We start from the raw sequence: 109,977 nt of genomic DNA, 5'->3' as shown, positions 1-109,977 counted from the left end.
GAATTCTTTTCTGGACCAAGCTCATGAAGCCGCATTGCCCGAACTGCCTCAAGGAAATGACCAAGGCATCCGCGTCGCGTAACCTGTTCAACTGCGAGCCGTGCCGCGAGATCATCCAGTTCTTCGGCGGCAGCGCGGATCACTGCGAGCCCGGCCCGCAATTCTCCTGGCCGATCCGTCGCAAGCGCTCCGTCCACACCGCTCACGCGGCCTGAGCCTCCAGGATCCAGAGCGCGGCCCTATCCGGCCTCCTCGCCCGCATCCGCAGCCATTCGCGGCGGCCGTACCACGGTGACGGTGCAGGCCGCTTCCGAGGCCACCTTGGCCGAGACGCTGCCGAGCAGCGTGCGCCTGAACGAGCCCTGCCGCGCGCCGATGATGACGTGGTCGACGTGGTTGACCTCGCAAAACTCCAGGATGGCCGCCGCGGGATCGACGGCTTCCAGCACGTGAGCCGAGAGCCGGCTCTCATCGAGCTTGAGCGGCGTGGCCCAGTGTCTGAGCGCCACCAACCGGTCGATATGCTTGTTGGAGCCCTGCTCATCCAGCGTCCTGTCAATCGCGATGCGGTTGAGCCTCAGCACGTTGAGACAGGCGAGCCGCGCCGACGGCAGCGTGGCGAGAATACGCCCGGTGGTGACGCGCAACGCTTCGTTCAGCTCGGGGGCGCCTTCCACCGTGTCGAGCGCGACCGCGAGGATCGGGCTTGATGCGATCTGGGCTGCGACATCCGATTTCGCGCGCGGCTGCATGACGCCCTGGTTGAAGCGGCGCCGCCAAGCGACGCTTAACGGGTCGCGCTTCATCCGCTCCGAGCGTGTGGTGAGCCTGATCTGGTCCGGATGGGTCAGATCGAAGGCGAGCTGCGACGCCGTCGGATAGCGCCGCACCGGTTCGATCTCGAGGCACCGCAGCACCACCTCCTGGAGCCAGGGCGGATAATCAGCGCGCAAGCCGCGCGGCGGGTGCGGATCGCGCCAAAGCCGGCGCCGCATCGCACGCAGTGTCTCGCCCTCGCCGAACGGCCGCTCGCCGGTCGTGAAGAAATAGAGCAGCACGCCCAGCGAGAACAGATCGCTGCGCGGATCGTCGCGCACCCCTGACAACCGTTCTGGCGCCATATAGGGCGCGGTGCCGTAAGGCAGGCGGAATTCCTCCTGCAACAGGTCCGGCAGATGGTTGTGATGCGACAGGCCATAGTCGATCAACACCGCCTCGCCGCTCTCGCGGAACATGATGCTGCTCGGCTTGATGTCGTGATGGATCACGTTCTGCCGGTGCAAATCAGCAAGCCCCGTTGCGATCCTGGCGACGAGCTGCCGCGCCTCGTCATACGGCAGCGGCAGGTCGGGCAACCGCTTGTAGAGCGTGGTCCCGGAGATGCGCTCGATCACGACATAGGCCTGGTGGGCGAAATCGCCGGTGCCGAAACAGGAGGGCACGTGCGGACCCGCAAGCCGCGGCAGGATCATCATCTCCATCTCGAAGGAGACGATCGCCGCGGGGTCCTCGCCCTCCGACACCCGCGGAATTTTCATCAGCAGCGGCACGTCGAGGCCGGGACGGGTGACGGTCCACAGCGTCGCCATTCCGCCGGCATGGACGCATTCGCCAATCGTGTAGCCGTCGATCTCTGCGCCCGATTTGACGAGGGGTTTCGGCATCGGCCTCTAACGCCCCTGCGACAGTCGGTCGGCGAGCCAATGCGGCAGGCCGTTCTCGCGGATCCGGTTCGCGGCCGTCTCGACGTCGTAGGGCGCGCGGCAATAGGTGATCTGGCACGAGACCGTGTCGAACAGCGCGAAAGCCGCGGATGGATCGCCATCGCGCGGCTGGCCGACCGAGCCGAGCACCGCAAGCCATTGCCGGCCGCGCAGCAGCGGTACGGAGACGTCAGTCTTGGGCACGAGTCCCGACATCTTCGCCGTCACCGACATCGAATAGATCGCCGGGCGGTGGATGTGGCCGCAGAACGTGACATGAGCCGGCGTCGCGATCAGGCTCTTGGCTGCGTCGGCGGTCGATCGGACATAGTGCCAGCTTCGGGGGCTGGAGGCTTCCGAATGCACGAACAGGCGATCGCCGTCCTCCACCAGCATCGGCAATTCCGCCAGGAACCGCCGCTGCGCGGTGTCGAGCCGGCCGCGGGTCCATTCGATCGCGATTTGCGCCTCGGCATTCATGGTCTCGGCCGAGGAATTCACCGCCTGGTCATGATTGCCGCGCACGGCGACGGCGCCTTGGACAACCAGCTCCATCGCGGTATCCACCACCCATTCCGGATCGGCGCCATAGCCGACGAAGTCGCCAAGCAGGATGAAGCGCTCGGCGCCACGCGCCCGCGCGACTTTCAGGCACGCCTCGAACGCCTGCCGGTTGCCGTGGATATCCGAGAAGACAGCGAGAAGCACGCACCCTCCACCCTCGAACCTTATTGGGAGCCGATAAGGCTAAATTGAGGGAGGTCAAGAACATGCGCCAGCGGCGCGCGGTTTGCCAGCACTGCCCTGTCGCGATGGTGAAGAGCCTATTGCTCGTCCTTCGGCGGCATCCGGGGCGGCGGCAACGGCGTGAACACGGCGCCCTGCGCGCCGGCCGGTGGTGCCAGGAATTCGCCGGTCGAGGAATCGCCTCCGCTCGTCTCCATGATGGTCTTGGGCGTCACATATTCCCGGACCATGTCGATGAGGCTGCCATCGCCGCCGCCGAAATCGGCGGCCCGGCCGCCTTGCGGATGTCCCAGCGCGATCTCGTTCTCCGCCGCATGGGTCTTGTCGGCCAGCCTGTCATTGTAGGGCACACGAAAGGCGCGCGGGATGCCACTCGGCCGATTGTCCTCGTCGAGCTGCTCGACCCAGAGGTAGATCGAGCCGGGATCGCCCTCCAGCGAATGCGGCTCGACGATGCGGGCCTTCAGCAGCTTGAACGAGGCCGGCAGCCGATCGGCGCTGGCCCAGCCGAGCAGCCCGCGCATCTCGGTGAAGCTGACGACATAGAACGCACTGGTCACGACCACCGCGACCGCCTTGAACGACCAATGCAGCCGCGCATAGACCAGAACGACCAGCAGCAGCGCACCGATGACGGCGTAGGCTATCGATAGCGTGAGGATGACCGTTGGCAGGCTAGTCACGGCGCACCCTCACAGCGTTCTTGCTCACGCCGGTGCTCGGGTCGAGATCGGCGCCGTTGCGCCAGCCGCTGCGAAAGGTCTCCAGCAGCGATTTCGGCCGCTGGTCCACATTGACGACCTTGCCTTCGGCGTCGAGCCGGAACCGCACCGCGGTCTTCTCGTCGCCGGTGTGATCGACCGTGAACTTGTTATCGAAGATCACCTGCGCCGTCGGATTGAGTTTTTGCACCTTCACATTGGCCGTCACAGGCTCGCCGGTCGTAGCCACGAAATGTGAGACATTGACGGTGTATTCGCCGGGAACGATGCCCCGCACCGTGACGATCTCTTCGCGGATCGGCGAGGCAATCTTTTTGCCGTTGACCATGATGAAGTCGTTGGCTCCGCCGCGATCGTCGCGGTCGAGCGTGAGGAAGCCGGCCTCGCGGTGGCGATACCAGGCGATATTGCCCACGGGATCCTGCACGAACAGGTCGAGATCGTCGGGATGGCTGTCGGGCCAGTCCAGCGTGATCATGAACTCGGCCTTGGAGTCGATCTTGCCGTCCTTGGCGTCGGGCGAGACCGCGAGCAGCGCGAGGAAGAACAGGAAAGCGATCACCTGGAGCGCCTTGAACAGCATCACGCCCAAGGGATCGAACGGCTCCTCGCGCGGATAGAGACCGAAATCATCCATCATGTCGCGATTCCAGCGCCCTTACGTTCCAGCACCGGCGTCACATAGGTCTCGGTCAGCACCACCGCATCCGAGAACACCTTCTGGGTCGCGGCATCCAGCATGTAATACTGGATGCGGACCAGGATCGAACCGACGAGGCCCGCCAGAGTCGTGTACATCGCGACCGCCATGCCGTCGCTCATTAGTCCCATCGAGGATCGCATCGCGACCTTGTCGGCGGCATCCAGTCCCGCGATCGGCGCCAGCATGATGATGAAGCCGACGATGGTGCCGAGCAGGCCGAGCTTCATCAGCGTATCCGAGACGAAGGCCCCGAAGCCGTTGGAGCCGCGCAGCCGGTCGGCGAGCGTTCGCAGCAATAGCGTCTGGTCGACGGGGCGGTAGTCCTGCGCCGCGGCCTTGGTCACGAGGCTCTCAATGTGGTCCCGCACCAGCCCGCGCGGCAGCGCGGCAGCGCCGACGTCGAGCGCCCTGCCGCCCTCGGGGGCCGCAAGCACCGCGCGGCAGCGCCTTGCCGCCGCGCCCTCGCGGGCAATGGCCCGCGTGCGCAGGAAGCAGTGACCGCAGGTGAGGACATAGAGCAGCGCGATCACGCTGGAAATGTAGGTCCGATCTGAGGTCAGCATCAGGCGGATCAGGCCGAACCGCCACAGCAGCACGACGGCGAAGATCGAAAGCCCGGTGAAGATCATCCAGAACAGGAGCGCACTGCGCTCGGATGGGTCGGCAGCAGGCCCCGCGATCGGCCCAATCGTCATCGAACTCATGCTGCACCGCTCCTGGCCGTGAATTCCGCCCATTAGATCAAAGCCGCCGCGCCCGGTCCAAAGAGCCATGCCCAATCCGGCATGGGAAATTTGCCCGAGCTACCATCTTGCCGTGCCTCGCAATTGGCAAGGCGCGGCGGCGTTGTTAGGCTGACCTTAGCAAACTTTGGGGTGATCGCATGCGCCTTGTGCTTCAGCTTGTCGCCCGTCTGTTTCTCATCGTCGCGCTCTGCCTTGGGGCGGCGACGATCTGGGCCACGTTCGACGCCTATCGCAGCGTCGACCGGGCAACTGCGGCCTCGGCGCAGCGGGTCGCCCAGGCGCTTCAGGCCCTGTATTGGCACGAATTCCTGTTGCGTAGCAGCAGAACACGCGAGCAGCTTCTGCCGGTTCCGGAGTGGCGCACGCTGGAGACGATGAAGCTGATCTCGCCCGGCGTCTGCGTCGAATTCCAACCGGCCATCGCATTCGAAAAGCCGCTCTGCGGCCAGAGCGAGGGGCTGGGCAAGACGCCGCCGCGCTGGTTCGCGTCGATCGTGCCGACCTTCCTCGGCAGCCATGCCGAAGTGATACGGCCCGTCAGTCCCCGCGCGGCGACCGCCGGAACGGTGGTCGCGACGCCGGATGAAACGGCCGCCATTTCGCTCGCCTGGGAGTACATCCTCAACGTGATCGACGTCGCGCTTTTGATGGCGGCGGCGATCGCGCTGCTGGCCTCGCTCGCGATCGCGCATGCGCTGGCGCCGGCGCGCACGATCGTCACGGCCTTGCAGCGCATGGCCCGCGGCCATTATCGCACGAAACTGCCGCGCTTCCGCTCGATGGAGCTGGCGATGATCGGCAGCGCCGTCGGCGAGCTCGGCGGCCGGCTGGAGGAGGCGACCGAACAGCGCGCGGCGCTGACGCGGCGCCTGATCGAGATCCGCGACGACGAACGCCGCGCGCTCGCCCGCGAGCTGCACGACGAGTTCGGACAAAATCTCTCGGCCATCCTCGCCTTCGCCAACACCATCGAAACGGCGAGCACGAAGGCAGATAAGCGCGACGACATCGTGCAGGACGCGCGGATGATCTCGCAGGCCACGCATCATCTGATGGCCTCGCTGCGCGACGCGCTGAAGCGCCTGCGCAATCCCCTGCCCGCCGAGCTTGGGCTGGAGGCGAGCCTCGTGAATTTGGTGGATAGCTGGCGCTCGCAGAGCTCGGCGCGGCCGACGATCCAGCTCGATCTCAAGGGCGACCTCACCGACATCAGCGGCCCGGCCGCTATCACGGCCTATCGCGTCGCGCAGGAATGCCTGACCAACGCGTTGCGCCACGGCGCGGCACGCGAGATTTCGCTCAGCGTGGAACGGCGCGCGGGCGACGACGATGCATTGCTGATCCGTGTCGACGACGATGGCGGCGGCGACGCGGCACGCGTCAAGCAGTCGGCCGGCTTCGGCCTCACCGGCATCCGCGAGCGCGTCGCAGCGGCCGGCGGCTCATTCTCGATCCTGCCTGCCCGAGGCGGACTCAGCGTCGCCGCCACCATCCCGCTCGCCGCATGAGGCCGGCATGAACGAGATGGCAACAGGCATTTCCGTGCTGCTGGTCGACGACCATCCGATCGTGCGGCAAGGCTATCGGCGCGTGCTGGAAAGCCAGGGTGATCTGCATGTCGTGGCGGAAGCCGACAACGCTGCGGATGCCTACAGCGCCTTCAAGGCGCGCGATCCTGATGTCGTCGTGCTTGATATCTCGATGCCCGGCGCGAGCGGACTGGAAGCCATCCGCAACATCCGCGCGCGCAGTCCGCGGGCGCGCATCCTCGTCTTTACCATGCACAACGAAGCCGTTCTGGTGAAGGCAGCCTTCAGTGCCGGCGCCAGCGGCTTCGTCACCAAGAGTAGCGAGCCGTCCGCGGTCGTGTCCGCGATCCGCAGCGTTGCCCGCGGCGAGCGCGCCATGAGCGACGACATCGCGCACATCTTGGCCGAGGACAGTCTGTCGGCGGGCTCGGCGCTGGATCAATTGGGAGAACGCGAGATCGAGATCCTGCGCCAGTTCGCCGGCGGTGCCACGACCGAACAGATCGCTGCGCATCTCAATCTCAGCGTCAAGACGGTGCAGAACTATCACTATCTGATCAAGACCAAGACCGGCGCGCGCACGGATGCGCAGCTGGTGCGGCTGGCAGCCAATTGTGGACTGACGAAGATCTAGATGTTTGCCCCTCCCTGAAGGCACGCGCACGGAGCCATCCTCCGCATGCGGGCGTCTCCCAGGTATATTTCGACCGCCTTGCGATGCGGATTGGAACGGAGGCCATCGAACTCCAGTTAGTACCGCAGTGAAGGAGTTCCGCCATGAGTAAGGCTATCCGCGAAGCTACCTATCCCGCGCTCATCACTGTCGGCGAGCTCATCGATGAACTCTGCCGCTTGCCAGACACAGCAACCATTCGATTCCACTGCCCCATGCTCGAACAGGAGCTTGCATTCTACAGGCTTCGAAAGCGGGCGAAGGACCTCGTCGAAATTGAAGTCAATGCGTATCCGGAAAGCCCGCCGGTCGTGCCATTGGCGGGTACCGCTCTTCGTGCGCGGAAAAAGTCCCACCATCCGCGTTCGCTCCGCGATGGTGCCCTCGCCCACAAGGTCGACGGATAAAAGCGCCGCCCATGCGGGCGATCGAACGGCTTTGGAACAGCGCGTGGAGTATTCGGCCTACGCCTTCAGCCCGCGCAATACCAGCGCCAGCGTCGCATCGACACGCGCCGAGAGATCGGCATCCTTCCACTCGTCGGCATGGGCCGGATGGTGAAAGCGGACTGTGGCATCGAAGATCGCACGCGCGGTGGTCTTGACGTCATCGACGGCGAACACGCCCTGCGTCACGCCGTCGGACAGGATTGCCGCGATCTGGTCGATCATGGTGTCCTTGTGACATTTGACGGCCGCGCAGGCTTCGCGCGCCAGGGTCAGATAAGTGTCGAACATCTCGGGGTCGTCGAGCACACGCGAACGTTTGGCGGCGAACAGCGTGCGTAGCCAGCGGTCGAGCCTGTCAGGCGCCGGGCCCTGCTCCTTGGCGATCGCCAGCAGCGGCGCGTCGATGCGGTCAAGCCAGCGTTTGGCAACCGCTTCGCGCAGCGAAGCCTTGCTCGGGAAATGGCGATAGACGCTGCCATGGCTCACATCGAGCGCACGGGCAACGTCGACCACGGTGGCTTTGGCCAGTCCGTAACGCCGCAGCACGTCCTCGGTGACTTCGAGGATCCGCTCCGGCGTCAAGATAACGGCTTCGTTCATGCCAGCACCATGTTCCCGTTGAGGGCTCAGTTACCCGGCGACAGAGCTGCTTCCGAAGCGCCCGTGCCGGTCGTTTCGGAAAGCTCTCGCCTTAATGAGGCAGTTTTGCAGCCTGCGCCGCGATCTGGCGCGCCACCAGTAAATTGAGCCAGTGCCCAATCGTCCCGGTCAAATTGATGATTTCGGTCGTCATGGTCGTAAGTCTCCAATCAATTGGCGGTCCCTGTTGTTCAATTGCGACCCTCAATCCCCCATCTGCTTGGGACGTCGGGCTCCCGGGATGCCGCCAGACGCCCAATTGGAGCGTCCGAGAACGGATATACACGTCTCGCTGACAGATTTCAATATCTGTCAGTCAATGATCCGTGATTGACAGTTAATATCTGCGGCCCCGGGGCACGTGCCGCTCATCGCGCGCCGCGGCCGGCCGATGCCCCCCACCCAGCCCAATCATCCCCCGCTACGTTGCCGGTGCCGTTTGTTTCGCTCTCCCCGCTCTGCTAAGTCACGGCGTAAAAAGCATTTTGGCAGGTCGCCCCTTCTGGGTCGCCCGCCCACCTTCCTGGAGCAGTCCAATGATCCCCCGCTATACCCGCCCGGAAATGGCCTCGATCTGGGAGCCGCAGACCCGGTTCAAGATCTGGTTCGAGATCGAGGCGCATGCGGCGGACGCCCTTGCCGAGCTCGGCACGATTCCCAAGGAGGCCGCCAAAACGGTCTGGGCCAAGGCCAAGGACGCCACTTTCGACGTCGCCCGCATCGACGAGATCGAGCGCGAGACCAAGCACGACGTCATCGCCTTCCTCACCCACCTCGCCGAGATCGTCGGCCCCGAAGCGCGCTTCGTGCATCAGGGCATGACCTCCTCCGACGTGCTCGACACCTGCCTCAACGTCCAGCTCACCCGCGCCGCTGACCTGCTGCTCGCCGACCTCGACAAGGTGCTGGCGGCGCTGAAGAAGCGCGCCCTCGAGCACAAGATGACGCCGACCATCGGCCGCAGCCACGGCATCCACGCCGAACCCGTGACCTTCGGCCTCAAGCTCGCCTACGCCTATGCGGAATTCTCGCGCGCCAAGGAGCGCCTGATCGCGGCGCGCAAGGAAGTCGCCACCTGCGCCATCTCCGGCGCGGTCGGCACGTTTGCCCAGATCGATCCGCGCGTCGAACAGCATGTTGCGAAAGCCATGGGCCTCGTCCCCGAGCCGATCTCGACGCAGGTCATCCCCCGCGACCGCCACGCGATGTATTTCTCGACGCTCGGCGTGATCGCTTCCTCGGTCGAGCGTTTCGCGGTGGAGATCCGCCACATGCAGCGCACCGAAGTGCTGGAAGCCGAGGAGTTCTTCTCCGAAGGGCAGAAGGGTTCGTCCGCGATGCCGCACAAGCGCAATCCGGTGCTCTCGGAAAACCTCACCGGACTGTCGCGCATGGTGCGCGCCTATGTGACGCCGGCGCTGGAGAACGTCGTGCTCTGGCACGAGCGCGACATCTCGCACTCCTCTGCCGAGCGCATGATGGGCCCCGACGCGACCGTGACGCTGGACTTCGCGCTGGTCCGCCTCGCCGGCCTGATCGACAAGCTGCTGGTGTACCCCGCCAACATGCAGAAGAACCTCGACCGCCTCGGCGGCCTCGTGCATTCGCAGCGTGTTCTGCTGGCGCTGACGCAGAAGGGCGCAAGCCGCGAGGACGCCTACAAGCTCGTGCAGCGCAACGCCATGCCGGTCTGGCGCGGCGAAGGTGACTTCCTCCAGCTTCTGAAGAAGGACGCTGAAGTGAAGAAGTATCTCACCGACGCCGAAATCGACGAGCAGTTCGACCTCGCCTATCACTTCAAGCACGTCGACACGATCTTCAAGCGCGTGTTTGGCGAAAGCTGAGCGTCATTCGTAGCCCGGGTGAGCGCAGCGATACCCGGGACTTCTCTCACAAAGATCCCGGATGTCTCTTCGCTCATCCGGCAACAACAACAGAGACGGAGCCTCCATGCCCATCGTCAATCGCATTGCCGCCCTCTCCGACGAAATGTCCGCTTGGCGCCATGACTTCCACGAGAATCCGGAGCTGCAATACGACGTCCACCGCACCGCCGGCATCGTCGCCGACCGCTTGCGCGAGTTCGGCTGCGACGAGGTGGTGACGGGCATCGGCCGCACCGGCGTCGTCGGCGTGATCCGCGGCCGCAAACCCGCCTCGGGCAAGACCATTGGCCTGCGCGCCGACATGGACGCGCTGCCGATCATGGAGACGTCGGGCGTCGCCTACGCCTCCAAGGTCCCCGGCAAGATGCACGCCTGCGGCCATGACGGCCACACCGCCATGCTGCTCGGCGCCGCCAAATATCTTGCCGAGACGCGCAATTTCGACGGCACGGCCGTGGTGATCTTCCAGCCTGCGGAAGAAGGCGGCGGCGGCGGCAAGGCGATGGTCGAGGACGGGCTGATGACGCGCTGGAACATCCAGGAGGTCTATGGCATGCACAACATGCCGGGCCTGCCCGAAGGCCATTTCGCGACTACGCCCGGCGCGATGCTCGCCTCCTCCGACAACATCCAGATCACGGTCCACGGCAAGGGCGGCCACGCCGGCGCGGGTCCGCACAAATCCGTCGACAGCGTGCTGATCGGCTCGCAGATCGTCAATGCGCTGCAGTCGATCGTGTCCCGCAACGTCGACCCGCTCAAATCAGCCGTCATCTCGATCACGCAATTCCACTCCGGCACGGCCTTCAACATCATCCCGGAGGTCGCCGAGCTCGGCGGCACCGTGCGCACGCTCGACCCTGAAGTGCGCGATCTCGTCGAGCGCCGCATCGGCGAAGTCGCCGAGAGCGTCGCGCGCGCCTATGGCGGTTCGGCGGAGACCAAATACACGCGGATGTATCCAGTGACGATGAACCATGCGCGCGAGGCCGGCCTTGCCGCCGACGTCGCCCGCGATATCGTCGGCGCCGAGCGCGTCAACGACAAGTTCATTCCGATGATGGGCGCCGAAGACTTCTCCTTCATGCTGGAAGCACGCCCCGGCGCGATGATCCTGGTCGGCATGGGCGACGGCAACGAGTGCCACCACCCGGCCTACGTCTTCAACGACAACATTTTGGGCCACGGCGCATCGTTCTGGGCGCGGTTGGTGGAGACGCGGATGCCGGCGGGGTAGCCGGATTCGTAGGTGGGTTAGCCGAAGGCGTAACTCACCGCCATCTATGTCTATGGAAACAGAAGAGGCAGGTTACGCTTCGCAACCCCCTGCTAGCGGGTTGGCACCCGCCCGATTAATCGCAGATTTCCGACAATCCAGCGCCGTTCATGGCGACACTAGGGGAGCGTCCCAGCCTGCATCCCGGCCGCAGCGGTCTGCAGCCGCCGTTGTTGCAGACTATTTGGCCCGACGATTTAGCCTGTGGCGCGGCCGGCGATGACTCAACCTTCATCCGCTCAGCGCCGCGTCTTGCGGAATCTTCCCGCGTCGCGACGGGCTTTTTCTCCTGATTCTTCTCGCATTCGTTGTCGTCACCGACGCGATAGCCGGGGCGACAGGTGATCTTCGTGCATTGATCGCCCTCGGCCTTCAAGCCGAAATTGCAGACCAGCGGGCAGACGCGTCCCGGCTTCGCCTTCAGCGCATCGAGCGCGTCGACGCTCGCAAGCTTCGCGTCGAATTGAGTGCCGGCATATTTGTTGAACATTATCAGCGAGCGCTGCGTTGCTGCGCTCCAGTCGCCGTCGGCGGTGGCCGACAGGCAGCCGACGCGACGCAGTTCGCTCTGCACGGATTTTGTCAGATCAGCCGCCGACAAGGTGGATGTGGGCGGCGGCGAAAGGGCGGCGACCTTCTGAGTATCGCCTTCAGGAATCTGCCGAGCGTCCGGCTGCCTTGCGGCCTGGGCCGCCTTCTCCGCAGCCTGCCTGGCGGCAAGCTCGGCCTTGGCCTTCTCCGCAGCCTGCTTCTCGGCCTGCGCTTTCGCCGCGGCAGCCTCGGCCAGCTTGCGCTGCTGCTCCGCCGCATCCGCTCTTGCCTGCTCGATCTGCTTCTGCTTCTCCGCTGCGATCCGGGCCTCTTCGGCAGCTTTGACCGCCGCAGCCGCCTTGTCCTGCTCGGCCTTCTGAGCGCGTTCGGCAATGAGCCTTGCCTTCTGCTGCTCGGCCGCATTGGCTTTTTGCTCTGCCGACGCGCGCGTCTCCTCGGCGCCGATCTTGTTCAACTGGCCCTTGGCGAGATTTGCATAGAACCCCTCGGGATACTGCGCCAGAAACGCTTCCCAACCGTCCCGCGTGCCAAGCTGGAGCGCAAGTTCATAGTCCCGCCGGAGTTCAGACTGCGGATTTGCCTGCGGACTAGTTGCGATCGGATTGGCAGGAACCAGCGGCACGTCACCACCGCCCAGCGAGCCATACACGAAGGGCTCTTGCTTGTTGCCGGTGCTCCTCAACACGTCATCGCGCACGAAGCCGAACGCCTTGCGCAGGTCCAGGCCCGGCTTTGGGAGGTGCTCCACAAGCGCCGTCGCAAACGGGCTGTTTCGGGAGTCGCCATCGGATGCCGTCGAGCCCGCCTTCGCCGCAAACGCAATCATCGTGTTGGGACTGGCCGGCTCGACCTTCGCAAGCCCGCGGCCGATTGCGCGCGAAGCCACCGTGCGCTTCATCGTCTTGGAAAAGGGATTATCACGGCAGGCATCGAGAATGACGAGCCGAAGCTGTTTGGCCGGCTCGATGCTCACCAGCACGCGGTCGATCGGCAACGCCTCATCGTAGACGTCGGTGTCGGTCTCGAGCGCGGCATCGATCGGGATCAAATAGTTGGTGCCGTCCACCTCGAGACCATGCCCCGCATAGTAGACGATCGCGACATCGGCGTCTCGCGTCCGCGCGCCGAACTCGCGCAGCGCCTTGCGCATTTCGGGCGCGTTCAGATCCTGCCTGACGTCGACGGTGTCGAAGCCGGCTTTCCTGAACATGCCGCCCATCAGGATCGCGTCGTTCACGGGATTGCCGAGCTTGGGCGCGCTCTTGTAGGCGGAATTGCCGATCACGAGCGCAACGCGCTTCTCGGCCTGAGCGGCGGTGCAGCCGAGCCAGCTTGCAAGAACAAGACAAGCAAGAACTCTGAGCCCGATGGCGGAAGTCCGGAGGTCATGCAGCGCCATTAGTGGCACACCTCGATCTGTCCCATGCCGGCGCCTCCGGGCGGTGTATAACGCTCGACGTGACACCCCTTGGCGACTGGCCTGCATCCGGCGTTGTTGCAGATCATCTGCCGAGAGGACTGCGACTTCGGAGCCGCGGACTCCGCCTCCTTGCGGTCCTGGTCGCGCCTCTTCGAATCCTCGCGCGTGACCACCGGCTTCTTCTCCGGCACCTTCTCGCATTCATTGTCATCGCCGACGTGATAGCCGGCGCGGCAGGCGATCTTCGCGCATTGATCGCCGTCGGCCTTGAAGCCGAAATTGCATACGAGCGGACAGACGCGTCCTGGCTTCGCCTTCAGCGCATCGAGCGCGTCGACGCTTGCAAGCTTCGCGTCGAGTTGGGTGCCGGCATATTTGTTGAACAGCCTCAGCGAGCGTTGCGATGCGGCGTTCCAATCGCCGTCAGCGGCGGCCGAAAGACAGCCGACGCGGCGCAGCTCGCTCTGAACGGATTTCGCGAGATCGCCGGGCGGCGGGGAGCTTGGCGGCGGCGACAGCGCGGCGACCTTCCTGCTTTCGGCATCAGCCGCCTGCTTGTCCGCTGCCTGCTTCGTTGCGGCCTCCGTCGCCGCTTTCTCGAGCGCCCGCTTCTCCGCGAGCGACTTGGCCGCGGCAGCTTCCGCCGCCTTGCGATCTCGTTCGGCCGCCTCCGCCTTGGCCTGCTCGATCTGCTTGGCTTTCTCGGCCGCGATCCTCGCCTCTTCCGCGGCTTTGGCAGCTGCGGCGGCTTTCTCCTGCTCGGCCTTCTGGGCTCGTTCGGTCGCGAGCCTCGCCTTCTCCTGTTCGGCCAGACGCGCCTTCTCGGTCGCCACCGTGCGATCCTCCTCGGCGGCAATCTTCTTCAACTGCACACGAGCGAGGTTGGCGTAAAAGCCGTCCGGATAGGTCTGGAGGAATGCTTCCCAGGCTTCGCGCAGGCCGGCCTGAAGCGCCAGCTCGTAGTCCTTGCGCACACTGTCCTGCGGGTTCGCCTGCGGACCTGCTGCGGCGACTGGCCTCAGCGGCACCAGCGGCACGTCGCTGCCGCCCAGGGAGCCATAGACATACGGCTCCTGCTTGTTGCCGGTCTTCTTCAAGACGTCGTCACGGACAAAACCGAATGCCTTGCGCAAGTCGAGCCCGGGCTTCGGGAGATGATCGGTCAGCGCGACCGCGAACGGGCTGTTGCGGGAGTCGCCATCCGACGCCGTCGATCCCGCCTTGGCCGCAAAGGCGATCATCGTGTTCGGACTGGTCGGCTCGACCTTGGCAAGTCCGCCACCAATCGCGCGCGAGGCCAGGGTGCGCTTCATCGTCTTGGCGAATGGGTTGTCGCGGCACGCATCGAGGATGACGAGACGGAGTTGTTTGGCCGGTTCGACCGCGTACAGCGCGCGATCCAGCGCGACCGTCTCGTCGAGGACGTCACCGTCAGTTTCCAGCATCGCATCGGTCGGAACGAGATAGTTGCTGCCGTCCAGCTCGATGCCATGGCCCGCATAGTAGATGACTGCCATGTCGGCATCGCGCGTCCTGGCCGCGAACTCGCGCAACGATCGCCGCATTTCGCTGGCGTTGAGATCCAGCCTGACCTCGACCGTATCGAAGCCTGCGTTCCTGAACATGCTGCCCACGAGCCCGGCGTCATTCACCGGGTTCGCAAGCCGCGGTGCGTTCTTGTAAGCGGAATTGCCAATGACGAGCGCAACGCGCTTGTCGGCCTGGGCCGATCCGCACCCCAGCCAAAGACCGAAAATCAACAGTGAAAGAGATCGCAAGACGATCATGAAACGCCGAGCCTTTTACGGGCGATTGCCTGTGACACCCTAATTGCAGACCTCGAAGTTGCCGCCTGTGGCTGTATTCGAACTAACCCTGCCGGGGATCGTCCCGCTGACAAGCCGACATCCCTTTTGCACCGGGCGACATCCCGTCGAGCTGCAAATAATCTGTCCACTCGCCTCAGGCCTGGACGGCGAAGATTCGCTTGCCTTCCGGTCCGTATCCCGCCTCCGCGAATCCTCACGCGTGGCGACCGGCTTCTTCTCCTGAATCTTTTCGCACTCGTTGTCATCACCGACGCGATAGCCGGCGCGGCAGGTAATCTTCACGCATTGATCGCCGTCGGCCTTGGAGCCGAAATTGCAAATGAGCGGGCAGACGCGTCCGGGCTTCGCTTTCAGCGCATCGAGCGCGTCGACGCTTGCAAGCTTGGCGTCGAATTGGGTACCGGCGTATTTGTTGAACAGTATCAGCGAGCGCTGCGAGGCCGAATTCCAGTCGCCGTCCGCAGTGACGGACAGGCAGCCGACGCGGCGCAGTTCGCTCTGGAGTGATTTCGTCAGATCAGCCACCGACAATGTGGATGCCGGCGCCGGCGCAAGGGCTGCAACTTTCTGCTCGACCTCAGGCATCTGCCGATCGGCCGCCGGTTTTACCGCCTGCTCCGCCTTCTCGGCGGCCTGCTTGGCGGCAAGCTCGGCCCTGGCCTTCTCCGCTGCCTGCTTCTCGGCTTGTGCTTTTGCCGCGGCAGCCTCAGCCAGTTTGCGCTGGTGCTCGGCCGCGTCCGCCCTTGCCTGCTCGATCTGCTTCTGCTTCTCCGCCGCGACCCGGGCCTCTTCGGCGGCCTTGGCAGCCGCGGCCGCCTTGTCCTGCTCGGCCTTCTGGGCGCGTTCGGCAATGAGCCTTGCCTTCTGCTGCTCGGCCGCGTTCGCTTTTTGCTCGGCCGACGCGCGCGTTTCTTCAGCAGCGATCTTGTTCATCTGGCCCTTGGCCAGATTGGCATAGAAGCCTTCGGGATATTGCGCCAGGAAGGCTTCCCAACCGTCGCGCGTGGCAAGCTGCAGCGCGAGCTCGTAATCCCTGCGAATCGAATCCTGCGGATTTGCCTGCGGACCGGTTGCAGCCGGCTTGGCAGCAACCAACGGCACGTCATCGCCGCCCAGCGAGCCATACACGAAGGGCTCCTGCTTGTTCCCGGTGCTCCTCAGCACGTCGTCGCGCACGAATCCGAACGCCTTGCGCAAATCTAGGCCCGGCTTGGGCAAGTGCTCGACCAGCGCGGTGGCGAACGGGCTGTTCCTCGAATCGCCATCGGACGCAGTCGAACCGGCCTTTGCCGCGAAGGCGATCATGGTGTTGGGGCTGGTCGGCTCGACCTTCGCAAGCCCGCGTCCGATCGCGCGCGAAGCCAGCGTCCGCTTCATGCTCTTGGAAAACGGATTGTCGCGGCAGGCGTCGAGGATGATCAGACGAAGCTGCTTGGCCGGCTCGACCGCGAACAGCGCGCGCTCCACCGGGATGGTCTCGTCGAGTACGTCGCCATCCGTCTCCAGCGTCGCGTCGATCGGAATGAGATAGTTGGTGCCTTCCAGCTCGATGCCGTGGCCGGCGTAATAGATCACCGCCATATCGGCATCGCGGGTCCTGCCGGCGAACTCGCGCAACATGCGCCGCATCTCGCTGGCGCTGAGATCCAGCCTGACATCGACGGAATCAAAGCCCGCCTTCTTGAACATGCCGCCGACCAGAGTGGCATCGTTGACGGGATTGCCGAGCTTGGGCGCGCTCTTGTAGGCGGAATTGCCGATGACAAGCGCCACCCGCCGGTCCGCATGGGCTGGTCCGCAGGCGAGGCCAATGGCCAAAATCAACAAAACAAATATCCGAAACGGAATCACTTGCGTCCCCCCGGATGCAATTCCACGAGACTATTCGGACCATGGCTCAATTACCAATTCTTCCTATGTGATACTTGTCACATAAGGGGCTCTATCGGGGTATGGATGATGCGGCGAAGCGTCGCCCTGCTCTGGAGCTGACGCCAAAGCCGTCTGTTGAGCCCGTTACATTTGCACCACCTCGTGGCGCATCACGAACGGTGCAAGCAGTGCGTGCACCTCGCTCGCAACCGCCTCGCGCTGATCCGCCGGCAGGCCCGCGAGCGTCACGGTGGCGATCGAACCGTGGCTGCCGTGGGCGCCGACCCTGACCTTGCAGTCGATGCCGCGCTCAGTGAGCGGCGTCAGCACCTTCGTGAACACGCGCTGGGCTGCGTCCCAGCGCAGCTGCGGCTTGAACACCTTGCCGACGCCCGTCACCGGCATCGGATCGATCGAGATGACCTGTACGGGAACGGCGGCGCGCTCCGGCGTACGCTCGCGCACCCATGTCTCCAGCTCGCCCGGCTCGACGGTCGCGCCCGGCTTCAGCTGCACGTAACCGACCGGCAGCTCGCCGGCATAGGCGTCGGGTTGGCCGACCACGGCGGCAAAGCCGACGGCGGCATGCCGGAACATGATCTCCTCGATCGGCGCCGGATCGATGTTGTGGCCCCCGCGGATCACGAGATCCTTGGCGCGGCCGGTGATCCAGAGATAGCCGTCGGCATCGAGCCGGCCAAGATCGCCGGAATTGACCCAGACCTCGTCGACGAAGGCACCCTTGTTGTGCTCGTCGTTGAGATAGCCGCCGAACACGCCTGGGCCAGCCATGATGACGACGCCAATCTCGTCCGGCGCGCAGTCGCGGATCAGCTTGCCCTCGGCATCGAGCTGGACGATGCGGACCCGCGCGTAAGGCATGGGAAGGCCGACCGAACCGAGCCGGATCGGCCGCGACCGATAGGCCAGCGTGTGCACGCTCGAGGTCTCGGTCATGCCGTAGACCTCGACGACCGGCAGCTTGAGCTTGTCCTGGATCGCAGACCCCACCGCGACCGGGATCGCGGAGCCGCCACCGGCTGCATATTTCAGGCTGGAGATGTCTGCATTGCCAGGCGGTACCGCGAGCGTCGCGGCGAGTACCGTCGGCACGCTCGACAGCGCCTCCGGCTTGAAGCGCTCGACCAGTTGCCAGATGTTCTTCACCGCATTCGGGTTGCGCCATCCGCTCGGCGACAGCACGACCAGCGAACCGCCAGCCGACAGCGTCGTCAGCACCTGCGTCAAGGAGCCCCCGACGTGAAACAGCGGCATGCCGAACAGCATGTTGGCGCCCGGCTTCGACTTCAGCAGCAGATTGAGCGCCCAGGCCTGATAGACTTGGTTGGCATGCGTGTGCCGCACCAGCTTTGGCGTGCCGGTGGTGCCGCCGGTGTGGAAATAGGCGGCGATGTTGCTGCCGAGAATCTTGCGTCCGCTGATAAGGCGGTCCGAAGGCTGCGGCTTGATGAGGTCGTTGAAGGCAAAGATTCCTCTCGCCGGATCGCCAGCACCGAACACCTGCACGATCGCCTTGAGCTGCTTGAGTTGCGGCCTGATCTGCTCGACTTTCTGCCAGATGTCGGTGCCCGGCATCGGCCCGAGCGCCACCAGGATCTTCGTATTCGCGGCCTCGAGGATCTCCGCGATCTGGTGCGGCTCCAGGAGCGGATTGACGGGATTGGCGATGCCGGCGGCCTCCGCGCCGAACAGCGTTACAAAGGCGTCCGGCACCAGCGGCAGCATGAAGCTGACGACGTCGCCCTTCTCCACGCCGAGTGCGTGAAACATGTTGGCCGCTTGCGTGACGCGCGCGATGAAGTCGCGGTACGTGACCACGACCGGCGTGTCGGCGGGATCGGCATTTTGCAGGAACTGGATCGCCGGCCCGTCGGGGTTGCGGACCGCACCCAGCCTGACGGCGTCGTAAGTGCTCTCGGCCGCGACGCGATCGGCGTAAGGGACCTGCTCGAAGGCTCGAACCTCGGCGTCCGTCGCCAGGTCCGGATAGTCGCTGCCGATGAGCCGATCGAGCGCGTGGATGCCCGCCATGGAATTCCGTCCTCCCTCAGATGCATGTCCGCGCCCCCTGTCTTTTGACATTTTGGTTTGGCGTGGCCTCGACCGATGGGCCGGCCGAGCACGGGCAGAATGATGGATGATTTGGCGTTCGTCCATGACCTAACGGCCGCCGTAATCGGGCTGTGGTGAGAGGCTTTTGAACCTGCGCGCCCGATCCGGGGACCAAGAACTGGCATAGGACTCACATGCCGGCGTCCTCGCCAGCGCCCTGGCGCAAGACTGAGGTGATCATGACTACGCCCCCGCGGGATTGCGCTACCCGGCTGTTCATCGCGCTCGCCGTGACAGCGGGGATCATGACATCGGTGATCGCCCTCCCCCGCGCGGCACTCGCCGAGGACGGCCAGCTCGACAAGATGCGCGCCAAGATCTCGGCCTTCATCGGCGACAAGATGGAGAAGCTCGGCGGGTCACGCATCGTCTACAAGGTGGACACCGATGGCCTGCGCGAGAGCGTAGTCACGGATTTGCGCGACGACGTCTACAAGAACCTGCGCGAGGGCAAGATCGCCTTCTCCGGTCTTGCGATCCGCGACGGCGGCGTCGAGTTGAAGATTGCCGACGTCAAGGGCCGCGAGCAACTCGCGCGCAAGCTCGCGTCGGCCGCGGAAGGATTGCCGTCGCATGCACTCGCCGTGACCGACGGCGGCGACGGACTGGTCAGGCTCGCGCCGACCAATGCGGCATCCGCCGCGCGGTTGCACGAACTCGTCGAAGATGCCATCGCCATGATCGAGCAGCGTCTGAAGGAGGCCGGCGTCCAGCTGGCCAGCGTCCAGCCCGATGGGACCGACCGCATCCGCATCTTCCTGCCCGTGTGATGGAGCCCGAGCGCGTCACCGCGGTCTTCGCCCGCAGGGTCAAGGTCGGCTTCCGCCTGATCGACCTCTCGGTGCCGCCGGAGCAGGCGCAATCCGGCACGCCACCGGCAGGCACGGAAGTCCTGCCCGGCTTCAAGGACAAGAGCCTTTATCTGGTCGCCAAGGACAGCGTGCTCGACGGCGACGACATCAGCTATGCGGGCCCGGGGTTTGCGAGCGCCACGAAAGAGCCGATCGCCTCGTTCCGCTTCAACGGCCGCGGCACGCGGCGCTTTGCCCACATCACCGAAGAGAATATCGCAAAGCCCTTCGCCATCGTGCTCGACGGCAAGGTGATCTCCGCCCCCATCATCCGCGAGCCCATCACCGGCGGCTCGGGCCAGATCTCCGGCAATTTCACCCTGGAGGAAGCAAACAGCGTCGCCATGCTGCTGCGCGCTGGTTCACTGCCGGGGCACCTCGGCTTGGTCGAGCAGGAGGTCGTGCCGCCCGCCAAGCCCTAAGGCGGGGGGATCGCCCCACGCCCACGCCTGGTCCCCCTCGCCCGGTCGGCCGCCGAGGTCGACCACGCCGAGGCTCGTACCCACTGGCCCCCGAATCGCGGGCGCGCCACGGCCATATGCACCGCCAAACAGGCAATTGCCGAAACGCCCGATCAGGCTAAAATTTGCCTCTTGCGGCACGGCGGCCCAAAACTTCATTCAAGCGGTCGTCGTTCGATTTCGGCTATAGGTGTCGAGAATACCGACCGGGACTGAAGGCCTTACGCGGGGATAGTACCATGCCGTCCGGCAGCGCAGACATTTCGTCGATCCTCGACCGCATTCTCGAGGCGGCGACTGATAACCTCAGGATCGCGAAGATCCTGGTCCAGATGGGCCTCGATCCAAACAACGTCACCTATGACTCGATCTTCAATCGGATGCTGGAGATCTTCGTCCAGAACATCACTTTGGCCAATATGTTCGCCGCGGTCGGCGCCGGCTTCTTCGTCGCCACCCTCCTGATGCGAACGATGGTGCCGCTGCGCGTCGCCAACATGGTCGGCTGCGCGTTCTTCGCCGTCTTCGGCGCGCTCTCCGCCAACGTGTCGACCTTCCTGCTCTATCTCCTGCTGCTACCGATCAACGCCTTGCGCCTGCGGCAGATGCTCAAGCTCGTCAAGAAGGCGCGCCATGCAGCCGAAGGCGACATGTCGATCGAATGGCTCAAGCCGTTCATGACCGAACGCAAATATCGTCGCGGCGATACGCTGTTCAAGCTGCGCGATCCGGCTAACGAGATGTTCCTCACCGTCACCGGCAAGTTCCTGGTCAAGGAGATCAACATCGAGATCCTGCCCGGAACGCTCATGGGCGAACTCGGCTTCCTCACGCCGGACAACCGGCGCACCGGAACGGTCGAATGCATCGAGGACGGCCAGGTGCTGACGATCACCTACGACCGGCTGCTCGAGATCTACTTCCAGGACCCGCAGTTCGGCTATTACTTCCTGGTGCTGACCAGCCAGCGGCTGCTGCAAAACATCGAGCGCCTGCAGAAGCAGCTGGCAACAGAGAGGGCCGCCACCACGAACAGGATCGCGTGAGCGATCGCCTCGCCGCTCAGTCCAAGAGCAGCGCCATGCCCGGGTCGCCCTTCTCCATCGCACGCCGATAGCCCGCCCGCGCACTGATGCGGCCGAGATATTTGACCACGTTCGGCGAGCGCTGGAGGTCATAGGGCTGGAAGTAGCGCATCGTGGTCAGCGAGAAAACTGTCATGATGTCGGCGGTCGTGAAGGCGCTGCCCGCAAGATATTCGGCCTCGCGAAGCCTTGCGTCGAGAAGATCGTAGGCCTGATCGAGACGCCCCTTCATCGCGAGCAGGGTCGGATTGTCCTTGGCGAGATCGAGCCGGTTCAGGATCATCATCCGTCCCATACCGGGTTGCAGGCTGCCATTGGCGAAATGAACCCAATACAGAAACTGCGCGAAGGCGGGATCAGTGGGACCGAGCACGAGTCGGCCGTTGCCATATTTTGCAACGATGTAGTCGACGACGGCGCCGGATTCCGCGAGCACCAACTCGCCGTCGGTGATCGCCGGCGCCGTGCCAGCCGGATGCAGCGCCTTGTACTCGGCCGGAGCCAGCATGGTGACGGGATCGCGCGCATAGCGCTTCAACTCGTAGGGAATCCCCAGCTCCTCGCACAGCCAGACGATACGCTCGGACTGCGACTTGCCGAGATGATGGACGGTGAGCATGAGGCCTCCTGCGATCGCAATTGGATAGTTCGTGACCCCACACCTTACTCCGTCATTGCGAGCGCCGCGAAGCAATCGCGGGTGCGATGCTTCCTCCCATGTCCGCCCTACCCCGCCTCGTCCGTCACCATCCGCGCCACGATGCGGTCGCGGCGGATGAAATGGTGCCACAGGGCGGCGATCACGTGAATCGCGATCAAGGCGAGCAGCACATAGGCAAAGAGGATGTGGCGGTCTTCATAGACGCCAGCCGCCGCGCGGTCGGGAGCCGTGAATTGCGGCACGTGAAACAGGCCGAAGAAGTCCGAATAATCAGGGGCGTGCGCACCGGAATGCGCCCAGCCGAGCAGGGTGACGACGATGACGGCGAGGTAGAGCGCGCCGTGGCTGAAATGGGCGGCGACCTTCTGCCAGCGCGAGGTCCCGGCCGGCCTGATCGGCGTCGGGTTGACGAGGCGCCACACCAGGCGCAGCACGGTGAGCAGCAGGATCACATAGCCGATATCGGCGTGGATCGAGCGGTAGAAGAAGCGGTCGGGACGCGCCGGGATGTGGTTCATCCACCACCCGAAGCCGATCATGCCGATGATGATCAGCGCCAGACTCCAGTGCAGCCATCGGGAAATGCTGCCCCAGCCGTGACTGGTATTTCTGATCATGTCGGTGCTCCGGAGTTTTGCGGGCCTGTCCCTGTCCGCACCGCCGTACGGCAGCTGATACCGGGAACATGTGGCCGTCGCGAAATTGAATCGCTCCAAAATAGCCCTAAGTGCCCTTGCCGCAAAACCGCCCCAAAAACCGAATGGTAACGATGGCGGGCTAGAGTGTTCACGTGACCCATTCTCCGACGATTCTGGTGTTCGATTCCGGCCTTGGCGGCCTCACGGTCCTGCGTGAGGTCGTGGCTGCGCGCTCCGACGCGCATTACGTCTACGTCGCGGACGACGCCTTCTTCCCGTATGGCCACCACAGCGAGGACGAGATCATCGCCCGCGTGGTGCCGCTCATGGGGGAATTGATCGGCATGCACGATCCTGACCTCGTCGTGATCGCCTGCAACACGGCGTCCACGCTGGTCCTATCGCATCTGCGCGCCGCTTATTCCCTGCCCTTCGTCGGCACGGTGCCGGCGATCAAGCCAGCCTGCGCGCAGTCGAGGAGCCGGCGCGTGTCGGTGCTCGGCACCAGGGGCACCGTGAAGCGCGAATACACCAAGGCGCTGATCCGCGATTTCGCGCAGGGTTGCGAGGTGACACTGGTCGGCTCGCCCGAGTTGGCCGCGCTGGCTGAATCCGAGCTCAGCGGCTCTCCCGTCAGCGACGACGCCATCCTCGCCGAGCTCGCCCCGTGTTTCGTGGGCGATGCCGGGGACGCAGGCGCACGCACCGACACCGTGGTGCTCGCCTGCACGCATTACCCGCTGCTGCTCGACCGGCTGAAAAAGCTCGCCCCCTGGCCGGTCGACTGGATTGATCCGGCGCCCGCGATCGCCCGCCGCGTCTCGGATCTGCTCGGCCCGCACACCGCTGGCATCGCGCAATCCGGCGCCGAAATGATCTTCACCTCGAACCGCGTGCATGGCCTTTCGACCATGCTGACGCCGTTCTTCGGCGGCCGCATTCCAGCCTGATCTTGCGCCTCGACGCCCCGCTGCTAGGGTCCGCCGTCGTCGTTTCCTACAGGTTCTTCCCATGTCCGTCCCGACCACGCCGCTCAACCGTCTTCGCCAGCTCTGGCGCGAGGGTCGTCCTGCCTTCGGCGCGATCGCGACGATCCCGAGCGTGCAGACCGTGCAGATCATGGCGCGCTCTCTCGACTGGATCATCGTCGATCTCGAGCACGGGCCGATTGGACTGACCGAAGCACATGCGATGATCGCGGCCACCACCGGCACCCCATGCACGCCGCTGGTGCGCATCGCGGCGAACGAGCCATGGCTTGCGAAGGCACCGATGGACATCGGCGCCTTCGGCATCAATTTCCCGATGATCACCAATAGCGCGGAGGCCGAGAAAGCGGTGCGCAGCGTGCGCTATCCTCCACGCGGCGATCGGCTCTGGGGTCCGTTCCATGCGCCATTCCGCTGGGGCCAGTCGATGCCGGACTACATGGCCAGCGCCGACGACGAGATGATCTGCATGATCACGATCGAGCACGTCGACGCCGTCAACCGCATCGACGAGATCATGGCCACGCCCGGCATCGATGTAGCTGTGATCGGCCCCGGCGATCTCGCCACCTCCATCAACAAGCGCGGCCAGATGGACGATCCGGAATTGCTGGAGCTGGTGGCGCGGGCCGAGGCCGGCATCCTCAGAAGCGGTGTGCCGATCGGCGGTGTGGCCCGTACCGCGGACCAGGCCAACGCCCTGGTCGACCGCGGCTACCGCGCGATCGCGCTCGGCTTCGACTGGTCGCTATTCCAGCGCGGCATCATGGCAGCGTTCGAGGGGATCAAGCGCTAGCCATTGAGTCTTGCCGGGAACCGCGGCGCTGCTAGGCTCAGCCGTTCCAGGGAGGAAAAACCATGCTCAAAAAGACTTTGCTCGCTCTCGCCTTCACCGGCCTCGCTGTTGCCGCCTTCGCCCAGCAGCCCGGCATCAAGCGCACCCCGCTCCAGTTTCCGGATGGCTACAACACCATCACGGCCATCGCGGAGGTCCCGGCGGGCGGCGCGGCCGGACGCCATACCCATCCGGGCATCGAGACCGGCTACGTGCTCGAAGGTGAACTCAATCTCCTCATCGACGGGCAGCCGGAAAAGAGGCTGAAAGCCGGCGATTCCTACCAGATCCCGGCGGGCGTCGTGCATGACGCCAAAGCCCACGGCGACAAGGCTATGAAAGTGCTTGGAGTTTACGTCGTCGACAAGACCAAGCCGCTGGCCTCGCCGGCGCCCTGATGCGGCGAACCGACCGGCCCCACGCGGGTTGGTTCGTGCTAGAGCAGGCGGCGAGCGGGAACCCCGCTCGCTGCACAAACTTTAATCAGGGGAAACCAAAGAGCGATGCGCGGGACGCCCAAGACCATTTCGCTGCCGCGTCGCCTGATTATCGACCTCATGCACGCCTCGATGGGCGTGCCCTTCGTGTCGCTTTCCCGTTCGCTCGATATCGGCCCCCTGCTGGAGGCCCGCGCGGGCGCGATGGCGCCAGCCGGCTGGGCGGCCATGTTCGTCAAGGCTTTTGCCCTCGTCGCCAGGGACGAGCCGGTCCTGCGTACCGTCTATGCCAAATGGCCCTGGCCGTCGCTTTACGAGCTGCCGAAGAGCGTGGCGTCGGTGGCCATTGCCCGGGTCGAGGGCGGCGAGGAATGCGTGATCCCGCAGCGAATCGCGGCTCCCGAGGCCATGACGCTGACTGCGGTCGACGCCGAGATCCGGCACGCAAAGACCGCCCCGATCGACGAAATTCCCATGTTTCGCAAGATCATGCGGGCGACCCGCCTGCCGCTGCCGTTGCGGCGGCTGTCTTGGGCGATCGGGCTGAATTTCGGCCGGCAGCGCGGCAACTGGTTCGGCAGCTTCGCGGTGAGCTCGGTGGCCGCCTATGGCGGTGGCGAGCTTCACCCGATCACGCCCGGCCCCTTCATCGTCAGCTATGGGGTGGTCGGGCCTGACCAGACCATCCATGTCGTGATCCGCTGGGATCATCGGGTCACCGACGCCGCCCCGATCGCCCGCGTCCTGACCCGGCTGGAACAGGTCCTGAACACTGAAATCGCTGCCGAATTGCGTGCGGCCGGGTCGAAGTCGATCCGGGCAGTCGGAACGTGATTCCGGGCCATTCGCATTGACAGCGAGCCCCAAATCCCCCTAAAAGCCGCTTGCTCGCGGGCCGATTTCGGCCCGCGAAGCGTTTCGCGACCCGTGGTCCTGTCCCTTAAGCTTTGGGATCGGACCTGTCAGTGCCGGGCTAGCCCGTCACACAGGAGGGCGCGTTTCCTCAAACCAAGTACCTGAAGAGGACGCGATGACTAAGCGCAGTGAGGCGAAGTACAAGCTCGATCGCCGTATGGGCCAGAACATCTGGGGCCGCCCGAAGAGCCCCGTGAACCGCCGCGAATACGGCCCCGGCCAGCACGGCCAACGCCGCAAGGGCAAGCTCTCCGACTTCGGCGTGCAGCTCCGCGCCAAGCAGAAGCTGAAGGGCTATTACGCCAACATCTCCGAGCGTCAGTTCCACAGCATCTACGTCGAGGCCAGCCGCCTCAAGGGTGACACCGGCGAGAACCTGATCGGCTTGCTCGAGCGCCGTCTCGACGCGGTTGTGTACCGCGCCAAGTTCGTCTCGACGATCTTCGCCGCGCGCCAGTTCATCAACCACGGCCACGTCAAGGTGAACGGCCGCAAGGTCAACATCTCGAGCTATCTGGTCAAGCTCGGCGACGTGATCGAGGTCAAGGAAGCCTCCAAGCAGCTCGCCCACGTCCTCGAAGCCAGCCAGCTCTCCGAGCGTGACACCCCCGACTATCTCGAAGTCGACCATGGCAAGATGACCGCGAAATACATTCGCATCCCGCACCTCTCCGACGTGCCGTTCCCGGTGCAGATGGAGCCGCATCTGGTCGTCGAATTCTATTCGCGCTAAGATCTGAATATCGAAAGGCCCCGGTTCGCCGGGGCCTTTTTTGCTTAAAGAGCCACACTTCAGTGGCCGTTTACCTTCAGGAGGCGTCGCATGCTCTATACCCCTCCCCCGATCGATCCCAAGGCGCCGCCGGTGCGCATCAATCTGCTCTCGGACACGCAGACAAAGCCGACACCTGCGATGCGCGAGGCGATGGCGCGGGCGGAGGTCGGCGACGAGCAGGTCGGCGACGATCCGACCGTGAACGCCCTGTGCGAGCGCGTGGCCGAGCTGCTCGGCAAGGAAGCCGCGGTGTACATGCCGTCAGGCACGATGTGCAACGTCACCGCGACGCTGGTGCATTGCCGCCCCGGCGACGAGATCCTCGCCCATGAGAGCGCCCACATCATCGCGCGCGAAGGCGGCGCGCATGCCGCGATCGGCGGCTTTCAGGTCACGCAGCTGAAGGGACCCGACGGCCAGTTCACGCCGGAGACCTTTCGCAGAGCGCTGCATCCGCGTACCCGCTACCAGCCGCCGCAGACGGTGGTCAGCGTCGAGCAGACCGCCAATATCGGCGGCGGTACGGTCTGGAAGAAGGCCGCGCTCGACGAGATCGTCGCGATCGCGAAACAACATGGCCTCGTCACCCACATGGACGGCGCGCGCCTGCTCAATGCCACAGTTGCGAGCGGCATCTCTCCGCGCGACATGACCGCGGGGTGGGATTCGGCCTGGATCGACTTTTCGAAGGGCTTGGGCGCGCCGATCGGAGGCGTGCTCGCGGGCTCGCGCGCCTTCATCGATGCGGTCTGGCAGTGGAAGCAGCGCCTCGGCGGCTCGATGCGACAGGCCGGAATCTGCGCGGCGGCTTGCATCTACGCGCTCGACCATCATGTCGATCGGCTCGCCGACGATCACGCCAACGCGCGCGCGCTCGCCCGCGGACTGTCGCAGATCGCAGGCATCGAGGTGCAGGAGCCCGAAACCAACCTGGTGTTCTTCAAGCCCGATGGTACCGGCATTCCCGGCGACAGGATGGTCGCGGCGCTGCGCCAGCGCGGCGTGACGCTTGCGATGATGGATGGCCGCATCCGCGCCTGCACGCATCTCGACGTCAATGCGAGCCAGGTCGAGGAGACGATCGGATATATCCGCGAGATCGTGCGCGGAGCGTAATCACCGCCCCATCGCCTGGTAGATCAGCGTCTTCAGCGCCAGTTGAATCCGGCCGCGCTGCGTCGGGGTCTGCACCATGAAGATCCCGAACAGATCGTCCTCGGGATCGATGAAGAAGAACGTGCCGCCGACGCCGTCCCAGCGATATTCGCCAAGCGGCCACGTTGTTCCAGGAGGCACCGAGGTGCGCACGGCGAAGCCGAGGCCGAAGCCGGAAGACCCGCCCGGATAATAGTTCTGGTCGCGCGCGATCTTCGTCTCCGAACCGATATGATCCGACGCCATCAGCGCAATGGTCTCCGGTTTGAGATAGCGTCGGCCGTCATAGGTGCCGCCATTCAGCAGCATCTGGGCGAAGCGGGCGTAGTCGCCGATCGTACCGACCATGCCGCCGCCGCCCGATTCCCAGGTCGCAGGCCGCCTGATGTCGCGGACCTGCGTCGTCGGATTGATGTTGCGATCCTCCGGCATCGGCTCGGCGATGCGCGGGAATTTGGCGGGATCGGCGACGAAGAAAGCCGTCTCGGTCATGCCGAGCGGATCGAGCAGCCGCTCCTTCTCGAACTGCAGCAGCGTCTTTCCCGCAATGATTTCGACGACGCGGCCGAGCACGTCGGTGGAATAGCCGTAATCCCACACCGTGCCGGGCTGCTCGACAAGCGGCAGCGTGGCGATCTTGGCGGCGAATTCGGCGTTGGTCAGATCGCTGTTGAAGAGATTGGCGTTCGCATAGAGCTCGCGCACCATGCCGCCGCCGTAATAGCCGTAAGGCAGCCCCGAGGTGTGGCGCAGCAGATCCTTGATCGTGATGGGTCGCTCCAGCGGCTCCAGCACCAGGGCGACTTTGCCGTCCTCGGCCTTCTTCTCGATGCCGACCTTCATGCCGGCGAAGGCCGGAATGTATTTCGAGACGGGATCGTCGAGCGACAGCTTGCCCTCCTCGACCAGCATCATCGCCATGACTGAGGTAACCGGCTTCGACATCGAGTAGAGGCGGAAGATCGTGTCCGCGCTCATCGAGAGTTCGGTCGCGACGTCGCGGACGCCGAAATTCTGATAATAGACCGGCTTGCCGTGCTGCTGAAGCAGCAGGATGGCTCCGGGGATCTTGCCGGTGGCCACCTCGTTGCGGATGTAGTCGGAAACCTTCGCCAGCCCCGCGGGCGAGAGCGTGTGGACCGCAGTTCTCTCGGAACCTGCCTTCGCAACGATGCCGCCGGCGAGAAGGACGAGCGCCGCGATCAATGCGCGGCGCCCGAACATGTCAATTCTCCATCGCTTCATAAACCAGCTGCTTCAATGTTCGCTGCACGCGCTGGCGCTCGGTCGGGGTCTGCTCCAGCAGCACGAAGAACATGTCCTGCTTGGGGTCGACCACGAAATAGCAGCCGGAGGCGCCATCCCATTTCAATTCGCCGAGATCGCCGGGCGGCGGCGGTTTTGCGTTGCCGGGGTCGGTGCGCACCGCAAGTCCGAGACCGAAACCAAAACCGTCGCCGGGGAAATAAAAATAATCGCGATCGACGCCCGACTTGGGGCCGATCTGGTCAGTCACCATCAGCTTGAACGTCTCGGGCTTGAGAATCGTCTTGCCGTCGAGATTGCCGCCCTGGAGCAGCATCTGCGTAAAGCGCTCATAATCGGCCATGGTCGTGACCATACCGCCGCTGGCGAACTGGATCTTCTTGACGACCGTCGGATCGTTGATCCGCCCGACCCGGAAATCGCTGTCGTTCGGGACCGGCTGCGCCAGCAGCTTCTGCTTCTCGGGATCGGTGACGAAGAAGCCGGTGTCGACCATGCCGAGCGGGTCGAGCAGCTTCTCCCGTTCGATCTCGATGAGCGGCTTGCCGGCCGCGACTTCCATGACCCGCGCCAGGATGTCGGTGGAATGGCCGTATTGCCACAGCGCGCCCGGCTGGTTGTGCAGCGGCAGTTTTGCGATGCGCTCGGCGAACTCCGCGAGGTCGAAATCGCCGGCATAGATGTTGGCGTCGCGATAGGCCTTGCGGACCAGGCTGTCGCCATAGAAGCCGTAGGTGACGCCCGAGGTGTGCGTCATCAAATCGTGCACCGTCATCGGCCGGTTGGGCGGCACGAGCTCGAGCGACTTGGTGCCGTCCTCGGCCTTCTTCTCGACGCCGACTTTCACATTGGCGAAGGAGGGAATGTATTTCGAGACGGGATCGTCGAGCTTGATCGTACCTTCCTCGATCAACTTCACTGCAACGACGGAAGTGATCGCCTTGCTCATCGAGAACAGGCGGAAGATCGTCTTGTCGGTGATCGGCGCCTTGCTGACGGCGTCCTGCACGCCGAAGACTTCGTGGTAGACGGGCTTGCCATGTTGCTTGATGAGGACGTTTGCCCCTGCGATCTTGCCGGTCGCGACCTCGTTCTTGAAGAACTCGGTGATCCTCGCGAGCTTGTCCGGATTGAAATGCGCGCCGGCCGGAATCTCGTAGGTGCCCTCCGCCCGCGCGAACGACATCGTACCTAACGATACAAGCGCAGCGCAGACAAGCGCGCGCAGTCCAGACTGTGAAATCATATCCCCTCCCCGGAACATGGCCCGGCGGAGTGTACCGACCACGTCATCAGGCACAAGGGCCGCCGTACCGCGCCAAAGCGTCCGCGTGCAGAGCCGCGCTCTTTTCCGAGAAACAGCAAAATATGACGTCGACGACCAACGGCGCGGCCGGCAGGGCCTCAATGGTCGCATGGACCGCAATCTTCGCGGCCTGGTCGGCTGGAAAGCCGTAAACCCCGGTCGAAATCGCGGAGAACGCCACGGAGGTCAGCTGATTGGCCCCGCAGAGCTCAAGCGCACGGCGATAACAGGAGCCCAGCGCCTCTGCCTCACCGCGAGTGCCGCCGTGCCAGACCGGACCGACTGCATGGATGACATGACGCGCAGGGAGAAGGTAGCCCTTCGTGATCTTGGCATCGCCGGTCGGGCATCCTCCGAGCTTCCGGCACGCGGCTAGAAGCTCGGGCCCGGCCGCCCGATGGATCGCGCCATCCACGCCGCCCCCACCCAGGAGCGACGTGTTGGCCGCGTTGACGATGGCGTCAACGCTCAGCGTGGTGATGTCAGCAACGATGACCTTGAGCTCCGCGCCGCCGATCCGGCGCGTCAGCTGGGTCACGTATCAGGCCGCGACAGCGACGCCCTTTTCGGAGAAGAGCTGCTGCAATTCACCGGCTTGGAACATCTCGCGGACAATGTCGCAGCCGCCGACGAACTCGCCCTTCACATAGAGCTGCGGAATGGTCGGCCAGTTCGAATAGTCCTTGATGCCGTTGCGCAGTTCGGCGGATTCGAGAACGTTGAGGCCCTTATAGCCGACGCCGATGTGGTCGAGGATCTGGACGACCTGGCCGGAGAACCCGCACTGCGGAAATTGCGGTGTGCCCTTCATGAACAGAACCACGTCGTTCGACTTCACTTCGTTGGCGATGAATTCCTCGATGCTCATATCCGTGTCCTTATGGGGCGGAGCCCACTCCAATTGCTTCGGGCTGGCTCCGCCGATCTAACCCGATACCTGGGTATATATGTAGCCCAAACCGTTGTGCATCCAAAGTAAAATGGCGGCGAGCTGCCTCTTGTGGACCGCTCTCGGCTGCACCGGCCCATTGCATGATGCCACGAATATCATCGTCAGGGAGGACTTTCATACCGTCACGGAGCCCCTATCTAGGACGAACCCGGCGTTTTGGAACCCGTCCACACCAACAACGTTCTCTTGTCCTGTCTGGAGAAAAACGTGACGAAACAAGCCTCCGCTCCGGCCCCCGCTCCGTCACTGTCGGTCGATTTGGGCGGCCTTGCCCAGAGGCTGGAAGACGCGTTTCTCGCCGTTCGCGACGAGACGGAGCGCCGGGCCGCGCCACTGTCGCCGGAGGACCAGCAGATCCAGTCCATGCCGGATGCGAGCCCGACGAAATGGCACAGAGCGCACACCACGTGGTTCTGGGAGCAGTTCGTGCTCGGCGAGCACTGTGCGGGCTACCGGCCCTTTCACCCTGACTTCGCCTTCCTGTTCAATTCCTATTACGTCAGCGCCGGTCCGCGCCATTCCCGCAATCACCGCGGCGACATCACCCGTCCGAGCGCCGATCAGGTCGGCGCTTATCGAAAACATGTCGACGCTGCCGTCGTGAAATTCTTCCGCGACGCCGGCGAGGACAAGCTTCGCGAGATCGCGCCGCTGGTCGAGGTCGGCCTCAATCACGAGCAGCAGCATCAGGAATTGATGTTCACCGACATCCTGCACGCCTTCGCGCAGAACCCGATCCCGCCGGCCTATGATCCGGACTGGCGCTTCCCGGCCGCGACGCCGGCCAGCGAGGATTGGCTGACGCTGAACGAAGGCATCCACACCGTCGGTCACGTCGATGATAGTTTTCATTTCGACAACGAGAAGCCGGCACACCGCGCCCTCGTCGGCCCGGTCAAGCTCGCACGCAATCTCGTCACCAATCGCGAATGGCTCGCCTTCATGCGTGACGGGGGCTACCGGACCGCAACGCTGTGGCTGATGGACGGTTTTGCGGCCGTGAACAACGAGGGCTGGGACTGCCCCGGTCATTGGCGCGAGATCGACGGCCAATGGCATGTGATGACGCCGGCCGGCCTCAAGCCGGTCGATCCCGACGCGCCCGTCTGCCACGTCAGCTATTACGAGGCTGACGCCTTTGCGCGCTGGGCCGGAAAACATCTGCCGACCGAGATGGAATGGGAGGTCGCGGCCCGCTCGGGCCAGCTCAACGATGCCTTCGGCATCGTCTGGCAGTGGACGCGATCGTCCTACTCGCCCTATCCCGGCTATCGCGCGATCGAAGGCGCGCTCGGCGAATACAACGGCAAGTTCATGGTCAACCAGCTGGTGCTGCGCGGCTCTTCGCTTGCAACTCCGGAGGGGCACAGCCGTATCACCTATCGCAACTTCTTCTATCCGCACCACCGCTGGCAATTCACGGGACTGCGGCTCGCCGACTACGAGTAAAATTCTCATCCGACGACAAATGCGCGCCGGACAGCGCGTTCAGGAGAGTATCATGAATGTGCACGCTAGCGCCTTGGCCGAAGCCCATCTTCCCGACGAACAGACCACCGCCTTTGCCCGCGAGGCCATCGAGGACCTGTCGCAGCAGCCTAAAAAGCTGTCGCCGAAATATTTCTACGATGCGGCCGGATCTGAATTGTTCGAGGCCATCACGCGGCTGCCGGAATATTACCCGACGCGCACGGAGCTAGCGATCCTGAAGGAGCGCGGCAGCGAGATCGCGAAAATCATTCCGGAGCACGCGGCCCTCGTCGAATTCGGCGCAGGCGCGACCACAAAGGTCCGCCTGCTGCTCAACCACTGCAAGTTCGCGGCCTATGTGCCCGTCGACATCTCCGGCGACTTCCTGACGGCGCAGGCAAACGGACTGAAGCGGGATTTTCCGTCACTCGGCATCTACCCGGTGGCGGCCGACTTCACCACGCCGTTCGAGCTGCCCAAGGCGGTGGCGACCATGCCCAAGGTCGGGTTCTTCCCAGGCTCGACCATCGGCAATTTCGAACCGCATGAAGCGCAGGCCTTCCTGAAGAGCGCACGCGCCATTCTGGGCCGCGGCGCGCAGATGATCATCGGCGCCGATCTCGAGAAGGAGGAGCGCCTGCTCCACGACGCCTATAACGATGCCGCCGGCGTCACCGCTCGCTTCAATCTCAATGTGCTGGTGCGGATCAACCGCGAGCTCGGCGGCAATTTCGACCTTTCCGCCTTCACCCATCGCGCGATCTACAATCGCGAGCGGCACCGCATCGAGATGCACCTGATCAGCAAGAAGAGCCAGACCGTGCGCCTGCTCGGCACCAGCTTTTCGTTCCGCGCCGGCGAGAGCATCCACACCGAGAACAGCTACAAATACAGCATCGAGCGCTTCGCGACGCTGGCGCAAGGCGCGGGTTGGCGGGTGCGCGAGAGCTGGACGGATGCGGCGAAGATGTTCTCGGTGCACGCGCTGGAGGTGGCGGAGTAAGCGCTCCGGCGCCAATGGCGGCGGCTCAATGCTCCTCGGCTTCTTCCGGCGTCGATCCCAGCGAAACCGACTCCCATACCGCAACAACGATCATGATCACCGTCGCGGCGACCGACAGCCATAGCGGCGACAGTTCGGCGGCAAACCACCACAGTGCCGCGAGCGCGATGATGCCAATCCCGTGCGAGAGCTGGAGGAAGCCGCGGATCGCGTGCTTGAACAGGATGGTGCCGACCAGGAACAGCAGCGGCCCGCCGATCGTGCTCACGATGATCCTGACATCTGAATGCCCCACCGGATGCTTCAGCACGAGTTCGTCGGAGACCGCGGTCAGGATGATGCCGGCGACGATCGGCATATGCAGGTAGGTGTAGGCGAGCCGCGCCAAGCGGCCGGATTCGGCGGATCTCGAGATGCGCTCGGCTCCGGCCTCGGCGCCCTTGTGGAAATAGACCCACCACATCGCGATGCTGCCGACCAGCGCGGAGACGAAGGCCGAAATGTTGTCCGCGGTCCAGTCAAGCTCGGCAAACGTCGCGCCGTTGACGACAACGGCCTCGCCAAGCGCGATGATGACGAACAGCGAGCAGCGCTCGGCCATGTGGCCGCCTTCGACCGCCCAGGCCTCGACCGACGAGAAGCCCAGCTTGGGGACCCAGAAGCGCACCGCCGGCGAGACATATTCGATCGTCAGCGCCACGATCCAGAACCATAGCCGCGCCTCGTCATGGGCGAGGCCGCCGAGGATCCAGAAGATCGCGGAGAACGAGAGCCACGTCAGGATGCGGATTGCATTGTGCCGGACCGCAGTTCGATGCCGCGGCGTGGCAATCATCCAGAAGGCGGTGCGCCCGACCTGCATCGTTGCGTAAGCGATCGCAAACCACAGGCCCCGCCCCTCGAAGGCGGTCGGGATCGTCGTCGACAGCACGAGGCCGCCCAGCATCATCAGGAAGAGCAGGATCCGGACCGGCGTCAGCTCGGGATCGAGCCAGTTGGTGACCCAGGCGGTGTAGACCCACACCCACCATACCGCGAGAAACAGCACCGCGACGTGCACCGCACCGAGCGGCGTGAAATGGTGCAGGAGTGTGTGCGAGACCTGCGTGATCGCGAAAACGAAGACCAGGTCGAAGAACAGCTCGGCATTGGTGACGCGGCTGTGCTGGTTTGGCAGGATGACGCGAAACATCGCGCCGCGCGGATTGTCCGCAGCCATCGTCATCACCCCGTCACGATCAGATCAAGCGCCCGGCACCCCGGTTTGCAGCGCCAGCGCATGCAGCACGCCGCCCATCTGGCCGCGGAGGGACTGATAGACGATCTGGTGCTGCTGGACGCGGGACTTGCCGCGGAAGGTCTCCGAGATCACGGTCGCGGCATAGTGATCGCCGTCCCCGGCGAGGTCACGGATGGTCACCTCGGCATCGGGGATCGCTGCCTTGATCATCGCCTCGATATCGTGGGCGTCCATTGGCATTCGGGTCGTGCTCCTGTCTCGGCTGCAATCAGTCTTGTCGTCGAATCGCTGCCGGGGTCCGGTTCTACAAAGCCAACCTTCCGGCGCGGCCAAACTTAGCGTGAACGGCCTTCTACGTCACGCCTTCCGGCACTATATCGGTGATCCGATCTGGATAAAGCCACGACAAAGTGCCGCGCGCGGCAGAGTGATCGAAAAAGGCGTGAAATCATGAAGCTTCCAGGGCCCGACCACCCCATCACCATCACCCCAAATCCCCGGCGCGTCCGCGTCACAGCCGGCGATATCGTGATCGCCGAGACCACCAAAGCGCTGACGCTGAAAGAGGCGAAATATCCGGCAGTGCAATATGTGCCGCGGCAGGACGCCAACATGGCGCTGCTGGAGCGCACCGACCGCGTCACCCACTGCCCCTACAAGGGGGATGCGAGCTATTACAGCGTCAAGGCGGACGGCAAGACACTGGACAACGCGATCTGGACCTATGAGGCGCCCTTCCCCGCGATGACCGAGATTTCGGGCCATCTCGCCTTCTATCCGGACAAGGTGAAGATCGAGGAATTGGGGTAACTGCTTCCGTCATGGCCGGGCTCGTCCCGGCCATCCACGTTTTTGGGCAATCGCGGATACAGAACAACGTGGATGCCCGGGACCCGGCTCCGCCGAGGCTTCGCCGGGCTATAATGTTGGGCCGGCGAAGCTTCAGCGAAGACGGCAAGCCCGGGCATGACGACTGTGTGCGTGGGCCGCGCCCCGCTACGCCCTGAATATCGTCAGCCCCAGGATCAGCAGCACCAGGAAGATCGCGACGAACACGTAGAACAGGAAGCGGGCGATGTCGGCGGAGGCGGCCGAGATGCCGGTGAAGCCGAGCACGCCGGCTACGATCGAGACAAGTAAGAAGATCAGCGCCCATTTCAGGATCGTCATTGCCAGCTCCGAAATTGTACCGCCTGCCGCGGTCCTCAAGCCCTTTTGGCGAACGCTAACTTCGTCGCAGGGAACTGGTTCCTGGCGGTCTCAGAGACCTGCGGGCGTCCCAAACGACCCTTGCTGAATCCGGTTCCCGGCGGCAAAGTCCGGACGGGACAGCAGCGCGACCGGGGCGGCCACGATGACGATGTCACATTCAGCGACGATCGGGGCAGAGGCGCACGCGGCGCCGAGGGCCAAGGCGCGCAATCTGTCGCTCGATCGCGCCCGCACCTTCCTGACGCTGGTGGTGCTGCTGCACCACGCCGTGATTCCCTACACCTATTTCGGGCACACCGATCCGGCGTCCTGGGCCGGTTTCGACGTGGTCGTGCTGGCCACCGACAGCTTCTTCATGGCAATGTTCTTCTTCCTGTCGGGACTGTTCACCTGGCCCGGCATCGCGCGCAAGGCGCCGTCAGTTTTTCTCCGCGACCGCCTGTTGCGGCTCGGGCTGCCGTTCGCGATCGCGGCGTTCACCGTCATCCCGCTCGCCTATTACGCGATCGCGCTGCGGCACGATCCCGGGCTGAGCTTCACGGCCTTCTGGTGGAAGACGATCACGGTTGGCCCGTGGCCGAGCGGCCCGATCTGGTTCGTGTGGGTGCTGCTGGCATTCGACCTGACCGCGAGCCTGCTCTACCGGGTCTCCGCGCATCTGGTCGACCCGGGCAACCGCGTGTCGCTGCGCGGATTCGACCAGCCGGCCGTATTCTGGCTGCTGCTCGTCGTCGTCACGGCAATCGCCTACGTGCCGGCGCTGCTCTATTTCGGCGGCAGCAAATGGTTCGAGCTCGGGCCGTTCTCAGTGCAGGCGAGCCGCATCCTGCTCTACTTCGCCTATTTCTTCATCGGCGTCAGCGTTGGAGCGGCGAACTTCGATCGCGGCATTCTCAGCGCCGGCGGGCAGTTGCCGAAACAGCGCTGGCTGTGGGTGATCGCCACGCTGATCCCCTACTGCCTGATGTGGGGCATGATCTACATCAAGCGCGAGATCCTCGGTAATCCCGACCCGCAGCCGCACTGGTACCAGGCGATCTACGGCACGTTCTTCGTGCTGTTCTCAGGTTCGATCCTGCTCGCGATTCTCGCGTTCTTCCTACACCAGAAGTCGCCGGGCCCGAACCTGCTCGACCGCATGCAAGCGGATGCCTACGGCATCTTCCTGGTGCACTACCCGATCGCGTTGTGGATCCAGTACGCGCTGTTCGACTACAGCCTGCCGGCGATCGTGAAAGCCACGATCGGCTTCGTGCTCACGGTGGTCCTGAGCTGGGTTCTGACGGCGGCCTTACGGAAGATTCCGGGGGCCTCGCACGTGTTGTGAGGCGCGATACCCGTAGCCCGGATGAGCGTAGCGATATCCGGGAAACCTCACGACAAAGACCCGGATATCGCTTCGCTCATCCGGGCTACCGGTTCAGCCCCTCAGGCTGCCTTGCCGCCCATATACTCCGGCAGCCAGCGCTCGAACGAGGTCCGCAGCGCCTCGATCGTTACAGGCGCTTCGCCCGCGATCGCGACGGCAGCGCCGCCGGTGGTGCCGATCCGCACGCAGGGCACTTCGCAGCCGCGCATCTTGGCGAGCACGCGGCCGGCTTCCGCTTCAGGCACGGTGACGAGATAGCGCGCCTGGTCCTCGCCGAACCAATAGGCCTGAGGCACCAAGGAGGTCGGCGCCGCGAGCAGTTTGGCGCCGATGCCGCTCGCCATCGCCATCTCGGCCAACGCGATCAGCAGGCCACCGTCGGAGAGATCGTGCACGGCGGTCGCGGTGCCCGCATGGATCATGCCGCGCACGCAGTCGCCGTTGCGCTTCTCAGCCGCGAGGTCGACCGGCGGCGGCGCGCCCTCCTCGCGACCGCAGATGTCGCGCAGGTAAACGGACTGGCCGAGCCAGCCATGGGTCTCGCCGATCAAGAGGATCGCCTCGCCTTCGGCCTTGAAGGCGAGTGACGCCGACTTGGTGAAATCATCGAGCAGGCCGACGCCGCCGATCGAGGGCGTCGGCAAGATCGCTCGGCCGTTGGTCTCGTTGTAGAGCGAGACGTTGCCGGACACGACCGGGAAGTCGAGCGTGCGGCACGCTTCCGAGATGCCCTTCAGGCAGCCGACGAACTGGCCCATGATCTCGGGCCGCTCAGGATTGCCGAAATTGAGATTGTCGGTGATCGCAAGCGGCTTGCCGCCAACCGCGGTGATGTTGCGCCAGGCTTCCGCCACCGCCTGCTTGCCGCCTTCAAACGGATCGGCCTCGCAATAGCGCGGCGTCACGTCGACGGTCAGCGCCAAGCCCTTCGGGCCGTCCTGCACGCGCACAACCGCGGCATCGCCGCCGGGACGCTGCATGGTGTTGCCGAGAATGACGTGGTCATACTGCTCCCAGACCCAGCGCTTGCTGCACATATCGGGCGTTCCGATCAGCTTTTCGAGCGCGGCACCGAGACCCATCGGCGCCGCCACCTCGCGCGCATGCACGACCGGCAGCGCGGCGGAGGGGACATGCGGGCGATCATAGAGCGGCGCCTCGTCACCGAGCTCCTTGATCGGCAAATCGGCCATGACGTCACCGCCATGCTTGACCACGAAGCGCTTGCTCGGCGTGGTGTAGCCGACCACGGCGAAATCGAGGCCCCACTTCTTGAAGATCGCCTCGGCCTCTTTCTCCTTCTCGGGCTTGAGCACCATGAGCATGCGCTCCTGGCTCTCCGAGAGCATCATCTCGTAGGCGCTCATGCCGAGCTCGCGCGTCGGCACCGCGTCGAGATCGAGATCGACGCCGAGGTCGCCCTTGGCGCCCATCTCCACCGCCGAACAGGTCAGGCCCGCCGCGCCCATGTCCTGGATCGCGATGACGCAGCCCTTCTCCATGATCTCGAGACAAGCCTCTAACAGCAGCTTTTCGGCAAAGGGATCGCCGACCTGCACGGTCGGACGCTTCTCTTCGGACTTGTCGTCGAACTCGGCCGAGGCCATCGAGGCGCCGTGGATGCCGTCGCGGCCGGTCTTGGAGCCGAGATAGACGATCGGCATGTTCACGCCGGAGGCGGCGGCATAGAAGATCTTGTCGGTATCGGCGAGGCCGACCGCCATCGCGTTGACGAGAATGTTGCCGTCATAGCGGGTGTGGAAACGGACCTGGCCGCCGACCGTCGGCACGCCGAACGAGTTGCCGTAGCCGCCGACGCCAGCGACGACACCGGAGACGAGATGCCGCGTCCTGGCATGCTCCGGTGCGCCAAAGCTCAGCGCGTTGAGGCAGGCGATCGGCCGCGCGCCCATGGTGAAAACGTCGCGCAAGATGCCACCGACACCGGTGGTCGCGCCCTGGTAAGGCTCGATGTAGCTCGGGTGGTTGTGGCTCTCCATCTTGAAGACCACGGCCTGGCCGTCGCCGATGTCGATCACGCCGGCATTCTCGCCCGGGCCCTGGATCACCCAGGGCGCCTTGGTCGGCAAGCCCTTCAGATGGAGGCGCGAGGATTTGTACGAGCAGTGCTCGTTCCACATCGCCGAGAAGATGCCGAGCTCGGTGAAGGTCGGCTCCCGCCCGATCAGCTTGAGAATGCGCTCATACTCGTCGGGCTTGAGCCCGTGGGCGGCAATCAGCTCGGGGGTGATCTTGGGTTCGTTCTTCATGGAATTTGGGCTTTCGACGGCGGTTGGCCGTTCTTAGGAACATCGGACGGCTTGGAAAAGCCCTTTATGGCGCATTTTCCCGCTGTCCCACGTTTTGCGGCCGGGGGCTGCGGGAACAGGAATTGCACAGCGCGGACAGATCGGATTTAAGGACAAAAGACCCGCAATTGAAGGCCCATTTCCTTGCATGAATTGACCAAAGCGCCCCCGCCTCGCCGCCCCGACCTCCACGTCGCCACCGATGGGGAATTCCAGGGCTGGCGTACCTGGATTCGTGACAGTTTTGAGAGCCATATCGGCCCGTTCTGGCACAAGATCGAGGACGACGGCAGCGTCCGCTCGGCGTTCCGGGTCGAGAAAAAGCACCTCAACGGCTCCGGAAACGTCCATGGCGGCTGCTTCATGGCGTTTGCCGACTATTGCCTGTTCGCGATCGCCACCCACGAACTGGATGGGCCGGCGGTGACCACCAATTTCGCCTGCGACTTCCTCGACGCGGCGCGCGAAGGCGAGTTGATCGAATGCGTCGGCGAGGTCTCCCGCGCCGGCGGCTCGCTGATCTTCCTGCGCGGCAAGCTGATATCGGGCGGGCGGCCTCTCTTCACCTTCTCCGGTACGATCAAGCGGGTGAAGCGGAAGCCGGCACCGCAGCCAAACGCATAGCTCGCCGCCTTCCCTTTTGGCGCCCCCTCGCCCAGACTTGTGTCCAGCGCTGTCGCGCCGGGGAGCAACATCAAGGTGCCGCAGAGCACATCGCCGACGGGGCGGGCCACAGTCTCGCAATTGCCGTCCATGCCCGCCACAGGCGCGCGCAACTGGCGCGACTATGCGCTGCTGTTCGCGCTGGCCTGCTGCTGGAGTTCAACCTATCCGCTGGCGAAGCTCGCGCTGGATACGATCCCGCCCGTGACCTTCATCTCGGCGCGCTCGCTGATCGCGGCCGCCTTCCTGTTCGCGATCCTGTGGATGCGCGGCGTCAGGATCCCGACCGACGCCAAGGCGTGGAAGTTGTTCGCCACCCAGCAATTGATCAACTCGACCTTTCCGTTCCTGATCATCACCTGGTCTCAGCAATATGTGCCGGCGTCGAACACGGTGGTGCTGGCCTCGACCACGCCGATCTTCGCCTTCCTGATCACCTCCCTGATCACGCGTCACGAGCCGGCAACGCTGTTGAAGCTCTTGGGCGCGCTCCTCGGCCTCGCCGGCACCATCGTCATCGTGGGCCTGGATGCGCTGCGCGGCTTCGGCAGCGAGATCGTGGCGGAGATCGCCATCCTGCTCGCCACCATCTCGTTCGCCTGCGCCACGATCTTCGGCCTGCGGCTGTCCGAATACGATCCGATGGTGGTGGCAGCCGGCTCGCTGCTGTTCGGCGGCCTCGTGCTGCTGCCGCCTTCGCTGATCGTCGACCAGCCCTGGACGCTGCACCCGACGCCGACCGCGATCACAGCCACCATTGTCATGGGCATAGTCTCCAGCGCGTTGGGGCTGATGCTGTTCTACATGTGCCTGGGACGGCTCGGCACGCTGACGACGAACGCACAAGGCTATTTGCGTATCCCGATTGGCGTCGGCCTCTCCGTGCTGCTGCTCGGCGAGAGCGTGCCCTCGAACCTGGCGCTGGGACTGGTGCTGGTCATGGCGGGCGTCGCCGCGATGACGGTGCCGACGGAGCGGTTGAAGCTGCGGTGACCCGCTGCTTCCGCCGTTCGGCACGAGGCACTCAATGCGGCTTGCGCAACAATCCGCTCGCCAACGCTTGGAAGGCGTCAACGGCCTTGGTCAGGACGCCTGGCGGATCGTCGGCTGCGGCGACCCACAGCGCTGCGCTCAGCGCAGCCCCGTTCAGCAAGCGTCCCGCCGCTTCGACATCGACGGGCTTCACAATCCCCTGTTCGATCAGCGACCGAATGGTTCGCATGGTAATCTCAAGACAGGCATTCTCGCCGGGCCACTTGGATGGATCACCGAGCACGGCCGGTCCATCCAGAAGCATGACGCGCTGAATTTCAGGATCGAGCGCCATCTCGATATAGGCGGTCCCCTCTGCAAGCAGTCCTTGCCACAAGCTCGGCGCTTGCTCGCGGGCCGTGCGGAGCCGTTCCGCCATTTCGCTGTCGATCTGCTCAACGACGGCCCAGAGCAGCCCCTTCTTGTCTTCGAAGTTGTGATACAGCGCGCCCCGCGTCAGTCCGACGGAAGCAGTCAGCTCGTCCATCGACGCGGCTGCATAGCCTTGTGTGGCAAACGCCCTGCGCGCGGCCCGGATGAGCTTGGCCCGACTTTCCGCCATCGCCTCGGCGCGCTTGCCCTTCGCCATGCTTCCCAACTCCATTTGCCGACCCCATTGACATACGGTCCGTATGTTATCCATATTCCACATACGCTACGTATATGAACAGCTCGTGGAAATCCAGTGGCAGGCCCTGCCCACCACAGCTGCGACCGCCATCCATCAATCAAGGATCCAGACATGCCCAAGCGCGACGCAATCTTCCCGGCCGGCCGCCACGCCCTCTATGAAGCGCACCGCTATTCGGCCGCGATCCGGTCCGGCGACCTGCTCTTCGTCTCCGGGCAGGTTGGAAGTCGCGAGGACGGCTCGCCCGAACCGGTGTTTGAGGACCAGGTCCGACGCGCGTTTGCCAATCTGCGTGCCGTTCTCGCAGCGGCCGGATGCACGCTGGACGATGTGGTGGACGTCACCACGTTCCATACCGATCCGGCCACGCAGATCGAGAAGGTGATGGCAATTCGCGCTGCGGAGATCGGGGAGGCACCCTATCCGAACTGGACGGCAGTCGGAGTGAATTGGCTTGCCGGGTTCGACTTCGAGATCAAGGTGATCGCCCGCATTCCTGCTGCGGGGTAAGCGTTCTCGGTGGCTATGATGCCAACCGTCAGGAGCCTCGCGCTATTACTTGGCGTCGTCGGCCAGCATCTTGCGGTACTTCTCGACGTCGCGCGTCACGAGGTTTTGCAGCACCTCGGGCGTGTGCTCGTCGGGATCGGGGACAACGGTCGAGAGGTCGGCGAACCGTTTCTTCACCGCGTCGGTTTCCACGGCCGTACGCGCGGCGGCATTCAGCTTGGCAATGACCGCCGGCGGAGTGCCCTTGGGCGCGAACAGGCCGTTCCAGCCCTGCGCCTCGAATTCGGGCAGGCCGGCTTCGGCCGACGTCGGCAGATCCGGCAGGGTCGCGAGCCGCACGGTCGAGCCGACCACGAGCCCGCGCGCCAGCTTCTCGTTGATCGACTGCGAGACGGAGGCTGCCGCATCGCAGACGCCGTCGATCTGGCCGCCGATCGCATCCGTGAGCGCGGGGGCGGCGCCGCGATAGCCGACCAGCGTCGCGTCGATCCCGGCGGCTGTGACGAAGCTCTTGCAGATCAGGTAGTTCGAGGACCCGACGCCGGCATGGCCGAGATTGATCTTGCCCGGATTGACCTTGGCGTAGGCGATGAACTCTTTCAGGTCCTTTGCCGGAAAATCCTTGCGCACGGCGATGATGCCGAACGTCTTCGCCACCATGGCGATCGGCACGAAGGAGTCCGGCGTGAACGGCAGCTTTGGATAGATCGTATAGGTCGCAGCGTTGGTGCCGGCATTGCCGATCGCAATGGTGTAGCCGTCAGGCTCGGCGCGGGAGGCGCGCGCCAGTGCGGTCGATCCGCCGGCGCCGGCGACGTTCTCGATGACGATGGTCTGGCCGAGCGCGATGCCCATCTGCTCGGCAACCGTGCGCGCGATCACGTCGGACGTGCCGCCGGCCGCGAACGGCACGATCATGGTGACGGGACGCTTGGGGAAATCCTGTGCGAACGCGGCCGTCGCGAACGCAACGACGGCGACAGCGGCCGGCAGCCGCTTCAGCACGAACGCAATCACGCGGCTTTTTCCAGATGCGCGGTGAGGCCGGCGAACAGGCCGCGACCGTCGGTGCAGCCCATGATGTCTTCGACGTGGTTTTCCGGATGCGGCATCATGCCGAGCACGTTGCCCTTGTCGTTGACGATGCCGGCGATGGATTGCGCGGCGCCGTTGATGTTGCTGATATCGTCGATCGCGCCGTCAGCCGAGCAATAGCGGTAAAGGACGCGACCCTCGCCTTCGAGCCGCTTGATGGTCTCCGCGTCCGCCGCATAATTGCCCTCGCCATGCGCGATGGGCACGCGGATCACCTGCCCGGCATTGTAGCCGCGCGTGAATGGCGTGTCGGAGCGCTCCACGCGCAGATGCACGTCGTGGCAGATGAATTTCAGCCGCGCATTGCGCATCAGGACGCCAGGCAAGAGGCCGGACTCGCAGAGGATCTGAAAACCGTTGCAGACGCCGAGCACGAGGCCGCCCTTGGCCGCATAGTCGCGCACCGCGTCCATCACCGGCGCCCGCGCCGCAATCGCGCCGCAGCGCAGATAATCGCCATAGGAGAACCCGCCGGGCACCACCACGAGGTCGGTGCCATCAGGCAGCGACGTCTCGGCATGCCACACCATCGCGGGCTCGCTGCCCGAGATCAGCCTCAAGGCACGCGCCATGTCGCGCTCGCGGTTGATTCCGGGAAAGACGAGGATGGCGGCTTTCATGGCAGAGGTTCCGAACGAAGATTGAATGGGGCTGGCACGGCTGCCAAATCGTGAGCAGACATATCCATTTGACGGGGATTTTACCAGTGCTAGCCTCGGCCGCGAGCGTTGTGCACAGGCCATAGCCCGCCATCGGCCGATCGATTCGCCCGGGATTAAAGCCATGAATGTCCCCTCGCTGCCCGCATCCCTCTCCGAGCCGGTGTCCACCGAGGGCGTGATCGCCGCCGGTGCCTATGTCGACGGCCGGCGCGTCGCCAATATTGCCATCAGCGAGGCCTCGAGCTGGCGGGCGAAGCCCGGCCACGTGGTCTGGATCGGGCTGCACGAGCCCGACATGGCGCTGCTCAGCGCGGTGCAGAAGCAGTTCGACCTGCACGAGCTTGCCATCGAGGACGCCAACCACGCCCATCAGAGACCGAAGATCGAGCAATATGGCGAGGCCCTGTTCATCGTGGCGCGAACCGCGCAACTGATCGAGGGCCGGATCGCCTTCGGCGAGACGCACATCTTCGTTGGCGAAGGCTATCTGGTCTCGGTGCGCCACGGCGCGTCGACATCCTACACGCCGGTGCGCGAACGTTGCGAAAGCTGCCCGCGAGCGCTCGCGCGCGGCGAGGACTACATCCTCTACGCCATCCTCGATTTCATCGTCGACAACTACTCGCCCGTGCTCGAGAGCATTCACGAAGAGGTCGAGAGCATCGAGGATGACGTGCTCTCCAAGGCGATCAGCAAGGCGCAGATCGAGCGGCTCTATATGCTGCGCCGCGACCTCTTGCGGCTCAGGACCGCGATCGGGCCGCTGGTGGAGGTCTGCCGCCGTCTGGAGCACGACGAGCTTGCGATGGTGCGCGCGACGATGCAGCCGCTGTTCCGCGACGTCACCGACCACGTCCGCAACATCCAGGAGCGGATCGATTCCATGCGCGAGGTGCTGGCCTTCGCCTTCGAAGCGAGCCTGCTGGTCGGCCAGGCCCAGGAGACGGCGGTCTCCAAGAAACTTGCCTCCTGGCTCGCGATCATCGCGATCCCGACCGCGCTTGCCGGCATCTACGGCATGAACTTCAAGCACATGCCGGAGCTGGACTGGGAGTACGGCTATTACACGCTGCTCGGCGTGATGCTGACGGCGTGCGGCGCGCTGTATTGGCGTTTTCGTCGGGTCGGATGGCTGTGAGCCATCCCGTTCACCCGATCAGCTCGACCCGGTAGTTCTCGATCACGGTATTCGCCAGCAGCTTGTCGGCGGCATCCTTCAACGCCGCCTCCGCCTTCGCCTTGTCCGTGCCCGCGAGCTCGATGTCGAACACCTTGCCCTGCCGGACGCTGGCGACGCCGTCGACGCCGAGCGACTTCAACGCACCCTCGATCGCCTTGCCCTGCGGATCGAGGATGCCCGTTTTCAACGTCACGGTAACACGTGCCTTCACGTCAGATTCCTCTTAGCTCTTCACCAGCACCGGGCCGGAGCCGGCCGGACGCTCGTTCTCCATGAGAATGCCGAGACGCTTGGCGACTTCGGTATAGGCCTCGAGCAGCCCACCGAGATCCCTGCGGAAACGGTCCTTGTCGAGCTTCTCGTTCGACTTGATGTCCCACAGGCGGCAGCTATCCGGCGAGATCTCGTCGGCGACGATGATCCGCATCATCTCGTTCTCGAACAGCCGGCCGCACTCCATCTTGAAGTCGACGAGGCGGATGCCGATGCCGAGGAAGAGACCGGTGAGGAAGTCGTTGACACGGATGGCAAGTGCCATGATGTCGTCGATCTCCTGCGGTGTCGCCCACCCGAAAGCGGTGATGTGCTCTTCCGACACCATGGGATCGTTGAGCTGGTCGTTCTTGTAGTAGAACTCGATGATCGAGCGGGGCAGCTGCGTGCCCTCCTCGATGCCGAGGCGCTGCGACAGCGAGCCGGCGGCAACGTTCCGCACCACCACTTCCAGCGGCACGATCTCGACTTCGCGGATCAATTGCTCGCGCATATTGAGGCGGCGGATGAAATGGGTCGGCACCCCGATGTCGTTGAGGTGCTGAAACAGGTACTCCGAGATCCGGTTGTTGAGGACACCCTTGCCCTCGATCACCTGATGCTTTTTCGCATTGAACGCGGTGGCGTCATCCTTGAAGTGCTGGATCAGGGTACCGGGCTCCGGGCCTTCGTAAAGAACCTTTGCCTTGCCTTCATAAATGCGACGCCGACGGCTCATGGGGATGTACCGTGTTTTGTTGAAATCCATGTATTTGGTGTGCTCCGGTTGACGAGACTACGACCCACAGCGGAGCTGCCGTGAACGGCCCGGAACCCCTAGAAAACAGAACGGGAACCCAGCCTGAGGCAACCTATCCGATTGGCTGTCCCAGCACAATCGATCCGGCCGTCCGGCATCAAACTTATACCGCCTTGCCTGCGGCTTAACGGCTCGTTGTTTTGCCGATTCCTGCCCCCTATCTAGGCATGCACCGGGGCTCTCGCAACGAGGGCCAGCCGGGTCCAGTCAGCAGGGAATTGGAAAAGGCATGAGCACGTTGGACAAGCGCGAGGAAGGCTTCGAGAAGAAGTTTGCCCTCGACGAGGAGCAGAAATTCAAGGCGGAAGCCCGCCGCAACCGGCTGCTCGGGCTGTGGGCGGCCGAAAAGCTCGGCATCACGGGTGATGCCGCCACGGCCTATGCCAAGGAGGTGGTCGCGGCCGATTTCGAGGAAGCCGGTGACGCCGACGTCCTGCGCAAGGTCATGGCCGATTTCGCCGCCAAGAACGTGGCCGTCACCGAACAGGCAATTCGCGCCAAGATGAACGAGCTGATCGCGGTGGCGGCGGCCGAGGTGAAGGCCGGGAAATAAGGCGAAGCATCATTCCGGGGCCACGTCTGCGACGCGCCCCCGGAATGCCAACCAGCTATCCCTCCTTGAACCCATATTCCGGCACGTTGCCGCTGGCGCCGTAATATTTGTACGGCAGGAATTTGCCGCTCATCGTGAACTTGACGCGGTCGCCCTTCGGATTCGCCACGCGCTCGATCGCCATGTCGAAGTCGATCGCCGACATGATGCCGTCGCCGAACTCCTCCTCGATCAGCGCCTTCCAGGCCGGGCCGTTGACCATCACCATCTCGTAGAAGCGGTAGATCAGCGGGTCGGTCGGCGGCATCGGCGTGCCGGTGCCGCGCATCGGCACCTCGTTCAGCATGGCGGTCTCCGCCTTCGACAGGCCGAACAGTTCGCCGGCGTTGGCCGCCTGCGGCTTCGTCAGTTTCATCTGGCCGAGGATCGCGCCTGTTATCAGCACCTCGGAATAGCCGCCGATCTTCTCGCAGATATATTTCCAGCTCCAGCCCTTCTCGCGCTTGATGTCGAGCAGCTTCTCGGTGAGGTCTTCGCGTTTCATGTCAGGGTCTCCTTGGCTAAGACTATGTCGCGCCGGCTCATTTCCTCGAGGCAGCGGATAGACGCGACGCTTTTTTGTGCCACTTTGGCAGGCACGAAACGTGCCAATGACCGGGGCTACGGATTTACGTGCCTCGCCTCATCGCCTCGGCAATGCTTCCGTAAATCCCCTGATCGCATCGAGCACCGGCTGCTGATCGCCCGCGAAGAACCAGTGATCGTTGCCGTCGAGCTCGACGAATTGCGCACCTTTGATCCGGCTCGCCACATCGCGGCCGGCCGCGATCCGTACGGCCTTGTCGTCCCGACGATGCAACACCAATGTCGGCATGGCAATTTGCGGCAAAAGCTGCCGCACGTCGGCGTCGCGAAACGCCTCGAGCACGGCCGAGATGCCGCCGGGACTGGAGGCCGCGCGCAATAGCCCCGCCCACCATGCGCGGGCCTGGGGATCGCCGGCAAGGCTGGGTGCGAAGGTCTCAATCCCCACCGGACCTCCCCATTGCGCGATGAGGTGCTTGCTCCAGGCGTCGTACTGGCTGGCGCGCAACGCGTGCGGATAGTCCTGCGACCAGCAGCCCTTGGCCAATGCACCGAACAGGATGAGTCCGGCCACGAGACGCGGCTCGTCGACGGCGAATTTGATGCAGGCCGGCCCGCACTCGGATGCGCCGAACAGCACAACGCGGCGCGCATCCGCGGCGCGCAGCACGGTGCCGATATCCTCCGCGGTGACGTCGATATCAGGCGCCGACCCAACCCGGTCGGACAACCCGATCCCGCGACGATCGAACACGATCAGACGCCCCAGCTTCGTCAGTGAGGCCAGAAAGGTTCGGCTCGCCGGATGCTCCCAGGCGCGTTCCACATGCGATACGAAGCCGGGCATGACCAGGATGTCGAGCGGACCGCTGCCATAGGTCTGATACGCCAGATGCACACCGGCGCCCTTGACGTAGCGCGTCGCTGGTACAGAGTGTGCCGCCGCAGGACTCATCAACGCCGCGGTCTCGGCTTCCGGCGTAACACCAAGCTCGTCACGCAGCCGCCGCGTCAGTGCCGCATGGTGCCGCTCTGCCGCGCTGCGGTCGCCCGCCAGCAGCAGGCTGCGGATCAGATGCCGGCCATAGACCTCGCTCAAAGGATCGAGCTCGGCCAGACGGGTCGCATGCGCGGTCGCGGCGAAGTAGTCTCCGGCAGCGGTCTTGTCCTGCACCAGACGCTCCAGCGCGTGCATCAGCCGTCCCCGCAGCGCCTCGCGGCGGAAGAACGCCCAGTCGTCGAATTCCGGACAGCCCTCCGGCGAGAAGCCTGCGAGGAAATCTCCCCGATAAGTCTGGCAGGCTTCGTCAAAGTCACCGCGATCGCAGGCGCTCTCGAAAAAATGTGCATCGACCTGCAGCGCGACTGCCGGAGACCATCGCAGACTGGTGCGGTCGGTCTCGAACACCTGCTGACCGAGCGTCAGCTCGATTCGGTGAAGCAGCCGCCGCAACCGCGCAAGGCCGGTCTCGCGGTCAGTTTCAGGCCACAGCAGCGTCGCCACGATTTCGCGGGCCACAGCGCCCTTGGCCTCCGCGAGATAGATCAGCAGCGCGAGGCCCTTGCGCAAGGCCAACTTGATCGGGCGGCCGCCGGCGTGGACCTCAGGGAACCCGAATGTCCCCAGCGAGAAAGCCGTCATGAAAGTCCTCCCTCCCCTTGCGGCGCCCCCCGGGGGACGCACAGGGGACGGTCCGGCAATAGCAGTCGGGGCAGATCGAGCCTGCTCGCGGGCGAGCAATTCAGGCTCCTGAATGCGGCACGGCTGCATCAGGCACAATAGGAAAAAACATGATCTCGCGCCTCCTGATCCTGCTCTACGCCATCGTGAGCTACGTCATCTTCACGGTCTCATTTCTCTATGCGCTCGGTTTCGTCGGCAATTATGTCGTGCCCAAATCGATAGATATGTCGATCGATAAGTCGATCGATGTCGGCAGCCCGACGGACCTGAGCGTGGCCGTCGTCGTCAACCTGCTGCTGATGAGCCTGTTTGCGATCCAGCACAGCGTGATGGCGCGGCCGGCCTTCAAACGATGGTCGGCCAAATTCCTCCCCGCGGCCTGCCAGCGCAGCACCTATGTGCTGCTTTCCAGCCTGATCCTGCTGTTGCTGTTCTGGCAGTGGCGTCCGATCCCGACGCCGGTCTGGCAAACGAGCGGAATAGCGGCCTGGTTGCTGATCGGCGTGCATTGGCTCGGCTGGCTGATCGCGTTCGCCTCCACCCACATGATCGATCATTTCGATCTGTTCGGCCTCCGCCAGGCCTTCGTCGCGTTCCGCGGGAGCGAGATACCAGGTCAATCGTTCAGAACACCGCTGCTCTACAAGATCGTGCGGCACCCAATCATGCTGGGTTTCCTGCTCGCGTTCTGGGCTACGCCCGAGATGACCGCCGGCCATCTGCTGTTCGCGCTCGCGAACACGGCCTACATCCTGATCGCCCTGCAGTTCGAGGAGCGCGATCTGATCGCCGAGTTCGGCATGACCTATCAGCAATATCGCCATCGCGTTCCGATGCTGGTGCCGCGTCTCTTCACGCGCCGCCCGGCGGACGAGCGCCAGCCCCCTCGCTCCGCTGGTGCACCCCGATGAGCGCAGTGCCATGCCGCGCATTTGCGGTCGAGCGGGGGCCCGTTCAGGTGGCAGCAAACGCCGCCGTGTTCGCTGATACCCTCGATGGGCTCGACGCCAGCCTATTTCTCGTCGACACAGACGGACGTCTGATTCACGCCAATACCGCCGGGCAGGCCATGCTCGATGCGAGCGACGTCCTCCTCGAGCTCCGTGGGGTTCTGATGGCCTGCGATAGCACGGTCAGCCAGACGTTGCGGCAAGTCTTCGCGGCAGCGGGACGCGGCGACCAGGCGCATGGCATCAACGGACTCGCGATCTCGATGATCGGGCTGGACGGAGAACGCCACGTCGCCCATGTCCTGTCGCTCACATCGGGCATGCGCCGCAATGCGTCTGCCGCCTGCAGCGCGGTTGCCGCACTGTTCGTCCGCAAGGCGGCGCTGACAATATTGCCTCGTTCGGAAGCTCTCCGTAACGCGTTCAAACTGACGCCAGCCGAACTGCGTGTGATGCTCGCGATCGTCGAACTCGGCGGCGTTCCCGAAGTGGCGGCGGCACTCGGCGTCGCCAATACGACGATCAAGACGCATGTCCGGCGCCTGTTTGAAAAGACCGGTGCAGCGCGACAGGCAGATTTCGTCAAGCTTGTCGCGGGATATGCGACGCCGTTACGCAAACCTGCCGAATGCAGACAATCCGTTGGAGCGACACGATGAGAGCAATTCTATGCAGCTCATTCACCGGACCCGGCGATTTGCGCCTTAGTGAAATCGACGAGCCGAAGCCGTCCGGCGACGAGATTCTGATCGCCGTCCATGCGGCCTCGGTCAGTTTCATGGACCAATTGGTGGTCTCGGGTCTCTATCAGATGCGGCCGCCGACGCCCTTCGTGCCCGGCACGGAAGCATCCGGTGTCGTCGTCGCGGTCGGCGACAAGGTCACGGGATTCGCGCCTGGCGACCGCGTGGCGTGCGGCGCCTGGACCGGCGGCTACGCCGAACGGATGATAGCGAAGGAATCGAAAACCGTGCGACTGCCGGATGGCGTCGCATTCGAAGCCGCGGCGACGGTGCTGCACAATTACGGCACGGCCTATTATGCGCTGGTCGAGCGGGCCCGGGCGCAGCGCGACGAAACGCTGTTCGTCACCGGTGCGGCCGGCGGAGTTGGCCTTGCCGCGGTCGACCTTGGCCGCCACCTGGGCCTGCGCGTCGTCGCCGGTATCGGCTCCGATGACAAGGCGAACCTGGTGCGCGCCTACGGTGCCAGCGAGGTCATCAACTATCGCACAGAGAATCTGCGCGACCGGATCAAGGCGATCACCGGTGGCGAAGGGATCGACATCGGCTTCGACAATGTCGGCGGCGCGATATTCGAGCAGTTGGCCCGGTCGATGAAATGGGGCGGACGGCTGATGCCGATCGGCTTCACCAGCGGCGAAATTCCACAGCTCCCGATGAACCTTCCGCTGCTGAAGAACTATTCCATCCTCGGCGTCTTCGTCGGCGCCTGGGCGGAGAAATTCTCAGCTGATGCCGCGCGTATGAACGCCACGCTGATGCAATTGCTGGCCGAGGGAAAAATCCGTCCGCACATCGATCGCGTCCTTCGTTTGGAGGAGGCCGGAGAAGCCATGCGCGCCGTGGCCAACCGAACGGTTCAGGGGCGAATTGTCCTCAAGATCAGGTAAGGTGAGCCGGAAAGAGAGAACAAAACCGATGACACAGATCATCATCGACAAACGCTTTTGCGGTCCTCCGAACTCCGGCAACGGCGGCTATGTCTGCGGCCGGCTCGCCCGCCACATTCCCGGCGCCGCGGAGATAACGCTGCGCGCGCCGCCGCCGCTGGACACTCCGCTCGATGCGGTCGCAACCGACGACGGCACATGGGAGCTTCGCGACGGCAACAAGATCGTCGCGACCGGGCAGCCGGCAAGCGTGGAGCTTTCGCGCCTGGAGACAGCCAGCTTCGAGGACGCCTGCGCCGCCGAATTGCTGACGCCGGTCAAGCCGCACGAGCATCCATTGCCGACATGTTTCGTGTGCGGTCCGGCAAGGGCGAAAGGCGACGGCTTGCGCATTTTTGCCGGCTCGCTCCGTGGTCACAACGCCGTTCTCGCGGCGAGCTGGACGCCGGATCAGAATCTCGCCGCCGACGACGGCCTCGTCGCGCCGGAATTCCTCTGGTCGGCGCTCGACTGCCCCACCGGTTTTGCCTGCAATTGCGATCCACAGAGCGGCGGCTTCGACAAGGCACCGCTGCTGCTGGGGCGAATGTCAGCACGGATCGAAGCCCGCCCGCGCCCGGGAGAACGCTGCATCATCACGGCCTGGCCCATCGGCCGCGACGGCCGCAAACGCGCGGCCGAAGCTGCGCTTCACGATGAAGCCGGGAGATTGCTGGCGGTGGCGCGAGCGACATGGATTGCGGTCCAGCGCGAAGTGCAGCTCGGACGTCCTTCGTAAGGTGGCCGAAGGCGCGCAGCGCCATGCCCAGCACTTCCGTCTCGGTACGTGAGATGGTGGCACGCTTCGCTTTGCCCGCCTTAGGAAGCCTGATCGAGGTCAGCGGCTCGCTCGCAGCGAAAGGAGCTCAACGTCGGCCGCCTGCTTCTCGATGAAGGTCTTCGGGCAATCGGCCGCCGCCTGATCCAACAGCCTAAGCGCCTCTTCCTTGGAGCCGCCCTTCAGTGCGCGCTCGGCAATATAGAAATTTGCCTCGCAGAACTGCCACTTTCTCTTCATCGGGTCGGCGTCGTCCGCCGCGCTGAGCACTTGCTCCGGCGTCATCTTGCCGAGAAAGAGATTGACGATCGGCGCGGGCCATTTCGTCGCGTCCAGCTGCTTCGCAGCCTCGCTCAGCCGGCTCTGTTGGTCGCTGCGCTTTGCAACGATTTCGCGCCATAAAACCGGATAGGCATCCTTTGGATTGAGCTGGATTGACTGATCGAGGTCAGCCAACGATTTTGCAAAAGAAGCGCTCTGCCAATAGACCCTTGCACGATGAAAGTAGGCGCGCGCATCCCTGGCATCGAGTTGTACAAGTTGATCGTAGTCCGCAAGCGAGCGGTCGAAGTCTCCTTTGGCCCTGTACGCGTTGCCGCGAGACGATATTGCATCCTTGTCCTTGGGATTTAGGCGAATCGCCTCATCGTAATCTGCGATAGCGCGGTCAAGATCGCCTTTCGCGTAGTAGGCTACCCCGCGAGCGCGGAGCACAGGGCCGTCCCCTGAAGCGAGTGCAATTGATTCACCCGCGACGGACGTGGAAATGGGGTCACCGTCCTGACCTTGAATCCGCGTCTGCCGACCACCCGAGATCCCTTGATCCTGATGTAGCAGCCGGATCACCTGGTCGTAATCGGCGATGGCGCGATCATAGTCGCCCTTTTGAGCATAGACGACACCGCGGCAGCCGTAGGCAGTCCGGCTTTGTGGATTCAGCTCGATGACCCGGTCGTAGTCGGCGATAGCGCGGTCGAGTTCGCCCAGCTGAGAGAAGGACTCGGCTCGGAAGTAGTAGAAATTCTCCTTCGTTGGCCTGATCGGCGTGGTTTGATCGAGTTCGGCCAATGCACGTTCTCTATTGCCCTTGGCGAAGTAAACCCGACCCCGGCACAGTTGGCCGCCGCCGGTTTGGGGGCTGATCTCGACCGCTCGATCACAGTCGGCCATGGCCCGATCCGGATCCCCCTTGCTAATGTAAGCAAGGCCTCGCTCGACATACGCTATGACGTTGTCCGGATGGATCAGGAGAGCCTGATCATAGTCGGCGATGGCGCGGACGAAGTCTCGTCTCGCCGAATAGACGTGAGCACGTCCGATATATGCGTAGGTACTCTTCGGATCGAGCTCGATTGCCTTGGCGTAATCTGACAGCGCGGCCTCGGGCTGTCGCTTTTGAATAAACGCAGACGCCCTCGCGATACGGGCGTTCAGATTGCCCGGATCGCGCTCGATGATCTGATTGTAGTCCGCGATCGCAAAGTCGATCTCGCCCTTCTGGCGGTAGAACATGGCGCGGCGGAAATGCGCCATGATCACAGCTGGCTGCATACCGGTCGCTGCCTCGATCATGGCGGTGCAGCCCGCAATGCGGTCATCGACACTGAAATTGCCGGCCGCGTTGCACTTGGCGCTCAAGGCCATTTCCGCACGAGCGCCCGATATTTCGAGCAAGGTCGCCAACGCCAACGCGCTTACGCCTGCTGCCGCACAAACGAGCGCGCGGCCTGTCATTCCGACATGCAGTCCCGGGGGACGACATTAGCAACCGGTCATGCTCTTGCACAGCCCTCGGTTGCGGCGCTCGCAAACCGGCGGCGTGCCCAAAGTTATGTTGTTTCCGCCATCATCCCCTGCAACCGTACCAGCTCCGCCTCGAGATCCCGCTCCACGTCCGCAGCCCGCATCTCGATCACGCGATAATCGCGCGCCTCGAGCCACGCCCGCCGCGACGCGCGATCCGCGACGATCGTCTCATTCTCGCCCGTGTTCACCAGTTCGATCGCGATCCGGTGCGGGAACGAGACGAAGTCCGGGATATGCCGCCCCACAGGAGTCTGGCGCTTGAACTGGCCTGCGAAGCGGCGGTCGCGTGTGAGGGCCTGCCAAAGCAGCCGCTCGGCATCGGTTGGGTTGCGGCGGAGCAGACGGGCGAGGCCGCGCACGGTGGAGCCGCTGTCGGGGACGCCGCCGCCCTGACCGTGCTCGGCCAAAAGCGCACGCAGCCGCGTTGCCTGCTCGCCGTCGAGCACGCCGCCTTTGGCCGGGCCCTTGCGCCCTTCCGCGATCGCCATCACGACCCCATGGAGGGTGTGCATGTCCTGTTTGGTCGGCTCCATCCGGGTGAAGATGTTGCGCAGGTTCACCAGCATGGTGTCGCGCTTCTCGGCCGGGCGCAGAAATTCGACCCGGTCGAGTTCGCGGATCAAATTGTCGAAGAAGGCCTGCATCTGGTGCTGCGAGGCGCGCTCAGAGCGCTCCGGCATGGCGTGCGGCAGCTCGCCGGAGGTCGCCCGCTTGAACCATTCGTAGCCGACCAGCAGCACCGCTTGGGCGAGGTTGAGCGAGGCAAAGCCCGGATTGACCGGGAAGGTAATGATGCGGTTGGCGAGCCCGACCTCCTCATTGGTCAGGCCCCAGCGCTCCCGGCCGAACAGGATACCGGCCTTGCCGCCGGCGGCGACGTGCCCGGAAATCTCGCTAGCTGCGGCTTCCGGCCCCACCACCGGCTTGGCCTGGTCGTGGGGACGCGCCGTGGTGGCGAACAGCAGGTCGAGGTCGGCGATGGCCTCACCGACCGTGTCGAACAATTCGACCTTGTCCAGAATATAGTCGGCCCCGGCCGCGGCGCGCTGGGCGGCGATGTTGGGCCAGCCGTCGCGAGGGTTGACGATGCGCAATCGGCTCAGCGCGAAGTTGCCCATGGCGCGCGCGGCCATGCCGATGTTTTCGCCAAGCTGCGGCTCGACCAGGATCACGATGGGACCGTCGAGGGAAAGGCCCGCTTTGCTCTTGTCAGTCCCGGACATCTCGCTTCGCTTTCACACTGGTTCTCAAGGTCTTGGACAGGCGCTCTTCATGAACTGATTCAAGGCCGGTCCTGACCTGGTCTCGACCTGCTCTCGGGCCGGCTGCCCGTTCGCCTGTCGTTTGCCTGTCCTGACGAAATTCTCAAGGGAAATAACGGGTTGGATTCGACTTTTGAATCTTGCCTGAACCCTCTGCCCGGCCCCCGCGGCAGGGCTGCTCCCGCCCCCCATCTGCGGAGGCTGGATGAGCTAAAAGTGCATAATCCCTTGGCTTTCGCCCGCTGCTATCAGGTGCTAAGAGGCGGCGGATATTCCCGTGGCGCGCCACAAGCGCCGTTCCCAAGAGGCTTCCCCGATCATGGCAAAAATCAAGGTGTCCAACCCCGTCGTCGAACTCGATGGCGACGAGATGACCCGGATCATCTGGCAGTACATCAAGGACAAGCTGATCAACCCGTTCCTGGATGTCGAGCTGCAATATTTCGACCTGGGAATGGAGTACCGCGACCACACCAACGATCAGGTCACGATCGACGCCGCCGAGGCGATCAAGAAGGTTGGCGTGGGCGTCAAGTGCGCCACCATCACCCCGGACGAAGCGCGGGTGAAGGAGTTCAACCTCAAGCAGATGTGGAAGTCGCCGAACGGCACCATCCGCAACATCCTCGGCGGCGTGATCTTCCGCGAGCCGATCATCTGCAAGAACGTGCCGCGCCTGGTTCCTGGCTGGACCAAGCCGATCATCATCGGCCGCCACGCCTATGGCGACCAGTATCGCGCCACCGACATCAAGTTCCCGGGCAAGGGTACGCTGACGATGAAGTTCGTCGGCGAGGACGGCACCGTCATCGAGAAGGAAGTGTTCAAGACCCCGGGCGCCGGCGTCGCGATGCAGATGTACAACCTCGACGATTCCATCATCGACTTCGCCCGCGCATCGTTGAATTACGGCCTGCTGCGTAACTACCCGGTCTATCTCTCGACCAAGAACACGATCATGAAGGTCTATGACGGTCGGTTCAAGGACATCTTCCAGGACATCTACGAGCGCGAGTTCAAGAAGGAATTCGACGCCAAGGGCCTGACCTACGAGCACCGCCTGATCGACGACATGGTCGCCTCCGCGCTGAAATGGTCCGGCGGTTATGTCTGGGCCTGCAAGAACTACGACGGCGACGTGCAGTCCGACACGGTGGCGCAGGGCTACGGCTCGCTCGGCCTGATGACCTCGGTTCTCCTCACCCCCGACGGCAAGACGGTAGAAGCCGAAGCTGCCCACGGCACGGTCACCCGCCACTACCGCGCGCATCAGAAGGGCAAGGAGACCTCGACCAACTCGATCGCATCGATCTTCGCCTGGACCCGTGGCCTGTCGCACCGCGCCAAGCTCGACAACAATGCCGAGCTCGCCAAGTTCGCCAACACCCTGGAGAAGGTCTGCGTCGACACCGTCGAGGAAGGCTACATGACCAAGGACCTCGCGCTCCTGGTTGGCGCCGACCAGCGCTGGCTCTCGACCACCGGCTTCCTCGACAAGGTCGCCGAGAACCTCGGCAAGGCGCTGGCGGCGTAAGCCGTCCGCAATTTCGCCCGACTGGGCCGGACATCATCACGGGCCGCGTCGCAAACGCGGCCCGTTCGCTTATTTGGACCTTTGCGCGGAGATGCGACCATGTCGATCAAGCTTGCCGTCCCCTGCCTGTTGCTGCTCGCTGGACCGGCTGTGGCCGCCGACCCGCTTCCCGACGCCATCGCCGCGCCCGGCGAGAGCATCGTGCTCAGCGTCCACGCCGAGGGCGCGCAGGTCTATGAGTGCAAAGCCGGCAGCGACGGCAAGCTCGCCTGGGCTTTTCGCGAACCCATCGCGACGCTGCTGTCCGAGGGCAAGACGATCGGCCGTCACTATGCCGGACCGAACTGGGAGCATGCCGACGGCAGCGCCGTAGCCGCCAAGGCCGCCGGCAATGCGCCGGGTACCACCGCCGCCGACATTCCCTGGCTGAAGCTGGAAGTGACCGCCCACCGCGGCAGCGGCGTCCTCACGCCCGTTACCACGGTTCAGCGTATCAACACCCATGGCGGCAAGCTCGACGGCGCGTGCGACAAGGCCGGCAACTTCAAGAGCGCGCCCTATTCAGCCGACTACGTCTTCCTGAAGAAGGGCTGAGCGCTTAGCGGTCGGTGCCGTCGCGCTCCGCCTGCGCCAGCTCCGCCACCGCAAGGTCACCGCTGCCCTCCAGTCGCGCCTTTGCGGTCTTGTGGACGTGCGCGGCCAGCGTCGGCATGCGTTCGATCAGGGCGTGAAAGTCCTGGGCGTCGAGCACCAGCAGCCGGGTCTTGCGTGTCGCCGTCACCGTGCCGCTGCGTTTTGTCTTATGCAGCAGCGCGATCTCGCCGAAGAACGTGCCATCCGCGAGCCGCACCTGCTGGTTCGGCAGCGCGATCTCGACCTCGCCGGCGGTGATGAAATACATCGACGAAGCCGCATCGCCCCGCCGCACCAGGATCTCGCCCTGCTCGATCGTGCGCGCCCGCAGCAGCCGCATGATGTCGGCGATCTCGGATGCGCTGAGATGCGAGAACAGCGGCACCCGCGCCAGCATACCCCAGGTGACCACGAAGTCGCGCCGCTTCACCTCTTCCGCAAACGCCGTCGAGATGATCGCGACCGGCAGCGCGATCATGAAAGCCGCTGATGATGGTGAAGACGGAGATGAACTTTCCGAGCGCCGTCACCGGCACGACGTCGCCGTAACCGACGGTGCCAAGCGTCACGATCGCCCACCACATCGCCTGCGGAATGGTTCCGAGCTTGTCCGGCTGCACGTCGCGCTCGATGGCATAGAGCAGCGAGGCAAACGTCAGAACCGCGCCGATCAGGATGACGATGCAGCCGATCAGCGCCCGCCGCTCCGCGTGCACGGCCGCGAGCAGCGACCGCATCGCCGGCGAGTAGCGCACCAGCTTGAAGAACGGCAGCACGCCGAGCGCTGCCAGCGTCGCATGCCGGCCCGTGGCTAGCACGATCGCGGCCGGCAGGAACGCGAGCAGATCGATGATGCCGAGTGCGGAGAAGACATAGCTGAGCCGGCCGGACAGCGCGGACGCTGCGCGCTGGGTATGGCCCGCCACGGTCCACAGCCGCGCCGCATATTCCAGCGCGAACACGATCACGGACAGGATGGTGATCGCCGAAAACAGCGCGCCGAATTGCGCGTCCAGCTCCGGCACCGAGGCAAGGATCATCGCGGCGACATCGAGCACGATGACGCCGATGATCAGCTGGATGAAGCGCGACCCGACCGAGTAGGCCAGCGGATCATGCTCCAGCAATTCGTAGAGGCGATCCCTCAGATTGGGATCGCGAAGCTCAATTCCTCGCGGAACGGGGCGCACCTGCCTACGCGCCGGCCGATTTTTGTTTAGCCATGGCTTTTTCGATCGCCGTGAGCGCCGCGGCCGCATTGGCGCCATCAGGGCCGCCGGCCTGCGCCATGTCGGGCCGCCCGCCGCCGCCCTTGCCGCCGAGCGCTTCGGAGGCGACCTTCACCAGATTGACTGCATTGAAACGCGAAGTGAGGTCCGCGGTGACGCCGACCACGACGCCGGCCTTGCCATCCTCGGTGACGCCGACGATAGCGACGACGCCGGAGCCGATCTGCTTCTTGCCGTCGTCGGCAAGGCTCTTGAGATCCTTCATCTCGATGCCCTCGACCGCGCGCGCCATCAGCTTGACGTCGCCGACTTCGCGCACACCTGAGGCCGCGCCGTTGCTCGAAGCTGCACCGCCGCCCATCGCCAGCTTCTTGCGGGCGTCGGAGAGTTCGCGCTCGAGCTTCTTGCGCTCCTCCATCAGAGCGGCAATGCGCGCCGGGACGTCGTCGATCGAGGTGCGCAGCTCGTGGGCCGCGGTCTTCGCCAGCGCCATGGTGTCGTTGGCGTGTTTTCGCGCGTAGTTGCCGGTTAAAGCCTCGATGCGGCGCACGCCGGAGGCGACCGCGCTCTCACCCGTCAGCGTGATCAGCCCGATGTCGCCGGTCCGCCTGACATGCGTGCCGCCGCAAAGTTCGACCGACCAGCCGAGTGCGTTGGCGCCGCGCTCGCGCGCGGTCCGGCCCATCGAGACGACGCGAACCTCGTCGCCATATTTCTCGCCGAACAGGGCGCGTGCGCCGGCCTCACGGGCCTCGTCCACGCCCATGACGCGGGTCGAGACTTCGTCATTCTCCAGCACCACCTCGTTGGCGATGTCCTCGACGCGCGCGAGCTCCTCCGCCGTGATCGGCTTCGGATGCACGAAGTCGAAACGCAGCCGATCCGGCGCAACCATCGAGCCGCGCTGGGCGATATGGTCGCCGAGCACCTGGCGCAGCGCCTCGTGGATGAGATGGGTCGCCGAATGATGCGCGCGGATCGAAAAGCGCCTGCCGTGATCCACTTCGAGCTGCAGCGCGGTGCCGAGCTTCAGCTCGCCGCTCTCCAATGTGCCGACGTGAACGAAGAAATCACCGAGCTTCTTCTGGGTGTCGGTGACGCGGAACTTGATGCCGCCCTCGCCGGTCAATACGCCGGTGTCACCGACCTGGCCGCCGGACTCCGCGTAGAACGGCGTCTGGTTCAGCACGATCGCCCCTAGCTCGCCGGCCTTGAGGCTCGTGGCTTCCTTGCCGTCCTTGACCAGCGCAGTCACCACGCCTTCAGCGCTCTCGGTCTCGTAACCCAGGAATTCGGTTGCGCCCAGCTTCTCACGCAGCGGGAACCAGATCGCCTCGGAAGCCGCTTCGCCAGACCCCTTCCAGGACTCGCGCGCCTTGGCCTTCTGACGCTGCATCGCGTCGGTGAAGGAGGCCTGGTCGACGCTGATGCCGCGCGACTTCAGCGCGTCCTGCGTCAAATCGAGCGGGAAGCCGTAAGTGTCGTACAGCGTGAAGGCGACGTCGCCGTCGAACATGTCGCCCTTCTTCAAGGACGCGCTCTTCTCGTCGAGAATGGCGAGGCCGCGCGTCAGCGTCTTCCGGAAGCGGGTTTCTTCCAGCCGCAGCGTTTCCTCGATCAAATTTTCCGCGCGCATCAAATCCGGATAGGCCTGGCCCATCTCGCGCACCAGCGCCCAGACCAGCCGATGCATCAGCGGCTCTTGCGCACCGAGCAGCTGCGCATGGCGCATCGCGCGGCGCATGATCCGGCGCAGCACATAGCCGCGGCCCTCGTTCGAGGGCAGCACGCCGTCGGCGACGAGGAAGGCCGACGAACGCAGATGGTCGGCGATGACGCGGAACGAGGCCACGGTCTTCTCGTCCGGTCCGCTTCCCAGAGCCGACGCGGTCGCGTCGATCAAATGACGGAACAGGTCGGTCTCGAACACGCTGTCGACGCCCTGCATGATGCAGGCCATGCGCTCCAGCCCCATGCCGGTGTCGATCGAGGGACGGGGCAGCGCCACGCGCTCCTCCTTCGTCACCTGCTCGTACTGCATGAAGACGAGATTCCAGAATTCGAGGAAGCGATCGCCATCCTCCTCAGGCGAGCCCGGAGGCCCGCCCCAGATGTGCTCGCCGCGATCGATGAAGATCTCCGAGCACGGCCCGCACGGCCCGGTGTCGCCCATCGCCCAGAAATTGTCCGAGGTCGGGATGCGGATGATGCGGTCCTCGGAGAAGCCCGCGATCTTCTTCCACAGCCCGGCCGCCTCGTCGTCGGTGTGGTAGACCGTGACGAGCAGCTTGTCTTTCTTGAGCCCGAATTCCTTCGTGATCAGCGTCCAGGCCAGCTCGATCGCGCGCTCCTTGAAATAGTCGCCGAACGAGAAGTTCCCGAGCATCTCGAAGAAGGTGAGATGGCGCGCGGTGTAGCCGACATTGTCGAGGTCATTGTGCTTGCCGCCGGCGCGCACGCATTTCTGCGAGGTGGTGGCGCGCTGATAGGGCCGCTTCTCGACGCCGGTGAAGACGTTCTTGAACTGCACCATGCCGGCATTGGTGAACATCAACGTCGGATCGTTGCGCGGCACCAATGGCGAGGACGACACGATCTCGTGGCCGTTCTCGGCAAAGAAGTTCAGAAAGGTCGACCTGATCTCGTTGACGCCGCTCATGTTCATCCAATCGGGTGTGCTTGCACCCGCCTTCCAGCCATCCAAACCGCAAGTTTGGGCTGATATCTGCGGGCCAATGCGCTTTTAGACAAGGCCAGCTTCGCTGTCCAGAAACTGTGCAGCCAGATCAAGGCGTTGCCGCAGTCGCGTAATCCGTTGGAAAGCCGCCGATGCCGCGTTGACAGGCTTGGCCGGCCTGTGGTCTTTACCTATCTGTATCGTACGGCCACGTCGGGAGAGACCGGCACTGGTAGCCGGCGCCGAAGGAGCAACCGCCCCGGAAACTCTCAGGCAAAAGGACCGCGTGGCTTTGACAGCATCTGGAAAGAGGCGCCGACGGGCCAAGACCTTTTAAAGGGTAGGTTCGGACAGCGTCCGCCGACGGGATAATACTCTCAGGCACAGCGACAGATGGGGCTTCGACTGGTGTCCACGGGAAATCGTTCCCGGGGAACCGCCGAGGGCCCCCCGATGCTTGCGCGTGACGACAAAGACTCCCTGAAACGCACCTCCCTTTACGACCTGCATGTCTCGCTCGGCGGCAAGATGGTGCCGTTCGCGGGCTATGACATGCCCGTGCAATATCCGGCCGGAGTCCTGAAGGAACACCTTCATACCCGCAACGCAGCCGGCCTGTTCGATGTCTCCCACATGGGCCAGATCGCACTCAGGCCGAAATCCGGCAAGGTCGAGGACGCCGCCCGCGCGCTGGAACGACTGGTGCCGCAGGATATCTTGGCGATCGCGCCGGGCCGGCAGCGCTACGCCCAGTTCACCAATGCCGAGGGCGGGATTCTGGACGATCTGATGGTCGCCAATTTCGGCGATCACCTCTTCCTGGTCGTCAACGCCGCCTGCAAGGCCGAGGACGAGGCGCATCTGCGCGCGAATCTCTCGGACGACTGCATGATCGATTCGCTTGCCGACCGCGCGCTGATCGCGCTGCAGGGGCCGAAGGCGGAATCGGCGCTGACGAAATTGTGTGCAGAAGCACCCGCCATGAAATTCATGGATTCCGGCCCGCACAGGGTTGCCGGCCTCGACTGCTTCGTCTCGCGCTCAGGCTATACCGGCGAGGACGGCTTTGAGATTTCGGTTCCTGCCGGCGATGCCGAACGGCTCGCCAAGGCCCTGCTGGACAATCCGGACGTCATGCCGATCGGGCTCGGCGCCCGTGACAGCCTGCGGCTCGAGGCCGGGCTTTGTCTTTACGGCCACGACATCGACACCGCGACCACGCCGGTCGAGGCCGCACTGGAATGGTCGGTGCAGAAGAGCCGCCGCACCGGCGGCGCGCGTGCGGGGGGCTTCCCCGGCGCGGCAAAGATTCTCGCCCATTTCGACCATGGCGCATCCCGCCGCCGCGTCGGCCTGCGCACCGAGGGCCGCGCGCCGGTGCGCGAAGGCGCGCTGCTGTTTGCGGATGCGACCTCCGCCGAGCCGATCGGAAAGGTCACCTCGGGCGGTTTCGGCCCGAGCCTGAATGCGCCGGTCGCGATGGGCTATGTGCCCACCGCATCGAGCGCGATCGACACAAAACTCTTCGCCGAGGTGCGCGGCCAGCGCCTGGCCGTGCAAATCGCCGCCATGCCCTTCGTGAAAAACACCTACAAACGCTGAGGACCGAGAAAATGACCACGACGCTGTACACCTCCGACCACGAATGGCTCGCGATCGACGGCGATGTCGCCACCGTCGGCATCACCGACTACGCGCAATCGCAGCTTGGCGACGTCGTGTTCGTCGAATTGCCCAAGCTCGGCCGCACGCTGAAGAAGGCCGAACCCGCCGCGGTCGTGGAATCGGTGAAGGCCGCATCGGACGTCTACGCGCCGGTGACGGGCGAAGTGCTCGAGACCAACGCCGCGCTCGCCGCCGAGCCCGCACTGGTGAACTCGGATGCGCAAGGCGCGGCCTGGTTCTTCAAGATCAAGATTGCCGACAAGAGCGAGCTCGGCGGTCTGATGGACGAAGCCGCCTACAAGGCCCACACGGCGTGAGATGATGCGAACTCTGACCTCATATTCGGTGTCATCGTCCGCGAAGGCGGACGATCCAGTACGCCGCGGCCAATCGGCGCTAGCCGAAGCGGCTGCGTTTACTGGATGCCCCGCCTTCGCGGGGCATGACGGCGACAAGAACATCTGAAGCGAGGACCCATGATGACCGCGCACCGCAAATCCAACGGCGACACCACCAGCTTCGTTCGCCGCCACATCGGCCCCTCCGCGCGCGACGTCACCGCGATGCTCGAGGCCGTCGGCGCGAACAGCGTCGATACGCTGATGGCGCAGACGCTGCCGGCCTCGATCCGGCAGGCCGCCCCACTCGATCTCGGCAAGCCCTTGAGCGAGACCGAAGCGATCGCGCATATGGCCGAACTCGCCGCCCAGAACCAGGTCTTCACCTCGCTGATCGGCCAAGGCTATTCCGGCACGATCCTGCCCGCGGTGATCCAGCGCAACATCTTGGAGAGTCCGGCCTGGTACACCGCCTACACGCCCTACCAGCCCGAGATCAGCCAGGGCCGGCTGGAGGCGCTGCTCAACTTCCAGACCATGATCTGCGATCTTACCGGGCTCGACGTCGCCAACGCCTCACTGCTCGACGAGGCCACCGCGGCCGCCGAAGCGATGGCGCTCGCGGAGCGGCACTCACGGGTCGAAGCAAAGGCCTTCTTCGTCGACAAGGACGTGCATCCGCAGACGCTCGCCGTGATGCGCACCCGCGCGGAGCCGCTGGGCTGGACCCTGGTCGTGGGCGATCCCCTCACCGATCTCGACAAGACCGACGTGCTTGGTGCACTGCTGCAATATCCGGGCAGTTCAGGCGCTGTGCGCGACCTCAGGCCCGCGATCGCCAGCCTGAAGGCCAAGGGCGCACTCGCGATCATCGCCGCCGATCTGCTGGCGCTGACACTGCTCGCCTCGCCCGGCGAGCTCGGCGCGGACATCGCCATCGGCTCGGCGCAACGTTTTGGCGTGCCGATGGGTTATGGCGGGCCGCACGCGGCCTATATGGCGGTGCGCGATGCGCTGAAGCGCTCGCTGCCCGGCCGCATCGTCGGCCTCTCCGTGGATTCGCGCGGAATGCCGGCCTACCGTCTCGCGCTGCAGACCCGCGAGCAGCACATCCGCCGCGAGAAGGCGACCTCCAACATCTGCACCGCGCAGGTGCTGCTCGCCGTGATCGCCTCGATGTATGCAGTCTATCACGGCCCCGAAGGCCTTTCGCAGATCGCGCGCAATGTGCACCGCCGCGCCGCGGTGCTGGCGGCCGGCCTGCGCAAGCTCGGCTTTGCGCTCCAGTCCGACAGCTTCTTCGACACGCTCAGCGTGGATGCAGGGGCGAAGCGTACCGAAATCGTGGCGCGCGCGGCGGCCGAGAAGATCAATCTCGGCGCTGGCGAAACTGCATTGCGGATCGCGCTCGACGAGACCACCACGCCCGCAACGGTGGAAGCAGTCTGGCGCGCCTTCGGCGGGCAGCTTGCATACGCCGAGATCGACGCCACCACGCGCGAGGCGCTGCCGGAGACGCTCAAGCGTGCGACCTCTTTCCTCACCCACCCCGTCTTCCACGCGCATCGCTCGGAAACCGAGATGCTGCGCTACATGCGCAAGCTCAGCGACCGCGACCTCGCGCTCGACCGCGCGATGATCCCGCTCGGCTCGTGCACCATGAAGCTGAACGCGACCACCGAGATGATGCCGCTGACCTGGCCGGAATTCGGCAGCCTGCATCCGTTCGCCCCGCCTGAGCAGGCGAAGGGCTACTACGCGCTGTTCGCGCGGCTGGAAAAATGGCTGTGCGACATCACCGGCTATGACGCGATCTCGCTGCAGCCGAACTCGGGCGCGCAAGGCGAATATGCCGGGCTGCTCGCGATCCGCGGCTATCACGCGGCGCGTGGCGAGACGCATCGCAAGATCTGCCTGATCCCCTCCTCCGCGCACGGCACCAACCCGGCCTCGGCCGCGATGGTCGGCATGGACGTGGTGGTGGTCGCCTGCGAGAAGAACGGCGACGTCGACGTCAATGATCTCCGCGCCAAGGCCGAGAAGCATTCGAACGACCTCGCCGCGGTCATGATCACCTATCCCTCGACCCATGGCGTGTTCGAGGAGCACATCCGCGAGATCTGCGAGATCGTGCATGGCCATGGCGGGCAGGTCTATCTCGACGGCGCCAACCTCAACGCGCAGGTCGGCCTTAGCAGGCCCGGCGATTACGGCGCCGACGTCAGCCATCTCAACCTGCACAAGACCTTCTGCATCCCGCATGGCGGCGGCGGCCCGGGCATGGGCCCGATCGGCGTCAAGGCGCACCTCAAGCCGTTCCTGCCCGGTCATCCGGCGACGGATGGGAAAGCGCCTGTGGGGCCGGTCTCGGCCGCGCCGTTCGGCTCGGCTTCGATCCTCACCATCTCCTACATCTACATCCTGATGATGGGCGGCGAAGGCCTCAAGCGCGCCACCGAGATCGCGATCCTCAACGCCAACTACGTGGCTGCAAGGCTCGATGCGCATTTCCCAGTGCTCTACAAGAACGAGAAAGGCCGCGTCGCGCATGAGTGCATCGTCGATCCCCGCGCGTTGAAGACGACCTCAGGCGTCACCGTCGACGACATCGCCAAGCGCCTGATCGATTACGGCTTCCACGCGCCCACCATGAGCTTTCCGGTGCCGGGCACGCTGATGATCGAGCCGACGGAATCGGAATCCAGGGCGGAGCTCGATCGTTTCTGCGATGCCATGATCGCGATCCGGAAGGAAATCGCCGAGGTCGAGGCCGGCCGCTTCAAGATCGAGGCGTCGCCGCTCCGCCACGCCCCGCACACCGTGCACGACATCGCGGATGACGACTGGAAGCGCGCCTACACCCGCGCCGAGGGCTGCTTCCCCGCGGGCACCTCGCGCACCGACAAATACTGGAGCCCGGTCGGGCGCGTCGACAACGTCTATGGCGACCGCAACCTGGTGTGCTCCTGCCCGCCGGTGAGCGATTACGCGGAGGCGGCGGCGTAACCGTTTTGTAGGGTGGATTAGCCACCGGCTGCGCGAAGCGCAGTCGCTGGCGTAACCCACCACTTCTGTCTCTGGCGAAATGGAAGAGGTGGGCTACACTTCGCTAACCCACCCTCCGGCACGGAACACGCATTTAGGGCGCAACCAACGAGCGGGTCTCGGGGTCCCACCGCCAGAGTCGCTCGTTGGTCAGGTGAGTGCCGCCCCACCAGCGATCAATCCGATTGTGCCGGTGAAAATCCTGGTCGCCTCCCAACACCGCCTTTCCGAACTCGGTCAGCGTCAATTGCGACCGCTCGTACCGATCGAACTGACTTGAATCGTCGTGCATCTCTAGCGAAAACGGACCTTGATCCAGTCCCGACACGGCCGGCCTCTCGCACCGCACAAGGCCGTCAAGCAGCGCTCCAACTTCCCAATAGCCATACACATCCAGCCCGTTGCACTTCTGATGGCCCGGAAAGACATCGAAAGGCTGCATGCCGCCTCGCGCGATGAGCTGGAGTATCCGCGCTTCCGTGGCTCCAAGGCCTGAGGCGGGACGCGGAAGTTCGTTGAGCAGAGCCCTCACGTGAGGGGCGAGTTGTGGCAAACAGCTCAAATTGGTCTTGAAGAGATCCCTCCAACTTTGCGGGGTCGGCGCGCGATAGGCCCGCCATGCACGCTTGGCCGATTTGAGTTGACGAGGTGTGATCGCAACAGCCGGCGGGTAGAGTTCGCTTCGCGGTGGGTCGACATCCCTGACACCCAAGAACAGGGAGCGCACGACAAAGTCGGGATTTGCATCGTGTTGGCGGCCCCAATGATCGAGCAGCCAGAGCAGGATCAATTGCGCATTTGGCTCCGGCCCTCGCCAAAACTCGACCGTGTCATATTCCGCGAGCAGTTCAATCAGTCCTCGATCCTTCACGCCTGATTCCTCGAGACGCCAGGACGGCGTATCGTCGAGCCAGTGAAGCCCGCGGGGCTGTGTCGTACGCGGCGCAAAGAATGCGTCCAGCTCTGCATCGGCTGGCAACGGTCCCCAGACCAGCCGGCGCTCGATGGCAATCACGAGGTCGGCAAGGCCCGCCTGTTCAATAGCACCGGCGATGGACGAGTCGGTCGTGACAATGAGCCGCGTCATGCCGTGGCCTCAAGGCTTCGTCAAAACATTACCGTAACGCCACAGCCGATCATTGGTCAGGTGCGTGCCGCCCCACCAGCGGTCGATCGGATTGTGGCGACTGAAATCTTCCTGATGGGCCAGGACGGCCCCGCCCGAACTCGGTCAACGACAACCGGCTGCGGAGATAGACCTCGTGCCGAGCTCTTAATTTTCGCGATCGATCGTGCGCAGTTCGTCGCCCAACCCGGCCACTACGGGCTTGGGGCCGAGCGCGAGCCCCTCGAGCAACGAACCCAACTCAAATTCTCCGAACACATATGTGCGCCGTTGCGAGCGCAGGTGAAACAACGCATTCGTGTTTGCAACCCCTCTGGCAAGGAGCTCCAGAAATCGCATCTCGGTCGCACCGAGACCCGTGAAAGGCGACGGCAGTTCTGCCAAGAGATCGAGCAAGGCCGGGCGCAGCATCAGCAATGCACTGAGATCCTGGTGAAGGAGATCGACGCACGCCTCAGGGGTCATCGCACGGTAGGCCGACCACGCCAACCGGGCAGTCTCGAACTCCTGGGCCCTAACAGGCACGACACGGATGTGCGGCTCGGACGCAGCGAGATCCTCACCGTGTGCTGTCGTCAGCTCGGATGACACAAGTCGAAGTCGAAGCTTTGGCACCAGCGAGGAGCAGGAGCTGAGGTGGTCCAGCAGGCAGACGAGCTGCAATTGATCCCGGGGAGCCGGGTCGAACCAAAGTTCAACGACGTCATATCGCTCGCAGAAGTCTGCCAGGGACAAGTCTTTGCGGTCCTTGATACCCTTGGGCCAGCGGATGCCCCAATCGGACCAATGATCACCCGGCCCGAGATCCGCCGAACGCGCCGCGAAATAGGCTGCGAGCTTCTCGGGTGAGGGCAGCGGTCCCCACCCAAAGTGAAACGAGGATGAGATGACAAGCTCCGCCAACCCCGATCGTGCGAGCTCGCTCCCGGACGAACTGGTCAAGATCAACCGCTTCATCGCGCCCCCCGAGCACGACCGATCCTAAACGAAACAGGCGCCGAAGACGTCGGCAACTCAACGTCCTCAGCGCCCGCTCCTCGCGAAAAACTTTACTGCTGAAGCTTACTCGTCCGCCGGCTCCTCGCCGTCGGCGTCACGCTCGGGGCTGCCGGCGAGAATCTGCTCGGCGATCAGGCCGGAGTTCTGGCGGATCGAGGTCTCGATCTTGGCGGTGATGTCGGGGTTGGCCTTCAGGAACGCTTTCGAATTCTCGCGGCCCTGGCCAAGACGCTGGCTGTCGTAGGAGAACCATGCGCCGGATTTTTCGACGATGCCGGCCTTGACGCCGAGATCGAGGATCTCGCCCATCTTGGAGACGCCCTCGCCGTACATGATGTCGAACTCGACCTGCTTGAACGGCGGCGCCAGCTTGTTCTTGACGACCTTGACGCGCGTGGTGTTGCCGACCACTTCGTCACGCTCCTTGATCGCGCCGATGCGGCGGATGTCGAGGCGGACGGAAGCATAGAATTTCAGCGCGTTGCCGCCGGTGGTGGTCTCCGGCGAGCCGTACATCACGCCGATCTTCATGCGGATCTGGTTGATGAAGATCACCATCGTATTGGACTTGTTGATGGACGCCGTCAGCTTGCGCAGCGCCTGGCTCATCAGACGCGCCTGCAGACCCGGCAGCGCATCGCCCATCTCGCCCTCGAGCTCGGCCTTCGGCACCAGCGCCGCGACCGAATCGATCACCAGCACGTCGACCGCGCCGGAGCGCACCAGCGTGTCGCAGATTTCCAGCGCCTGCTCGCCGGTGTCCGGCTGGGAGATCAGGAGCTCGTCGATATTGACGCCCAGCTTGCGCGCATAGACCGGGTCGAGCGCGTGCTCGGCGTCGATGAAGGCGCAGATGCCGCCCTTCTTCTGCCCTTCCGCCACCGTGTGCAGTGCCAGCGTGGTCTTGCCCGAGGATTCCGGCCCGTAGATCTCCACAACGCGCCCCTTCGGCAGGCCGCCGATCCCGAGCGCGATATCAAGCCCCAACGAGCCCGAAGAGACCGCCTCGACATCCATCGAACGGTCGTTCTTGCCAAGCTTCATCACCGAGCCCTTGCCGAACTGACGCTCGATCTGGGAGAGCGCGGCGGCGAGAGCTTTACTCTTGTCCATGGAGGATCCTTCGACGATACGCAGGGCAGTGGTGGACATCGGGTCGTGCTCCTTATGACGAGGATTCGCGTGAGGGACAAACGATTGGCGAGGCGGCGCGGCGATAAATGCAATGTACCCTATTTGTTCTAGGTTCGCAATATGTTCTTTTACGATTTTGGCTGCCTGAAGCGCATCAAAGACGGATGCGCTGTGCGCCGTCAGAATTCCGCAATCGTCCGGCACCGAACCTTTCGCGGTCTGCGGCCTTCTCCTGGATAGCTCTTGGACGAGACCGCAACTCTGGGGACTTCAGCCATGACGGACAACACGCATCACTATACGATCCGGCGCACTCCGCTGCTGGAGGCGGCGCGGGAGGAGCTGAGCAAGTTCGAGCGCAAGGAAAACGAGTTCCGCAAGAAAGACCGCGAAGAGCGTGCCGCCGAACTCCGTTTGCCGCTGGACGCGATCAAGGTTCATTAGGCCGCTGGGCCCGCGCTGGCGACGGTGCCGGAGCGGCCGCCCGTTGATCTCAGGGGCACGAGAATCGGGATTCGGATGGCCGTGAAAGGCAAATCCGAGCCGATATGGTATCTAAATACTACCAGTAAGCCATTGATTGGGCGGGGAAATTTGTAGGCACGCTACTGTGCATGGGGTTGTTTTCGCGTTTTTGAAAGGCGCGCACGGGCCTTTCCACCCTCGGAGCCATCTCCCGCACCCAACAGCGCCTACAGCAGAACCAGCAACCCGATGCCGATTACCAGCACGACGAAGCCAGCCGCCGTCGCGGCGGCGAATGACCGCTCTACGTTGTCCATGATGCCACCCCGTTGCCGGCACGCCACGTTTTCCCCCATGGCAGCACCGTCGCCGCGAAATCTCGCCTGCGGTTGTGTCCTGAGTTGTGCGAACGGATGTCGAAATTGGGACCGGTGCGGGGCCAGTCTGCGGCCCCCGCGCTCCGGCTTTTGCTGCCATCATTGGGCCTTGTCAGGCTGTCGTAAGCTGAACCGGCTAGGGTCGCCCGGCTATGGTGTTGCAGCCCAGCACCTCAGCCTCCAATAACCTTCTCCCCGCTTGGTTCTCCCAAGCGGGGTTTTTTCATTCCGATTTTCATGCTGATTTTCTTGCCGGCCGGCCGGTTTGCGAACCGCCCTCCTCCTGCGTCAGCCGCAGCGAGAGGGCGCGGATCGCCGGCGCTGCGAGCAGCACGATCGGCAGCATCGCCGCCCATGCGATCAGCCACGACACCATCCAGTGCGCCAGGAAGTCCAGCGCGTTCCCTGCGGGAAAGCTGGCGATGCCCGCGGCGATCAGCGAGGTCAGTCCGGACTGGATGATTCCGAACACGAAATGAGAATAGCGGCGGGGAATGCCCGGCATGACGCGTCCATGTTGCTTAGCCGCATCGGGCCAAGCAAGGCACATGCCGCCGCGTTCCGGAAGGTGCCCTTACCCATCCCAGGAACTCTGTTCTTGGCCGGAGAACCACGGGCATGAGGTCTCGCGCCGACGCGCGCGGCCGGCGCTTTCGAATTTCGATTTCGTCCGGAGCGCGTGCGTTTGCGCGATAGCCGTGAGCTATCCGGGGCTTACCGACAGGTTTGGCTTTCCCTTGGAATATTATGCCGCCCAGCATGTTCTCAGTGATGGAAGTGAATCGTGGGAGATGGCCATGAATCACAGGGGCATCGAATTCACCGTCGCCAAGACGGCAATTCCCGGCATGTGGCAGTGGCAGTTCCGGATCGGCGAGCAGATCAAGACCGGCAGGACCGAGACCAAGATCGATCTCTTGGCGATCCGACGGGTGCAGCTGCGCATCGATCGGGAGCTGAAGGCGATCGGGCGCAAAACCGCCTGAACGGCCGGGCCGAGATCGTCGGCGGCATGCGCCCCGGCGCGCCGCAGCCGCCATGACTTGAGCGCAGCATGACTTGCGGAGCGCAGCATGGCTTGCAGGGCGCAAGCCGCGCCCATGGGGCTATTCCGTAGCCGCCCGGAATTGATCTGCCGCTGGTTTGGGATTGGACTGCCCGCGATTATGGCCGAGGGACGGAGCCATCAGGCGCGATCGGTGCGAACCATGCCGCTCTACTTCTTTCGAATCCGGAACGGCCGCTATTCCGGCTGTGCCGACCACGCGTCGGAATTTGCCGATCGCGATTTGGCCTGGAAGGAGATGACAAGCGTCTGCGCCGACATGGCCGCCGGCATCGCCCGCAAGCTCCAGGAAAATTCCGAATGGAATATGGAGCTGCTGGACGAGGCCAAGGAGCCCGTATTCCGGATCCGCATCACATCCGAAACCTTCGAATAGGGGCCGGCCTTAATCCGCGCTGGGCAGCCGCCGCATCGTGAATTCGATGTCGCCGCCGGGCAGCTCGCGCCAGGTCTCGACCGCGCTCATATAGCCGGCCTTGGGGTAGCGGGCGAAGAAAGCCTGCGCCCTCTCCCGTGCCGCCGCGCGCGGCAGCGTGAAGGTCTCGCGCAGATAGCCGTCGCCGGCCCTCGGGCCGGGCTTGCCTCCCATTTTTCGCCGGCGCGCCATCCGCTCGGCGAGATCCCGCGGACGATCGGCCATGTTCTGCTCTCCTCGACGCGATACACTCCCGCGCAATGTAGGAAGCAGGCCGATCAAAGAGGAGTCCCGGCCGGAGGCATTCAACCGCCGCCGATCGGGCGGAAGGTCAATTGGCAGTCGTGCCGGACTTCTTCTTCGGCGCACCGGTTGCGGCCGACGCCTTTGGCGCCGCCGACGGCTTCGGCGGGTCGGAGCGCATGCCACCCCAGGGATCGTTGGACGCCTTGGAGTCTGGAATCTTCTTCAGCGTTTCCTTGTAGGCCCTGTCACGCTCGGCCTCCGCGGCCTTCTCCTCGGGGGTCTTGCCAGGCCCCTCCTGCAGCAAATTGAGATTGGGCATTTGCGCATAAGCCGGTCCCGCCAGCACGGTCGGTCCCGCCAGAACAGCCAGCACCGCGGCCATACGGAAAAGCTTCATCATTGACTCCTTGATCATCCATGGCGGCGCGGGTCGCCCGCGCCTTGTCACCCCTGCCACAACCGCAGGGGCCGCTCGGCCCGCTAGAGCCGGTCCGATCTGCACGATTTCGGCGCGTGGAGCCAGTCGTCCCAGATCGGGCCGCACTTGGTGCACCCGTTCAGCAACAGGCCGAGCCCGGCCAGACAAAACACGAGGACATACCTACGCAACATCACCCACCCATACCCACTCCATGGCATCATACCGGACGAAGTCAGGCATTTTCAAGCCGACGGGACCCGCGGCAGACCGGCGACTTTGCCGCGCCGGTCCGCTCGAAATGCCGAACATCCGGCAATACAGGAGGGAACGACAGCAATGCCATCGCAGCCAGAAGCCGAGTTCGGCATCAGTGAGGCCCGACGCATCCTCGGCGAAGTATTTGCGCCCTGGGTCCAGGATCTCAACCTGTCGGTCGAGCGCATCGATCACCTGCCGCCGCCGGACGTGCCGGACTGGCAGCCGGCAGCGCTCCTGCGCATGCCGTTCTCGGAGCGGCTGTGCCGCAACGGTGGTGTGGTCTGCGGCCAGGCGCTGATGGCGCTCGCCGACACCGCGATGGTGATCGCGAACCTCGCCGCCAACCGCGGCTATCGTCCGATGACGACGGTCGACCAGACCACGCATTTCATGCGCGCCGTCTCCTCGTCGGACGTGCTGGCCGACGCCCGCGTGGTGCGACTCGGACGCACCATGAGCTTTGGCCGGGTCACGCTGCTCTCGGCCACCGACAACAAGCCGGTGGCGATGGTGTCGAGCGCGTTCGCGATGCTACCGGGGTGAGCATCATCCGAAAGAAGAAAGCCGCGTGAGCGCAAAGCGCACCGCGGCTCTCAATGGCGTCATGTCGAGACGGGAAGCGCGGTTGTGATCGCGCGCCGTGCCCTCACGCGGCAGAAGTTACTTGCCGAGCACTTCGTCAGCCGCGGTGACAATGCTGACGTTGGGATTTTTTCCGCAATAGCTGCCGAACTGCTTGGCGGTCTCGACGAATACGTCGGTGTCGATGATCGCGTTCTCTTCATCGCCCTTGTACCAGCCGTCCATCCAGGTCAGCACCATCTTGATGGTGTCGTCGCCGCTCTCCAGGAACTGCTTGCAGCTCATGGTCGCGAGATCGAGCTTGGTGGCGTGGGCGGGCATGGACGAGAGCGAGAGCGCTGCGGCGAACAGAAGCGAAAACGTGGTCTTCATCAATATCTCCATCGGCGCGTAGCGCCACAAAGGAACGGCTTGGGGGAAATCCGCGGAGTGACTCCGCTTCGACGTCGTAAACGAAATCTGAAGCGCTGTGCAAGTAGCGCCAGTATTGAGTTTAGTTCAACGTAATTTCTATGCACTACTTCACAAAGATCATTATGGATTAACGCGGATGATCGAGAAGCGTGCTGCGCAGCGTCACCGTGTTTTCAAGGGTGGAAAGATCACCTTTGAAAACAGCGGCATCACGTGCACGGTGCGAAACATGTCGGCGGACGGCGCCGCAATCGACCTCGATGCCCTCGTCACATTGCCGCAATCGTTCACGCTCGCGATCGCGCGCGACAATTTCGTGCGCAAATGCCGCCCTGTCTGGCGTAGCGACAGGCGCATCGGCCTCGCTTTCGTACAGTAGTGCATACGATGTGAACGATCATTCGCATCGCGCGCGCGATGCTGCGTCATGTTCGCGCGATGCGACGTCGGCGACGCCAGCGCAGGCTTGCAACCACGAGCGCGACGATCGCGAGCGCGATCGCCGAGGATGCAGCAAAAAATCGTCCGCCGGGGCGATCGATGGTACGCGACCACAGCGACGGCCCCTCGCCCGGCCTTGCCAGGCGAAACGCAACGACGCTGTCGCCGATCGAGGTGCCTGCCTCGGAATGGCCGCCGGCGCCGATCGCGACATACTGCTCGCCCTTCCAGAGATAGGTCATGGGATTGGCGACGCCGGGCACGGGCAGCCGACCCTGCCACAGCTCCCTGCCGCTGCGCGCATCGAAGGCGCGCAAATAGGCGTCCATCGCTCCGGTGAAGACGAGCCCCCCTGCCGTGACCGCGAGCCCGTTGACGAGCGGCGCACCCCACGGCAGCGGCACGCCGAGCGGGGCGAGATCCTCGGTGGTGCCGACCGTCGAACGCCAGAGGATCTTGCCGGCCTTCAGATCGACCGCGACCATCTCGCCCCAGGGCGGCTTGTTGCAAAGAAGCCCGAGCGGCGACATTGCCACCGCACGCGACATCGCAAACGGCGCACCCGTCTGCTGGCCGAAATCATGACCGGGCGGAGGATCGAACCCGGCCGCCTCCGCCCGCGGAATCAGCTTGATGAGATGAACGGCCCGGCTGGTGTTGGCATAAAGGACCTGGTTGACGGGGTCGAAGGCCGCACTTCCCCAGTTGACGCCGCCGCCGGTGAACGGAAACTCCAGCGTGCCTTGGGTTGAGGGGGGCGTGTACAGGCCCTCGTTGCGTGCCTCCGCAAACTGCTTCTCGCATGCTGAGCGGCGCAGGCCCGGAACGAGCGAGAGCGCATCCTCAGCCGAGATTTTTTGCGACATCAGCTGTGGCACATGCGTCGGGAATGGCTGCGTGGGCGACAGCCGTTCACCTTCCGCGGCCCCCTGCGGGACGCTGCGCTCCTCGACCGGCCATACCGGCTTGCCGGTGTCGCGATCGAGCACGAAGACAAAGCCCTGCTTGGTCGGCTGGATCACGACATCGCGCTGACCATCGCCGGTGTCGATGCGCGTGAGCGTCGGTTGCGCCGGCAGATCGTAATCCCAGACGTCGTGATGCACGGTTTGGAATGCCCATACGAGCTCGCCCGTCTCGATGCGCAGCGCGACCACCGAATTGGCATGTTCGTTGTTGCCCGGCCGCTTGCCGCCCCAGAAATCCGGCGACGGCGAGGACGTCGGCAGGAATACCAGTCCGCGCACCGCGTCGACCGACATCGGCGCCCAGACATTGGCGTGACCGGCTTCGATGCCGTCGCGCTTGAGCGGCTCGAACGTCCAGCGCGGCTGACCGCTACGCGCATCGAACGCACGCACCACACCGCTCGGCGCGTCGACGCGGCGGTTGTCGCCAATCGCGGAGCCGACCACGACGACCCCGCGGCCGACCGCCGGCGGCGAGGTGATCTGGAATTCGCCCGGCCATTCCAGCTTCATGCCAATGTCGGGCCTGACCTCACCGCCCTCGCCGAAGCCGGCACAGGGGATTCCCGTCTTCGCATCGAGCGCGATCAGGCGAACATCGTTGGTGCCCATGAAGATGCGCGATCGACATGCGGCATCTACAGGCGCCTCATCGTCGATCCAGTAAGTGACGCCGCGGCAGACGTAGCGGTTGGCGGGACGCTGGTTCATCGCGATCCTGGGATCGTAGCGCCATTTCTGCGCGCCCGTACCGGGATCGAGCGCGATCACCTCGTTGAAAGGCGAGCAGAAGACCAGGCTGTCCTCGACGAACAGCGGCGTCGCCTGGAATTTGGTTCGCCGCATCACCCCGGGCGGCCGCGCCGCGAGATCGCCCGTGTGGAATTCGAAGGCCCGAACCAGGTTGCCGACATTGTCGGGCGTGATCTCTCGCAATGGCGAGAAGCGCGAGCCACCGGGATCGCCACCCCAGCTCTCCCAGGCGATGCCTGGCCGCGACGAAAACAAGAGGAGCGTGATGAGAGCGGCCAAATAGCAGGAGCGGGTCGCCAAGGCCCGCCTCACCTATTTCGGCTTCTTGCCAGGTTCAGGCGGACGCGCCCCGCTCCACGGATCGTACTTCTCCTTGGACTCGGGAATGCGCTCGAGTGCGGCCTTGTAGGCCTTCTCGTCTACCTTGGGCTTGTTGTCCGCCTTCTGGCCGCCCTCGTTAGGCTGACGCCTGCCACCGCCCATCTGCGCCTGCGCGGAGGCAACCGCCAGCGCAAGCACGGCGGCCGCTATGACCAAAATCCTCATGGGCGCAATCCCCCTCGTCTGGGGTACAAACTAGCCGGCAATTATGGAATAGCCAATGCCGCGGGCTCCAGGGCTTCAGGAAATCTTGGCTTCAGGAAATCTTGGCTTCAGGAAATCTTGGCTTCAGGAAATCTTGGCTCCAAGAATCCTGGCTCCAAGAATCCTGGCTCCAAGGAATTCTGGCTTCAGCAAATTTTGATCGGCCGGGTCTTCGTCGGATCGCATTCGTGCCTATGTTTTGGCCCGCAGGGGACCTTCACGGATGTTACGGATTATTGCTCATGCCGCGCTGCTGGGCAGCGCGCTCGCGCTCGGGGCCTGCGGGTTTGCCGACAGCCGCGCACCGGTGCCCGAGTTCATGCGCATGAAGGAGGCCGAGCAGCCGCCGCCCGAATCGCCCCCCGACGTCAAACGCGTCGTGCGCGAGCAGATCGAAGTCGTCTTCCTCAGCACGTCCTATCCGCGTGAGGTGCATGTCGCCACACCCCATCGTGAGGTACGAGGACCGGGCTGGACAGCTTGCGTCCGCGCGCAGCTCACCTCGGCGACCGGATCGCCGCTCGGGCCACAGACCTACATCGTGACCATATCAGGCGGAAAGGTGGTCGATCGCCGCCGCGCCGAAGCGGACGACATCTGCGGATCGGAAAGCTACGAGCCGATCTAGGAAACGGATCAAGCCGACGTCCGATCCGGTTCCGGGAAAAACCTGTAATTTTGCCGGAACGATCATGGCCTCCCCTTCTTGTTACCGCCGAGGGCAGTTTCGAGGAGGACATGATGAGGACATTCACGATTGCGTTGCTGGCTGGCGTCGGAGCCTTGGCAGCGGTGAGCGGCGCGAAGGCCGCCGACGTCTATACGACCAGCGAATACGCCAGCCCCGATCTCGTCCAGCAAGTGCGGCTGGTCTGCGACGATTCCGGCAATTGCTATCGCACCCGCGGCGGTTCGCGTGTGATCGTGCGCGACTCCTACGCGACGATGCCGCGTGACCGCTACTATGAGCGCCGCACCTATCGCGACTGGGACGATGGTCCGCGCGGCGGCGTCGGCATCCGCGCACCCGGCGTCAGTGTTGGCGTTGGTGTCGGCGATCGCTGGTAGTCGATGAAGCCATGAAATGCAGGACCGGACGAGATAACTCGCCCGGTCCTGTCCATGTCAGATCTCGAGCGGTTTTCCCGGCGTGACAATACGCGTTGCCGACGGGAGCTGCGCGATGAAGCGGGCGAGCACCATGCCGGCACACATCGCGACGACGAAGATGAAGGCGGAGGCCGAGCCAAATCCGAGCGCGGTCAATGCCGGGCCTGGACAAAAGCCTGCGAGGCCCCAGCCGATACCGAAGATGGCGGGACCGGCGATAATTCTCGGATCGATATCGTTTCGCGTTGGGACATAGAAGCGGTCGGCGAAGACAGGCCTTGCGAGTTTCAAGACGCGGCTGAAGCCAATGAAGGTCACCGCGACCGCGCCAGCCATCACCAAGGCCAGGCTCGCGTCCCACGTTCCTGCCGGGATGCCGCCAATGTCCAGGAAATTCAGGACCTTTGCCGGGTTCGACATGCCTGAGACGATGAGACCAAGGCCAAAGACCACACCGATCGCGAACTGAATGAGGATCGTCATCGCGGTCAGCTCCAGTGCCGCATCACGAAGACGGTCGCCATGCCCGCCGCCATGAACGTCATGGTCGCGACTAGCGATCGCACCGACAACCGCGACAAGCCACAGACGCCGTGGCCAGAGGTGCAGCCGCTGCCCCACACGCCGCCGAAGCCGGTGAGCAATCCCGCGACGATCAGAAGCGGCGTTCCGGCGCCGATCGTTTGCGCCGGCACGCCTCCCGTGACAAGGCGCACCAGAACGGGCGCGACGATAAGGCCCGCGACGAAGGCGAGCCGGCCGGCGAATTGCCGATCCTCGTAAGGCGGAAACAGCCGCGCCGCGATACCGCTGACCCCGGCGATCCGTCCCGTCGTCCACATCAGCAGCACGGCGGACAGGCCGATCAACGCGCCGCCAAGGAGCGACGCAATCGGCGTAAAAGGTGTGGCGACCATGATGATCCTCCGGCTCGAGAGCAATTCTGGCGTCCATCGGCGCATCCGGCCGGCTCGCGGCCGGATGCTCAACGCGACGTTAATATTACCACTCGAATTGAGACGGTGTCCCAACTGTATTTTCCAATCTTTGCGCTAAGCATGGCCTCCTGAACGGGGACGACGGGACGTGGTCGATATCGCGCACCAGGCTGCGATCAATCCGGCATCGGCAAAGCATGCCGCGACGGCGCGCGCGCGCGTCCCGCTCACGGCGATTGAACCCGGCCAGTGGCGCACACTCGCGCAGCGCGCGATCGAGCCGAACGGATATTACCTGCCGGGCTGGGAGCTCGCTGTCAGTGCAACCGCGCGCGGCCGCACCGATGCCTCGGCGCTTTCCGCATACGATGGATCGCGGCTGATCGGGCTGATGCCGGTGATCTCGCTCTGGCGGGCATGGAAGATCCCCCTGCCCGCGCTGGTGAGCGCGCATCCCTATGGTACGCTGTGCAGCCCGCTGATCGACCGCGATGCCCCGATCGAGGCAGCGGCGCGCCTGTTGCAGCAGGCCCGCGCAACCGGGGCGCATGCGCTCGTGCTGAACGATGTCGCGCTCGATGGGGCGGCAATGACCGCCCTCAGCCAGGTTCTGAATCGCGACGGCCTGAAGCCGCGCCTCCTCAACTCCTACATCCGCGCCAGCCTCGACGCGACCCAGGACGGTGAGACGCTGCTACGCGACGCGCTCGGCACCAAAAAGCTCAAGGAGCTACGCCGCCAACGGCATCGCCTCGAAGAACACGGCGCAATCGTGTTCGACGTCGCGCGCAGCCCCGACGAGATCGGGCCGGCGCTCGAGACATTTTTGCAGCTCGAAGCCAGCGGCTGGAAGGGGAAGCGCGGAACCGCGCTGGTCCAGCATGCCGGCGATGCAACCTTCATCCGCCGCGCCGTTTCCGCGCTGGCAGAAACCGGGCAATGCGAGATCGTCACCCTTCGCGCCGGCGCGACGCCGGTGGCCGCCGGCATCGTGCTGCGCCACCAGGATCGCGCTTTCTTCTTCAAGCTCGGCATCGACGAGCGCTTTGCAAGATATTCGCCGGGCGTGCAGCTCACGCTCGAGCTCACCCGCCGCCTCTGCGCCGATCCAGCCATCGCCAGCGCGGATTCCACGGCGAGCGCCGATCACCCCATGATCAATCCGATCTGGCGCGGGCGCTTCGCCGTCGGCGACGTGCTGATACCGTTGCGGCGGAACGACCCCATCGTGGCGCTGGTTCACGGAGCGCTCGCGGCGCACGGCATCGCCTACGCGGCGGCGCGTCGCGCAGTTCGCCTGCTTCGTAAATAGGATGGCTCCTACTCCGCCGCCTGGGCGTTGATCTCCGCCGAGACCTCGCGGATGGCGCGCGCGAGCATGTTGGGATCCTGCGCGCCGGAGACGGCGTATTTTTGCGCGAACACGTAGGTCGGCACGCCGGAGATGCCTTTCTCGGCGGCTTCCTGCGCGTCCGCCGATACGCGCGCGACGTCCTCGTCGGTGGCGAGGCGCCGGCGCACGTCGTCGGCATCGAGGCCGACATCGGCAGCCGCCTGCACAAGCACGTTCAAATCGGTGAGGTCGCCGCCGTCGCGGAAGTAGAGCTCCATCAGGCGCTGCTTCATCTCGGGCGCCTTGCCGATCGCCTCGGCCCAGAGGATCAGGCGGTGGCAGTCGGTGGTGTTGGGCTGACGCGCGACAAGCTCGGGCCGATAGACGAGCCCCTCTTCGCCCGCGGCCGCAACGACGCGTCCCGCAATGCCCTTGTAGGCCTCGACCGAGCCGAACTTCTTGGTGAGATACTCCTCCCGGCTGATGCCCTCGGACGGCACCCAGGGATTGAGGAAGAAGGGACGGAAATTGAGCTTGACCGGAACATCGGGCACCAGCGCCAGCGCACTCTCGATCCGGTGCTTGCCGATATAGCACCAGGGGCATACCACGTCGGAAACGACGTCGATCTGAAGAGGTTTCAACGTGCTCATGTCGGACGTCTCCTTCGGACGGTACGGGGGCGTCGGAAGATAAACCGAACCGGAGGCGGCGCAAGGCACCGGTCCTGCATGACTCACGACTTCACCTCTGCGGTTATTGTGACAGGCCTCACCCGACCCGATACTCGCGGCCACGATCAAGCACGAGGGGAAACCGCGATGACCGCTATTTTCAAGCCGGAAGGCCAGCAGTTCCGGGCTATGGAGCATGCCGGCGGCCCGTGGTCGCCTGACATGTTGCAGGGAAGCGCCACCACCGCCCTGATGACCCGCGACATCGACCGTCTCGCCACCGAATCCGGCTTTGCGGTGCGGCGCCTGACCTTCGACCTGTGGCGACCGGCGGGCCTGCGCGTCTTCCAGACCACCACCGAATTGTTGCGCGACGGCCGCAAGGCCAAGACCGCCCAGGTGCGGCTGATGGACGGAGAGACCGAGATCGGCCGTTGCACGGCGCTCTTGACGGCGCCGAGCGGAGAATCGCCCGTCGATCCCTTCGCCAGGCCCGCGACTATCGACAAGACGCCTGAGACAGGCGCAGCACCGGCGGCCTTCGCGCAGAAATGGAGCCGGTATTTCCAGAACGTGTCGGTGCGGCTGATCGAGGGCGCGCTGGAGAAGCCCGGCCCGGCCGCCGCCTGGATGCGACTTGATGCACCCCTGGTCGAGGGCGAACCGAACACACCACTGCTCCAAGCGGTGCAGGCCGCGGACTTTTCGAGCGGCGTTGCGCAGATCGTCGACATGCGCAACTGGACCTTTATCAATCCCGAGATCAGCCTCTACTTCTTCCGACCGCCGGAGAGCGAATGGATCCTGATCCGCGCCGCCACGCGCGTCGGCACCAACGGCGCGGGCCTGACCATGGCGACACTGAGCGATCTCAAAGGTCCGTTTGCGGAGGTGATGCAAGCCATGAGCTTTGAGCGCCGCGACGCCGAGCGAGCTCAGGCCTCCTGAGCCGCAAGCGCGATCAGAGTGGCCTCGGACACGGCATCCGCCGGCATGAACATTTCAACGCGAAGCTCCTGAAGCGTCACGTCTTGCGGGGTCCCGAGCGTCAGCACCGCACCGATCAGACCGATGCGGGCGTCGCCCTTTCGTAAGCGCACTTCGCAGAGCGGCCCCGGCGCGACGTTGTCCTCGATCCTGAGTGCGGGAAGCTCCGGCAGCCGCGTCAATTCGCGCCACGTCGATTGCAGGACCTCGTCGAGCGGTGCAGCCATCGCTTCGTGCCGCGCACGCGACAACAACGCGGTCGCGACGATGGGCCAATTCTCGACGAACGGCTTGAGCTCGTCCGGCGCGAGGAACATGCGCATGTGATTGAGCGGCCGCTGCATGCGTTCTTGCCCAAGCAGCATCGTCATCAGCCGCGACGCGGCGCAGTTGGCCTCCATCACGTTCCAGCGCCGATCGGTCACGATCGCGGGAAACGGTTCGTGCCGCCGGAGCAGAAGATCGATCGCGCGCCGCGCGTCGGCAAGCTCCGGCGCTGAAAGATCGCGCTCGCCGTATAGTCGCGCGAAACCCCCGGCCTCCAGCAGCGCATTGCGATCACGCAGCGACAAACCGAGGGCGGTCGCGAGCTGCAGGAGGATCTCCCGGCTTGCCGCCGACTTGCCGGTCTCGACATAGCTCAGATGCTTGATCGAAATGCCGGCCTCGAACGCCAGCTCCGCCTGGCTCAATGCACGGCGCATGCGCCAGCGGCGCAAAAGGTCGCCGACCGGATTGGCCGACCGTAATGGCCGGGACGAGCGTGTCATCCGGGGATTATGCGAGCGCCACCGGCTCCTGTAAACGGCACTACTGCAAGCCAGCCGCCATCTGCTTCAGCCGCTCGGCAGTGCGCTCGTCGGCCGGGAAGAAGGTTTCCAGAGCCAGCTCCGACAGCGTGATGTCGACGGGCGTACCGAATACCATGGTGGTGGAGAAGAAACTTAGTATCTCCCCCTCGTGGCGCAGCTTGAAGGGGATCGCGACATTGTCGCTCGACAGCGGCGCCGCGCGCGCCGGGATCGGATAACTCTTCAAGTCGTTATACAGCTTGATCAGCTCGGGATCGGCCGTGGCCTCGCATTGCCGGTGCAGCCGCTCCAGGAGATGTCCGCACCATTCCGCGAGATTGACCGTGCGCGGCGCCAGCGCCTCGGGATGGAAGGCAAGCCTCAGCACGTTGAAGGGCTGACCGAGCAGCCGCTGCGGGATGCCGGCGAGCAGCGGCGCCAGCATGCGGTTGGCGGAGACCAGATTCCAGTGCCGGTCATAGGCCAGCGCCGGATTCGGCTCATGCGCCCTGAGGACGAGGTCGATCGCCTGGCGGGCTGATTTCAAGGCGGGATCCTCCAGCGTGCGTTGCGGAAAGGCCGGGGCATAGCCGGCGGCGACCAGCAGCACGTTGCGTTCGCGCAGTGGCACGTCGAGACGTTCGGCGAGTCTGAGCACCATGTCGCGCGAGGGCGCGGCGCGGCCGGTCTCGACGAAGCTCAAATGCCGCGCCGAGATTTCGGCCTCACCGGCGAGATCGAGCTGGCTCATGCGGCGGCGCTGCCGCCATTCGCGCAAATGGTCGCCGATATGGACCGGCTGGCTGCGTTCGGCCTGTGCGGTGGATGCATGTGCGTTCATGGTCGAAAACCTAGCACGCAGATTTCGGCCCTTCCATTACGTCGGAGGTAATCGAATTGGGGCTCGGGCCGGCGCATCTTGGGTCGTAACAGGAGACGACCATGATCGCATTGCTGCTCTACCGGACCGTCACAGACCAGCTAGTTCCCTGGGCCATGGCGCTCGCAACCCGGATGCTGGCGCGCAGCCTCAACATGCCGGAGCCGCTGGTGCATTCGACCGGCGACTACGTCGTCGCGCAGGTCACGGCCTTCGAGCACAGCGTCGGCAGGAGCCTCTGCCCGTTCCGCCTCGCCCGCCTGCTCCGCGCCTGGTGGCGTGGATTGCACTGAGTTTCACCTCGAGCCCACCCCAACCATGGAGACCCACGATGATCGACGCATCCACCTTCCTTCGCCGCGCGCTTCTTGCCGACGCGATCTTCAGCGGCGTGGCCGCTCTCGGTTTCACGTTCGGCGCCAGCGCGTTCGCCTCGCTGTTCAACCTACCCGAAGCGCTGCTGCGCGAGACCGGCCTGTTCCTGATCGCCTACACGGCGCTGGTCGGCTGGCTCGCCTCACGCGCCTCCGTGGCAAAGCCGCTCGTGCTGCTGGTCGTGGTCGGCAACGCGGCCTGGACCGTCGGCAGCATTGCGCTGCTGCTCTCGGGCGCGGTGTCGCCGAACCTTGCCGGCGAGCTCATGGTCGTGGCGCAGGCGATCGCGACCGGCGTGTTTGCCGAACTGCAATATGTGGGATTGCGCAGGAGCGGGAGTGTGCTGGCTGCCTGAGGCCACATCACTCGCTGTCGTTGCCCGGCTGGACCGGGCGACCCAGTATTCCAGAGGTAGTCGTCGCATACGGAGCTGCGGCGTACTGAATGCCCCGCTTTCGCGGGGCATGACAGTTATGCCAGAAGCTCGAACTCAGGCTAGGCCCGCGCGCGGCCCTTCGCCTTGCCGACGGCATGACCATTAAGCTTCTTCTTTTTGGCGGACTTCACGCTCGCCTTCTCGGCTTTGCGCTCCGCGCGCGCCTTCACCTTGGCGCGTTCGGCCCGCGCCTCGGCGCGCAGCTTCTTGCGCTTCTTCTCGCAAGATTCGCACTTGCAGCCGATCGGCTTCAGGTAGGCTTTGAAATAATCGGTGCCGTAGTCGTAATTGATCTCGTCGCCCGGCTCGATGTTCCTGATGGCGCGGATGAAAACCTTGCGCTCGCGCGGCCGCACGTCGGATTCGGCGTTGGGCCGGCACGAATGGTTGATATAGCGCGCGAGGTTCTTGCGCACCGAGCCGTCGATGGTCCAGCGGCCGTTGAGCTCGAACAGGTATTTGTTCTCGATGTCGTCGTGCTCGGGAATCCGGGAGTCCAGGATCGGTCCGTAATAACGGATGATCCGGGTGCCCTTCTTGATCGGCTTGGTGGCGAAGAGGCCGAGCCCGGTCTTCGAGCGGCCGACGCGATAAGGTTTGTTCGACGAGGTGGCTGGCATGATCACGAAAAACGAGGACGCGAACGAGGCTGAAAGAGCCCAAGCGAAGCCGCTCTTCTAGAACGATTCCGCGCCGCTGTCAGGTGTCTGTTGACCCCGTTTGAACCTTGCCCACAATCAAGACGTCTGATGGTACGGAGTTCCCACTCGATCAAAGGCGTCGTCATGTTCCGCATCACCACCGCAGGCTTGGCCATATTGCCCTTGGCCATGTTGCTGATGTGCAATGGTCTCGACCGCGCCGACGCCCGATCCGTGGGCAGCCAATATACCTCGACGGTCCCGAAGGATTGCCGCCAGATCGGAAAGCCCAGCGAGCTCGACGGCAGCACCACGCGGGTCTGCAAGGGCAAGGATGGCCTCGTGGTCCTGATCGCCGAAGACGATCTTCGCGAAATCGTCTCCGTCGGCCGCAATCGCGAGGCCGCGGCCGAGGAACCGGCGGCTAAAGTCTGGTTCGCTCCGTTCAACTCGTCCGAAACCACCGTCGAATGGCGCACCGCTGGGGCCAAGCCGTTTGCGATGATCCAGCGCTGGCACATCGCCGATGGCACCGATCCCGACAAGCAGGGGCGGCCGAACACCAAGGCCATGCTCATCGTGACCCGGCTGCCACCCGGCCCCGTCTGCCACGTCGCCTATGTCGACGCGATCGCCAACCCGAACGCCAATGAGCTCGCGCGCAAGGCCGCGGACGAGTTCGCCCGCAGCTTTACCTGCGGCAAGGACGAGGTGAAGATCATAGGCGCACGCGGCCGCGCGGTCGAGCTCGCGACGATGCGCTAGGCGCTCGCCGGCAATCGATCAGGGGCCCGGCGGCTTCCCCGTCACGGGCGACATCAGCATGGCCTCGAGCAGGCGTTCGGGAGTCGTGCCCTCGGGCAGACGCCCCAGAATATCCTCCAGCCGTCCATCGAGCAGCAGCATCGTAAAACCGTGCACCATCGACCAGGCGCGCGCGATCGCAGCGCCCTGATTGAGCGTCAGCGCGTCGCCGCGGATCTGCTCCTGCCGCATCATGCCGACGGCATTGGCGAGCCCGGCAAAGGACGCCTCGGCGGCCTCGTGCAGCGACGGCCTGGAATAGTCGAGGCGCTCGGTGCGGAACATGATGCCGTACATGCCGGGATGAGCCTGGGCATAGGCAACATAGGCTTTCGGCCGCGCCAGCGCGTGCTCGAGCGGGGTGGTGGCGGTGTCAGAGGACGACGCCATCGCCGCATTGAACTGGCGGAAGCCGACGGCCGCGAGCTCACTGAGAAGCCCGGTGAGGTCGCCGAAATGATGGGTGGGCGCGGCGTGCGAGACGCCCGCCTCGCGCGCCACCGCGCGCAATGTCAGGCCGGCGAGCCCGTCACGCTCCAGCACCCGTTCGGCGGCCTGGAGCAGCGCCTCGCGCAGCGCGCCGTGGTGATAGGGCGCCTCGGACTTGACGCTCGCCGTTCGTCGCGCGGGACGCGCCGGCGCGCTCGCCTTCTTTGAAGTACGCGCACCGCGCGCGGTTTCTGTCCTGATCTCACTCTTGCCCATGGGCCAGCTATAGGATGCAATATTGACAGTGTAAAGATTTCACTTGACCAGAACCCCTCGTACGGCTATTTGATCTTTACGATGTAAAGATAAGGAAGGGATACGCCGTGCAGCAGGACGCCGTTGCCGAACGCCGCCACAACCTCGGTCCGATTCCGTTCGAGGCCGACGCGCCCTTCCTGAAAATCATCGGTGAATTGCCGCGCGAACTGAACGGCACGCTCTATCGCAACGGCCCCAATCCGCAGTTCGACTCGCCCGGCGCGCACTGGTTCGTCGGCGACGGCATGCTGCACGCCTTTCACCTCGAGAACGGCCGCGCCAGCCATCGCAATCGCTGGGTCCGTACGCCGAAATGGCTGGCCGAGCACGATGCCGGCCGCGCGTTGTTCGGGGGCTTCGGCCGCAAGCTGCCGGATGCGCCGCAAGACCTCACCGACGGCGGCGTCGCCAACACCAACATCATCTTCCATGCCGGCAAGCTGCTTGCGCTGGAAGAAGCCCATCTGCCGACTGAGATCGATCCGGGCACGCTCGCAACCCGCGGCTATCACAATTATCAGGGCCGTGTCGCCGGCAGCTTCACCGCGCACCCGAAGATCGATCCCGTCACCGGCGAGCTGGTGTTCTTCGGCTACAACGCCGCGGGTCCGCTGACGCCTGCCCTCTCCTACGGCTCGATCGACGCGTCCGGCAAGGCGACGCGCTTCGAACGTTTCGAGGCGCCCTATCCCAGCATGGTGCACGACTTCATCGTCACCGAGAACCACGTGCTGTTTCCGATCCTGCCCGTCACCGGCAGCATGGAGCGCGCGATCAGCGGGCGGCCGCCCTATGCCTGGGAGCCGGACAAGGGCGCCTATGTCGGCGTGATCAAGCGCAAGGGCAGCGCGAAGGACATCGTCTGGTTTCGTGCTGAAGCCTGCTACGTCTTCCACGTCATGAATGCTTGGGAGGACGGTGACCGCATCATCGCGGACGTCATGCAGTTCGAGGAAGCACCACTATTTACGCATCCCGACGGCAAGCCCACCAATCCCGAGAAATCCTTCGCTCGCCACTGCCGCTGGACCTTCGATCTTGCCGGGAAGACCGACCGCTTCCAGCAGACCTATCTCGACGATCTCACCGGCGAATTCCCGCGCATCGACGACCGCCGCGCCGGATTGAAGAGCCGTCACGGCTGGTACGCCTGCGCCAATCCGAAGCTGCCGATGTTCGGCGCGCTGTCCGGCGTCGTCCATGTTGATGGCAATGGAACGCGCCTCGGCCATTATCTGCTGCCGGCCGGCGACACCATCTCCGAGCCGGTCTTCGTCGAGCGGTCGAAAGATGCGGCGGAAGGCGACGGCTGGCTGCTGGCGGTGGTCTGGCGCGCGCGGGAAAACCGCAGCGACCTCGCCGTGTTCAATGCCAAGGATGTCGAGGCCGGCCCCGTCGCGCTGGTGCAGCTCGGCCATCGCGTGCCCGACGGTTTTCACGGCAATTGGGTCGGCGCGCGGTAGCTCTCCTCTCGACATCGCTGATGTCACCAAAAGGTCTCTCATGCATATGCCCTCGATCACCGCGGACCGCCTCGCTGTCCTGATCCTGTTCCTGATCTGCGCCGGGATCACGCTCCCGATGATCCGGCCGCGGCGGAGCGGCCAAACCATCTTCAACGGCGGTATCTTGCTCGCCTTCGTCCTCTCGATCGCCTGCGCGTTACCTGTGCTGCCGCACCTGTCCTGGGCCGGCTTCATTGATGAGATGGCCGACCAAGCCGTTGCAGCAATCCAATTTTTGGAAGTCGCTTACGTCATTTTGACACTGTAAAGATTTGACTTGACCACGCCTCGCTGCTGACATATTGATCTTTACACCGTAAAGATAAAGCCGGACCGAGGCGAACCATGGCGATTTTCCTGATCCTCGCGCCCTACGGCGCCTTCACTTTCCTGATGCTGATGACGTCTGCCACGATCAGCGTATTCGTAGCCTCGGCAACCTGTCTGGCCACCGTGGCGATCGATGTCGTGCGCGGTCGCTCGCTGAAGATCCTGGCTATGGGCTCGGCGCTGCTATTCGCCGCAATCGGCCTCCACCTCGCGCTGTTCGACCCGGCGCTTGGCACGCTCGGTGTCAAGCTGTCGGTCGACATCGGCATCTTCGTCATCTCGCTCGGCTCGATGCTGGTCCGGCGTCCCTTCACGCTGCAATACGCGGTCAAATCCGTGCCGGCCGAGACCGCGGCAATGCCCGGCTTTCTCTATGCCAATTACGTCATCACGGGCGCTTGGACCGCGGCTGCGCTGCTGATGGCGGCCGCCAATCTCGTGCTGCTCTATGTCCCCGGCCTGCCGCTCTGGTCGAGCCTTGCGGTCGCCTTCGCCGCCCGCAACAGCGCGATCTATTTCACAAAATGGTATCCCGAATATCGGCAGATCAAGTACGGTGCGCCGGCCAGCCCAATGTCCAACTCCCGCTGAACAGGATCGACGATGAAGGACGTATTCGCCCGCCTCGCCTCCGACCTCTTCTCTGCCATCGTCTTCCTGGTCATCTACATCATCACCGACAACGTCGTCCTGGCAACGTCGGTGGCGATTGCCGGAGCGATCGCGCAGGTGATCTACGCGCGCGTCAAGGGGCAGCAGCTCAATTACATGACCTATGCGAGCGTCGCGCTCGTCGTCGTGCTCGGCACGGTCACGCTGCTGACCAACGATCCCCGCTTCATGCTCGCAAAGCCCTCGATCGCGCATTTCGCGATCGGCGCCATCATGCTCAAGCGGGGCTGGATGCTGCGCTACATGCCGCCGATCGTCGTCGAGACCGTTCCGGAATATGTGACGGCTGCAGGTTATGCCTGGGCCGCGCTGATGTTCGTAATCGGCGCCGGCATGATCGCCGTCGCCTCCACAGGCGATCTGAAGCTGTGGGCGTTCTACATCACGGTGGTCGCGGGCGGCGCCAAGATCCTCGCCTTCGCCGTGCAATACGTCGTGCTTCGCCTCATCGTCACCAGCCGACGACGCGCCGCCGCCCGCGCCTAAATGCCTCCAACGGAGCGTTAGGCGCGAGCGGCGAGTTGCGCTATACGCTCGGCCGGGACTGGCCCGCGGATCGTCGCGGTCCGCCGGGATCTTGGGAGACGCGAATGGCCGTCGACGGCAACTGGACTCTGACCCTGACGACCCCCATGGGCGAGCGCAAGGCGACGCTGAGCCTGACGGCTGCCGGCGGCACGCTCACGGGGACGCAGGGCGCGGAAGGCGATACAGCCGAGATTTTCGATGGCACCGTCAGCGGCGATGCCGTCAACTGGAAGGTCTCGATCACCAATCCGATGCCCTTGACGCTCGAATTCATCGGAACCGTCTCCGGCGACAGCATGAGCGGTGAGATGGGCATCGGCCCGATGGGCAGCTTCCCGTTCACCGGCACGCGCGCCTAAGCGGCGCGGCAACGGTGCGCGCGCTCGGTCTCATCGCGGCGACGATCCTGTGTGTCGCGACACAAGCGGCTAGCGCGGACGACGCCGAACCGGCGTGGCGGGCAAGCGCGCTCGCCATGCTACCGGCAGGCTATGTCGCCGGCACGGCCTATCGAACCGAAGGGTTGACGGGCTACCTCGCCGTCTATCCGATCTCGTCGAACGATCCGAAGTCACCTGCAAGCGTGTTCGCCACGCGCCAGGCTCTCGTGGTCGCGCTGACGCCGGATGCGACGCGCGCAATCTCAGCCGAATTGAAGCCGCGTAGCGGGCCCGATTCTGACAACGACGACACCGACTTCGCAAAGCTGCATGCCGATCTCGCCGCCAGGCGCTCAACGCTTCCCGACGGTACCGAGCCCTGCGATTTCGGCGCATGGTCCGTCGACAAGGATCCTGATGGCCTCAACGTGCGTGCCGAACCATCGATCAAGGCGCGTGTGCTCGGCACGCTTCCGCCGCCCTACCGGTTCAAGCTCGGCGGCAGCGAGAACACGCCGGATGGCGGCTGGCTTACCGAATTCCGCATCATCGGTTTCAAGAACGGCTGGTTTCTGATCGAAGGCGCCAAGCCGCCGGGCAAGGACTACGAGGACGACAAGAAATATCCGCGCAGCGCGCCAAAGCCCTATGCCGGACGCGGCTGGGTCGCCTCCAACAAGGTCGGCGCGTCCTACGCCAATGGCGCGACACGCATGGGCGGCCTGTTCCAAGCACCCTTCGTCGATGCGAAATGGATGCCCGCCCAGCGCGAGCTCGGCGGCGCGATCGACACCGACGGCGGACCGAAGCACATCTTTGCCTGCAGCGGCCTCTGGGGCTTGGTCGAGAGCCAGGACGGCGTCCGCGGCTGGTGGCGCGGGCTGTGCTCCAACCAGGTCACAAATTGTAGTTGAGCGAGTAAGTCTCGTGGCCCGGACGCGACGCAGCGCGAAGCGGTGCATCGCAGAGCCGGGACCCATGCCCGCCATGGGGACCCCGGATCAGCAGCGCATCATTTCATGCTGCGCAGCGTCCGGGGAACGCGGCCTCAGCCCAAATTCAACTCCTTGAAGAAGTCATTGCCCTTGTCGTCGATGATGATGAACGCCGGGAAGTCGACGACCTCGATGCGCCAAATCGCTTCCATGCCGAGCTCGGGATATTCGAGCACCTCGACCTTCTTGATGCAGTGCTCGGCAAGATTCGCCGCGGCACCGCCGATCGAGCCGAGATAGAAGCCGCCATACTTCTTGCAGGCCTCACGCACGGCCGGCGCGCGGTTGCCCTTGGCGACCATCACCATCGAGCCGCCGGCGGCCTGGAACTGATCGACAAAAGAATCCATACGGCCCGCAGTGGTCGGGCCGAACGCACCGGAGGCATAGCCCTCGGGCGTCTTGGCCGGGCCCGCGTAATAGACCGGATGGTTCTTGAAATAGTCCGGCAGCGGCTCGCCCTTGTCGAGCCGCTCGCGCAGCTTGGCATGCGCGGAATCGCGCGCGACGATCATGGTGCCGGTCATCGATACCCGCGTCTTGGTCGGGTACTTCGAGAACGTGGCAAGGATATCCTTCATCGGCTGGTTGAGGTCGATCTTGACGACCTCGCCGCCGAGCGACTGCTCGACCTCAGGCAGATACTGCGCCGGGTTGTGCTCGAGCTCCTCGAGATAGACGCCCTCCCTGGTGATCTTGCCGAGCACCTGGCGATCGGCCGAGCAGGACACGCCGAGCCCGATCGGGAGCGAGGCGCCATGACGCGGCATGCGGATCACGCGGACGTCGTGGCAGAAATATTTGCCGCCGAACTGCGCGCCGACGCCGAGCGACTGCGTCATCTTCAGAATTTCCTGCTCCATCTCGAGATCGCGAAACGCGTTGCCGTCGGGCGAGCCGTGGGTCGGCAGCGCGTCGAGATAGCGAGCCGACGCCAGCTTCACCGTCTTCATGCAGAGCTCGGCCGAGGTGCCGCCGATGACGATCGCGAGGTGATAGGGCGGGCACGCCGCGGTGCCCAGCGTCAACACCTTCTCCTTCAGGAAGGCGAGCAGCCGGTCCTTGGTCAGCACCGAGGGCGTCGCCTGGAAGAGGAAGCTCTTGTTGGCGGAGCCGCCGCCCTTCGCCATGAACATAAACTTGTAGGCGTCATCGCCCTCGGCGTAGATCTCGCACTGCGCCGGCATGTTGTTGGCGGTGTTCTTCTCCTCGTACATCGACAGCGGCGCGACCTGCGAGTAGCGCAGATTGCGGCGCAGGTAAGCATCGCGCGCGCCTTCCGACAGTGCCGCCTCGTCGTCACCATCGGTGATGACGTTGCAGCCCTTCTTGCCCATGATGATCGCGGTGCCGGTGTCCTGGCACATCGGCAGCACGCCGCCGGCGGCGATGTTGGCGTTCTTGAGGAAGTCCAGCGCGACGAACTTGTCGTTCGGGCTCGCCTCGCTATCCTCCAGGATCGCGCGGAGCTGCTTCAGATGACCCGGCCGCAGATAGTGGTTGATGTCGCCAAAGGCCGCTTCCGACAATGCCCGCAGCGCCTCACGCGACACCACCAGCATGTCTTTCCCCAGGACCTTCTCGACCCCCACGCCCTCGGCCGTGATCTTCTTGTAGGGGGTCTCGTCCTTACCCAGCGGAAACAGCGGCGTGTGCTTGTAGGGCGGAACGGGCTTGGCGGGGTCGGGGAAAGTGGTGGGAGCGTTCATGGGCGGGAATCTCGGGGTTTTGGAGCCCTCGCATGGGCCCCTTTCATAGAAGCGTTCTAAGCTTTTTTGCCGCAAAGGGAAGGCGCTCTGGTGCGGTCGGGGCATCCCGATTCGACGGCACGGCGAGCTATTTTCGGCGGCTGTCGGCGGACACGAGGCCCTCATGACGCCAGTGAAGACCCTGGGTGCACCCCTTGCGCTACGCGCGAGACGACGGTTGAATGCGCCCGCTAAGGGGCTTTCATCATGACATTGAACTTACACGTCCGCGGCGCGATCCTGGTCGCCGCCGCCATCACCGGCCTTGTGACCATCGCCTCGCCCGCCCGCGCGGACCGCTGCGATGACAGCGCCAAGGAGCTGGCGAACCAGGTCGATCGCCTCAAGGTGAATTTCCGCGCCGCCAATGTGGTCTACTTGACTCATCCCGCGGCCAAGGAATTGTCCGTGGCTTGCCGTGGCGACAAATATTCGATCGAGCTCTATGCCAAGGGCGATCGCAAGCCCAAGCCGGAGTTCTTTGCGCTGGTGGGGTCGATGGCCGCGATCGTCTTCACCGTGACCAAGGACGATACGACGACGGGCGCGACACGCTGCCTGAAGCGGATGGGGCTCTTGCGCGGCGACAAGATCAGCATGCGCTACCGGCGTCTCAACATGGAATGCACCCGCACCAAGACGGATGCGTCGATCGCGATCACGCGCGGCAAGGACGAATAGGCGGCTCCCGCGCGGTGTGCGTCTGACAGCACACCGCCCATTTCGGACTCCGTCATTGCGAGCGTAGCGAAGCAATCCAGAATCCCTCCGCGGAAACAGTCTGGATTGCTTAGCTACGCTCGCAATGACGAGGAGAGGTCTGTCCTCTCGCGGAAACAGCGCTTGTGGCGGCACGAAAGCGGCCTCCTCTGCCGCACCAGATCCCTCGCATTTTAACGATTGGCTTGAAGGAAATTTCGCGTCTCGCGGCGCAGGGTCAATTGTTTCCATATGTGAGGATTTGTGGATGAGCGTTTCTACCGTTTCGCCGCCGCCGATCGCGATCGTGGTGCCGAGCTACGACACGACCAAGCAGCAGGACGATCAGACCAAGACCAAGGACAACGACCCGACCTATAAGCCGCCGCCGCCTGCGCCGCTGCCGCCGGGTCAGGGTACTCGGATCGATCAGCTCGCCTGATCAGCCGCGTCGAGATGAAATGCCCGATCCGGTCGATCGGGCTTTTCGCGTGTCCGGCCGCATCTTCGCCGGATAGCGGGACCAATATCGTGCGCGGCTACCCTGAGACCTGCGCATGATCGCAAGACTGCTGTTGCAGAGCACGATCACCACCGCCGCCATGGGCGCGCTGCTGTTCGCGTGCGCCGGAACCCTGCACTGGCCGTCGGCTTGGGTGTTCCTCGCGACCTCCGCCCTGCTCGGCCCGCTCTGCGGCTGGTGGCTTTACCGGGTCGACCCCGCACTGCTCGCCGAACGCCTGCGGCCGGTCCTGCAAAAGGACCAGCCCGCTGCCGACAAGGCGTTCATGGCCGTCTTCGTCATTACGATGCTGGTCTGGCTGGCGGCGATGGGGCTTGACCGGCGTACGCTGTCCTCCGACATGCCGATGGCGCTGCAGATGCTCGGCCTCGCCCTGTTCCTGCTTTCGACGCTGTTCATCCTCTGGGTTTTCCGCGAGAACTCGTTCGCGGCGCCCGTGGTGAAGCTGCAAGCCGAGCGCGCGCAGCGCGTGATCTCGACGGGGCCTTATGCCCATGTACGCCATCCCATGTACAGCGGCATGATGCTGTTCTTCGCCGGCGTGCCGCTGCTTCTGGGCTCATGGTGGGGACTTCTGATGGCGCCCTTGTTCCTCGTCTTGTTTGCGGTCCGCATTCGCATCGAGGAGCGCACGCTGCGCGAGGGCCTGCCGGGCTATGCCGACTATGTGACGCGCGTGCGCTATCGCCTGCTGCCTGGCGTCTGGTGAGCGCGCGCATCACTCTGTAAATCGCAGAAAAGTGTTCCCTCCGATCGACTGACGTCGGCCGAAGCGTTCGCAGGCGCTCTAGCCATCCAATTCGCGGTAGCGGCGGAAGATGCCCTGCTCGTTGAAGGGAATACGGCGCTCGCTTTCGAGATAAGCCTTGATGTTCGGGCGCGCCGACACGCGGTCGTGCATGCCGACGAGGGCCGGGATATCTGTCTCGAACGCCTTCATCCGCTTCGGAAACGCATAGCGTAGTCCCGCGACGAGCTGGAACAGCGAGAGATCGACATAGGTCATCTTGCGGCCGGTGACATAGGCGCCGCCATTGTCCTGAAGGAGGTGCTCGAAATAGCCGAGATATTTCGGCACGCGCTCGCCCCAGAAGTCGGCGGTGCGCTTCTTTGCCGGCGGTTTCTGATCTTCGTAGTAGAGCGAGGGCCCGAGCGGGTGATGGGTGTCGTGAATCTCGACCATGAAATCGGTGATCGTCAGCTGGAGCTGATGCACCCAGAGTTGACCCGCTTCCGAGTTCGGGGCGAGGGCGTGGCGGGCGCCGAGATAGAGCAGGATGTTCGCGGTCTGGCCGATGACGAGCTTGCCGGCTTTGAGGAACGGCGGCGCAAAGGGCGGCGTGCCCTTGTGTGCGTCCATCATCTTCATCATCGCAGCTGTACCGCGTCGGCCACGCGCCACGTCGATGTAAGCCGCGCCAGCCTCCTCGAGCGCGAGCCGCACATATTCACCGCGGCCCTGGATCTCGGGCCAATAATAGAGCTCGTATTTCATGGAAGGGTCCGTGAGCGTGGAAGCGACAGGACCAATCTATCACGCGCGACAAGGTTCCGTCAGGATGGGGCGGAAGGGCGGCACCACACGCTCCGTCATTGCGAGCGCAGCGAAGCAATCCAGACTGTCACCCTGGAGGGACTCTGGATTGCTTCGTCGCTGCGCTCCTCGCAATGACGGAAGCCTCAATTCGACGCGAAGCAATACAGCAGGCCGTCGCCGCCGGTGCTCTTCAGATCGGCCTGCGAGCAGCCGCCGTCGGGTCCGCGCGAGGGGTGTGCGGTGTTCCAGGATTTGACCGTCGGGTTGGTCGCAGGGCCGTTGATGTCGGAGTGGCCGAGCATCGCCGCGCCTTGCGTACTCGACGTCCAGTTTTTGCAGGTGCGGTCGTCGGGACCCGCAAACGCGGTGCCGTCGGACTGCGATCCCGTGAGAATGTCGTGCCGGTTAGGCTGGTCGCCATAGCCGTTTACAATCTCGCCCTTCTCGGTCAGCGCTGTCTCCTTGCTGATCTTGTTGGCGCTGTGCAAATCGGCCACGTCCTTGGCGATTTCCACGCCCTTGGCGTTCTGCCAAGGTCCCTTGCCGATGCGGTCGCGCGCGTTGACGGCCGGCTTGCCGTCGGCGGCCTGCGTGGAGAGATAGGCGCGCCAGGTCTTACTGCCGGCGCCGCCGGCCTGGGCCAACTTCTGGCACTGCGCATCGGCCCCCTCCAGACCGCCGAGATCGGCGCCTTTGCCAGGACCGTTGGAAGTCACGAAGAACGTCATGTTGGCCGACTGCGCCTGCGCCGATGGCGCCGCAAGCAAGGCCGCAGCGAGCGCGAGGCCTGAAATCGTCATGGTTCTCTCAATGCGGATCATCCTGTCCTCCATTTGTGTTGTCGTTGGCCGCCAGATTTCAACCCGACGCAAGCCCGCTTATTCCGATGCCGCGATGCGAGACGCCCAAAAGAAAAAGGCCCCGTGCAAGGAGCACGATGCCCTGTTTTTTTCATGTCGTCTGCGATCAGTTGGTCGACGGGATCGCCGACGATTCCCAGCCGCTTCCCGACTGCCATGTCGATTAATTGCTTCCCGGGACAATGGTGCCGGGCGAGCATACCAAATGGGCCGATCCTCAAGTGATCGTCCAGGGGAGGACGCGGGGGACTGTGGCGGGACCGTTCAGGGCGGCATCCGCGATGACATCGGGGCTGCGTAGCGCGCGGCGCAAGGGGAGATCGTTCATGCACCGGACCACAATCCGCCCAATCACGACAATTGCCGGCCGCGCCACCCTTTGCTGCCTTGCCGTCGGTCTTGCCCTGGGTCCGAACTGCGCCTTGGCCGCGGAACTGCTCAAAGCCCGGCTGGCGCAAAATCTCGCACCGATCTCCGGCCTTGCGATCGTCGCCAAGTCGAAGGGAATCTTCGAAAAGCACGGTCTGGACATCACGGTTTCGAACTTCACGTCCGGCAAGCAGTGCCTGGACACCGTGATCGGGGGCGGTGCCGACATCGCGACCACGGCGGAGGCGCCGGTCACCGCATCGACGATGGCAAACCAGCCCATCGCCTTCATCGCCGGGATGGAATATTCCGATCTCAAGACGCTCGTCGCGGCCAAGGCCGGCGTCAAGACCAAGGCAGATCTTCGCGGCAAGCGAATCGCCTTCACTGCCGGCACCGGTAGCGAGGTTTACACGGCGACCTTGCTGAAGTCGGCGGGATTGACGCCCAAGGATGTCACCCTCGTCAATCTGCGGCCGCAGGAGATGCTGCCGGCACTCGCGGCCGGAAGCATCGACGCGATCGACACCTGGGAGCCCCACGTCGCCAACGCGAAGAAGGCAATGGGCGAAGCCGTCACTGAGGTAGATACAAAAGGCACCTATTCCGAGACGTTCAATATCGTCGTCATGAAGCCGTACCTGGACGCCAACCCAGTGCTGGTCGAGAAATTCATCGCCGCACTGATCGATGCCGAGATCTGGATGAAGGCACAGCCGGATGAAGCAATCACGACAGTCGCGGACGCAGTTGGAATGAAGCGGGACGAACTCGCCCCCATCTGGGCCGACTATGTTTACCGGGTGCGTCTCGACGACCGGCTCATCGAGATTCTGAAGACCCATTCCGCATGGCGCCTCGAGAGCGGCAACCATCCTCCGGGAGCGGCGATGCCCGACTTCAGCAAGGTCGTCGTCACCGAGCCACTGAAAAAGGTCGATCCCGCACGCGTCACCCTGTCGTGGAAATAGGCACCCGCGCGGCCATGCAGGAAGCCACGTCAGCAGGACGCGATATTGCCATCCGCACTGGCGGTCGCGCTCGGCCGAATTCAGTTCGGCTTCGCCGCCTCAATATTCTGGTCGGGGCGCTTTCGCTTCCCTTGTTCATTGGGTTCTGGGAACTGGTCTCCCGTTCCGGGACCGTCAACATGGTGCTGTTTCCACCGCCGACGGTGGTTGCTGCGGCCGTGCTTGAGTGGATACGAAGCGGACAGTTCTTTAGCGATCTGTTGGCCAGCCTCTTTCGCGTCACCACGGGATTCATCATAGGCGGCGCGCTCGGCATCCTGCTCGGTGTTCTCACCGGCCAATTCCCCGTTATCTCGAGCTTGCTGTCCCCGCTATTCCATATCTTGCGGCCAATTCCGCCGATTGCGTTCGTGCCGATCGTCATCCTCTGGTTCGGCCTGTCGGAGGCGGGAAAATTGTTCCTCGTCGTATGGGGCGTATTCTTCACGGTGTGGCTTTCGACTCACATCGGCGTGCAGAAGGTCGACCGCGGCCTGATTCGGGCGGCATTGATGCTCGGCACGCCCCGACGGCAGATGCTGCAGGAGATAGTGCTGCTGGGCGCGCTTCCCTACATTGTCGTCGGGTTGCGCACCGCCGTCAGCATCTCCTTCTACACGCTCGTCGCGGCTGAACTGGCCGGCGCTTTCGCCGGCATTGTCTACAGGATCGAGATTGCGCAGCAGAATTTGCAAACGGGCCAGGTCATGGGCGGGCTCGCAGCGCTCGGGTTGATGTCGTTCATCGCCGACCGGCTGTTTGCGGCTCTTGCCGAACGTATCGTCTGGTGGCGCTGATGTCGGGATCTCGATCGGGCATGAAACTGGCACTGGCAAGTTCGCCTGCCTCCGTCGAATCGGCGCGAAAACAACCGGCCGTTCAAGTCTCGAACCTGAGCATCGTTTTCGACACCAAGCGCGGGCAGATCATCGCGGTCGATCGCGTTTCGTTTGACGTGGCGCCTGGCGAGTTCGTTTGCATCGCCGGTCCCTCCGGCTGCGGCAAGTCGACGGTGCTCAATACGATCGCCGGGCTGGAAGTGCCGTTCGAAGGCGAGATCCTGGTCGAGGGTGCGCCCGTCTACAGTCCGCGTCCCGATGTCGGCATGGTGTTCCAGCAGCCGCATCTCTTCCCCTGGAAGTCCGTCCGCAGCAACATCGCCCACGGTCCCAGGATGCTCGGAAAGTCCACGACGGAAGCGTATGCCATCGCCGACGATCTGATCGCGATGGTCGGCCTCAAGCGTTTCGCCGACGCTTATCCGATGACGCTGTCCGGCGGCATGCAACAGCGCGTGGCGATCGCGCGAGCGCTGGCCAATCAGCCCCGTGTGCTGCTGATGGACGAGCCCTTCGGGGCGCTCGACGCGCAGACCCGCGCCGTGATGCAAGACAATCTGCTGGCGCTGCGCGACCGGATCAAGGCTACGATCGTGTTCGTGACGCATGACATCGATGAAGCCATCGTGCTGGCCGACCGCGTTCTCATCATGAGCGCGGGACCTGGCCGCATCCTGCGCGAAGTCGCGGTCAAGCTGCCGCGCCCGCGGTCGAGTTCTGTCATGGTCGAGCCAGCATATCTTTCGCTCAAGAAAGATTGTCTCGACGTCATCCGCGCAGAAGGGTTGCGGGCATTCAATCAGTCGGACGCGGACTGATGACGCGGAGTCCGCGTCTGAGGCGAACGCAGGGAGCTGGCATGGTTCTTGAATAGCCGATGCCAGGTCTCACATGCGGAGCCGGCCATGCACAGGGCGAACAGCGCGATAGCGGCAGGTGTGATGCTCGCGGAGTCGGACGATCTCGTCAGACCGCTGCCCGGCTTATTGGATGGTCTCAACCGGGCTGATTGCAATCGCTTGCGTGCGATCGGACGCGAAAAGATCCTGGAAGCCGGCCAACTGGTGTGGTCCCAGGGCGACGCACAGGCCGGGATCTACCTGATCAGCGAGGGGCGCATACGCAGCTACTATGCCGCACCGTCGGGGCGCGAAGTCACGCTCGCCTATTGGTTTCCAGGCAACTTCGTCGGCGGGCCCGACATCTTCGGGACAGGCCCGCATATGTGGACATCGGTTGCGGCCGAGCGCAGCCGGTTGACGTTCATGCCCGGACTGGCATTGCGGCGGCTTGCGCTCGAATCGCCGGCAATCGCCGTCGCCTTGCTGGATGCCCTCGCATTCAAGGCGCGATGCTATTCGGCAATGGCCCAGATGCTTGGGACGCGCTCGGTCACCGAGCGGCTGCATAGCCTGCTGATCTTCCTGTCGCATGTCTACGGCGTGAAACGCGACGGCGAGATCGTCGTCGGCATGCCGTTTACGCACGGCGACCTTGCCAATCTGATCGGATCCACCCGCCAATGGGTGACCGTGCAACTCGCGCGGCTCCAGGATGAAGGCGTGATCAGATACGAAAGATCCGTGATTGCGATCCTGGATGTTTCTACACTTGGGCAGGCGATGGGATAATGTCCGCCCGTTAGCCGCCAGACTTCAATTCGAATGCCGATCCGTCTGCGCCGGCCTCGAACCGCCGTGCGAGTCCGATCAGCGCGCGATCGTGCCAGGCCGGCGCCAGCAGGGTCACGCCCATGGGCATGCCGTTCGGCAATTTCGTATTCGGAACGGCGACGCCGCAGAGATCGAGTAGATTGGCAAAGTACGAGTAGTAGCCCAGACGATTGTTGAGGGTGATCGGATCACGATGCATCTCCTCCAGTGTGAACGGCCGCGGTGCAGTCGGAACCACCAGGGCATCGATGCCGGCAAAGATTGCTTCGGCGTCGCGGCGAAGCCGGTGCAGCCGGTGAATGGCGCCAAACGTGTCGATCGCCGAATACCCGGCGGCTGAGCCCAGCACGGTCCTCGTGACATCAAGCAAGGCGCCGGATTCGACGTCGATGAGCGAAGCGATGGCCGAGTGCCGCTCCGCGACCCAGGGACCGCTGAACATCAACTCCCCGGCCTGGCGGAATGGGGCGAAGTCCACCTCGATCGCCGTTCCTCCGATATGAGCAAGACGTTCGCAGGCACTCTCGTAGAGTTCGCCGCATTCCGACATGCCGAAGCATTCGAGATCTGCTGGCGCAACGCGGCCGAACCGGAATGATGCCGCCGCACCGTTGGCGGGGAAAAAGGTTCTGGGCAGGCGGCTGTAGGGATCTTCGAAATCAAACCCTTCGATGATGTCGAGGATTGCTTCGCCGTCGCTGACGGTATTGCAGAATACCGACACGCAATCGATCGTCGGACAATTCGGCACCAGGCCACGTGATGACACCAGCCCAACGGTCGGCTTGATTCCGACGATGTTGTTGAACCCGGCAGGTATGCGCCCCGAGCCGCCGGTATCGGTGCCGAGCGCAAAGGCGACGTGCCCCGCCGCCACGGCGACCGCGGAGCCGGAACTGGAACCGCCCGCAACATAGCGCGCATCGGCAACCGACGCGCAGGGGCCATGGGGCGAGCGCACGCCGGACAGGCCTGTGGCGAACTGATCGAGATTGGTCTTTCCGAGGCAAATTGCGCCGGCTGCGGTGAGGCGTTCGACGCTATGCGCGGAATGCCAGGGCGTATAGCTGAACGCCGGACATGCGGCAGTGGTCGGCATTCCCGCGACGTCGATGTTGTCCTTCACACCAAATGGAATGCCGAGCAGCGGAAGATTTTCGCCCGTCCGCGCGCGCGCCACCAGCTTATGGCATTCTTCGAGTGCCTCCTGCCGCGGGCGAAGATAGATCCAGCAATTGCGGTCGCGCTCGGCCTCGATCCGGTCATACGCCGTTCCGATCGCCTCCAGCAGCAGGGACGAACTCCTGGCAATGCCTTCGTAGTTTGTCCTGAGGCGCGCGACACACTGGCTCACGGAATATCTCCTCATCCAACCGGCAGGCGCGAAATTGCGGCAGCTCTGCGCGGCCAACAAGCAATTAAGTGCTTCCCCCAAATGGCCGCCTGACCGGAAACGCGCCGCTCAAACAAAAAGGGCGCCGTGCCGAAGCACGACGCCCTCGTTTGTCGCTATACGGGCGATCAGTTGGTCTGCTGGATCGCCGACAATTCCCAAGTGCCGCCCGGACGTCGGGCAAAGGTCCAGACTTCGGTGGCCTCGCCCGGCTGCTCGCTGCCGGCGACAATCGCGCCGGTATTGCGGTCGAGCGTCTTGTCGGTGAGCGCGAAGCGCAGCGCCACCGTCGCGTAATCGGTCTCGCCTTCGCGCCAGGATTCCGCGAGGTCGCCCTGCAACAGCTTCACACCGCTGACCTTGTTGACGACATTGCGCGCGCGGTTCTGGCCGAGGTCCTGCTCGAAATAGGAGACCATTTCCGGCGTCGCGAGCGTGTGCAGCTTGGCCACGTCCTCGTTGGACCAGGCCGACTGGACGTCGCTGAGCAGGCGCTCGAACGCTTCATAGTCGTCCGGCTTGATCTCGAGCGGTGCGTTGTTGGCGCCGAAGCCGAAGCCACCGCCAAGACCACTACGATTGTTCGCCTGCGGTCCCGGACCGGCACCGGCGTCAGCATTGGCATAGGCCGCCTGCGGGGTGTGGCGGCGCTGCCACCAGGACATCGCCAGCCGAACCACGAGCACCACGAGGACGATCTGGATGATCAGGCCGATGATCGACGACAGGCCACCGAGGCCGCCGAACAGGCCACCGCCGAACAGCATGCCGAGCAGGCCCGCGCCGAGGAACCCGGCCGCAAGGCCGCCCATGAAGCCGCCGGCCCGGCCGAACAGACCGCCACGCGCGGGTGCGGCGGCAGCCGAATTCATGCCTGCGCCCGGCTGGGTGTAGGTCCGATTGAACTGCGAGGTCGAGCCCGGCGCGGTCGTGGTCGATGGCGGGGCCGAATAGGTGCGCGAACCGCGCGAACCCGACGACATACCGCCACCGACGCGCGCGTCGGCGGACGAGATCGCCAGCGCAGTCGGCAGCGCAAGCGCCAGCACGACGGCAATCGTCTTGAAGAGACTGCGGGAGCGTTGCGAGAAATTCATGTTGGTTTCCCAGATCCCCGGCATGGGGATGTGCCCCTAAGATGGGCAGCCTTCCGTAAAAAGGAAGCCACTATCGGAACTTATGGCTGCGGCCCTCAGTCGCGGGGATGTGGCAAAAGCCCATATTTGGCGGCGGCTTGGCCGGGTGTGCAAAGGAGCCGCGGTCGCCGGCTACCGGTCGGTTTGGCGACAGCAGTTCAGCTTTTTTCCGTCATTGCGAGCGAAGCTAAGCAATCCAGGCTGTTTCCGCGGAGGCAACTGGATTGCTTCGTCGCTTCGCTCCTCGCAATGGAGAATGTGGAGCCCGCGCCCTCACCCCGCCTTCGCCATCGTCTCCTTCACGGCCGCCACGAGCTGGCTAAGTGTGAACGGCTTGGGCAGGAAGTCGAACTGCTGGCCTTCGGGCAGGCTCTTCTCGAACGCGTCCTCGGCGTAGCCGGAAACGAAGATGAACTTGATGTCGGGGTTCTTCTCGCGCATCGCCTTGAGCAATGTCGGGCCGTCCATCTCCGGCATGACGACGTCGGACACGACGAGATCGATTCCGCCGCTCTGCTCTTCCAGCACCTCCAGCGCCTCGACGCCGTTCTCGGCCTCGACCACGGTGTAGCCGCGCGAGCGCAGCCCGCGTGCGTTGAGCGCGCGCAGACCCTCCTCGTCCTCGACCAGGAGGATGGTGCCCTGTCCGGTGAGATCGGTGCGGGGCTTGGCGTCCGCCACGGACCCGGCCTCCTTCGCGGCACCATTGCTGGCGCCAACGACCGGCGCCGGCTGCTCGACCTGCACCTCCGGCTCGGCATGATGGCGCGGCAGGAAGATGTGGAACGAGGTGCCCTGCCCGGGCTCGGAGTCCACGTAAATGAAACCGCCGGTCTGCTTGACGATGCCATAGACGGTGGAGAGCCCGAGGCCGGTGCCCTTGCCGACCTCCTTGGTCGAGAAGAACGGCTCGAAGATCTTGTCGCGGATGTCGGCGGGAATGCCGGTACCGGTGTCGGCGACCTCGATCCGCACATAGTCGGCGGCTGGCATGCCCTTGTAGGCCAGCCTGGCCGCTTCCTCGGTGGTGACGTTTGCGGTGCGGATGATCAGCTTGCCGCCGTCGGGCATGGCGTCGCGCGCGTTGACCGCGAGGTTGACGATGACCTGCTCGAACTGGGAGACGTCGACCTTGACCGGCCAGAGATCTCGGCCGTGGATGGTCTCGTGCTTGACCTTCTCGCCGATCAGCCGGCGCAGCAGCATGGCGAGATCGGAGAGCGCATCACCGAGGTCGAGCACCTGCGGCCGCAGCGTCTGCCGGCGCGAGAACGCCAGCAACTGTCGCACCAGCGTGGCGGCCCGCGTCGCGTTCTGCTTGATCTGCATGATGTCCTGGAACGACGGGTCGGTCGGCTTGTGCGCGTTCAGCAGGAAGTCGTTCGCCATCATGATGGCGGAGAGCACGTTGTTGAAGTCGTGGGCGATGCCGCCCGCGAGCTGGCCGACGGTCTCCATCTTCTGCGACTGGTTGATCTGGTTCTCCAGCGCGCGCCGCTCGGTGGTCTCGAGCATGTGCACAATGGCGACTTCGGCGTCGTTCTCGGCCGCATCCACCGGCGTGACGAAGAACTGGCCCCAGCGCTCTCTGGTTCCTTCGAGCGCCACTTCGACCGGCGCGACGTCGGCCTGGCCCTCCGCAGCCTGGTTGATGGCCGCGATCAAAAGGTGCCGGTCGCGCGAATTGACCGCGCGGAAGATCGACTTGCTGGCGCTGTCGAGCCCCAGTGCCTGCCCGAGCTTGGCGTAGCGCGCATTGGCGCGCACGACGTTGCCGCCGCGGTCGACGGTGGCGATCGCCATCGGGGTATGGTCGAAAAAGCGCATGAAGCGCACTTCGGCGGCGCGGTCGGGATCGCTGCGCTCGTCGCGGGCACGGCTGATCACCAGCGTGCGCGACGGGCCCGGCGCACCGTCGGCGCCGAAGGCGAGCTTGTGATAGAGCCGAACCGGCATGGTCTTGCCGGTACGCATGCGCAGGTCGATGTCGAAGACTTCCGTCTTGACCTCGCCCGGCACCGCCACGATCGCGGTGAGCAGCGAAGCACCGTCGCCGGAGACGATGTCGGTGAGCTTCAGCCCGCCCGAGCCGATCTCGGCGAGGTCGTAGTCGAGCCAGTTCGCCAGCGTCGCGTTGACGTAAGCGAGCTCCCCGGCCGGATTGACCGAGAAGAAGCCGCAGGGCGCGTGATCGAGATATTCGATCGCGTGCTGGAGTTCCTGGAACACGTCCTCCTGGCGCTCGCGGTCGCGGGTGATGTCTGCGATCGACCACACCGCGTATCTCGTCTCGCGCTTGCCGGTGCCGAGGGGCCGCACCCGCATGCGGAGCCAGCGGCCCTGGCTGCCATCATTGCCGGAGATGCGGACCTCTTCCTGCTGCCGCTTGCCTTCGCGCGCGGCTTTCAACAGGCGGAACACCGCCTCGGAGACGTCGGGGTTGCCGATGAAGACGCGCTCCACGGGGCGCACGTCCTGCGGACCGGCGGCGCCGGTCAGCGTCAGGTAGGCCGCATTGGAATAGACCACATGGCCGCGCGGGTCGGTCACGGCGAGGCCGTCGAAGGCGTGGTCGGCGATGCGCCCCATCACGGGATCGTCGAGATTGCGATCGGCGAAGCGGATGATGCCGGCGGCGAAGGCGAACAGGTTGAACAGGCCGACCATCGCCAGCACGGCGAGGATACCGAGGATATAGGGCTGGGCCTGCGCGCGCCCGAGCGTCATCAACCCGACGGCAACGGCGACGAGGCCGGCGGCCACCAGCAGCACCAGCGCAATGCTGCCCGAGCGCGGCGACGGCTCGTGCGCCGCAACGGGCTCGCGTGTGAGGTCGTGGTCGGTCTCGGCAGTCATCTCAAGCTGGCACAAGCCTGTCGGCAGAGAATCAACGCGCTACAGGGCGCGCAGGGTCCTCCCTGCCTGAATCGGACCCGCAGGCGCAAGGGCAGCAGGGGCGAAAGGTACGCTGATTCCCAGATTACGGCCATTTCCAGTACTTTTCAGGGGTTTTATTGCCGGGTGGCACCGAATCCGCTCTTTAGACGCATGACGTAGCCGATGACTTCGGCGACCGCATGGTAGTGCTCGGTCGGGATTTCCTCGTCGATCTCGACGGTGGCGTAGAGCGCGCGGGCGAGCGGCACGTTCTCGACGATCGGGATGTCGTGCTCGCGCGCGATCTCCCGGATCTTGAAAGCGAGGCTGTCGACGCCCTTGGCGACGCAGATCGGCGCCGACATGCCGCGCTCGTAGGACAACGCGATCGAATAGTGGGTCGGGTTGGTGATGATCACCGAGGCCTTGGGAACCGCCGCCATCATGCGCTTCTTGGAGCGCTGCTGGCGCAGTTGCCTGAGCTTGCCCTTGATGTGCGGGTCGCCTTCGGACTGCTTGTACTCTTCCTTGATCTCCTGGAGCGACATCTTCTGCCGCTGGAACCAGCTGCGATACTGGAAGAAATAGTCGCCGATGGCGATGATCGCGAGCGCCGCGACCACCGCGCCGAGCAGATGAATGGTCAGGCTGGTGGAGGCGCCGAGCAGGGCAGCCGGATCGAGCCTGACCATCGCCTCCATGCGATGCCGCTCCGGCCACAGGATCACGGTCATGACCGCGCCGAGCACGATCAGCTTGCCGAGACCCTTGAGGAAGTTCGCCGCCGCTTGCTTGCCGAAGATGCGCTTGAGGCCTTCGGCAGGCGACAGCTTGCTGAACTTGGGCTTGAGGGATTCGGCCGACCAGACCAGTCGGTGCTGCAGCACGTTGCCGGCAATTGCCGCCAGCACCAGCATCAGTAGCGGCACGCCCACCGCCGCCAGCACCGCGACTTCGATCTGCTGCATCAGGGCGAGCAGAGCCCTGCCGTCGGTCTTGATCATCCAGGAATTGGCGAGCAGGTTGCGCATCGGCGCCAACAGCCCGCTGCCGACCGATCCCGAGAAGCTCGAGACGACGAGCGTGGCGCCCGCGATCATGAACCAGGTGTTGATCTCCTGGCTCTTGGCGACGTCACCGCGTTCGAGCGCCTCTTCGAGACGTTTTTGCGTCGGGTCTTCTGTTTGACTCTCTGGATCGTTGTCTTCCGCCATCGATCACCCGGTCACTTGAGTGGCATCATCTGGTGCATGACACCGATGAAGTAGTCGAGAAAGGTGCCCATCATCGCCGTGAGCACGACGGCAAGCACCAGGAAGCCGGCGAAGATCGACAGCGGCACGCCGACGAAATAGACCTGCATCTGCGGCATCAGCCGCGCCAGCACGCCGAGTCCGATGTTGAAGACGAGGCCGAACACCAGGAACGGTCCGGAAAGTTGCAAGCCCAGGCGAAACGCGGCGGCAAAGGCGCGCGTCGCCAGTGCGGCGACATCGCCGCTCGACACGGTCTCGCCCGGCGCGAAGATCGTGTAGCTGTCGTTCAGCGCCGCGATCACCAGATGATGGCTGTCGGTGGCGAACAGCAATGTCACCCCCAGTATCGTCAGGAAGTTGCCGACCAGCACGCCCTGCTGTCCCTGAGTCGGATCGACCGAAGTGACGAAGCCGAGCCCCATCTGCTGCGCGATCACGGCACCGGCAACCTGCAGCGCCGACAACGTCACCCGCGCGGTCGCTCCCAGCACGATGCCGATCACGATCTCATGCAGCATCAGGACCAGCAGCGGCGCGATCGAGCCCATGTCGACCTGATAGGCATTGCGATGCAGCGGCAGGATGATCAGCGTGAGCAGCAGCGCGATCGACAATTTGATCCGTGTCGGGATATTGGTCTCGCCCAGGCCCGGCAACAGCATCACCATCGCGCCGACCCGGGCAAAGGCGAGCATGAAGGAGGCGGCAAGCGCCGGCAGCAGCGAGACGTCGATGCGCATGATAGGCGCATAGTGCCTCAGCCGCCGATGATTCGCGACGATATCCGCAGCATGTGGGAATGCAGTGCGTCTGCCATGAATGGCAAGGCCAACAGCATTGTGGCAAAGATGGCCAGGATTTTCGGCACGTAGATCAGCGTCTGTTCCTGGATCTGCGTCAGCGCTTGGAACAGCGACACGACGACGCCGACCACGAGGCCGACCACCATCAGGGGCGACGACACGATCACGATCGTCCAGATCGCATCACGCGCGACGTCGAGGGTTTCCGGTCCGGTCATTTCGCAGTTCCTTTATTCAACTCTCATCCCCACCTCTTGATGAGGACACACGAACCAGAAAAATCAGATCGGCATCTTCATGATGTCTTCATAGGCCGCGATCACGCGGTCGCGGACAGAGACCAGCGTGGACACGGCGACGTCGGTATCGGCGACCGCCGTCACCACGTCCATCACGTTGGCCTTCCCGGCGGCCATCGCCACCGTCTGTGCGTCCGATTTACGGCCGGACTCCAGGACGCTGCCGACAGTATCTTTCAGAAGAGAGGCGAAGGACTGCCCGCTCGGCTCGCTGCCCTTGCCGGCACCGCTGTTCTCCAGCACGCGAGCGAGGTTTGCATAGGCGTTGGCGGCAATTGTCGGTGTTGCCATGGTTCAAATGTCCTGTTCAGCTCTTGAGGATGTCGAGGGTGCGCTGGATCATCCGGCGCGTCGCGCTGATGATGTTGAGGTTGGCCTCGTACGACCGCTGCGCGTCGCGCATGTCGGTCATCTCGACCACCGAGTTCACGTTGGGATATTTGACGTTACCGGTCGCATCCGCCGCCGGATTGTTCGGCTCGTATTTGGTGCGGAAATTGGACTGGTCGGGCTTGATCCTGCCGAGGGTGACGACCTGCGCGTCGAGTGTACGGTCGAGCGCGGAGGAGAAGGTCGGCACCTTGCGCCGGTAAGGATCGCCGCCGGCGGTCTGCGAGGTCGAATCCGCATTCGCGATATTCTCCGAGATCACCCGCATGCGCCCGGCCTGCGCCCGCAGACCGGAGGTCGCGATCGCCATTGAACGGGCAAAGTCGCTGCTGTCATTCGCCATGGTCTATCTCCAGCCCTAGCCCTTGCCGATCGCGGTCTTGAGCAGGTGCAGGCTCTTCGAATAGAGCGAGGTCGCCGCCGCATAATCCATCTGGTTGCTGGCGGCCTTCATCATCTCCTCTTCGAGATTGACGGCGTTGCCGGCGGGGCGTGTCTCAAAACCCGCATTCTTGTTCTGGTCGAATCCGGAGGCCGCGCCCGACGGCGCCATATGGGAACCGCTGGTGCGGGTGAGCGCCAAGGGACCCATCGAACCCGTGACGGCGCCGCTCCTGTCCAGCTTCGGCTCGACCAGGTCGCGCGGACGGAATTTGGGCGTGTCGGAATTGGAGACGTTCTCGGACAGGACGCGCTGGCGCTCCTGGTGCCATTGCATCTTGGTGCGAAGCGCCGATAGCACCGGAAGATCGTTGATGGACATCGTTGCGGCTCCTTCCGCCTCTCGGACCAGGTCCGAAGCTAGGCAGAATTTGCCGCCTGTATGGTTAACAGCCGGTTAAGGAGGTCGCAGGCAGCTGTCCCCCGGCGGGACACCACTGCGCGTGCCCCGTGATTCTACGCCTCCAAAAGCGGCATTAACCCAACCGCTTGGCGGCGCATTCACAGGTCAAGAAGTCGTTTTGGATCGAGCGATTCATGGGTTATTAAGAGTTGGGGACGGCAAAACTTGCCGTGGGACGTTAAGAAATCGCAGTTTGGGGCAACGTAAGCCGGTGGTTGGCGCATCTGACCACTGGCCCGAGACAAGCGCCATTTGTCGGGGACAAGTATGCAAGGCAGCCC

Annotated in this window: 116 protein-coding genes, 2 pseudogenes and 1 riboswitch (2 of these 119 only partly in view); of the genes and pseudogenes, 59 read left to right on the top strand and 59 right to left on the bottom strand. The window is 64.2% G+C overall.

Going from position 1 to position 109,977, the window contains the following annotated elements:
- Together AC0L23_RS14735 and AC0L23_RS14730 are read left to right on the top strand one after the other, a co-directional pair.
- Positions 1–2: a 2-nt sliver of a hypothetical protein gene (locus AC0L23_RS14735; protein WP_162847283.1), read on the top strand. Its footprint begins 175 nt before the window's first position; a 2-nt sliver of its 177-nt coding sequence is all that appears in the window; its start codon lies beyond the left edge, outside the window; its stop codon straddles the left edge of the window (only 2 of its three bases are visible, at positions 1–2).
- A gap of 21 nt (positions 3–23) precedes the next feature.
- Entirely contained in the window at positions 24–215 is a 192-nt protein-coding gene (locus AC0L23_RS14730; protein ID WP_085351052.1) for a hypothetical protein, read from the top strand.
- 24 nt (positions 216–239) lie between these two features.
- Here the strand turns inward: AC0L23_RS14730 and AC0L23_RS14725 are convergent, their stop codons facing one another.
- The 5 genes from AC0L23_RS14725 to AC0L23_RS14705 all read right to left on the bottom strand — a co-directional run bounded on the left by AC0L23_RS14725 (position 240) and on the right by AC0L23_RS14705 (position 4,579).
- Positions 240–1,664, bottom strand: coding sequence for a protein kinase domain-containing protein (locus AC0L23_RS14725; RefSeq protein WP_473357073.1), 1,425 nt, complete (start codon positions 1,662–1,664; stop codon positions 240–242).
- A 6-nt stretch (positions 1,665–1,670) separates the two neighbouring features.
- Positions 1,671–2,411 carry a metallophosphoesterase family protein gene (locus AC0L23_RS14720; RefSeq protein WP_085351051.1) on the bottom strand — a complete coding sequence of 247 codons (741 nt, stop codon included), beginning with the start codon at positions 2,409–2,411 and terminating at the stop codon, positions 1,671–1,673.
- A 116-nt stretch (positions 2,412–2,527) separates the two neighbouring features.
- The gene (locus AC0L23_RS14715) at positions 2,528–3,133 is read right to left on the bottom strand and encodes a hypothetical protein (protein ID WP_018455562.1); all 606 of its coding nucleotides are present in this window, start codon (positions 3,131–3,133) and stop codon (positions 2,528–2,530) included.
- A complete protein-coding gene (locus AC0L23_RS14710) occupies positions 3,126–3,812 on the bottom strand; it encodes a hypothetical protein (RefSeq protein WP_085351050.1) in 687 nt (228 codons plus the stop codon). Before AC0L23_RS14710 ends, AC0L23_RS14715 begins: the two co-directional genes overlap by 8 nt.
- Positions 3,809–4,579 (bottom strand): MotA/TolQ/ExbB proton channel family protein, encoded by a 771-nt coding sequence (locus tag AC0L23_RS14705; protein ID WP_085351049.1) that lies wholly within the window; start codon positions 4,577–4,579, stop codon positions 3,809–3,811. The genes AC0L23_RS14710 and AC0L23_RS14705 overlap by 4 nt, the downstream gene beginning before the upstream one ends.
- A gap of 179 nt (positions 4,580–4,758) precedes the next feature.
- On the opposite strand from AC0L23_RS14705, the gene AC0L23_RS14700 reads away from it, so the two are divergent.
- From AC0L23_RS14700 to AC0L23_RS14690, 3 genes are all read left to right on the top strand, one after another.
- On the top strand, positions 4,759–6,129 hold the full coding sequence (locus tag AC0L23_RS14700; protein WP_085351048.1) for a sensor histidine kinase: 1,371 nt from the start codon (positions 4,759–4,761) through the stop codon (positions 6,127–6,129).
- A 7-nt stretch (positions 6,130–6,136) separates the two neighbouring features.
- Positions 6,137–6,784, top strand: coding sequence for a response regulator (locus AC0L23_RS14695; RefSeq protein ID WP_085385056.1), 648 nt, complete (start codon positions 6,137–6,139; stop codon positions 6,782–6,784).
- 143 nt (positions 6,785–6,927) lie between these two features.
- Positions 6,928–7,230, top strand: a complete 303-nt coding sequence (locus AC0L23_RS14690) for a hypothetical protein (RefSeq protein ID WP_018455556.1) — start codon at positions 6,928–6,930, stop codon at positions 7,228–7,230.
- Between the two features lie 57 nt (positions 7,231–7,287).
- Here AC0L23_RS14690 and AC0L23_RS14685 read toward each other — a convergent pair whose 3' ends face one another.
- The gene (locus AC0L23_RS14685; protein ID WP_018455555.1) at positions 7,288–7,872 is read right to left on the bottom strand and encodes a TetR/AcrR family transcriptional regulator; all 585 of its coding nucleotides are present in this window, start codon (positions 7,870–7,872) and stop codon (positions 7,288–7,290) included.
- A 575-nt stretch (positions 7,873–8,447) separates the two neighbouring features.
- On the opposite strand from AC0L23_RS14685, the gene purB reads away from it, so the two are divergent.
- Together purB and AC0L23_RS14675 are read left to right on the top strand one after the other, a co-directional pair.
- Complete coding sequence (gene purB, locus AC0L23_RS14680; RefSeq protein ID WP_085396089.1) at positions 8,448–9,755, top strand: adenylosuccinate lyase; 1,308 nt, start codon at positions 8,448–8,450, stop codon at positions 9,753–9,755.
- 106 nt (positions 9,756–9,861) lie between these two features.
- Positions 9,862–11,034, top strand: a complete 1,173-nt coding sequence (locus tag AC0L23_RS14675) for a M20 aminoacylase family protein (protein WP_473357072.1) — start codon at positions 9,862–9,864, stop codon at positions 11,032–11,034.
- 115 nt (positions 11,035–11,149) lie between these two features.
- On the opposite strand, the gene AC0L23_RS14670 is transcribed toward AC0L23_RS14675, so the two are convergent.
- The 4 genes from AC0L23_RS14670 to AC0L23_RS14655 form a co-directional block, all read right to left on the bottom strand.
- The gene (locus AC0L23_RS14670; RefSeq protein ID WP_473357071.1) at positions 11,150–13,024 is read right to left on the bottom strand and encodes a caspase family protein; all 1,875 of its coding nucleotides are present in this window, start codon (positions 13,022–13,024) and stop codon (positions 11,150–11,152) included.
- Positions 13,024–14,832 carry a caspase family protein gene (locus AC0L23_RS14665; RefSeq protein ID WP_473357070.1) on the bottom strand — a complete coding sequence of 603 codons (1,809 nt, stop codon included), beginning with the start codon at positions 14,830–14,832 and terminating at the stop codon, positions 13,024–13,026. The genes AC0L23_RS14670 and AC0L23_RS14665 overlap by 1 nt, the downstream gene beginning before the upstream one ends.
- Positions 14,833–14,871: 39 nt before the next feature.
- Positions 14,872–16,725 carry a caspase family protein gene (locus AC0L23_RS14660; RefSeq protein WP_473357069.1) on the bottom strand — a complete coding sequence of 618 codons (1,854 nt, stop codon included), beginning with the start codon at positions 16,723–16,725 and terminating at the stop codon, positions 14,872–14,874.
- Between the two features lie 165 nt (positions 16,726–16,890).
- Positions 16,891–18,798, bottom strand: coding sequence for an acyl-CoA synthetase (locus tag AC0L23_RS14655; RefSeq protein WP_473357068.1), 1,908 nt, complete (start codon positions 18,796–18,798; stop codon positions 16,891–16,893).
- 260 nt (positions 18,799–19,058) lie between these two features.
- Here AC0L23_RS14655 and AC0L23_RS14650 point away from each other — a divergent pair.
- Together AC0L23_RS14650 and AC0L23_RS14645 are read left to right on the top strand one after the other, a co-directional pair.
- Positions 19,059–20,152 (top strand): annotated as a pseudogene (locus AC0L23_RS14650) (SecDF P1 head subdomain-containing protein).
- A gap of 278 nt (positions 20,153–20,430) precedes the next feature.
- Positions 20,431–21,237: a Crp/Fnr family transcriptional regulator gene (locus tag AC0L23_RS14645; RefSeq protein WP_027518831.1), complete on the top strand. Its 807-nt coding sequence runs from the start codon at positions 20,431–20,433 to the stop codon at positions 21,235–21,237.
- Between the two features lie 16 nt (positions 21,238–21,253).
- On the opposite strand, the gene AC0L23_RS14640 is transcribed toward AC0L23_RS14645, so the two are convergent.
- Together AC0L23_RS14640 and AC0L23_RS14635 are read right to left on the bottom strand one after the other, a co-directional pair.
- A complete protein-coding gene (locus tag AC0L23_RS14640; RefSeq protein WP_473357067.1) occupies positions 21,254–21,895 on the bottom strand; it encodes a glutathione S-transferase family protein in 642 nt (213 codons plus the stop codon).
- A gap of 107 nt (positions 21,896–22,002) precedes the next feature.
- Positions 22,003–22,554, bottom strand: coding sequence for a cytochrome b (locus AC0L23_RS14635; RefSeq protein WP_473357066.1), 552 nt, complete (start codon positions 22,552–22,554; stop codon positions 22,003–22,005).
- Between the two features lie 173 nt (positions 22,555–22,727).
- Between AC0L23_RS14635 and murI the strand changes: the two genes are divergently transcribed.
- The 6 genes from murI to AC0L23_RS14605 all read left to right on the top strand — a co-directional run bounded on the left by murI (position 22,728) and on the right by AC0L23_RS14605 (position 27,642).
- Positions 22,728–23,525, top strand: a complete 798-nt coding sequence (murI, locus tag AC0L23_RS14630) for a glutamate racemase (protein ID WP_473357065.1) — start codon at positions 22,728–22,730, stop codon at positions 23,523–23,525.
- A 61-nt stretch (positions 23,526–23,586) separates the two neighbouring features.
- Positions 23,587–24,360, top strand: a complete 774-nt coding sequence (locus AC0L23_RS14625; RefSeq protein ID WP_085349355.1) for an HpcH/HpaI aldolase family protein — start codon at positions 23,587–23,589, stop codon at positions 24,358–24,360.
- A gap of 62 nt (positions 24,361–24,422) precedes the next feature.
- Positions 24,423–24,797 carry a cupin domain-containing protein gene (locus AC0L23_RS14620; RefSeq protein WP_473357064.1) on the top strand — a complete coding sequence of 125 codons (375 nt, stop codon included), beginning with the start codon at positions 24,423–24,425 and terminating at the stop codon, positions 24,795–24,797.
- Positions 24,798–24,902: 105 nt separating this feature from the next.
- Positions 24,903–25,670 (top strand): acyltransferase, encoded by a 768-nt coding sequence (locus tag AC0L23_RS14615; protein ID WP_018455541.1) that lies wholly within the window; start codon positions 24,903–24,905, stop codon positions 25,668–25,670.
- 196 nt (positions 25,671–25,866) lie between these two features.
- Positions 25,867–26,484 (top strand): 30S ribosomal protein S4, encoded by a 618-nt coding sequence (rpsD, locus tag AC0L23_RS14610; RefSeq protein ID WP_204511654.1) that lies wholly within the window; start codon positions 25,867–25,869, stop codon positions 26,482–26,484.
- A 90-nt stretch (positions 26,485–26,574) separates the two neighbouring features.
- Positions 26,575–27,642: a threonine aldolase family protein gene (locus AC0L23_RS14605; RefSeq protein WP_473357063.1), complete on the top strand. Its 1,068-nt coding sequence runs from the start codon at positions 26,575–26,577 to the stop codon at positions 27,640–27,642.
- On the opposite strand, the gene AC0L23_RS14600 is transcribed toward AC0L23_RS14605, so the two are convergent.
- From AC0L23_RS14600 to grxD, 4 genes are read right to left on the bottom strand one after another with little or no spacing between them, the layout of a single operon-like run.
- A complete protein-coding gene (locus AC0L23_RS14600) occupies positions 27,643–28,905 on the bottom strand; it encodes a serine hydrolase domain-containing protein (RefSeq protein ID WP_473357062.1) in 1,263 nt (420 codons plus the stop codon). It abuts the gene before it with no gap.
- Position 28,906: 1 nt separating this feature from the next.
- Entirely contained in the window at positions 28,907–30,193 is a 1,287-nt protein-coding gene (locus AC0L23_RS14595) for a serine hydrolase domain-containing protein (protein WP_247377884.1), read from the bottom strand.
- Positions 30,194–30,239: 46 nt separating this feature from the next.
- Positions 30,240–30,791 (bottom strand): O-acetyl-ADP-ribose deacetylase, encoded by a 552-nt coding sequence (locus AC0L23_RS14590; protein ID WP_018455537.1) that lies wholly within the window; start codon positions 30,789–30,791, stop codon positions 30,240–30,242.
- Between the two features lie 3 nt (positions 30,792–30,794).
- A complete protein-coding gene (gene grxD, locus AC0L23_RS14585; RefSeq protein ID WP_007602294.1) occupies positions 30,795–31,121 on the bottom strand; it encodes a Grx4 family monothiol glutaredoxin in 327 nt (108 codons plus the stop codon).
- A 240-nt stretch (positions 31,122–31,361) separates the two neighbouring features.
- Here grxD and egtB point away from each other — a divergent pair, with 240 nt between their 5' ends.
- Positions 31,362–32,654, top strand: coding sequence for an ergothioneine biosynthesis protein EgtB (gene egtB, locus AC0L23_RS14580; RefSeq protein WP_166517618.1), 1,293 nt, complete (start codon positions 31,362–31,364; stop codon positions 32,652–32,654).
- Positions 32,655–32,706: 52 nt separating this feature from the next.
- Positions 32,707–33,678, top strand: a complete 972-nt coding sequence (gene egtD, locus AC0L23_RS14575) for an L-histidine N(alpha)-methyltransferase (RefSeq protein ID WP_085384329.1) — start codon at positions 32,707–32,709, stop codon at positions 33,676–33,678.
- A gap of 25 nt (positions 33,679–33,703) precedes the next feature.
- On the opposite strand, the gene AC0L23_RS14570 is transcribed toward egtD, so the two are convergent.
- Positions 33,704–34,897 carry a low temperature requirement protein A gene (locus AC0L23_RS14570; protein WP_085358889.1) on the bottom strand — a complete coding sequence of 398 codons (1,194 nt, stop codon included), beginning with the start codon at positions 34,895–34,897 and terminating at the stop codon, positions 33,704–33,706.
- 24 nt (positions 34,898–34,921) lie between these two features.
- Positions 34,922–35,158, bottom strand: coding sequence for a BolA/IbaG family iron-sulfur metabolism protein (locus AC0L23_RS14565; protein WP_007602284.1), 237 nt, complete (start codon positions 35,156–35,158; stop codon positions 34,922–34,924).
- A 210-nt stretch (positions 35,159–35,368) separates the two neighbouring features.
- Here AC0L23_RS14565 and AC0L23_RS14560 point away from each other — a divergent pair, with 210 nt between their 5' ends.
- Positions 35,369–35,728: a DUF427 domain-containing protein gene (locus AC0L23_RS14560; protein ID WP_018455532.1), complete on the top strand. Its 360-nt coding sequence runs from the start codon at positions 35,369–35,371 to the stop codon at positions 35,726–35,728.
- A gap of 186 nt (positions 35,729–35,914) precedes the next feature.
- Here AC0L23_RS14560 and AC0L23_RS14555 read toward each other — a convergent pair whose 3' ends face one another.
- Positions 35,915–36,088, bottom strand: coding sequence for a DUF1328 domain-containing protein (locus AC0L23_RS14555; protein WP_007602280.1), 174 nt, complete (start codon positions 36,086–36,088; stop codon positions 35,915–35,917).
- Positions 36,089–36,278: 190 nt separating this feature from the next.
- Here AC0L23_RS14555 and AC0L23_RS14550 point away from each other — a divergent pair, with 190 nt between their 5' ends.
- On the top strand, positions 36,279–37,457 hold the full coding sequence (locus AC0L23_RS14550; RefSeq protein WP_247491406.1) for an acyltransferase family protein: 1,179 nt from the start codon (positions 36,279–36,281) through the stop codon (positions 37,455–37,457).
- A 101-nt stretch (positions 37,458–37,558) separates the two neighbouring features.
- Here the strand turns inward: AC0L23_RS14550 and purL are convergent, their stop codons facing one another.
- On the bottom strand, positions 37,559–39,769 hold the full coding sequence (purL, locus tag AC0L23_RS14545) for a phosphoribosylformylglycinamidine synthase subunit PurL (protein WP_473357061.1): 2,211 nt from the start codon (positions 39,767–39,769) through the stop codon (positions 37,559–37,561).
- Positions 39,770–39,952: 183 nt separating this feature from the next.
- Here purL and AC0L23_RS14540 point away from each other — a divergent pair, with 183 nt between their 5' ends.
- Both AC0L23_RS14540 and AC0L23_RS14535 read left to right on the top strand, forming a co-directional pair.
- A complete protein-coding gene (locus tag AC0L23_RS14540) occupies positions 39,953–40,432 on the top strand; it encodes a PaaI family thioesterase (RefSeq protein ID WP_085384292.1) in 480 nt (159 codons plus the stop codon).
- Positions 40,433–40,507: 75 nt separating this feature from the next.
- Positions 40,508–41,464, top strand: a complete 957-nt coding sequence (locus tag AC0L23_RS14535) for a DMT family transporter (protein ID WP_026232967.1) — start codon at positions 40,508–40,510, stop codon at positions 41,462–41,464.
- Between the two features lie 31 nt (positions 41,465–41,495).
- Here AC0L23_RS14535 and AC0L23_RS14530 read toward each other — a convergent pair whose 3' ends face one another.
- Positions 41,496–42,092 carry a TetR/AcrR family transcriptional regulator gene (locus tag AC0L23_RS14530; RefSeq protein ID WP_085349363.1) on the bottom strand — a complete coding sequence of 199 codons (597 nt, stop codon included), beginning with the start codon at positions 42,090–42,092 and terminating at the stop codon, positions 41,496–41,498.
- Between the two features lie 153 nt (positions 42,093–42,245).
- Between AC0L23_RS14530 and AC0L23_RS14525 the strand changes: the two genes are divergently transcribed.
- Positions 42,246–42,644 (top strand): RidA family protein, encoded by a 399-nt coding sequence (locus tag AC0L23_RS14525; RefSeq protein WP_018455526.1) that lies wholly within the window; start codon positions 42,246–42,248, stop codon positions 42,642–42,644.
- Between the two features lie 45 nt (positions 42,645–42,689).
- On the opposite strand, the gene AC0L23_RS14520 is transcribed toward AC0L23_RS14525, so the two are convergent.
- Positions 42,690–43,661 (bottom strand): tripartite tricarboxylate transporter substrate binding protein BugD, encoded by a 972-nt coding sequence (locus tag AC0L23_RS14520; RefSeq protein ID WP_247368156.1) that lies wholly within the window; start codon positions 43,659–43,661, stop codon positions 42,690–42,692.
- Complete coding sequence (gene purQ / locus AC0L23_RS14515) at positions 43,658–44,359, bottom strand: phosphoribosylformylglycinamidine synthase subunit PurQ (RefSeq protein WP_018455524.1); 702 nt, start codon at positions 44,357–44,359, stop codon at positions 43,658–43,660. The genes AC0L23_RS14520 and purQ overlap by 4 nt, the downstream gene beginning before the upstream one ends.
- A gap of 163 nt (positions 44,360–44,522) precedes the next feature.
- Here purQ and AC0L23_RS14510 point away from each other — a divergent pair, with 163 nt between their 5' ends.
- Positions 44,523–45,539 (top strand): magnesium and cobalt transport protein CorA, encoded by a 1,017-nt coding sequence (locus AC0L23_RS14510; RefSeq protein ID WP_018455523.1) that lies wholly within the window; start codon positions 44,523–44,525, stop codon positions 45,537–45,539.
- A 10-nt stretch (positions 45,540–45,549) separates the two neighbouring features.
- On the opposite strand, the gene purS is transcribed toward AC0L23_RS14510, so the two are convergent.
- Together purS and purC are read right to left on the bottom strand one after the other, a co-directional pair.
- Positions 45,550–45,792: a phosphoribosylformylglycinamidine synthase subunit PurS gene (gene purS, locus AC0L23_RS14505; protein WP_026232966.1), complete on the bottom strand. Its 243-nt coding sequence runs from the start codon at positions 45,790–45,792 to the stop codon at positions 45,550–45,552.
- Positions 45,793–45,804: 12 nt separating this feature from the next.
- Positions 45,805–46,572: a phosphoribosylaminoimidazolesuccinocarboxamide synthase gene (gene purC, locus AC0L23_RS14500; protein WP_008974302.1), complete on the bottom strand. Its 768-nt coding sequence runs from the start codon at positions 46,570–46,572 to the stop codon at positions 45,805–45,807.
- 310 nt (positions 46,573–46,882) lie between these two features.
- Between purC and AC0L23_RS14495 the strand changes: the two genes are divergently transcribed.
- Positions 46,883–47,206, top strand: a complete 324-nt coding sequence (locus AC0L23_RS14495) for a DUF1476 domain-containing protein (protein ID WP_018455521.1) — start codon at positions 46,883–46,885, stop codon at positions 47,204–47,206.
- Between the two features lie 55 nt (positions 47,207–47,261).
- On the opposite strand, the gene cynS is transcribed toward AC0L23_RS14495, so the two are convergent.
- A complete protein-coding gene (cynS, locus tag AC0L23_RS14490) occupies positions 47,262–47,750 on the bottom strand; it encodes a cyanase (protein ID WP_018455520.1) in 489 nt (162 codons plus the stop codon).
- A gap of 138 nt (positions 47,751–47,888) precedes the next feature.
- The gene (locus tag AC0L23_RS14485) at positions 47,889–49,433 is read right to left on the bottom strand and encodes a bifunctional AfsR/SARP family transcriptional regulator/alpha/beta hydrolase (RefSeq protein ID WP_247337328.1); all 1,545 of its coding nucleotides are present in this window, start codon (positions 49,431–49,433) and stop codon (positions 47,889–47,891) included.
- 149 nt (positions 49,434–49,582) lie between these two features.
- Here AC0L23_RS14485 and mddA point away from each other — a divergent pair, with 149 nt between their 5' ends.
- Genes mddA through AC0L23_RS14465 form a run of 4 tightly spaced genes read left to right on the top strand, consistent with a single transcriptional unit; the run spans position 49,583 to position 52,836 of the window.
- Positions 49,583–50,386, top strand: a complete 804-nt coding sequence (gene mddA / locus AC0L23_RS14480; protein WP_085358897.1) for a methanethiol S-methyltransferase — start codon at positions 49,583–49,585, stop codon at positions 50,384–50,386.
- Positions 50,383–51,084 (top strand): helix-turn-helix transcriptional regulator, encoded by a 702-nt coding sequence (locus AC0L23_RS14475; protein ID WP_051112990.1) that lies wholly within the window; start codon positions 50,383–50,385, stop codon positions 51,082–51,084. Before mddA ends, AC0L23_RS14475 begins: the two co-directional genes overlap by 4 nt.
- Entirely contained in the window at positions 51,081–52,058 is a 978-nt protein-coding gene (locus AC0L23_RS14470) for an NADPH:quinone oxidoreductase family protein (RefSeq protein WP_473357060.1), read from the top strand. Before AC0L23_RS14475 ends, AC0L23_RS14470 begins: the two co-directional genes overlap by 4 nt.
- A gap of 28 nt (positions 52,059–52,086) precedes the next feature.
- Positions 52,087–52,836: a PaaI family thioesterase gene (locus AC0L23_RS14465; protein ID WP_018455515.1), complete on the top strand. Its 750-nt coding sequence runs from the start codon at positions 52,087–52,089 to the stop codon at positions 52,834–52,836.
- A 99-nt stretch (positions 52,837–52,935) separates the two neighbouring features.
- Here AC0L23_RS14465 and AC0L23_RS14460 read toward each other — a convergent pair whose 3' ends face one another.
- Positions 52,936–54,609, bottom strand: coding sequence for a tetratricopeptide repeat protein (locus AC0L23_RS14460; protein WP_473357059.1), 1,674 nt, complete (start codon positions 54,607–54,609; stop codon positions 52,936–52,938).
- 95 nt (positions 54,610–54,704) lie between these two features.
- Positions 54,705–55,904: a TrmJ/YjtD family RNA methyltransferase gene (locus AC0L23_RS14455; RefSeq protein WP_473357058.1), complete on the bottom strand. Its 1,200-nt coding sequence runs from the start codon at positions 55,902–55,904 to the stop codon at positions 54,705–54,707.
- A gap of 358 nt (positions 55,905–56,262) precedes the next feature.
- Here AC0L23_RS14455 and AC0L23_RS14450 point away from each other — a divergent pair, with 358 nt between their 5' ends.
- Both AC0L23_RS14450 and AC0L23_RS14445 read left to right on the top strand, forming a co-directional pair.
- Positions 56,263–57,477 (top strand): NADP-dependent isocitrate dehydrogenase, encoded by a 1,215-nt coding sequence (locus tag AC0L23_RS14450; protein WP_473357057.1) that lies wholly within the window; start codon positions 56,263–56,265, stop codon positions 57,475–57,477.
- Positions 57,478–57,576: 99 nt separating this feature from the next.
- Positions 57,577–58,071 carry a DUF3455 domain-containing protein gene (locus AC0L23_RS14445; protein ID WP_473357056.1) on the top strand — a complete coding sequence of 165 codons (495 nt, stop codon included), beginning with the start codon at positions 57,577–57,579 and terminating at the stop codon, positions 58,069–58,071.
- A gap of 4 nt (positions 58,072–58,075) precedes the next feature.
- Here AC0L23_RS14445 and AC0L23_RS14440 read toward each other — a convergent pair.
- Together AC0L23_RS14440 and alaS are read right to left on the bottom strand one after the other, a co-directional pair.
- Positions 58,076–59,300: pseudogene (locus tag AC0L23_RS14440) on the bottom strand (cyclic nucleotide-gated ion channel).
- Between the two features lie 4 nt (positions 59,301–59,304).
- Positions 59,305–61,998: an alanine--tRNA ligase gene (gene alaS / locus AC0L23_RS14435; RefSeq protein ID WP_473357055.1), complete on the bottom strand. Its 2,694-nt coding sequence runs from the start codon at positions 61,996–61,998 to the stop codon at positions 59,305–59,307.
- Between the two features lie 222 nt (positions 61,999–62,220).
- Positions 62,221–62,310, top strand: a riboswitch (glycine riboswitch).
- A 159-nt stretch (positions 62,311–62,469) separates the two neighbouring features.
- On the opposite strand from alaS, the gene gcvT reads away from it, so the two are divergent.
- From gcvT to gcvP, 3 genes are all read left to right on the top strand, one after another.
- A complete protein-coding gene (gene gcvT, locus AC0L23_RS14430; RefSeq protein WP_247440475.1) occupies positions 62,470–63,618 on the top strand; it encodes a glycine cleavage system aminomethyltransferase GcvT in 1,149 nt (382 codons plus the stop codon).
- Positions 63,619–63,629: 11 nt separating this feature from the next.
- Positions 63,630–63,998, top strand: coding sequence for a glycine cleavage system protein GcvH (gene gcvH / locus AC0L23_RS14425; protein WP_027567642.1), 369 nt, complete (start codon positions 63,630–63,632; stop codon positions 63,996–63,998).
- Positions 63,999–64,160: 162 nt separating this feature from the next.
- Positions 64,161–67,025 (top strand): aminomethyl-transferring glycine dehydrogenase, encoded by a 2,865-nt coding sequence (gene gcvP, locus AC0L23_RS14420; protein WP_473357083.1) that lies wholly within the window; start codon positions 64,161–64,163, stop codon positions 67,023–67,025.
- Positions 67,026–67,158: 133 nt separating this feature from the next.
- Here the strand turns inward: gcvP and AC0L23_RS14415 are convergent, their stop codons facing one another.
- The 3 genes from AC0L23_RS14415 to recA form a co-directional block, all read right to left on the bottom strand.
- Complete coding sequence (locus tag AC0L23_RS14415; RefSeq protein WP_473357054.1) at positions 67,159–68,151, bottom strand: hypothetical protein; 993 nt, start codon at positions 68,149–68,151, stop codon at positions 67,159–67,161.
- A gap of 186 nt (positions 68,152–68,337) precedes the next feature.
- Complete coding sequence (locus AC0L23_RS14410) at positions 68,338–69,147, bottom strand: hypothetical protein (RefSeq protein WP_473357053.1); 810 nt, start codon at positions 69,145–69,147, stop codon at positions 68,338–68,340.
- 105 nt (positions 69,148–69,252) lie between these two features.
- Positions 69,253–70,341, bottom strand: coding sequence for a recombinase RecA (recA, locus tag AC0L23_RS14405; RefSeq protein ID WP_026233157.1), 1,089 nt, complete (start codon positions 70,339–70,341; stop codon positions 69,253–69,255).
- Positions 70,342–70,599: 258 nt separating this feature from the next.
- On the opposite strand from recA, the gene AC0L23_RS14400 reads away from it, so the two are divergent.
- Positions 70,600–70,767, top strand: a complete 168-nt coding sequence (locus AC0L23_RS14400) for a hypothetical protein (RefSeq protein ID WP_473357052.1) — start codon at positions 70,600–70,602, stop codon at positions 70,765–70,767.
- Positions 70,768–71,400: 633 nt separating this feature from the next.
- Here the strand turns inward: AC0L23_RS14400 and AC0L23_RS14395 are convergent.
- A complete protein-coding gene (locus AC0L23_RS14395) occupies positions 71,401–71,670 on the bottom strand; it encodes a DUF2798 domain-containing protein (RefSeq protein ID WP_473332432.1) in 270 nt (89 codons plus the stop codon).
- A 292-nt stretch (positions 71,671–71,962) separates the two neighbouring features.
- Here AC0L23_RS14395 and AC0L23_RS14390 point away from each other — a divergent pair, with 292 nt between their 5' ends.
- Positions 71,963–72,151 (top strand): hypothetical protein, encoded by a 189-nt coding sequence (locus tag AC0L23_RS14390; RefSeq protein ID WP_473332430.1) that lies wholly within the window; start codon positions 71,963–71,965, stop codon positions 72,149–72,151.
- 222 nt (positions 72,152–72,373) lie between these two features.
- The gene (locus tag AC0L23_RS14385) at positions 72,374–72,607 is read left to right on the top strand and encodes a DUF6894 family protein (RefSeq protein ID WP_473357051.1); all 234 of its coding nucleotides are present in this window, start codon (positions 72,374–72,376) and stop codon (positions 72,605–72,607) included.
- A 9-nt stretch (positions 72,608–72,616) separates the two neighbouring features.
- Here AC0L23_RS14385 and AC0L23_RS14380 read toward each other — a convergent pair whose 3' ends face one another.
- Positions 72,617–72,871: a hypothetical protein gene (locus tag AC0L23_RS14380; protein WP_085349380.1), complete on the bottom strand. Its 255-nt coding sequence runs from the start codon at positions 72,869–72,871 to the stop codon at positions 72,617–72,619.
- A gap of 106 nt (positions 72,872–72,977) precedes the next feature.
- Entirely contained in the window at positions 72,978–73,289 is a 312-nt protein-coding gene (locus AC0L23_RS14375) for a hypothetical protein (RefSeq protein WP_026233159.1), read from the bottom strand.
- A gap of 360 nt (positions 73,290–73,649) precedes the next feature.
- On the opposite strand from AC0L23_RS14375, the gene AC0L23_RS14370 reads away from it, so the two are divergent.
- On the top strand, positions 73,650–74,114 hold the full coding sequence (locus AC0L23_RS14370) for a PaaI family thioesterase (protein WP_018456381.1): 465 nt from the start codon (positions 73,650–73,652) through the stop codon (positions 74,112–74,114).
- Positions 74,115–74,231: 117 nt separating this feature from the next.
- On the opposite strand, the gene AC0L23_RS14365 is transcribed toward AC0L23_RS14370, so the two are convergent.
- Positions 74,232–74,525 (bottom strand): HdeA/HdeB family chaperone, encoded by a 294-nt coding sequence (locus AC0L23_RS14365; RefSeq protein WP_473357050.1) that lies wholly within the window; start codon positions 74,523–74,525, stop codon positions 74,232–74,234.
- A 178-nt stretch (positions 74,526–74,703) separates the two neighbouring features.
- Here AC0L23_RS14365 and AC0L23_RS14360 point away from each other — a divergent pair, with 178 nt between their 5' ends.
- On the top strand, positions 74,704–74,946 hold the full coding sequence (locus AC0L23_RS14360; RefSeq protein WP_085384306.1) for a PilZ domain-containing protein: 243 nt from the start codon (positions 74,704–74,706) through the stop codon (positions 74,944–74,946).
- Between the two features lie 46 nt (positions 74,947–74,992).
- On the opposite strand, the gene AC0L23_RS14355 is transcribed toward AC0L23_RS14360, so the two are convergent.
- Both AC0L23_RS14355 and AC0L23_RS14350 read right to left on the bottom strand, forming a co-directional pair.
- On the bottom strand, positions 74,993–77,008 hold the full coding sequence (locus AC0L23_RS14355) for a pyrroloquinoline quinone-dependent dehydrogenase (protein WP_473357082.1): 2,016 nt from the start codon (positions 77,006–77,008) through the stop codon (positions 74,993–74,995).
- A gap of 33 nt (positions 77,009–77,041) precedes the next feature.
- Positions 77,042–77,275, bottom strand: a complete 234-nt coding sequence (locus AC0L23_RS14350) for a hypothetical protein (RefSeq protein WP_018456385.1) — start codon at positions 77,273–77,275, stop codon at positions 77,042–77,044.
- A gap of 262 nt (positions 77,276–77,537) precedes the next feature.
- Between AC0L23_RS14350 and AC0L23_RS14345 the strand changes: the two genes are divergently transcribed.
- Complete coding sequence (locus AC0L23_RS14345) at positions 77,538–77,942, top strand: hypothetical protein (RefSeq protein WP_085349384.1); 405 nt, start codon at positions 77,538–77,540, stop codon at positions 77,940–77,942.
- 110 nt (positions 77,943–78,052) lie between these two features.
- On the top strand, positions 78,053–78,382 hold the full coding sequence (locus AC0L23_RS14340; RefSeq protein ID WP_473357049.1) for a hypothetical protein: 330 nt from the start codon (positions 78,053–78,055) through the stop codon (positions 78,380–78,382).
- Between the two features lie 57 nt (positions 78,383–78,439).
- Here the strand turns inward: AC0L23_RS14340 and AC0L23_RS14335 are convergent, their stop codons facing one another.
- Together AC0L23_RS14335 and AC0L23_RS14330 are read right to left on the bottom strand one after the other, a co-directional pair.
- Positions 78,440–78,907 carry a DUF6691 family protein gene (locus tag AC0L23_RS14335; RefSeq protein ID WP_473357048.1) on the bottom strand — a complete coding sequence of 156 codons (468 nt, stop codon included), beginning with the start codon at positions 78,905–78,907 and terminating at the stop codon, positions 78,440–78,442.
- Between the two features lie 5 nt (positions 78,908–78,912).
- The gene (locus tag AC0L23_RS14330; RefSeq protein WP_473357047.1) at positions 78,913–79,341 is read right to left on the bottom strand and encodes a YeeE/YedE family protein; all 429 of its coding nucleotides are present in this window, start codon (positions 79,339–79,341) and stop codon (positions 78,913–78,915) included.
- Positions 79,342–79,510: 169 nt separating this feature from the next.
- Here AC0L23_RS14330 and AC0L23_RS14325 point away from each other — a divergent pair, with 169 nt between their 5' ends.
- On the top strand, positions 79,511–80,674 hold the full coding sequence (locus tag AC0L23_RS14325) for a GNAT family N-acetyltransferase (protein ID WP_247409387.1): 1,164 nt from the start codon (positions 79,511–79,513) through the stop codon (positions 80,672–80,674).
- 8 nt (positions 80,675–80,682) lie between these two features.
- Here AC0L23_RS14325 and AC0L23_RS14320 read toward each other — a convergent pair whose 3' ends face one another.
- Positions 80,683–81,348: a DsbA family oxidoreductase gene (locus AC0L23_RS14320; protein WP_085349430.1), complete on the bottom strand. Its 666-nt coding sequence runs from the start codon at positions 81,346–81,348 to the stop codon at positions 80,683–80,685.
- Between the two features lie 168 nt (positions 81,349–81,516).
- Here AC0L23_RS14320 and AC0L23_RS14315 point away from each other — a divergent pair, with 168 nt between their 5' ends.
- Positions 81,517–82,317: a thioesterase family protein gene (locus AC0L23_RS14315; protein WP_473357046.1), complete on the top strand. Its 801-nt coding sequence runs from the start codon at positions 81,517–81,519 to the stop codon at positions 82,315–82,317.
- Here the strand turns inward: AC0L23_RS14315 and AC0L23_RS14310 are convergent.
- Both AC0L23_RS14310 and AC0L23_RS14305 read right to left on the bottom strand, forming a co-directional pair.
- Complete coding sequence (locus AC0L23_RS14310; RefSeq protein WP_247456831.1) at positions 82,305–83,126, bottom strand: helix-turn-helix domain-containing protein; 822 nt, start codon at positions 83,124–83,126, stop codon at positions 82,305–82,307. The two genes, AC0L23_RS14315 and AC0L23_RS14310, sit on opposite strands and share 13 nt — an antisense overlap.
- A 40-nt stretch (positions 83,127–83,166) precedes the next feature.
- Positions 83,167–83,988, bottom strand: coding sequence for a helix-turn-helix domain-containing protein (locus tag AC0L23_RS14305; RefSeq protein ID WP_204511671.1), 822 nt, complete (start codon positions 83,986–83,988; stop codon positions 83,167–83,169).
- Positions 83,989–84,089: 101 nt separating this feature from the next.
- Here AC0L23_RS14305 and AC0L23_RS14300 point away from each other — a divergent pair, with 101 nt between their 5' ends.
- Both AC0L23_RS14300 and AC0L23_RS14295 read left to right on the top strand, forming a co-directional pair.
- The gene (locus tag AC0L23_RS14300) at positions 84,090–84,320 is read left to right on the top strand and encodes a hypothetical protein (RefSeq protein WP_026233166.1); all 231 of its coding nucleotides are present in this window, start codon (positions 84,090–84,092) and stop codon (positions 84,318–84,320) included.
- A gap of 38 nt (positions 84,321–84,358) precedes the next feature.
- Positions 84,359–84,757, top strand: coding sequence for a hypothetical protein (locus AC0L23_RS14295; RefSeq protein WP_018456396.1), 399 nt, complete (start codon positions 84,359–84,361; stop codon positions 84,755–84,757).
- Positions 84,758–84,897: 140 nt separating this feature from the next.
- On the opposite strand, the gene AC0L23_RS14290 is transcribed toward AC0L23_RS14295, so the two are convergent.
- Positions 84,898–85,458 carry an SET domain-containing protein gene (locus tag AC0L23_RS14290; RefSeq protein WP_473357045.1) on the bottom strand — a complete coding sequence of 187 codons (561 nt, stop codon included), beginning with the start codon at positions 85,456–85,458 and terminating at the stop codon, positions 84,898–84,900.
- A 165-nt stretch (positions 85,459–85,623) separates the two neighbouring features.
- Between AC0L23_RS14290 and AC0L23_RS14285 the strand changes: the two genes are divergently transcribed.
- Positions 85,624–86,244: a hypothetical protein gene (locus AC0L23_RS14285; RefSeq protein WP_473357081.1), complete on the top strand. Its 621-nt coding sequence runs from the start codon at positions 85,624–85,626 to the stop codon at positions 86,242–86,244.
- Positions 86,245–86,262: 18 nt separating this feature from the next.
- On the opposite strand, the gene AC0L23_RS14280 is transcribed toward AC0L23_RS14285, so the two are convergent.
- Entirely contained in the window at positions 86,263–86,988 is a 726-nt protein-coding gene (locus tag AC0L23_RS14280) for a TetR/AcrR family transcriptional regulator (protein ID WP_473357044.1), read from the bottom strand.
- A gap of 107 nt (positions 86,989–87,095) precedes the next feature.
- On the opposite strand from AC0L23_RS14280, the gene AC0L23_RS14275 reads away from it, so the two are divergent.
- The 6 genes from AC0L23_RS14275 to AC0L23_RS14250 all read left to right on the top strand — a co-directional run bounded on the left by AC0L23_RS14275 (position 87,096) and on the right by AC0L23_RS14250 (position 91,359).
- Positions 87,096–88,493 (top strand): carotenoid oxygenase family protein, encoded by a 1,398-nt coding sequence (locus AC0L23_RS14275; RefSeq protein ID WP_473357043.1) that lies wholly within the window; start codon positions 87,096–87,098, stop codon positions 88,491–88,493.
- Positions 88,494–88,533: 40 nt separating this feature from the next.
- Positions 88,534–88,803, top strand: a complete 270-nt coding sequence (locus tag AC0L23_RS14270; protein ID WP_166517616.1) for a hypothetical protein — start codon at positions 88,534–88,536, stop codon at positions 88,801–88,803.
- A gap of 77 nt (positions 88,804–88,880) precedes the next feature.
- The gene (locus AC0L23_RS14265; protein ID WP_473357042.1) at positions 88,881–89,456 is read left to right on the top strand and encodes a hypothetical protein; all 576 of its coding nucleotides are present in this window, start codon (positions 88,881–88,883) and stop codon (positions 89,454–89,456) included.
- 12 nt (positions 89,457–89,468) lie between these two features.
- Positions 89,469–90,023, top strand: a complete 555-nt coding sequence (locus AC0L23_RS14260; RefSeq protein ID WP_085349396.1) for an inner membrane-spanning protein YciB — start codon at positions 89,469–89,471, stop codon at positions 90,021–90,023.
- 104 nt (positions 90,024–90,127) lie between these two features.
- Positions 90,128–90,424 carry a hypothetical protein gene (locus AC0L23_RS14255; protein WP_007602176.1) on the top strand — a complete coding sequence of 99 codons (297 nt, stop codon included), beginning with the start codon at positions 90,128–90,130 and terminating at the stop codon, positions 90,422–90,424.
- Positions 90,425–90,438: 14 nt separating this feature from the next.
- Positions 90,439–91,359, top strand: a complete 921-nt coding sequence (locus tag AC0L23_RS14250; RefSeq protein WP_473357041.1) for an SH3 domain-containing protein — start codon at positions 90,439–90,441, stop codon at positions 91,357–91,359.
- 134 nt (positions 91,360–91,493) lie between these two features.
- Here the strand turns inward: AC0L23_RS14250 and AC0L23_RS14245 are convergent, their stop codons facing one another.
- On the bottom strand, positions 91,494–93,149 hold the full coding sequence (locus AC0L23_RS14245) for a fumarate hydratase (RefSeq protein ID WP_204511676.1): 1,656 nt from the start codon (positions 93,147–93,149) through the stop codon (positions 91,494–91,496).
- A gap of 246 nt (positions 93,150–93,395) precedes the next feature.
- On the opposite strand from AC0L23_RS14245, the gene AC0L23_RS14240 reads away from it, so the two are divergent.
- The 3 genes from AC0L23_RS14240 (at position 93,396) to AC0L23_RS14230 (ending at position 95,119) form a co-directional block, all read left to right on the top strand.
- The gene (locus AC0L23_RS14240; protein ID WP_035975114.1) at positions 93,396–93,869 is read left to right on the top strand and encodes a hypothetical protein; all 474 of its coding nucleotides are present in this window, start codon (positions 93,396–93,398) and stop codon (positions 93,867–93,869) included.
- A gap of 286 nt (positions 93,870–94,155) precedes the next feature.
- A complete protein-coding gene (locus tag AC0L23_RS14235; RefSeq protein ID WP_018456406.1) occupies positions 94,156–94,329 on the top strand; it encodes a hypothetical protein in 174 nt (57 codons plus the stop codon).
- A gap of 115 nt (positions 94,330–94,444) precedes the next feature.
- The gene (locus AC0L23_RS14230) at positions 94,445–95,119 is read left to right on the top strand and encodes a methyltransferase family protein (RefSeq protein ID WP_473357040.1); all 675 of its coding nucleotides are present in this window, start codon (positions 94,445–94,447) and stop codon (positions 95,117–95,119) included.
- Between the two features lie 78 nt (positions 95,120–95,197).
- Here the strand turns inward: AC0L23_RS14230 and AC0L23_RS14225 are convergent, their stop codons facing one another.
- Together AC0L23_RS14225 and AC0L23_RS14220 are read right to left on the bottom strand one after the other, a co-directional pair.
- Positions 95,198–95,905 (bottom strand): glutathione S-transferase, encoded by a 708-nt coding sequence (locus AC0L23_RS14225; protein ID WP_473357039.1) that lies wholly within the window; start codon positions 95,903–95,905, stop codon positions 95,198–95,200.
- A 185-nt stretch (positions 95,906–96,090) separates the two neighbouring features.
- Positions 96,091–96,768: a lectin gene (locus AC0L23_RS14220; protein WP_085349432.1), complete on the bottom strand. Its 678-nt coding sequence runs from the start codon at positions 96,766–96,768 to the stop codon at positions 96,091–96,093.
- Between the two features lie 365 nt (positions 96,769–97,133).
- Here AC0L23_RS14220 and AC0L23_RS14215 point away from each other — a divergent pair, with 365 nt between their 5' ends.
- From AC0L23_RS14215 to AC0L23_RS14200, 4 genes are all read left to right on the top strand, one after another.
- Positions 97,134–98,147: an NrtA/SsuA/CpmA family ABC transporter substrate-binding protein gene (locus AC0L23_RS14215; protein ID WP_162496422.1), complete on the top strand. Its 1,014-nt coding sequence runs from the start codon at positions 97,134–97,136 to the stop codon at positions 98,145–98,147.
- A gap of 14 nt (positions 98,148–98,161) precedes the next feature.
- The gene (locus AC0L23_RS14210; RefSeq protein WP_245329551.1) at positions 98,162–98,983 is read left to right on the top strand and encodes an ABC transporter permease; all 822 of its coding nucleotides are present in this window, start codon (positions 98,162–98,164) and stop codon (positions 98,981–98,983) included.
- Between the two features lie 20 nt (positions 98,984–99,003).
- Positions 99,004–99,843: an ABC transporter ATP-binding protein gene (locus AC0L23_RS14205; protein ID WP_473357038.1), complete on the top strand. Its 840-nt coding sequence runs from the start codon at positions 99,004–99,006 to the stop codon at positions 99,841–99,843.
- A gap of 87 nt (positions 99,844–99,930) precedes the next feature.
- On the top strand, positions 99,931–100,656 hold the full coding sequence (locus AC0L23_RS14200) for a Crp/Fnr family transcriptional regulator (protein WP_085349405.1): 726 nt from the start codon (positions 99,931–99,933) through the stop codon (positions 100,654–100,656).
- Positions 100,657–100,666: 10 nt separating this feature from the next.
- Here the strand turns inward: AC0L23_RS14200 and atzF are convergent, their stop codons facing one another.
- From atzF to flgB, 9 genes are all read right to left on the bottom strand, one after another.
- The gene (gene atzF, locus AC0L23_RS14195; RefSeq protein WP_085349433.1) at positions 100,667–102,052 is read right to left on the bottom strand and encodes an allophanate hydrolase; all 1,386 of its coding nucleotides are present in this window, start codon (positions 102,050–102,052) and stop codon (positions 100,667–100,669) included.
- Positions 102,053–102,219: 167 nt separating this feature from the next.
- Positions 102,220–103,212: a Tim44 domain-containing protein gene (locus AC0L23_RS14190; protein WP_085349406.1), complete on the bottom strand. Its 993-nt coding sequence runs from the start codon at positions 103,210–103,212 to the stop codon at positions 102,220–102,222.
- 288 nt (positions 103,213–103,500) lie between these two features.
- Positions 103,501–106,083 carry a cell cycle histidine kinase CckA gene (cckA, locus tag AC0L23_RS14185; protein WP_247368189.1) on the bottom strand — a complete coding sequence of 861 codons (2,583 nt, stop codon included), beginning with the start codon at positions 106,081–106,083 and terminating at the stop codon, positions 103,501–103,503.
- 155 nt (positions 106,084–106,238) lie between these two features.
- Positions 106,239–107,318, bottom strand: a complete 1,080-nt coding sequence (gene flhB / locus AC0L23_RS14180; protein ID WP_473357037.1) for a flagellar biosynthesis protein FlhB — start codon at positions 107,316–107,318, stop codon at positions 106,239–106,241.
- An 11-nt stretch (positions 107,319–107,329) separates the two neighbouring features.
- Positions 107,330–108,100 carry a flagellar biosynthetic protein FliR gene (fliR, locus tag AC0L23_RS14175; protein WP_007612283.1) on the bottom strand — a complete coding sequence of 257 codons (771 nt, stop codon included), beginning with the start codon at positions 108,098–108,100 and terminating at the stop codon, positions 107,330–107,332.
- A 17-nt stretch (positions 108,101–108,117) separates the two neighbouring features.
- Entirely contained in the window at positions 108,118–108,381 is a 264-nt protein-coding gene (fliQ, locus tag AC0L23_RS14170) for a flagellar biosynthesis protein FliQ (protein WP_007612284.1), read from the bottom strand.
- Between the two features lie 63 nt (positions 108,382–108,444).
- A complete protein-coding gene (fliE, locus tag AC0L23_RS14165) occupies positions 108,445–108,753 on the bottom strand; it encodes a flagellar hook-basal body complex protein FliE (protein ID WP_007612285.1) in 309 nt (102 codons plus the stop codon).
- A 16-nt stretch (positions 108,754–108,769) separates the two neighbouring features.
- Positions 108,770–109,195, bottom strand: coding sequence for a flagellar basal body rod protein FlgC (gene flgC / locus AC0L23_RS14160; protein WP_007602149.1), 426 nt, complete (start codon positions 109,193–109,195; stop codon positions 108,770–108,772).
- A gap of 15 nt (positions 109,196–109,210) precedes the next feature.
- The gene (gene flgB, locus AC0L23_RS14155) at positions 109,211–109,615 is read right to left on the bottom strand and encodes a flagellar basal body rod protein FlgB (RefSeq protein ID WP_085349409.1); all 405 of its coding nucleotides are present in this window, start codon (positions 109,613–109,615) and stop codon (positions 109,211–109,213) included.
- A gap of 348 nt (positions 109,616–109,963) precedes the next feature.
- Between flgB and AC0L23_RS14150 the strand changes: the two genes are divergently transcribed.
- Positions 109,964–109,977: the start of a flagellar biosynthetic protein FliO gene (locus AC0L23_RS14150; RefSeq protein WP_473357036.1), read on the top strand. 958 nt of this gene lie beyond the right edge of the window; 14 of the gene's 972 nt are visible here — the first part of the coding sequence; the start codon lies at positions 109,964–109,966; the stop codon falls past the right edge of the window.

This window comes from Bradyrhizobium sp. MI1.4, from assembly GCF_055811315.1.
The sequence above is the reverse complement of the archived record's forward strand: the minus strand, read 5'-3'. Positions and strand labels throughout refer to the sequence as shown.

Coding starts and splice junctions, on each gene's coding strand:
- AC0L23_RS14730 (WP_085351052.1), top strand. CDS start 24: ATGAAGCCGCATTGCCCGAACTGCCTCAAGGAAATGACCAAGGCATCC.
- AC0L23_RS14725 (WP_473357073.1), bottom strand. CDS start 1,664: ATGCCGAAACCCCTCGTCAAATCGGGCGCAGAGATCGACGGCTACACG.
- AC0L23_RS14710 (WP_085351050.1), bottom strand. CDS start 3,812: ATGATGGATGATTTCGGTCTCTATCCGCGCGAGGAGCCGTTCGATCCC.
- AC0L23_RS14705 (WP_085351049.1), bottom strand. CDS start 4,579: ATGAGTTCGATGACGATTGGGCCGATCGCGGGGCCTGCTGCCGACCCA.
- AC0L23_RS14700 (WP_085351048.1), top strand. CDS start 4,759: ATGCGCCTTGTGCTTCAGCTTGTCGCCCGTCTGTTTCTCATCGTCGCG.
- AC0L23_RS14695 (WP_085385056.1), top strand. CDS start 6,137: ATGAACGAGATGGCAACAGGCATTTCCGTGCTGCTGGTCGACGACCAT.
- AC0L23_RS14690 (WP_018455556.1), top strand. CDS start 6,928: ATGAGTAAGGCTATCCGCGAAGCTACCTATCCCGCGCTCATCACTGTC.
- AC0L23_RS14685 (WP_018455555.1), bottom strand. CDS start 7,872: ATGAACGAAGCCGTTATCTTGACGCCGGAGCGGATCCTCGAAGTCACC.
- purB (WP_085396089.1), top strand. CDS start 8,448: ATGATCCCCCGCTATACCCGCCCGGAAATGGCCTCGATCTGGGAGCCG.
- AC0L23_RS14675 (WP_473357072.1), top strand. CDS start 9,862: ATGCCCATCGTCAATCGCATTGCCGCCCTCTCCGACGAAATGTCCGCT.
- AC0L23_RS14670 (WP_473357071.1), bottom strand. CDS start 13,024: ATGGCGCTGCATGACCTCCGGACTTCCGCCATCGGGCTCAGAGTTCTT.
- AC0L23_RS14665 (WP_473357070.1), bottom strand. CDS start 14,832: ATGATCGTCTTGCGATCTCTTTCACTGTTGATTTTCGGTCTTTGGCTG.
- AC0L23_RS14655 (WP_473357068.1), bottom strand. CDS start 18,798: ATGGCGGGCATCCACGCGCTCGATCGGCTCATCGGCAGCGACTATCCG.
- AC0L23_RS14645 (WP_027518831.1), top strand. CDS start 20,431: ATGCCGTCCGGCAGCGCAGACATTTCGTCGATCCTCGACCGCATTCTC.
- AC0L23_RS14640 (WP_473357067.1), bottom strand. CDS start 21,895: ATGCTCACCGTCCATCATCTCGGCAAGTCGCAGTCCGAGCGTATCGTC.
- AC0L23_RS14635 (WP_473357066.1), bottom strand. CDS start 22,554: ATGATCAGAAATACCAGTCACGGCTGGGGCAGCATTTCCCGATGGCTG.
- AC0L23_RS14625 (WP_085349355.1), top strand. CDS start 23,587: ATGTCCGTCCCGACCACGCCGCTCAACCGTCTTCGCCAGCTCTGGCGC.
- AC0L23_RS14620 (WP_473357064.1), top strand. CDS start 24,423: ATGCTCAAAAAGACTTTGCTCGCTCTCGCCTTCACCGGCCTCGCTGTT.
- AC0L23_RS14615 (WP_018455541.1), top strand. CDS start 24,903: ATGCGCGGGACGCCCAAGACCATTTCGCTGCCGCGTCGCCTGATTATC.
- rpsD (WP_204511654.1), top strand. CDS start 25,867: ATGACTAAGCGCAGTGAGGCGAAGTACAAGCTCGATCGCCGTATGGGC.
- AC0L23_RS14605 (WP_473357063.1), top strand. CDS start 26,575: ATGCTCTATACCCCTCCCCCGATCGATCCCAAGGCGCCGCCGGTGCGC.
- AC0L23_RS14600 (WP_473357062.1), bottom strand. CDS start 28,905: ATGTTCGGGCGCCGCGCATTGATCGCGGCGCTCGTCCTTCTCGCCGGC.
- AC0L23_RS14595 (WP_247377884.1), bottom strand. CDS start 30,193: ATGATTTCACAGTCTGGACTGCGCGCGCTTGTCTGCGCTGCGCTTGTA.
- grxD (WP_007602294.1), bottom strand. CDS start 31,121: ATGAGCATCGAGGAATTCATCGCCAACGAAGTGAAGTCGAACGACGTG.
- egtD (WP_085384329.1), top strand. CDS start 32,707: ATGAATGTGCACGCTAGCGCCTTGGCCGAAGCCCATCTTCCCGACGAA.
- AC0L23_RS14570 (WP_085358889.1), bottom strand. CDS start 34,897: ATGGCTGCGGACAATCCGCGCGGCGCGATGTTTCGCGTCATCCTGCCA.
- AC0L23_RS14565 (WP_007602284.1), bottom strand. CDS start 35,158: ATGCCAATGGACGCCCACGATATCGAGGCGATGATCAAGGCAGCGATC.
- AC0L23_RS14560 (WP_018455532.1), top strand. CDS start 35,369: ATGAAGCTTCCAGGGCCCGACCACCCCATCACCATCACCCCAAATCCC.
- AC0L23_RS14555 (WP_007602280.1), bottom strand. CDS start 36,088: ATGACGATCCTGAAATGGGCGCTGATCTTCTTACTTGTCTCGATCGTA.
- AC0L23_RS14550 (WP_247491406.1), top strand. CDS start 36,279: ATGTCACATTCAGCGACGATCGGGGCAGAGGCGCACGCGGCGCCGAGG.
- purL (WP_473357061.1), bottom strand. CDS start 39,769: ATGAAGAACGAACCCAAGATCACCCCCGAGCTGATTGCCGCCCACGGG.
- AC0L23_RS14530 (WP_085349363.1), bottom strand. CDS start 42,092: ATGGCGAAGGGCAAGCGCGCCGAGGCGATGGCGGAAAGTCGGGCCAAG.
- AC0L23_RS14525 (WP_018455526.1), top strand. CDS start 42,246: ATGCCCAAGCGCGACGCAATCTTCCCGGCCGGCCGCCACGCCCTCTAT.
- purQ (WP_018455524.1), bottom strand. CDS start 44,359: ATGAAAGCCGCCATCCTCGTCTTTCCCGGAATCAACCGCGAGCGCGAC.
- AC0L23_RS14510 (WP_018455523.1), top strand. CDS start 44,523: ATGAATGTCCCCTCGCTGCCCGCATCCCTCTCCGAGCCGGTGTCCACC.
- purC (WP_008974302.1), bottom strand. CDS start 46,572: ATGAGCCGTCGGCGTCGCATTTATGAAGGCAAGGCAAAGGTTCTTTAC.
- AC0L23_RS14495 (WP_018455521.1), top strand. CDS start 46,883: ATGAGCACGTTGGACAAGCGCGAGGAAGGCTTCGAGAAGAAGTTTGCC.
- cynS (WP_018455520.1), bottom strand. CDS start 47,750: ATGAAACGCGAAGACCTCACCGAGAAGCTGCTCGACATCAAGCGCGAG.
- AC0L23_RS14485 (WP_247337328.1), bottom strand. CDS start 49,433: ATGACGGCTTTCTCGCTGGGGACATTCGGGTTCCCTGAGGTCCACGCC.
- mddA (WP_085358897.1), top strand. CDS start 49,583: ATGATCTCGCGCCTCCTGATCCTGCTCTACGCCATCGTGAGCTACGTC.
- AC0L23_RS14475 (WP_051112990.1), top strand. CDS start 50,383: ATGAGCGCAGTGCCATGCCGCGCATTTGCGGTCGAGCGGGGGCCCGTT.
- AC0L23_RS14470 (WP_473357060.1), top strand. CDS start 51,081: ATGAGAGCAATTCTATGCAGCTCATTCACCGGACCCGGCGATTTGCGC.
- AC0L23_RS14465 (WP_018455515.1), top strand. CDS start 52,087: ATGACACAGATCATCATCGACAAACGCTTTTGCGGTCCTCCGAACTCC.
- AC0L23_RS14460 (WP_473357059.1), bottom strand. CDS start 54,609: ATGACAGGCCGCGCGCTCGTTTGTGCGGCAGCAGGCGTAAGCGCGTTG.
- AC0L23_RS14455 (WP_473357058.1), bottom strand. CDS start 55,904: ATGTCCGGGACTGACAAGAGCAAAGCGGGCCTTTCCCTCGACGGTCCC.
- AC0L23_RS14450 (WP_473357057.1), top strand. CDS start 56,263: ATGGCAAAAATCAAGGTGTCCAACCCCGTCGTCGAACTCGATGGCGAC.
- AC0L23_RS14445 (WP_473357056.1), top strand. CDS start 57,577: ATGTCGATCAAGCTTGCCGTCCCCTGCCTGTTGCTGCTCGCTGGACCG.
- alaS (WP_473357055.1), bottom strand. CDS start 61,998: ATGAGCGGCGTCAACGAGATCAGGTCGACCTTTCTGAACTTCTTTGCC.
- gcvT (WP_247440475.1), top strand. CDS start 62,470: ATGCTTGCGCGTGACGACAAAGACTCCCTGAAACGCACCTCCCTTTAC.
- gcvH (WP_027567642.1), top strand. CDS start 63,630: ATGACCACGACGCTGTACACCTCCGACCACGAATGGCTCGCGATCGAC.
- gcvP (WP_473357083.1), top strand. CDS start 64,161: ATGACCGCGCACCGCAAATCCAACGGCGACACCACCAGCTTCGTTCGC.
- AC0L23_RS14415 (WP_473357054.1), bottom strand. CDS start 68,151: ATGACGCGGCTCATTGTCACGACCGACTCGTCCATCGCCGGTGCTATT.
- AC0L23_RS14410 (WP_473357053.1), bottom strand. CDS start 69,147: ATGAAGCGGTTGATCTTGACCAGTTCGTCCGGGAGCGAGCTCGCACGA.
- recA (WP_026233157.1), bottom strand. CDS start 70,341: ATGTCCACCACTGCCCTGCGTATCGTCGAAGGATCCTCCATGGACAAG.
- AC0L23_RS14400 (WP_473357052.1), top strand. CDS start 70,600: ATGACGGACAACACGCATCACTATACGATCCGGCGCACTCCGCTGCTG.
- AC0L23_RS14395 (WP_473332432.1), bottom strand. CDS start 71,670: ATGCCGGGCATTCCCCGCCGCTATTCTCATTTCGTGTTCGGAATCATC.
- AC0L23_RS14390 (WP_473332430.1), top strand. CDS start 71,963: ATGAATCACAGGGGCATCGAATTCACCGTCGCCAAGACGGCAATTCCC.
- AC0L23_RS14385 (WP_473357051.1), top strand. CDS start 72,374: ATGCCGCTCTACTTCTTTCGAATCCGGAACGGCCGCTATTCCGGCTGT.
- AC0L23_RS14380 (WP_085349380.1), bottom strand. CDS start 72,871: ATGGCCGATCGTCCGCGGGATCTCGCCGAGCGGATGGCGCGCCGGCGA.
- AC0L23_RS14375 (WP_026233159.1), bottom strand. CDS start 73,289: ATGAAGCTTTTCCGTATGGCCGCGGTGCTGGCTGTTCTGGCGGGACCG.
- AC0L23_RS14370 (WP_018456381.1), top strand. CDS start 73,650: ATGCCATCGCAGCCAGAAGCCGAGTTCGGCATCAGTGAGGCCCGACGC.
- AC0L23_RS14365 (WP_473357050.1), bottom strand. CDS start 74,525: ATGAAGACCACGTTTTCGCTTCTGTTCGCCGCAGCGCTCTCGCTCTCG.
- AC0L23_RS14360 (WP_085384306.1), top strand. CDS start 74,704: ATGATCGAGAAGCGTGCTGCGCAGCGTCACCGTGTTTTCAAGGGTGGA.
- AC0L23_RS14350 (WP_018456385.1), bottom strand. CDS start 77,275: ATGAGGATTTTGGTCATAGCGGCCGCCGTGCTTGCGCTGGCGGTTGCC.
- AC0L23_RS14345 (WP_085349384.1), top strand. CDS start 77,538: ATGTTACGGATTATTGCTCATGCCGCGCTGCTGGGCAGCGCGCTCGCG.
- AC0L23_RS14340 (WP_473357049.1), top strand. CDS start 78,053: ATGATGAGGACATTCACGATTGCGTTGCTGGCTGGCGTCGGAGCCTTG.
- AC0L23_RS14335 (WP_473357048.1), bottom strand. CDS start 78,907: ATGACGATCCTCATTCAGTTCGCGATCGGTGTGGTCTTTGGCCTTGGT.
- AC0L23_RS14330 (WP_473357047.1), bottom strand. CDS start 79,341: ATGGTCGCCACACCTTTTACGCCGATTGCGTCGCTCCTTGGCGGCGCG.
- AC0L23_RS14320 (WP_085349430.1), bottom strand. CDS start 81,348: ATGAGCACGTTGAAACCTCTTCAGATCGACGTCGTTTCCGACGTGGTA.
- AC0L23_RS14315 (WP_473357046.1), top strand. CDS start 81,517: ATGACCGCTATTTTCAAGCCGGAAGGCCAGCAGTTCCGGGCTATGGAG.
- AC0L23_RS14310 (WP_247456831.1), bottom strand. CDS start 83,126: ATGACACGCTCGTCCCGGCCATTACGGTCGGCCAATCCGGTCGGCGAC.
- AC0L23_RS14305 (WP_204511671.1), bottom strand. CDS start 83,988: ATGAACGCACATGCATCCACCGCACAGGCCGAACGCAGCCAGCCGGTC.
- AC0L23_RS14300 (WP_026233166.1), top strand. CDS start 84,090: ATGATCGCATTGCTGCTCTACCGGACCGTCACAGACCAGCTAGTTCCC.
- AC0L23_RS14295 (WP_018456396.1), top strand. CDS start 84,359: ATGATCGACGCATCCACCTTCCTTCGCCGCGCGCTTCTTGCCGACGCG.
- AC0L23_RS14290 (WP_473357045.1), bottom strand. CDS start 85,458: ATGCCAGCCACCTCGTCGAACAAACCTTATCGCGTCGGCCGCTCGAAG.
- AC0L23_RS14285 (WP_473357081.1), top strand. CDS start 85,624: ATGTTCCGCATCACCACCGCAGGCTTGGCCATATTGCCCTTGGCCATG.
- AC0L23_RS14280 (WP_473357044.1), bottom strand. CDS start 86,988: ATGGGCAAGAGTGAGATCAGGACAGAAACCGCGCGCGGTGCGCGTACT.
- AC0L23_RS14270 (WP_166517616.1), top strand. CDS start 88,534: ATGCATATGCCCTCGATCACCGCGGACCGCCTCGCTGTCCTGATCCTG.
- AC0L23_RS14265 (WP_473357042.1), top strand. CDS start 88,881: ATGGCGATTTTCCTGATCCTCGCGCCCTACGGCGCCTTCACTTTCCTG.
- AC0L23_RS14260 (WP_085349396.1), top strand. CDS start 89,469: ATGAAGGACGTATTCGCCCGCCTCGCCTCCGACCTCTTCTCTGCCATC.
- AC0L23_RS14255 (WP_007602176.1), top strand. CDS start 90,128: ATGGCCGTCGACGGCAACTGGACTCTGACCCTGACGACCCCCATGGGC.
- AC0L23_RS14245 (WP_204511676.1), bottom strand. CDS start 93,149: ATGAACGCTCCCACCACTTTCCCCGACCCCGCCAAGCCCGTTCCGCCC.
- AC0L23_RS14240 (WP_035975114.1), top strand. CDS start 93,396: ATGACATTGAACTTACACGTCCGCGGCGCGATCCTGGTCGCCGCCGCC.
- AC0L23_RS14235 (WP_018456406.1), top strand. CDS start 94,156: ATGAGCGTTTCTACCGTTTCGCCGCCGCCGATCGCGATCGTGGTGCCG.
- AC0L23_RS14230 (WP_473357040.1), top strand. CDS start 94,445: ATGATCGCAAGACTGCTGTTGCAGAGCACGATCACCACCGCCGCCATG.
- AC0L23_RS14225 (WP_473357039.1), bottom strand. CDS start 95,905: ATGAAATACGAGCTCTATTATTGGCCCGAGATCCAGGGCCGCGGTGAA.
- AC0L23_RS14220 (WP_085349432.1), bottom strand. CDS start 96,768: ATGATCCGCATTGAGAGAACCATGACGATTTCAGGCCTCGCGCTCGCT.
- AC0L23_RS14215 (WP_162496422.1), top strand. CDS start 97,134: ATGCACCGGACCACAATCCGCCCAATCACGACAATTGCCGGCCGCGCC.
- AC0L23_RS14210 (WP_245329551.1), top strand. CDS start 98,162: ATGCAGGAAGCCACGTCAGCAGGACGCGATATTGCCATCCGCACTGGC.
- AC0L23_RS14205 (WP_473357038.1), top strand. CDS start 99,004: ATGAAACTGGCACTGGCAAGTTCGCCTGCCTCCGTCGAATCGGCGCGA.
- AC0L23_RS14200 (WP_085349405.1), top strand. CDS start 99,931: ATGCACAGGGCGAACAGCGCGATAGCGGCAGGTGTGATGCTCGCGGAG.
- AC0L23_RS14190 (WP_085349406.1), bottom strand. CDS start 103,212: ATGCCGGGGATCTGGGAAACCAACATGAATTTCTCGCAACGCTCCCGC.
- cckA (WP_247368189.1), bottom strand. CDS start 106,083: ATGACTGCCGAGACCGACCACGACCTCACACGCGAGCCCGTTGCGGCG.
- flhB (WP_473357037.1), bottom strand. CDS start 107,318: ATGGCGGAAGACAACGATCCAGAGAGTCAAACAGAAGACCCGACGCAA.
- fliR (WP_007612283.1), bottom strand. CDS start 108,100: ATGCGCATCGACGTCTCGCTGCTGCCGGCGCTTGCCGCCTCCTTCATG.
- fliQ (WP_007612284.1), bottom strand. CDS start 108,381: ATGACCGGACCGGAAACCCTCGACGTCGCGCGTGATGCGATCTGGACG.
- fliE (WP_007612285.1), bottom strand. CDS start 108,753: ATGGCAACACCGACAATTGCCGCCAACGCCTATGCAAACCTCGCTCGC.
- flgC (WP_007602149.1), bottom strand. CDS start 109,195: ATGGCGAATGACAGCAGCGACTTTGCCCGTTCAATGGCGATCGCGACC.
- flgB (WP_085349409.1), bottom strand. CDS start 109,615: ATGTCCATCAACGATCTTCCGGTGCTATCGGCGCTTCGCACCAAGATG.